The sequence below is a fragment of the Pseudomonas sp. SJZ103 genome (assembly GCF_007828335.1).
Taxonomy (GTDB): Bacteria; Pseudomonadota; Gammaproteobacteria; order Pseudomonadales; family Pseudomonadaceae; genus Aquipseudomonas.
The window spans coordinates 1-82,340 of sequence record NZ_VIUN01000022.1 but is presented as its reverse complement, the minus strand read 5'-3'; the positions used below and the strand labels follow the sequence as shown (position 1 = coordinate 82,340).

General features: G+C 60.2%; 79 protein-coding genes, 4 tRNA genes and 1 riboswitch. Of the genes, 18 read left to right on the top strand and 65 right to left on the bottom strand.

The features are described from left to right. From FBY10_RS29965 to FBY10_RS29955, 3 genes are all read right to left on the bottom strand, one after another. Positions 1 to 536: substrate-binding domain-containing protein (locus FBY10_RS29965; protein WP_145338689.1), on the bottom strand; the 536-nt coding region annotated here is incomplete at its 3' end. Positions 537 to 573: 37 nt separating this feature from the next. After that, on the bottom strand, positions 574 to 1,395 hold the full coding sequence (locus FBY10_RS29960) for an SDR family oxidoreductase (RefSeq protein ID WP_145338690.1): 822 nt from the start codon (positions 1,393 to 1,395) through the stop codon (positions 574 to 576). Positions 1,396 to 1,633: 238 nt separating this feature from the next. Then, a complete protein-coding gene (locus FBY10_RS29955) occupies positions 1,634 to 2,113 on the bottom strand; it encodes a GNAT family N-acetyltransferase (protein WP_027607824.1) in 480 nt (159 codons plus the stop codon). Positions 2,114 to 2,300: 187 nt separating this feature from the next. Between FBY10_RS29955 and FBY10_RS29950 the strand changes: the two genes are divergently transcribed. The 3 genes from FBY10_RS29950 (at position 2,301) to FBY10_RS29940 (ending at position 4,233) form a co-directional block, all read left to right on the top strand. Continuing rightward, positions 2,301 to 3,497: an MFS transporter gene (locus FBY10_RS29950; RefSeq protein WP_145338691.1), complete on the top strand. Its 1,197-nt coding sequence runs from the start codon at positions 2,301 to 2,303 to the stop codon at positions 3,495 to 3,497. An 85-nt stretch (positions 3,498 to 3,582) separates the two neighbouring features. Next, entirely contained in the window at positions 3,583 to 3,915 is a 333-nt protein-coding gene (locus FBY10_RS29945; RefSeq protein WP_131697748.1) for a hypothetical protein, read from the top strand. Between the two features lie 51 nt (positions 3,916 to 3,966). Further along, positions 3,967 to 4,233: a hypothetical protein gene (locus FBY10_RS29940; protein ID WP_053140178.1), complete on the top strand. Its 267-nt coding sequence runs from the start codon at positions 3,967 to 3,969 to the stop codon at positions 4,231 to 4,233. Between the two features lie 59 nt (positions 4,234 to 4,292). Here the strand turns inward: FBY10_RS29940 and FBY10_RS29935 are convergent, their stop codons facing one another. From FBY10_RS29935 to FBY10_RS29840, 20 genes are all read right to left on the bottom strand, one after another. Further along, entirely contained in the window at positions 4,293 to 5,210 is a 918-nt protein-coding gene (locus FBY10_RS29935) for a PfkB family carbohydrate kinase (protein ID WP_145338692.1), read from the bottom strand. After that, positions 5,203 to 6,669, bottom strand: a complete 1,467-nt coding sequence (locus tag FBY10_RS29930) for a cytosine permease (RefSeq protein ID WP_145338693.1) — start codon at positions 6,667 to 6,669, stop codon at positions 5,203 to 5,205. The genes FBY10_RS29935 and FBY10_RS29930 overlap by 8 nt, the downstream gene beginning before the upstream one ends. 77 nt (positions 6,670 to 6,746) lie before the next feature. Then, the gene (locus tag FBY10_RS29925; protein WP_131697751.1) at positions 6,747 to 7,748 is read right to left on the bottom strand and encodes an ADP-ribosylglycohydrolase family protein; all 1,002 of its coding nucleotides are present in this window, start codon (positions 7,746 to 7,748) and stop codon (positions 6,747 to 6,749) included. After that, positions 7,745 to 8,458: a GntR family transcriptional regulator gene (locus FBY10_RS29920; protein ID WP_145338694.1), complete on the bottom strand. Its 714-nt coding sequence runs from the start codon at positions 8,456 to 8,458 to the stop codon at positions 7,745 to 7,747. Before FBY10_RS29920 ends, FBY10_RS29925 begins: the two co-directional genes overlap by 4 nt. Before the next feature lie 71 nt (positions 8,459 to 8,529). Continuing rightward, positions 8,530 to 9,090: a DUF1285 domain-containing protein gene (locus FBY10_RS29915; protein WP_131697753.1), complete on the bottom strand. Its 561-nt coding sequence runs from the start codon at positions 9,088 to 9,090 to the stop codon at positions 8,530 to 8,532. A 16-nt stretch (positions 9,091 to 9,106) separates the two neighbouring features. Further along, positions 9,107 to 9,712, bottom strand: coding sequence for a DUF4823 domain-containing protein (locus FBY10_RS29910; protein WP_027607816.1), 606 nt, complete (start codon positions 9,710 to 9,712; stop codon positions 9,107 to 9,109). A 145-nt stretch (positions 9,713 to 9,857) separates the two neighbouring features. Next, positions 9,858 to 10,826, bottom strand: a complete 969-nt coding sequence (locus FBY10_RS29905) for a GTP 3',8-cyclase MoaA (RefSeq protein WP_145338695.1) — start codon at positions 10,824 to 10,826, stop codon at positions 9,858 to 9,860. 114 nt (positions 10,827 to 10,940) lie between these two features. Further along, positions 10,941 to 11,609: a TetR/AcrR family transcriptional regulator gene (locus FBY10_RS29900; RefSeq protein WP_027607814.1), complete on the bottom strand. Its 669-nt coding sequence runs from the start codon at positions 11,607 to 11,609 to the stop codon at positions 10,941 to 10,943. 445 nt (positions 11,610 to 12,054) lie between these two features. Then, positions 12,055 to 12,840, bottom strand: coding sequence for a TatD family hydrolase (locus FBY10_RS29895; RefSeq protein WP_145338696.1), 786 nt, complete (start codon positions 12,838 to 12,840; stop codon positions 12,055 to 12,057). Between the two features lie 63 nt (positions 12,841 to 12,903). Then, positions 12,904 to 13,893 (bottom strand): DNA polymerase III subunit delta', encoded by a 990-nt coding sequence (locus FBY10_RS29890; RefSeq protein ID WP_145338697.1) that lies wholly within the window; start codon positions 13,891 to 13,893, stop codon positions 12,904 to 12,906. Further along, entirely contained in the window at positions 13,886 to 14,518 is a 633-nt protein-coding gene (gene tmk, locus FBY10_RS29885) for a dTMP kinase (protein WP_145338698.1), read from the bottom strand. The genes FBY10_RS29890 and tmk overlap by 8 nt, the downstream gene beginning before the upstream one ends. A 19-nt stretch (positions 14,519 to 14,537) precedes the next feature. Continuing rightward, positions 14,538 to 15,659: an endolytic transglycosylase MltG gene (gene mltG, locus FBY10_RS29880; protein WP_131697758.1), complete on the bottom strand. Its 1,122-nt coding sequence runs from the start codon at positions 15,657 to 15,659 to the stop codon at positions 14,538 to 14,540. A 1-nt stretch (position 15,660) separates the two neighbouring features. Continuing rightward, positions 15,661 to 16,476, bottom strand: coding sequence for an aminodeoxychorismate lyase (gene pabC / locus FBY10_RS29875; protein ID WP_145338699.1), 816 nt, complete (start codon positions 16,474 to 16,476; stop codon positions 15,661 to 15,663). Then, complete coding sequence (fabF, locus tag FBY10_RS29870) at positions 16,476 to 17,720, bottom strand: beta-ketoacyl-ACP synthase II (protein ID WP_145338700.1); 1,245 nt, start codon at positions 17,718 to 17,720, stop codon at positions 16,476 to 16,478. Before fabF ends, pabC begins: the two co-directional genes overlap by 1 nt. A 127-nt stretch (positions 17,721 to 17,847) precedes the next feature. After that, a complete protein-coding gene (acpP, locus tag FBY10_RS29865) occupies positions 17,848 to 18,084 on the bottom strand; it encodes an acyl carrier protein (protein ID WP_003442511.1) in 237 nt (78 codons plus the stop codon). A gap of 191 nt (positions 18,085 to 18,275) precedes the next feature. Beyond that, complete coding sequence (gene fabG, locus FBY10_RS29860; RefSeq protein ID WP_015885432.1) at positions 18,276 to 19,019, bottom strand: 3-oxoacyl-ACP reductase FabG; 744 nt, start codon at positions 19,017 to 19,019, stop codon at positions 18,276 to 18,278. A gap of 24 nt (positions 19,020 to 19,043) precedes the next feature. Next, positions 19,044 to 19,982, bottom strand: coding sequence for an ACP S-malonyltransferase (gene fabD / locus FBY10_RS29855; RefSeq protein ID WP_032886801.1), 939 nt, complete (start codon positions 19,980 to 19,982; stop codon positions 19,044 to 19,046). A gap of 125 nt (positions 19,983 to 20,107) precedes the next feature. Next, on the bottom strand, positions 20,108 to 21,118 hold the full coding sequence (gene plsX / locus FBY10_RS29850; protein ID WP_131697761.1) for a phosphate acyltransferase PlsX: 1,011 nt from the start codon (positions 21,116 to 21,118) through the stop codon (positions 20,108 to 20,110). Between the two features lie 4 nt (positions 21,119 to 21,122). Continuing rightward, on the bottom strand, positions 21,123 to 21,305 hold the full coding sequence (gene rpmF / locus FBY10_RS29845) for a 50S ribosomal protein L32 (protein WP_008152339.1): 183 nt from the start codon (positions 21,303 to 21,305) through the stop codon (positions 21,123 to 21,125). 13 nt (positions 21,306 to 21,318) lie between these two features. Beyond that, positions 21,319 to 21,849, bottom strand: a complete 531-nt coding sequence (locus FBY10_RS29840; protein WP_027607804.1) for a YceD family protein — start codon at positions 21,847 to 21,849, stop codon at positions 21,319 to 21,321. 105 nt (positions 21,850 to 21,954) lie between these two features. Here FBY10_RS29840 and FBY10_RS29835 point away from each other — a divergent pair, with 105 nt between their 5' ends. Beyond that, the gene (locus FBY10_RS29835; protein WP_131697762.1) at positions 21,955 to 22,533 is read left to right on the top strand and encodes a nucleoside triphosphate pyrophosphatase; all 579 of its coding nucleotides are present in this window, start codon (positions 21,955 to 21,957) and stop codon (positions 22,531 to 22,533) included. An 87-nt stretch (positions 22,534 to 22,620) separates the two neighbouring features. Here the strand turns inward: FBY10_RS29835 and FBY10_RS29830 are convergent, their stop codons facing one another. The 3 genes from FBY10_RS29830 to rluC are packed head-to-tail and all read right to left on the bottom strand — an operon-like array spanning position 22,621 to position 25,234. Further along, complete coding sequence (locus tag FBY10_RS29830; protein WP_145338701.1) at positions 22,621 to 23,604, bottom strand: S49 family peptidase; 984 nt, start codon at positions 23,602 to 23,604, stop codon at positions 22,621 to 22,623. Positions 23,605 to 23,625: 21 nt separating this feature from the next. After that, positions 23,626 to 24,288: an HAD-IA family hydrolase gene (locus tag FBY10_RS29825; RefSeq protein ID WP_145338702.1), complete on the bottom strand. Its 663-nt coding sequence runs from the start codon at positions 24,286 to 24,288 to the stop codon at positions 23,626 to 23,628. After that, positions 24,275 to 25,234, bottom strand: a complete 960-nt coding sequence (gene rluC, locus FBY10_RS29820) for a 23S rRNA pseudouridine(955/2504/2580) synthase RluC (RefSeq protein ID WP_131697765.1) — start codon at positions 25,232 to 25,234, stop codon at positions 24,275 to 24,277. Before rluC ends, FBY10_RS29825 begins: the two co-directional genes overlap by 14 nt. Before the next feature lie 767 nt (positions 25,235 to 26,001). On the opposite strand from rluC, the gene rne reads away from it, so the two are divergent. Next, on the top strand, positions 26,002 to 29,199 hold the full coding sequence (rne, locus tag FBY10_RS29815; protein ID WP_145338703.1) for a ribonuclease E: 3,198 nt from the start codon (positions 26,002 to 26,004) through the stop codon (positions 29,197 to 29,199). 75 nt (positions 29,200 to 29,274) lie between these two features. On the opposite strand, the gene FBY10_RS29810 is transcribed toward rne, so the two are convergent. The 3 genes from FBY10_RS29810 to FBY10_RS29800 form a co-directional block, all read right to left on the bottom strand. After that, positions 29,275 to 29,862, bottom strand: coding sequence for an NTP transferase domain-containing protein (locus tag FBY10_RS29810; RefSeq protein WP_145338704.1), 588 nt, complete (start codon positions 29,860 to 29,862; stop codon positions 29,275 to 29,277). Continuing rightward, on the bottom strand, positions 29,862 to 30,848 hold the full coding sequence (locus tag FBY10_RS29805) for an XdhC family protein (protein ID WP_131697768.1): 987 nt from the start codon (positions 30,846 to 30,848) through the stop codon (positions 29,862 to 29,864). The genes FBY10_RS29810 and FBY10_RS29805 overlap by 1 nt, the downstream gene beginning before the upstream one ends. A 171-nt stretch (positions 30,849 to 31,019) precedes the next feature. Next, on the bottom strand, positions 31,020 to 32,351 hold the full coding sequence (locus FBY10_RS29800; RefSeq protein WP_131697769.1) for a dicarboxylate/amino acid:cation symporter: 1,332 nt from the start codon (positions 32,349 to 32,351) through the stop codon (positions 31,020 to 31,022). Between the two features lie 339 nt (positions 32,352 to 32,690). On the opposite strand from FBY10_RS29800, the gene FBY10_RS29795 reads away from it, so the two are divergent. Next, positions 32,691 to 33,689, top strand: a complete 999-nt coding sequence (locus FBY10_RS29795; protein WP_145338705.1) for an AraC family transcriptional regulator — start codon at positions 32,691 to 32,693, stop codon at positions 33,687 to 33,689. Between the two features lie 137 nt (positions 33,690 to 33,826). On the opposite strand, the gene FBY10_RS29790 is transcribed toward FBY10_RS29795, so the two are convergent. The 3 genes from FBY10_RS29790 to FBY10_RS29780 are packed head-to-tail and all read right to left on the bottom strand — an operon-like array spanning position 33,827 to position 36,174. Further along, the gene (locus FBY10_RS29790) at positions 33,827 to 35,173 is read right to left on the bottom strand and encodes an ATP-binding protein (protein ID WP_131697771.1); all 1,347 of its coding nucleotides are present in this window, start codon (positions 35,171 to 35,173) and stop codon (positions 33,827 to 33,829) included. Further along, positions 35,170 to 35,847: a response regulator gene (locus FBY10_RS29785; RefSeq protein WP_017138377.1), complete on the bottom strand. Its 678-nt coding sequence runs from the start codon at positions 35,845 to 35,847 to the stop codon at positions 35,170 to 35,172. The genes FBY10_RS29790 and FBY10_RS29785 overlap by 4 nt, the downstream gene beginning before the upstream one ends. A gap of 18 nt (positions 35,848 to 35,865) precedes the next feature. Beyond that, a complete protein-coding gene (locus tag FBY10_RS29780; protein ID WP_145338706.1) occupies positions 35,866 to 36,174 on the bottom strand; it encodes a hypothetical protein in 309 nt (102 codons plus the stop codon). Positions 36,175 to 36,311: 137 nt separating this feature from the next. Here FBY10_RS29780 and FBY10_RS29775 point away from each other — a divergent pair, with 137 nt between their 5' ends. Then, on the top strand, positions 36,312 to 37,028 hold the full coding sequence (locus FBY10_RS29775; protein ID WP_145338707.1) for a 4'-phosphopantetheinyl transferase: 717 nt from the start codon (positions 36,312 to 36,314) through the stop codon (positions 37,026 to 37,028). A 10-nt stretch (positions 37,029 to 37,038) separates the two neighbouring features. On the opposite strand, the gene FBY10_RS29770 is transcribed toward FBY10_RS29775, so the two are convergent. Both FBY10_RS29770 and FBY10_RS29765 read right to left on the bottom strand, forming a co-directional pair. Next, the gene (locus FBY10_RS29770) at positions 37,039 to 38,649 is read right to left on the bottom strand and encodes an ATP-binding protein (protein WP_145338708.1); all 1,611 of its coding nucleotides are present in this window, start codon (positions 38,647 to 38,649) and stop codon (positions 37,039 to 37,041) included. Beyond that, a complete protein-coding gene (locus tag FBY10_RS29765) occupies positions 38,646 to 39,371 on the bottom strand; it encodes a response regulator (RefSeq protein ID WP_131697775.1) in 726 nt (241 codons plus the stop codon). Before FBY10_RS29765 ends, FBY10_RS29770 begins: the two co-directional genes overlap by 4 nt. Positions 39,372 to 40,107: 736 nt before the next feature. Here FBY10_RS29765 and FBY10_RS29760 point away from each other — a divergent pair. Then, positions 40,108 to 43,002, top strand: a complete 2,895-nt coding sequence (locus FBY10_RS29760) for a ribonucleoside-diphosphate reductase subunit alpha (RefSeq protein WP_131697776.1) — start codon at positions 40,108 to 40,110, stop codon at positions 43,000 to 43,002. A 109-nt stretch (positions 43,003 to 43,111) separates the two neighbouring features. Here the strand turns inward: FBY10_RS29760 and FBY10_RS29755 are convergent, their stop codons facing one another. The 7 genes from FBY10_RS29755 to FBY10_RS29725 all read right to left on the bottom strand — a co-directional run bounded on the left by FBY10_RS29755 (position 43,112) and on the right by FBY10_RS29725 (position 49,408). Continuing rightward, the gene (locus tag FBY10_RS29755) at positions 43,112 to 44,203 is read right to left on the bottom strand and encodes a hypothetical protein (RefSeq protein WP_145338709.1); all 1,092 of its coding nucleotides are present in this window, start codon (positions 44,201 to 44,203) and stop codon (positions 43,112 to 43,114) included. 166 nt (positions 44,204 to 44,369) lie between these two features. Beyond that, on the bottom strand, positions 44,370 to 45,683 hold the full coding sequence (gene flgE, locus FBY10_RS29750; protein WP_131697778.1) for a flagellar hook protein FlgE: 1,314 nt from the start codon (positions 45,681 to 45,683) through the stop codon (positions 44,370 to 44,372). 31 nt (positions 45,684 to 45,714) lie between these two features. Beyond that, positions 45,715 to 46,440: a flagellar hook assembly protein FlgD gene (flgD, locus tag FBY10_RS29745; protein WP_131697779.1), complete on the bottom strand. Its 726-nt coding sequence runs from the start codon at positions 46,438 to 46,440 to the stop codon at positions 45,715 to 45,717. Positions 46,441 to 46,456: 16 nt separating this feature from the next. Next, the gene (gene flgC / locus FBY10_RS29740; protein ID WP_024076985.1) at positions 46,457 to 46,900 is read right to left on the bottom strand and encodes a flagellar basal body rod protein FlgC; all 444 of its coding nucleotides are present in this window, start codon (positions 46,898 to 46,900) and stop codon (positions 46,457 to 46,459) included. 3 nt (positions 46,901 to 46,903) lie between these two features. Beyond that, complete coding sequence (flgB, locus tag FBY10_RS29735) at positions 46,904 to 47,311, bottom strand: flagellar basal body rod protein FlgB (RefSeq protein WP_003175633.1); 408 nt, start codon at positions 47,309 to 47,311, stop codon at positions 46,904 to 46,906. A gap of 293 nt (positions 47,312 to 47,604) precedes the next feature. Beyond that, complete coding sequence (gene cheR / locus FBY10_RS29730; protein WP_090400438.1) at positions 47,605 to 48,432, bottom strand: protein-glutamate O-methyltransferase CheR; 828 nt, start codon at positions 48,430 to 48,432, stop codon at positions 47,605 to 47,607. 43 nt (positions 48,433 to 48,475) lie between these two features. Next, positions 48,476 to 49,408 carry a chemotaxis protein CheV gene (locus tag FBY10_RS29725; protein WP_032886773.1) on the bottom strand — a complete coding sequence of 311 codons (933 nt, stop codon included), beginning with the start codon at positions 49,406 to 49,408 and terminating at the stop codon, positions 48,476 to 48,478. A gap of 91 nt (positions 49,409 to 49,499) precedes the next feature. On the opposite strand from FBY10_RS29725, the gene flgA reads away from it, so the two are divergent. The 4 genes from flgA to FBY10_RS29705 all read left to right on the top strand — a co-directional run bounded on the left by flgA (position 49,500) and on the right by FBY10_RS29705 (position 52,094). Further along, positions 49,500 to 50,264 (top strand): flagellar basal body P-ring formation chaperone FlgA, encoded by a 765-nt coding sequence (gene flgA / locus FBY10_RS29720; protein WP_145338711.1) that lies wholly within the window; start codon positions 49,500 to 49,502, stop codon positions 50,262 to 50,264. Between the two features lie 141 nt (positions 50,265 to 50,405). Then, positions 50,406 to 50,729, top strand: a complete 324-nt coding sequence (gene flgM / locus FBY10_RS29715; protein WP_131697781.1) for a flagellar biosynthesis anti-sigma factor FlgM — start codon at positions 50,406 to 50,408, stop codon at positions 50,727 to 50,729. A 48-nt stretch (positions 50,730 to 50,777) separates the two neighbouring features. Continuing rightward, positions 50,778 to 51,248, top strand: coding sequence for a flagella synthesis protein FlgN (locus tag FBY10_RS29710; protein ID WP_027607781.1), 471 nt, complete (start codon positions 50,778 to 50,780; stop codon positions 51,246 to 51,248). Between the two features lie 96 nt (positions 51,249 to 51,344). Further along, positions 51,345 to 52,094 (top strand): flagellar brake protein, encoded by a 750-nt coding sequence (locus FBY10_RS29705; protein ID WP_131697783.1) that lies wholly within the window; start codon positions 51,345 to 51,347, stop codon positions 52,092 to 52,094. A 57-nt stretch (positions 52,095 to 52,151) separates the two neighbouring features. Here FBY10_RS29705 and FBY10_RS29700 read toward each other — a convergent pair whose 3' ends face one another. Both FBY10_RS29700 and FBY10_RS29695 read right to left on the bottom strand, forming a co-directional pair. Next, a complete protein-coding gene (locus FBY10_RS29700) occupies positions 52,152 to 53,534 on the bottom strand; it encodes an MFS transporter (protein WP_131697784.1) in 1,383 nt (460 codons plus the stop codon). A 287-nt stretch (positions 53,535 to 53,821) separates the two neighbouring features. Then, positions 53,822 to 53,898: transfer RNA gene (locus FBY10_RS29695), tRNA-Arg, on the bottom strand. A gap of 326 nt (positions 53,899 to 54,224) precedes the next feature. On the opposite strand from FBY10_RS29695, the gene FBY10_RS29690 reads away from it, so the two are divergent. The 3 genes from FBY10_RS29690 (at position 54,225) to FBY10_RS29675 (ending at position 55,366) form a co-directional block, all read left to right on the top strand. Continuing rightward, complete coding sequence (locus FBY10_RS29690; protein ID WP_145338712.1) at positions 54,225 to 54,455, top strand: hypothetical protein; 231 nt, start codon at positions 54,225 to 54,227, stop codon at positions 54,453 to 54,455. Positions 54,456 to 54,466: 11 nt separating this feature from the next. Further along, positions 54,467 to 54,646, top strand: a complete 180-nt coding sequence (locus tag FBY10_RS29685) for a PA3371 family protein (protein ID WP_131697786.1) — start codon at positions 54,467 to 54,469, stop codon at positions 54,644 to 54,646. A 393-nt stretch (positions 54,647 to 55,039) separates the two neighbouring features. Further along, entirely contained in the window at positions 55,040 to 55,366 is a 327-nt protein-coding gene (locus tag FBY10_RS29675; protein ID WP_003175643.1) for an Arc family DNA-binding protein, read from the top strand. 188 nt (positions 55,367 to 55,554) lie between these two features. On the opposite strand, the gene mgtE is transcribed toward FBY10_RS29675, so the two are convergent. The 8 genes from mgtE to ltaE form a co-directional block, all read right to left on the bottom strand. Next, positions 55,555 to 56,997 (bottom strand): magnesium transporter, encoded by a 1,443-nt coding sequence (gene mgtE / locus FBY10_RS29670; protein WP_065926188.1) that lies wholly within the window; start codon positions 56,995 to 56,997, stop codon positions 55,555 to 55,557. Between the two features lie 340 nt (positions 56,998 to 57,337). Beyond that, positions 57,338 to 57,414, bottom strand: a tRNA-Arg gene (locus tag FBY10_RS29665). Positions 57,415 to 57,486: 72 nt separating this feature from the next. After that, a tRNA-Arg gene (locus FBY10_RS29660) sits at positions 57,487 to 57,563 on the bottom strand. Between the two features lie 108 nt (positions 57,564 to 57,671). After that, a tRNA-Ser gene (locus tag FBY10_RS29655) sits at positions 57,672 to 57,762 on the bottom strand. A 62-nt stretch (positions 57,763 to 57,824) separates the two neighbouring features. Further along, on the bottom strand, positions 57,825 to 58,013 hold the full coding sequence (csrA, locus tag FBY10_RS29650; protein WP_003175645.1) for a carbon storage regulator CsrA: 189 nt from the start codon (positions 58,011 to 58,013) through the stop codon (positions 57,825 to 57,827). 174 nt (positions 58,014 to 58,187) lie between these two features. Beyond that, positions 58,188 to 59,429 carry an aspartate kinase gene (locus FBY10_RS29645; RefSeq protein WP_131697788.1) on the bottom strand — a complete coding sequence of 414 codons (1,242 nt, stop codon included), beginning with the start codon at positions 59,427 to 59,429 and terminating at the stop codon, positions 58,188 to 58,190. 94 nt (positions 59,430 to 59,523) lie between these two features. Continuing rightward, positions 59,524 to 62,142, bottom strand: coding sequence for an alanine--tRNA ligase (gene alaS, locus FBY10_RS29640; RefSeq protein WP_131697789.1), 2,619 nt, complete (start codon positions 62,140 to 62,142; stop codon positions 59,524 to 59,526). A gap of 146 nt (positions 62,143 to 62,288) precedes the next feature. After that, entirely contained in the window at positions 62,289 to 63,293 is a 1,005-nt protein-coding gene (ltaE, locus tag FBY10_RS29635; RefSeq protein WP_145338714.1) for a low-specificity L-threonine aldolase, read from the bottom strand. Between the two features lie 191 nt (positions 63,294 to 63,484). Continuing rightward, positions 63,485 to 63,654, top strand: a riboswitch (FMN riboswitch). A gap of 113 nt (positions 63,655 to 63,767) precedes the next feature. Between ltaE and FBY10_RS29630 the strand changes: the two genes are divergently transcribed. After that, a complete protein-coding gene (locus FBY10_RS29630; RefSeq protein WP_065926190.1) occupies positions 63,768 to 64,277 on the top strand; it encodes a 6,7-dimethyl-8-ribityllumazine synthase in 510 nt (169 codons plus the stop codon). A 132-nt stretch (positions 64,278 to 64,409) separates the two neighbouring features. On the opposite strand, the gene astE is transcribed toward FBY10_RS29630, so the two are convergent. The 14 genes from astE to acs form a co-directional block, all read right to left on the bottom strand. After that, positions 64,410 to 65,414, bottom strand: a complete 1,005-nt coding sequence (gene astE / locus FBY10_RS29625) for a succinylglutamate desuccinylase (RefSeq protein WP_131697791.1) — start codon at positions 65,412 to 65,414, stop codon at positions 64,410 to 64,412. Between the two features lie 11 nt (positions 65,415 to 65,425). Further along, positions 65,426 to 65,716 carry a hypothetical protein gene (locus FBY10_RS29620; RefSeq protein WP_053140059.1) on the bottom strand — a complete coding sequence of 97 codons (291 nt, stop codon included), beginning with the start codon at positions 65,714 to 65,716 and terminating at the stop codon, positions 65,426 to 65,428. A 37-nt stretch (positions 65,717 to 65,753) separates the two neighbouring features. Next, entirely contained in the window at positions 65,754 to 67,100 is a 1,347-nt protein-coding gene (gene astB, locus FBY10_RS29615) for an N-succinylarginine dihydrolase (RefSeq protein WP_131697792.1), read from the bottom strand. 155 nt (positions 67,101 to 67,255) lie between these two features. Next, positions 67,256 to 68,725 (bottom strand): succinylglutamate-semialdehyde dehydrogenase, encoded by a 1,470-nt coding sequence (gene astD / locus FBY10_RS29610; RefSeq protein WP_167655186.1) that lies wholly within the window; start codon positions 68,723 to 68,725, stop codon positions 67,256 to 67,258. Next, positions 68,722 to 69,747: an arginine N-succinyltransferase gene (gene astA, locus FBY10_RS29605; protein ID WP_145338715.1), complete on the bottom strand. Its 1,026-nt coding sequence runs from the start codon at positions 69,745 to 69,747 to the stop codon at positions 68,722 to 68,724. The genes astD and astA overlap by 4 nt, the downstream gene beginning before the upstream one ends. A 49-nt stretch (positions 69,748 to 69,796) precedes the next feature. Continuing rightward, positions 69,797 to 70,816: an arginine/ornithine succinyltransferase subunit alpha gene (aruF, locus tag FBY10_RS29600; RefSeq protein ID WP_131697795.1), complete on the bottom strand. Its 1,020-nt coding sequence runs from the start codon at positions 70,814 to 70,816 to the stop codon at positions 69,797 to 69,799. A 214-nt stretch (positions 70,817 to 71,030) separates the two neighbouring features. Further along, positions 71,031 to 72,251: an aspartate aminotransferase family protein gene (locus FBY10_RS29595; RefSeq protein WP_131697796.1), complete on the bottom strand. Its 1,221-nt coding sequence runs from the start codon at positions 72,249 to 72,251 to the stop codon at positions 71,031 to 71,033. Positions 72,252 to 72,498: 247 nt separating this feature from the next. Then, positions 72,499 to 73,479 (bottom strand): transcriptional regulator ArgR, encoded by a 981-nt coding sequence (gene argR / locus FBY10_RS29590; RefSeq protein ID WP_131697797.1) that lies wholly within the window; start codon positions 73,477 to 73,479, stop codon positions 72,499 to 72,501. Positions 73,480 to 73,638: 159 nt separating this feature from the next. After that, positions 73,639 to 74,403, bottom strand: a complete 765-nt coding sequence (locus FBY10_RS29585; protein WP_017138428.1) for an ABC transporter ATP-binding protein — start codon at positions 74,401 to 74,403, stop codon at positions 73,639 to 73,641. Positions 74,404 to 74,430: 27 nt separating this feature from the next. Continuing rightward, on the bottom strand, positions 74,431 to 75,543 hold the full coding sequence (locus FBY10_RS29580; protein WP_145338716.1) for a succinylglutamate desuccinylase/aspartoacylase family protein: 1,113 nt from the start codon (positions 75,541 to 75,543) through the stop codon (positions 74,431 to 74,433). 1 nt (position 75,544) lies between these two features. Next, positions 75,545 to 76,243, bottom strand: coding sequence for an ABC transporter permease (locus tag FBY10_RS29575; protein ID WP_145338717.1), 699 nt, complete (start codon positions 76,241 to 76,243; stop codon positions 75,545 to 75,547). Next, positions 76,240 to 76,929 (bottom strand): ABC transporter permease, encoded by a 690-nt coding sequence (locus tag FBY10_RS29570; protein ID WP_010208305.1) that lies wholly within the window; start codon positions 76,927 to 76,929, stop codon positions 76,240 to 76,242. The genes FBY10_RS29575 and FBY10_RS29570 overlap by 4 nt, the downstream gene beginning before the upstream one ends. Positions 76,930 to 77,021: 92 nt before the next feature. After that, positions 77,022 to 77,807 (bottom strand): ABC transporter substrate-binding protein, encoded by a 786-nt coding sequence (locus FBY10_RS29565; protein ID WP_145338718.1) that lies wholly within the window; start codon positions 77,805 to 77,807, stop codon positions 77,022 to 77,024. 634 nt (positions 77,808 to 78,441) lie between these two features. Next, a complete protein-coding gene (acs, locus tag FBY10_RS29560; protein ID WP_131697800.1) occupies positions 78,442 to 80,397 on the bottom strand; it encodes an acetate--CoA ligase in 1,956 nt (651 codons plus the stop codon). A 411-nt stretch (positions 80,398 to 80,808) separates the two neighbouring features. On the opposite strand from acs, the gene FBY10_RS29555 reads away from it, so the two are divergent. Together FBY10_RS29555 and FBY10_RS29550 are read left to right on the top strand one after the other, a co-directional pair. Continuing rightward, entirely contained in the window at positions 80,809 to 81,078 is a 270-nt protein-coding gene (locus tag FBY10_RS29555; protein ID WP_027607759.1) for a DUF2790 domain-containing protein, read from the top strand. A 579-nt stretch (positions 81,079 to 81,657) separates the two neighbouring features. After that, a partial coding sequence (locus FBY10_RS29550) for a ribonucleotide-diphosphate reductase subunit beta (protein ID WP_145338719.1) occupies positions 81,658 to 82,340 on the top strand: 683 nt, incomplete at its 3' end.

Genomic DNA, 82,340 nt, shown 5'->3' with positions numbered 1-82,340 from the left:
ATCGAGCCGTCGGTGCGTTTCTTGCCGGTGTCGAGTTCATTGAAGGTGTTGATCACCGCGTAGGTGTCCTTCCAGTCCCAACCGCGTTTTTTCGCCTCGGCAGCCATGGCCGCGCCTTGCTTCTGGCCCACTTCAAACGCGGCCATGCCCAGGTACGGCACGTCCTCCATGAAGTTGCCCTTGGCGTCGACAAAGCGGTCATCCACGGCAATCACTTTCAAGCCGTTGGCTTTGGCCTTGGCGACGATGGCCGGGCCCAGGGACACATCCGGCGGGCAGATGACAAAGCCCTTGGCGCCGTTGGCGGCCAGGCTGTCGATGGCCGAGAGGGTTTTCTCGCCATCGGGCACGGCGATCTTGATCACAGTAAAGCCATGTTCCTTGCCGGCTTTTTCGGCGAAGGCCCATTCGGTCTGGAACCACGGCTCCTCGGCCTGTTTGACCAGGAAGCCGATCTTCACTTCCTCGGCAAAAGCGAAAGTACTGAGGCCGCTGAGCACGGCGGCAGCTGCCAGTACGCGTATTCCTTTTTTCATGAACGGCACCTCTTGTTGTTATTGGGAGTGGCAAGTTCTAGTCGTGGTACATCACAGACCGCCCGCCATCGATCATCAGGCAGGTGGCATTGATAAAGGGCGCCTCGTCGGTCGCCAGGAACAGCGCCGTCATCGCCACCTCGATGGGCTGGCCGATGCGCTTGGGCGGGTGCAGGTCGAACGCGCGCTGGCGCTCGGCGTGGGGGTCAGGGAAACCGTTCCAGTAGTCGACGTTGAGCTGGGTTTCGATATAGCCCGGGGCGATGGCATTCACGCGAATGCCCTTGGGCGCGTATTCGATACCCAGGGCGCGGGTAAGGCCGAGCAGGCCGTGCTTGGCCACGGGGTAAGGGAAGCAGCCGGGAATGATGTGGCTGGAATGGGTGGAGGCGATATTGATGATGTTGCCGATGCCCTGCTCGATCATGTGCGGCAGCACCGTGCGGCAGCCGTACCAGGCGCCGTCGAGGTCGATGGCGAAGCAACGACGCCAGTCTTCGTCGCTCATCTCCAACGGGTCGCGGAACACGTTGACGCCGGCACAGTTGACCAGTACATCCACCCGGCCGAAGCGCTCAATGGCCACATTGACCAGCGCCAGCCATTGCTCTTTGGAGGTGATATCGACCGGCTGCGCGTAGATCTCGGCGCCGCGTTCGCGCCAGTGGGCGGCGACTTTCTCGACCTTTTCGCCCTGGATATCAGCGATCACCAGGCGTGCCTGCTGGGCCTGGAAACACGCGACGATCGCCTCACCAATGCCCTGAGCGGCGCCGGTGATGATCACCACCTTGTTCTTCAGCCGCTCGCCGTAGGTTGGCTCGGGCACGGCGGGTAATGACAACGGTTGAGCCTGCATCGCTTCACCTGTTTTATTTTTGGCAGTGAGTGCTGATGCAGAGGACTATAAACCCATCATTTGAAATATCTCAATATATAAATTTGCATCCCACATAGTGAGCAAAATCAAAAAATAATGTGGGAGGGGGCTTGCTCCCGATAGCGGCACGTCAGCTACAGAAAGGCTGACTGATTCACCGCTATCGGGAGCAAGCCCCCTCCCACATTTGATCTACAGTGCTTTCAAAACGGTGGCCTCAGCCAAGGGCGAAGTCTCGCAGCGCATCACCTTCCATGCGATAGCGCACCCACTCCTCCTGCGGCTGCGCGCCGATGGATTTGTAGAAGGCAATCGCCGGCTCGTTCCAGTCCAGCACGCTCCATTCGAAGCGCGCGCAACCGTTATCAAAGGCAATCTTCGCCAAGTGGCGCAACAACTTCTTGCCCGCCCCGCCGCCACGTTGCTCCGGGTTGATGTACAGGTCTTCGAGGTACAGGCAGTTGCTGCCCAGCCACGTGGAATAGCTGAAAAAGAACACCGCAAAACCAATCGGCAAGCCATCCCGCGAGCAGATCAGGCCATGGGCGGTGGCGCCCTCGCTGAACAGGCTGCGCTGGATGTCCACCACGCTGGCGATCACTTCATGCCGGGCTTTTTCGTACTCGGCCAACTCAGTGATGAAAGTCAGGATTTGCGCAGCATCGCTGGGCACGGCGGGGCGAATCTCGATGGTCATGGGCGAGCCTTGGGCAATGTCAAAGCACACATATTAAGGCGCTTTGATGACTGGTTGCAGTGCAATTTCGTGGGTTGCCACGTTACTCCGGCCAGCAGTAATGCAAGGACCAGCAACCACAGAACAAACCCAATCAGCGTACATGTTAAACAAGGGACCATAAATCCAACCACCTCCAGGCGGCCCCATGCACTCCAAGTCCCCGGTGAGCACCCAGCTGTTTGCCCTGTTCTGCCTTGCCAGCTTCCTGCTGTCGCTATCCTACGGCTCGACCTTTCTGTTGTCATTGCTGATTCATGCACGCGGTGGCAACGAACACGACGCCGGCAGCGTGATCTGCGCCGCGATGCTCAGCACTTTTGTCGCGGTGCTGCTTTCCGGTCATTTGGCCGATGCGTTGGGGGCGGCGCGGGCCGTTGCGGGGATGGGTGTATTGCTGGTGGTGGCGTGCCTGGGTTTTGCGTTGATGCCGGGATTTGGCGAGGGCCTGATGCTGTTCGGGTTGTCCCTGGGGCTTGGCTGGGGCGTGTTCTATACCTTGGGCCCGATCATCGTGGCCATGCTGGTGGAGCCCCGGCAACGGGCCAAATATTTTGCGTTGCTGTCGGGCAGCATGATGAGCGGCATCGGTGCGGGGCCTTTGCTGGGACGCGCCGCCAATGCGCTGGACCTGCCCCTGACCAGCGCCTTCTACATCGCCGCGCTGGCCAGCCTGGTCGGGGTGCTGGTGTTCTGGCAATTGGGCACGGCGCTCAAGCGCCACGCAATGGCGCCGGTGTCGAAAATATCCTGGGGAGCGTGTTGCCGCGTGCTGTCTTCACGGGCCGTGTTTGCGATTGTCATGGTGGGCCTCGGAGGGTGCGTGTTTGGTGGTTTGTCTTCGTTCCAGACCAGCTACGCAGCGGCCCACGGCCTGGATTATTCGCTGTTCTTCACAGGGTTCGTGAGTGCGGCCATTTCCAGTCGCCTGCTGATAGCCGGCTACGTGGTCAAGCGTGATGCCTATGTGAGCGCCTGTGTGCTCTCCGGCGTGATGCTGGGGTCGATCCTGCTGTTTGCCTTTGGGGTCAGCGGCAACGCCAGCTACCTGTTGGCGGCCGTGACCTTGGGCGTCGGTTATGGCCTGACGTATTCGGTGATCAACGGGCTGGTGGCCAACGAGGCACCCGCCGGCACTACGTCCCAGGCACTGCTGTTGTTTAGCCTGGCGTATTTTGTCGGGGTATTCGGCTTTCCGTGGCTGGCGGGCTGGATCATCGTCGATTTCGGCCTCCCGGCGCTGATGCTCAGCGTGCTGGCCGTGGCCTTGGGCAATTGGTTGATCAGCCTGGCGCGCCTGGCTTGGCGCCAAGCAGCGTCACATAAAATCTTACAGGTGGGTTGATACCGTTCGTCGTCCTCAAGGCACGATCCGCAAACGGCGGCTGACCAATAAAGGGTAAGGACATTAATCCTAGGGAGAAACCCTCATGAAGCATTCCACGTTTGCTGCCCTCGCCCTCTCGGGTCTGTTGTCTGCCGCGTCGCTGAGCGCCTTTGCTGCCAGCTCGTCCACCGGACCGACCGATCCAACACCTGACGCCACCACTGAGTCCCAGAAATCCATGGGTACCGGCCTCGACACCAATGGCGGTGCGATTATCCAACCCGGTGCTGACCCTCGTACCCAGGGCAATGACACCCAACGCCAGGCACCGCCTGCCGTCGGCAACGGCAAAATGGGCCCGGCGATCAATCAACCCAATATCAACAAGGGCGACGACTCGAACGTCCCTGGCGCGCCGAAACAGCCTGCACCTTGATCCATCGATAGCAACACCGACACCCGACCATTTCCCTGTGAAGAGGTACGCATGAACGTCGATAGAAACCTTGAGAAAGAAGTCCTCACCCGCCTGCTGCACGCCCATCCGCAAGGCTTGGGCAAGGAAGTGCTGGACAACTACCGTGGCGAAAAAGAGGTTGCCAGTGTATTGGCATTTCTGCAGGACCGCGGGCTCATCAAGGATGGGCATGTGACCACCGACGATGCCGGTGAGTACTCACTGAATTTGCCGATCAAGTTGACAGCGTCGGGTGTGGACGAGGCGCGCAAGCTCGAAGGTGAGACACGCCAGTAGCACTCGTGCAAAACCAGATGTGGGAGTGGGCTTGCTCGCTCCCACATTTTTGCCCGCGTTTATTCTGTAAGTAATGCGTCGACTTCGGCGGCGCCTGGGGAAGTTGCCGGCCCCCACCGTGTCACCGCCAGAGCTGCCGCGGCGTTCGCCCGCTGTGCTGCCGCGGCAGGTTTCAAACCACCCGCCAATCCCGCAATAAACACCCCTGCATGTGCATCCCCCGCGCCATTGCTGTCCACCGCCTGCACCTTGAAGCCGGGTACATGCTCGATCTGACCTGCACGTCCCACCCAGCAGCCATTGGGGCCGTCGCGCACCACCAGCAGCGCCTCGACGGGTAGGTGCTGGCTGAGCGCCGGCAACGCAGCTGCAATGTCTGCCGTGCCAGTGAACGCCAAGGCTTCAGGACCATTGCTGGTCCAGATATCGATACGTGGCAACAGCACACGCATCAGGGGCGAATCCGGTGCCTTGACCAACGGGCCCGGGTCGAACACCACCGCGATTTCCCGGGGCAATGCCAGCAGCCAGTCGATCAGTGGATGGGCCTTACCCTCCAGGAGCAGGCTGTAGCCACTGACATACACATAGTCATCCGGATGCGGCACAACATTGGCCAGGTCCTCGGCACTCAGTTCACCCTCGGCGCCGATATGGGAAATAAAGGTGCGCTCGGTAGTGGCCTCGGTCAGGGACACGCACAAACCGGTGTCCTTTCCGCTGCTGGCCGCCAGGGCCATTTCAATGCCCTCGGCCTGCATCGCCGCGCGGGCCAGGTCGCCGAAGCGGCCATTGCCATGACGGCCCAGATAGACCACCGGCAAGCCATTGCGCCGCGCCGCCGCCATCACATTGAAGCCCCCGCCGGCTTCGAAGCTGGCGGACTTGGCCAGCACGTCGCCGCCGGTCGCGGGCAAGGTGTCGAGGGCCATGACCAGGTCGACGATGACCTGGCCCGTGTGCAGCAATCTAGACATTGGGGCTCTCGACTAACGCCGGACGACGGTCAGCCGCGCCGCCCAGTACCGCATAAATCCCACCGGCAACCAGGAAGGTGACGATCCAGCCCAGGCCATTGTGGCCAAGCCAGGAGTCGGACAACGGCCCGGCGAACCAGATGTTCTCGGCGGTGGTGCCGATGGTGGTGAAGCTGAAACCCAGCACGATGGCCACGGCCCAGGCGCCGAATGCACGCCATTCCACACCGCCGCGATACCAGTAGGCGCTGCTTGGGCTCACGTCCAGCAGGTCCTTGGGGCTGTAGTAATGACGATGGATCAGGTCGACCACGAAGATCCCGACCCACGCGGTGATCGGCACCGCCAGCAACGAGATGAAGGTGATGAACGGGCCGTAGAAACTGTCGGCGATCAGCATGAAATAAATGGAGCCTGCGAAGATCGCCACGATGTCGACGATCACCGCATGCACGCGCTTGACCTTCAGGCCGAGGGTCAAGGTGGTCAGGCCGGCCGAATACACCGACAGGTTGTTCGACAGCAACAGCCCGCCGAACGCGGTGATCAGGTACGGCACCGCCATCCAGGTCGGCAGCATGTCGCGGATCGCAATGATCGGGTCAGTGGCCGAGGCCAGGTCATTGTTGCCCACCGACAGCAGGCCGCCGAAGGTGATCAGCAGCACCAGCGGAATGCCCGCACCAAATGCCGCCGACGCCACCAGGCGCACGGCTGTGACGCTGCGGTGCTGGTAGCGCGACATGTCGGCACCGGCGTTGGCCCAGCCGATACCGGTACCGGCGGCCATGGTGCCAACGCCGATGATCATCGCGCTCAGGGGAGCCGGGGTGGCATTGAACACCGCGCTCCAGTCGATGGTGGCGCAGAGGAAACCGCCCACCAGGATATTCAACGCGCCGAACACGTAGGTGGCCCACTTCTGGATCACCAGCAAGGTGGCGTGGCCCAGGCCCGAAACGGCCAACGTCAGCAACACAAAAATGCCGATGAATATCAGGGTAAGGACCGGTGCGCTTTTCGCCTCGACCGCAGAGCCGAACAGAATCGAACACAACGACAGCAACACGAAGGCAGCCGTGGTGGTGTTGACGGTTTCCCAGCCCAGGCGCGACATCAACGACACCAGCGTCGGGCCGATATTGCCGCGCACGCCGAAGATGGCGCGGGACAAGGTCAGGCTGGGCGCACGACCGCGACGGCCAGCGATGGAGATGATGCCCACCACGGCGAAAGAGCCGGCGGCGCCGAGGATCGCGACGATAATTGCCTGCCAGATGGCCAGGCCGCGAAACGCCACAAGGGTGGCGCCGAGGGGCAGGCCGAGGATGCTGATATTGGCGGCGAACCACACCCAGAACAGTTGCAGCGGATGGCCGTTGCACTCGCCTTCAGGGACCGGTTCAATACCGCGGGTTTCCAATTGCCCGGCACTTTGGCCGGAAGAAGTACTGCTCATGAGACGTGCTCCTGGTGCCTGTATTTTTGTGGTTGTGGCAGATATGCAAGTTGAATCGGTATCCCGGTCTTCCTGACTCAGCGCAATTCGAGCAAGCCTTGAACCAGCGGCTGCAGATCCAGGCCATTGACCTGCTTGACCTGTTCGATCATCGATTCGGGCCAGCACTGCAGGCCGAGGCAGGCACCGAGCATCGCGCCGAGCATCGCGGCAATCGTGTCGGTATCGCCGCCCAGGCTCGCGGCCAGGCACAGGGCTTCGAACGCGTTCATGGCCCCCACCGCCACTTGCTGGGCGAGGGCAAATGACACCACCACCGACTCCTGGGAGGCGACGGAGGTGCCGATCAATTCATACAGCAGGTCGGCGAACAGGGCTTTGTCGCCGCTGCCGACGCTCAGGGTGCGTGCCCAACTGATGCGGGTGGAGATGCGCCCGCCGGCAATCCAATGGCCATGGCCTTCCGCCTGTTGAGCCACCTGGGTGCCGATATTCAAGGCTTCACCCAAGTCCACACCATTGATGCCCGCGGACACCACCGCCGCCACTGCCGCTGCGCTGGAAATGCCCAGGGTGGTGTTGTGGGTGACCTGGCAGGCCTGGATCACCGCCTGGATAAATCGCGCCGGGTCGCTGACATTGGCGGCGATCCCCACGGGAGTGATACGCATGGCGGCGCCATTGGTGGTGCCGTAGCGCCCGGACTCTTCCGGGGTATGGCCGTTGAGGATCATGTCGATTGCACGCTTGGTGGAGGGGCCGAGCAAATCCTGGGAGCCCTTGGCGCGCATCACCGCTTCCCAATCGATCAGGCGCCGGGCAAGCACGGTGGGGTCGATCTTGCCTTGGCCCTCGACCAGCAGCTCACCCACCAGGATCGCTTGCTCGGTGTCATCGGTGATGGAGCCCGCCGGCATATTGGGCGCGATGGGTTGGTCGGCGTCGGCATCTTCCAGGCCGGTAATGGCACCGAAACGCTGTTGCACTTGCTCACGGCTCAGGGATTGGGTGGGCATGCCCAGGGCATCGCCCAACGCCAGACCGTAGAAAGCGCCGAGGGCGCGGCTATTCGGGGTCATTTCGAAGATCCAAACTGCAGGTGCAGGCGAAAGTGCAGAGGGTCGAGCAGGCTTTCGACGTACTCCATGAAGCGCTCGCGGCGATCGTAGGTGGTGCGCGAGGCCTTGAGAAACACCGTGCCCACCGGGCGGCCAAGCAACTCGGCGTCTTCATCGCCAAGGGGCTCGGCGCCGATCCATTGGTCACCTTCGGCACCGACGTAACCGTAGGCTGCCAGGGTGATGGTCAGGGAATTGTCGATCAGGCCAACGCGGGGCAGGCCTTCCAGGCCACCGGACGCGGGCATCAACGAGCGCTCAAGGGAAACGGCCGTGCCATCAGTCGTCCGTCGACGGCGGTCGAGGGCGATAAATTGGTCGGTGCCGAACCGGCTGAACAGATCGGAGCGCGTCGTCGCTTCCAGGCGCAGAATATCGGTGGTCACCAGAGCCCCGGTGTCCGCCAGGGCCTGGGCCCAGCCGCTGGTTTGATCGAGCGCGATGCCATCAAACGTGACGATAGAGCCCACGCCGCTCTGGGTCGCGATGTAATTGCGCCTTTTGAGTTCGGCGAGGGCTTCACGCAGCGTGCCCCGGCTGACCGCAAACTCTTCAGCCAGTTGATGCTCGCCCGGCAACAGGAAACCGTCGGCCATCACCCCACCCTCGATACGGCGGATGAGCTCGTCGACGACGCGTTTTTTCTTATCAAATCGGACATGTCTAATCATGTACAAATTGATAACCGAAAGCGGTCATTTGCAGCAAGGGAATTATTTCAGGGAGATGAAAAAAATCGGGCTCAGGGTTCCAGGCCAATGCGGAAAAATTCGCCGCCGCTCCATACGCCAAGCCAGGTCTGACCGTTGATCGGACGGCTCACTGCCAACTCCACCAATTGGTAGAACACATTGCGATGCACCAGGGCTTCAAGGTTGGTACGCACGCGCAGATAGGGGGACGGCTCCTGGGTGACGGGGTCGATCACCACCCGCAGTGGATGCTCAATATCGGCTTCGATCTGTTCGTCGACGTTGGTGGTGAAGCGCAACACCTGGCTTTCGCCCTGCCCTTCGACGTCGAGAGTAACCGCGACAAAGGGCGCATCATCGACGGTGATACCGACTTTTTCCACGGGAGTGATCAGGAAGTAATCATCGCCGTCGCGGCGGATAATAGTGGAGAACAACTTGACCATCGGCTTACGCCCGATCGGCGTGCCCTGATAGAACCAGGTGCCGTCACGGGCGATCCGCATGTCGATATTGCCGCAGAAATCCGGGTTCCACAGATGCACCGGCGCCGGTCCCTTGCCCTTGGGCAACTGTGCCAACAGATCGTTGGCCTTGGCGGAATCGGTCATGGTGTTCTCCTTGGTGTTACTGATCGCCCATGCCCAGCAGGCCTCGGGCGTACTGCGCCAAGGGGCGGGCAATCAGATCTTCTGGCTTGTTGTCGTGGAACGTCAGTAAACCGCCACGACTGCGAATACGTGCAGTATCAATCAAATACTGGGTGCTGGTCTCGATCAACATGATCTGGATCACCCCGTTGTCCAGGCCAAGCCGGTCCAGCGCCTCTTGATCAGCCCATTCGTCGGCGTTGCCGATACGGTCATCGGCCTTGGCGAAGCGGCAGTACAGCAGGTAGTGGGCACCCGCCGCACGGGCTTCGGCCATCGCCTGCTCGAGGCCTTCCGGCTGACGAGCGCGACGCACCATGGGGAAGTATTCGACGAAACCGTTGAAGGCTTCCTCGGCCACCACGTTCGGCCGCGGGTAGGCGCTGCCGGGCGGTACGAAGGCGCCCTGGGCAATAAAGACAAAGGAATCCGGCTGTATGCGCACCGAGGCGGTACGACGAGTATCGCTGTGGTCCAGCAGCCCGGCGTCGCTCATCTGATAACGGGTGCCTTCGGCCATATCGCTGACGGTCATGCAACCACTCAGCGTCAACGACGCCAGCAACAAAACCAGACTACGCATCCTAATCCTCCAGAAGCCGGTGACGGAAAACCGGCGAATGGCCACGAGATGCAGAATCCGCGCCATTTGGAAACAACGCAGAACTAAATGTGGGAGGGGGTTTGCCGCCTCCCACATTGGGTGATGTGTAATCTTGGGGATAGGGTCAGCCGCCGATGATCTTCATGACCGTCGCGCCGCCGGAGAAGGCCACTTCCTGTTTGTCGCCCAGGGCCTTCATCAGCAGGCCTTGCAGGGCCGGCAGCGCCTGGTGGCGGGGCTTGTCCAACAGGTCGCCGACGTAGTGACGGTTGCTCGACGACAGGCAGCCATGCAGCCAGCCGGTCGACGACAACCGCAGCCGTGAACAGGTACGGCAGAACGGCACGCTTTCGTTGGCGATCACGCCAAAGAAGCCTTTGCCCGGCACTTCGTAGCGCACCGCCGTGGCATCCACGGGAGCGTTGGCTTGCAGGTATTCGTGATGTTCGCCGATCAGGCTGAGCAGTTGTTGCAGGCTGACGAACTGCTGCAGGAATGCATTGGAGTCCTTGGCCAGGTGGCCCATGCGCATCAACTCGATAAAACGCAGCTCGTAACCACGCTCCAGGCAGTAGTCGAGCAGCGGCATCACCTGGTCGAGGTTCTGGCCGCGCAACGGCACCATGTTGACCTTGATCTTGATCCCGGCGGCGCGGGCCTGGTCCATACCATCGAGCACGGTGGCCAGGTCGCCGCCACGGGCGATGCTGCGAAAGGCATCGGCATCCAGGGTGTCGAGGGAGACGTTGATACGGCGGATGCCGGCATCCACCAGCAGCGGCAGTTTGCGCGCCAGCAACTGGCCGTTGGTGGTCAGGCTGATATCGCTGAGGCCCATGCCGCCCACTGCGCCCATGAAGGCTTCCAGCTTGGGGCTGACCAGCGGTTCGCCGCCGGTGATGCGCAAGCGGTCGATACCCGCCGCCTCGATCAGGTAGGCCACGCCACGGGCCATGGCCTCCGCCGAGAGTTCGTCCTGGGCAGCCACCAGCCGCTTGCCGTTCGGCACGCAGTAGGTACACGCGTAATTGCAGGCTGAGGTCAGGCTGATCCGCAAATTGCGAAAACGCCTGCCTTGACGATCAACGATCATGGATCACTCCGGCAGAGGAAGATTCGGGCGCACTGAAAACTGACTGATAAATCAGCTTTTAGCAAGATCCTTGCCTGAGTATATTCCTGGGTTACTGCGCCTGGCAGTAAATCGTTACGTGGCTGGGGTTTCGACGGGGGCCGCTTCAACCAGTGCTGGCTCGCTGCTGTGTTTACGCTTGTTGCCCATGCGCACACCGATGTCCATCAGGAACTGGAAGAAGCCTTCCTGATCTTCCAGCACATTGCTCCAGAACGGCGAGTGGTACAGCGCCACGGCGCCGTGCACCAAGGCCCATGCAGCGCAGTAGTGGAAGTACGGTGGTACGTCTTCAAGCTTGCCTTCGCTGATGCGCCCCTTGATCAGCAGGGTCAGGCGTTCGAAGTTCGAGGCGCGGATCTTGTGCAGCTCCTCGACCATCTCCGGCACTTGATGGCCCTTGACCACCTTCTCTTCCAGGCGGTCAAACAGACGGTAGCGCTGTGGGTCCCGCATACGGAACTCGAAGTAGGCACGGGACAGCGCTTCCTTGTCCTTGTCGACATCGGCCGAATGCAGCAGCTCGTTCAAGTCGCGCTCATAGTCGAGCATCAGGCGCAGGTAGATCTCGGCCTTGGACTTGAAGTGTTTGTAGATCGTGCCTTTGCCGATACCCACGGCATCCGCGATCATCTCGACGGTGACGCTGTCTTCGCCTTGTTCGAGGAACAACTTGAGTGCGGTGTCGAGAATTTCCTGCTCACGGCGGCGAAACTCACGGACCTTACGGGGTTCTTTGTGCATGAGGAAGAGGTCTGCAAAGGTCGGAATAGGGAGGGTTGCGCAGGGCCACAAATACATGGCGATACGATTTACCCAGTGCGAGGGATTATCCCGACTGAACGGTCGTTGGGCAACGTCTATGTGAACCCGCCCTGCACTTTACTTTCAGAGCGCCAACGATTTCATGCCTATCAGTCAGAAATAAAACGCAACAACTGCGCCCGTGCACCCGCCCAATGAGAACTCAAGCGAAGCGCATGTATTCCAAATCTGTTTAAAAAACGATCAGTCGTGACTGGACTGAATCAGATACTGATCAATACTTGAACTGTCGGCGTGACATCTCCCCCAAGTGAAGCGCCGACCTGGGTACCGACGGACTGTGTGCCCTTGTTTTACTCCTAATGGTCTTAACCCGGATTCACCCCCCAGAACCCGGGTTTTTTTTGCCTGCGATTCAGTCGTGTCAGGCAACTACATGGGCCAGAGGGAAGAGGCGCTTGAAGTTTTCGGTGGTCTGCTCGGCAAAGCGCTCATAGGACTCACCGCGCAGCATGGCCAGGTAATCCGCCACATCCCGTACATATTCAGGCAGGTTCGGTTTGCCACGATGGGGAATCGGCGCCAGGTACGGCGAATCGGTTTCCACCAGCAGGCGATCCGCCGGGACCTGGCGCGCCACGTCGCGCAGGGCATCGGCATTGCGGAACGTGACAATGCCCGACAAGGAAATATAGAAACCCAGGTCGAGTGCGGCCCTGGCCATGTCCCAATCCTCGGTAAAGCAATGCAACACGCCGGCTTGGGGCAACGCGGCTTCGCGCAACAGGGCAAGGGTATCGGCACGGGCGCCACGGGTGTGGACGATCACCGGTTTGCCGGTTTGCCGGGCGGCCTGCAAATGCAAGCGAAACGAGGCCTGCTGCAACTCGGCGGCTTCCGGTTCGTAATGGTAGTCCAGGCCGGTTTCGCCGATGGCCACCACGCGCGGGTGATTGAGTTCGCCCAGCAGCCAGTCGAGGGCCGGGGCTTCGCCGGGCTTGAGGTCCAGCGGGTGGATACCCACCGAGCAATCCACATCGGCATAACGCTCGGCCAGGCCTTTGACGTCAGCAGCATTTTCGGCGCTGACGCCAATGCATAGGAAATGCCCTACCCCACGCTGGCGTGCAGCGTCGAGGGCAGCATCAAGGGAGCCGCCGTGCTGGGTGAGGTCAAGGCGATCAAGGTGGCAGTGGGAATCTACAAGCATAGGAAATTACGACTTAAGTCACGGAAAGTGTCTGGCCAACGATACACCCGTCGGCCAAGGAAATTAACGCCGGCCGAGCAAGCCAACCCACTGCACCAGCAGCGCTTCAAGCAACAGCACGCGGTTGAGGTTGGCCTTGCCGAGCACCTTCTGGCGCTGGGCGAGGATCCAGTCCTGGATAGTCAGTACCTTGTCCTGGGCACTTTTCTGCGCGAGGTATTGCACCACCTTGCGCATGTCCGGCAAGCCCAGGCCGTTTTCATCCTGGGTCAACTGGTAGCGCAGGATCAGGCTCGACCAATCACAGAACCAGTCGAACAGCAGCAGCAAGGGAATGTCCTTCCAGGCACTTTCGGCCAACTGGGTGGCGGACAGCTCTTGTTTGAGCAGTTTTTTCACCCCATCCACAACCAGGGCGCGTTGCTCACGTACGCCCTGGGCTTGCAGCTTGACGGCCGCCAGCGGGGAACCGGCCGCCAGGGTCAGCAACTCGACCCGTTCCTCTTCGGAGCAATCCGGCAGCGCCTTCGCCAGCCATTGCAGGCTCATGGCTTCGCTCGGCAACGGGCAGGCCTGCTGTACGCAACGGCTGCGAATGGTCGGCAACAAGCGGCTGGACTGGTGACTCACCAGCAACAACACCGTGTCGCCGGAGGGTTCCTCCAGGCTCTTGAGCAAGGCATTGGCGGCGTTGATGTTCATCGCCTCCACCGGCTCGATCAATACGACTTTGCGCCCGCCCATCTGCGCGGTCTGCACCACGAAACTGACGAGGTCACGCACCTGGTCGACCTTGATCGCCTTATCGGCTTCCTCGGGTTCGAGCAGGTAATTGTCCGGGTGGCTGCCGGCCTTGAGCAACAGGCAGGATTTGCACTCGCCGCAGGCTTCAAGGTTGACCGGGCGCTGGCACAGCAAACTGGCCATGAGTCGCTCAGCCAGATCACGTTTACCAATACCGATCGGCCCGTGCAGCAGATAAGCGTGGGCGTGCTGTGCGCGTCCGGCCAACTGCTGCCAGAGACTGTCCTGCCATGGGTAGGCTTCAGCCACGGGCGCGCTCCAACAGCTTGGGCAACAGGGCGTCGATGGCCTGCTGCACTTGCGTCAATGGCTGGGCCGCGTCCAGCAGGTGGTAGCGCGCCGGTTCAGCCTCGGCGCGCTTGAGGAACGCGCTGCGCACAGCATCGAAAAACCCCTGGCCTTCCAGTTCGAAACGATCGAGACGCCCACGGGCGCTCGCGCGGGCCATGCCCACTTCCACCGGCAGGTCGAACAGCACTGTCAGGTCAGGGCGCAAGTCTCCTTGCACAAAGGTCTCAAGGGTAGCGATACGCGCCAGGGACAAGCCTCGGCCACCGCCCTGGTAGGCATAAGTGGAATCGGTGAAACGGTCGCAGATCACCACGGCACCACGGGCCAGGGCCGGGCGAATCACCTCGGCCAGGTGCTGGGCACGGGCAGCGAACACCAGCAGGAGCTCGGTGTCCGGGTTCATCTGTTCTTCGCCTGGGGCCAGCAACACTTCACGGATGCGCTCGGCCAGTGGCGTACCGCCGGGCTCACGGGTCAACACCACCTCGACACCTTCAGCGCGCAAGCGCCCGGCCAGGTAATCGCGGTTGGTGCTTTTGCCGGCGCCTTCGGGGCCTTCCAGGGTAATAAACAAGCCAGTCACAGGCAGTCCTTAGTCAGAGTCATTGCGGGCTTTGCGGCGCGGCGGCATCCGACGCGGGCTCGGCGGGTGCATCAGCAGGCGGCGTTACGTCTTCCGGCGGTTTGACCATCGGTGCCGGGCTTGAGCGGTAATCGGCACGGCGCTTGAGCTGGAACTCACGCACGGCGGCATTATGCGCACCCAGGTCATCGGAGAAAATATGGCTACCGTCGCCACGGGCGACGAAATACAGGCTGCTGCCCGGCACCGGGTTCAACGCGGCATGGATCGCCTCGCGGCCGACCATGGCGATGGGTGTCGGCGGCAGACCGGCAACCATGTAGGTGTTGTAGGGGTTGGCTTCCTTGAGGTGCGCACGGGTCAACTTGCCGTTATAGCGCTCGCCCAGCCCGTAGATCACGGTCGGGTCGGTCTGCAGCAGCATGCCGATCTTCAGGCGGCGCACGAATACCCCGGCGATCTGCCCGCGCTCTTCCGGCACACCGGTCTCTTTCTCCACCAGGGAGGCCATGATCAAGGCTTGATAGGGGTCGGTATAGGGCGCATCGGCAGCGCGCTTGCTCCACTCCTGGGCGAGCACATCATCCAGGCGGTTATAGGCTTTCTTCAGGAACTCGACATCGGTCATGCCGCGCACGAAGCGGTAGGTATCCGGGAAGAACCGCCCTTCGGGGAACACGCCGGGATGGCCGAGCTTGTCCATCACTTCACTGTCACTCAGGCCCGACAGGGTCTGCACGATCTTTTCATGCTTGGCCAGTGCCGAACGCACCTGACGGAAATTCCAGCCCTCCACCAGCGTCAGGCTGTATTGCACCACTTCGCCGCGCTGCCACAGGCCGATCAGGCCTTCGGCGGTCATGCCGGGGGTCATGCGGTATTCACCGCTGTGCAGCGGTTGGCCGTCGAGGTTGAAGCGCCAATACAGGCGCAACCAGAACGCGCCGTCGAGCACGCCATCGGCTTCCAGGCGATTGAAGGTCCCGGTGGGCGTCGCCCCTGCCGGAACATCGAGCAATTGCTCCTGGGTCAGATTCAACGGCTGCTTCAAGGCAGCGTCGTATTTCCATGCGGAAAACCCCAACAGCAAAGCCGCCGAGAACAGACCGATCAGCAGCAGTACAACCAGTTTTCGTATCAACTCAAATATCCAATAGCGCGCGAACAATGCCCTGCAGTTTACGGGTGAGCGGCCCAACCGACCAGCTCATCGCAGCGCATCCACGCACCGGCCAAATGCCATAAACGCTGTTGCATACGAAGACTTCGTCGGCCTCGCGCAATTGCTCGAGACTGATGTCGGCCACAGCCACCGGGACGCCCAGGGCTTGCGCCTGCGCCAGGATCTCGGCGCGCATGACGCCTGCAACGCCGCAACGATTCAGATCAGCGGTTAGTAACAAGCCGTTACGCACCAGGAACAGGTTGCTGAATACGCCCTCAATGACACGCCCGGACATATCCAGCATCAAACCTTCGGCATGTTCGGCATCCTGCCATTCAGCACGGGCGAGCACCTGTTCGAGGCGATTGAGGTGCTTGAGACCGGCCAGCAGCGGCTGCTCGGCCAAGCGGGTGGCACACGCAAACAGACGAACACCGTCGGTTCCATGGGCCGGGGGATAGGTCGCAGGCGGACTGCCCTGCAAGATACGACGCACAGGGGCCTCGGGGTTGATGCCATAACCGCGCAGGCTGTCGCCGCGGGTGAGGATCAACTTGAGGACACCGTCGCCGAGAGCGGCGGCATAGGCCTGCACTTCGCTGCGGACCAGCACTTGATCCACAACGAAAGCGAGGCGCCTGCAGCCCTCATCAAGGCGTTGCAGGTGACGGTCAAGCAGCACGGGCTGCCCGGCCTTGACGGCGACGGTCTCGAACAGGCCGTCACCGTACGCCAGGCCGCGATCTTTCAGGGGCACGCTGTCCGCTGGCTGACCGTCGACCCAGCTGTGCATCACCCGGCGAACCGGCGGAACACCAGGGAACCGTTGGTGCCACCGAAGCCGAACGAGTTGGAGATCGCAACGTCGATCGGCATCTGTTGCGGCTCATGCGGCACGAAGTTCAGGTCGCAGCCTTCGTCCGGCTCATCGAGGTTGATGGTCGGCGGAGCGACCTGGTCCTTGATGGCCATCACACTGAAGATCGCTTCTACAGCGCCCGCCGCACCCAACAGGTGGCCGGTCATGGACTTGGTGGAGCTGACCGCCAGCTTGTAGGCGTGTTCGCCGAACACCGACTTGATGGCTTCGGCTTCCGCCAAATCGCCAGTCGGGGTCGAGGTGCCATGGGCATTGATGTATTGCACCTGATCTGCATTGACCTTGGCATCGCGCAAGGCGTTGGTGATGCAACGCGCAGCGCCGGCACCGTCGGACGGTGGCGAGGTCATGTGATAGGCGTCGCCGCTCATGCCAAACCCGATTAACTCGGCATAGATGGTGGCACCACGCGCCTTGGCGTGCTCCAACTCTTCGAGTACCAGGGCACCGGCACCGTCGGCCAGTACAAAGCCGTCACGGCCTTTGTCCCACGGGCGGCTGGCACGGGTCGGCTCGTCATTGCGGGTCGACAGTGCACGGGAGGCGCCGAAGCCGCCCATTCCCAGGCCGCAGGCCGCCATCTCAGCACCACCGGCGATCATCACGTCGGCTTCGTCATAGGCGATGTTACGCGCCGCCATACCGATGCAGTGGGTACCCGTGGTGCACGCCGTAGCAATGGCGTAGTTAGGCCCCTGCGCACCCAAGTGGATGGACAGGAAACCGGAAATCATATTGATGATCGAGCCAGGCACGAAGAACGGTGAAATTCGACGGGGCCCGGATTCGTGCAGCGTGCGGCTGGTTTCTTCGATATTGGTCAAACCGCCAATACCCGAACCCATTGCCACGCCGATGCGCTCACGGTTGGCGTCGGTCACTTCCAGGCCAGCGTTACGCACTGCCTGAAAACCGGCTGCCAGGCCGTATTGAATGAACAGGTCGAGCTTGCGGGACTCTTTGATCGAGAGATATTCCTCGACATTGAACCCCTTTACCGAGCCGCCAAAACGGGTGGAATAGGCAGAAAGGTCCGTATGTTCGATCAGACCAATACCACTGCGGCCAGCCAGAATGCCCTGCCAACTGCTCGGCACATCCGTACCCAGTGGCGACAACATACCCATACCGGTGACTACGACGCGTCTACGCGACACAGCACTCTCCTTTTTCTAATGACGACACTTTGCTTCAGAGCTTACTTTTCATCAGCGCTAAAGAAAAAACCGCACGCCGTTACAGCAGTGCGGTTTTTCCCTAACAGCAGGCGACGACTACAAACTATTACGCCTGGTGGTTCGTAACGTAGTCGATAGCAGCTTGAACAGTAGTGATTTTTTCAGCTTCTTCGTCCGGGATTTCGGTCTCGAATTCCTCTTCCAGAGCCATCACCAGCTCAACGGTGTCAAGGGAATCGGCACCCAGGTCTTCTACGAAGGAAGCAGTGTTGACCACTTCTTCTTCTTTGACGCCCAGTTGCTCGGCAACGATTTTCTTGACGCGCTCTTCGATGGTGCTCATACCTTGTTTAACTCCTAATGGACAAATTCAGGCAGCTGGCCAGTGGGTAAGTGTATAGAAAGCCTTTTCAGCTTTTCAACTGAAAGCTTCACCCTGTACCCGGTTTGCCACCTGCCTATAAATTAAGTTGCAGCTTTATAACGGATTTTAGACAGCTCGTATGACATTTTTTTGAAGCGATCCGTCACAATTTAACTCATGTACATCCCGCCGTTCACCGGGATTGTAGCCCCAGTCACGTATGCCGCACCGTCGGATGCCAGGAAAGTGACCACATTCGCGATCTCTTGAGCCTGGCCCAGACGGCCCAGCGGAATCTGCGTCAGCAACGCCTCACGCTGTGCTTCCGGCAGTTCGCGGGTCATATCGGTGTCGATGAACCCTGGGGCCACCGAATTGACCGTAATCGACCGCGAGCCGACCTCACGCGCCAATGCACGGCTGAAACCTTCCAGACCGGCCTTGGCGGCTGCATAGTTTACTTGGCCTGCGTTGCCCATGGCACCCACTACGGAGCCAATATTGATAATTCGACCCCAACGCGCCTTGGTCATGCCGCGCAAAACACCCTTGGACAGGCGAAACAGACTGTTCAGATTGGTATCGACCACGTCGTACCACTCGTCGTCTTTCATGCGCATCATCAGGTTATCGCGGGTGATACCAGCGTTATTCACAAGAATTGCCGGGGCGCCGAACTGTGCGGTGATCTCGGCCAAGACGGCAGCCACGGACTCATCGCTGGTCACGTTCAGCTCAAGGCCGGTGCCTTGTACGCCGTTTTCCTTCAGGGTCGCGGCGATACGCTCGGCGCCCGAGGCGGAAGTGGCGGTGCCAATCACGACGGCACCCTGACGACCCAGCTCCAGGGCGATGGCCTGGCCAATGCCACGGCTCGCGCCGGTAACCAGTGCAACTTTACCTTGCAGACTCATGCAGGCTTCTCCTAAGTTCGGGGATCAGGCCAGCGCCGCACGAGCGGCAGCGAAGGCATCCGGGGTATTGAGGTTGGCAGTCGACACGCCGTCGGCGCAGCGCTTGTTCAGGCCAGCCAGGACTTTGCCCGGGCCGCACTCGACCAGCTCGGTGGCGCCATTGGCGGCCAGGGTCTGGACCGACTCGACCCATCGCACAGGCTTGTAGAGTTGCTCCAGCAGGTCGCGCTTGAGGGTGTCGAGGTCGACGGCCACGGCCGCGCTGACGTTCTGCACCAGCGGGATCTGCGGCGCCTGCCAGTTGATGGCAGCGATGGACTCGGCAAAACGCTCGGCAGCCGGGCGCATCAGCTCGCAGTGCGACGGCACGCTCACCGGCAACGGCAATGCGCGCTTGGCACCACGTGCCTTGCAGCCCTCGATGGCACGCTCGACGGCCGCCTTGGCACCGGCGATCACCACCTGGCCTGGGGAGTTGAAGTTTACCGCGCTCACCACTTCACCCTGGGCCGCTTCGGCACAGGCTTCGATTACGACAGCATCGTCCAGCCCCAGGATAGCGGCCATCCCGCCCTGCCCGGCCGGAACGGCTTCCTGCATCAGCTGTCCACGACGCTCGACCAGCTTGACCGCTTCAGCAAGGGTCAGGCTGCCCGCCGCCACCAGGGCGCTGTATTCGCCCAGGCTATGACCGGCCACGAACGCCGGACGCGCACCGCCTTCGGCCAACCACAAGCGCCACAGGGCGATCGAAGCGGTCAGGATGGCTGGCTGGGTTTTATCGGTTTGATTGAGCTGCTCTTCCGGCCCCTGCTGGGTCAGCGCCCACAGGTCGTAACCCAGGGCCTCGGAAGCTTCCTTGAACGTGTCCAGGATCAGCGGGTATTGCGCGCCCAACTCGGCCAACATGCCGAGGGACTGCGAACCCTGCCCTGGAAAGACGAATGCGAGGGATGTAGACATGTAACAAGCCCCTAATGATCTGGTCGTCGGAAATGGTCGCTCCTCGGTGGGAGCGCACGAAACTGACAGATTGGATGGTCAATTGAACTGGCCGGTCACATTTAAGCATTCCCAGGCCAATTCGCCTAAGGCAACAGATCCTCAAGACGTCCGTGCAAGCGTTGCGGCAGGTTCTCCTGGATCTCGATCAAGGCCCGCGCAATCGCACTCTGGAAGCCTTCGACGCCTGCGGAACCGTGGCTTTTCACCACAATGCCCTGCAACCCGAGAAAGCTCGCGCCATTATGCCGCGCTGGCGCCAGATCGGCCTGTAGGCGACGCATCAACGGCAGCGCCAATGCCCCCACCAGGCGCGACGCCAGGCTTTGCTTGAACAGCGCTTCGATGCGCGTGGCGATCATGGTCGCCAGGCCTTCGCTGGATTTAAGCAGGATATTGCCGACAAACCCATCACACACCACCACATCCGCTTCGCCACGGTACAAACCATCACCCTCGACAAAGCCGATGTAGTTCAGACCTCGCGCACCTTGCAACAAGGTCGCGGCAAGCTTGACCTGCTGGTTGCCCTTGATGTCTTCGGTACCGATATTCAGCAAGGCCACGCGCGGACGAGCCACGCCCAGCGCTTCGGCGGCCACAGAGCCCATCACGGCGAACTGGAACAGGTGCTCGGCACTGCAATCCACATTCGCGCCCAGGTCGAGCAACTGGCAATAGCCTTTCTGCGTCGGAATCGCCGCCACCATCGCCGGCCGGTCAATTCCCGGCAGCGTCTTGAGCACATGCCGCGACAACGCCATCAGTGCACCGGTGTTGCCGGCGCTGACACAGGCTTGCACCTTGCCATCACGCAGCAGCTCCAAGGCCACACGCATCGAAGAGTCAGGCTTGCCGCGCAGGGCCGTCGCCGGTTTTTCATCCATGGTGATGGTTTCGCTGGCGGGCGTAACAGTCAGGCGCGCGCGATCCACCGCCGGATGGCTGGCAATCAGTTCTTCAAGGAGAGAGGGTTGACCGACGAGGGTCAGGTGCAGCGAGGGCGTAGCAGACAGGCTGGCAATGCAGGCCTGAACAATGCTGCGGGGACCGAAGTCCCCGCCCATTGCGTCAATCGCGATGACTTGAGCAGACAAGTGATTACTCGTCAGCGCCCTTGTCGATCACTTTACGGCCACGGTATACGCCTTCTGGCGATACGTGGTGACGCAGGTGAATTTCACCGGTGGTTTTTTCTACAGACAGAGTGCTTGCCGTCAGGGCGTCGTGCGAACGACGCATGTCACGGGCAGAGCGGGATTTTTTGTTCTGCTGAACAGCCATAATTGATTAACTCCTAAACGTTTGGGTCACGCTTTAACTGCGCCAATACACTGAACGGGTTGGACCGCGTTACCTCGTCCTCGCTCGGTTCGGACTCGTCATCGAGACCCGCCGGCTGCTGGCATTCTTCCGGATGATGAGCAGGCACAATGGGCAAGGCGAGCAGAAGCTCCTCCTCGATCAGTGCATGCAGATCCAAAGGATCTTCGCCCAGTTCCAGCACGTCATAACCTTTCGGCAACGACTGGGTATTCGCACCCTCCTTTACCACAGCATAACTGCACTCGCTGTGAATCGGCAGGGTGACCAGCTCAAGACAACGCTGGCAAACCATTTTGACCTCGGTGTCGATAAAGCTGTGAATTACCACAGATTTACGTTCATCTCGTTCAAAAACGAATTTGGCCTGCACCGTACCGACAGTGTCGGAAAGCGGGTCGCAGAGTCTCTCCAAATCGGCCAGCAGCAACTCACCTTGAAGGGAAGTGCCACGATCAGCCAATTTGCGCGGGTCAACGTGAGGTGGAATCGGGTCATTCAACATAGGCGCAGCATTATAGGGATGCACCCAGCCATGTCAAAGGAAATTCAGCCCTGTGCGTCGGCCGGTCGCCCCGCTAGAATCGGCGGCTGCCTAGAGGAGACGTATATGCTGCCTTTATTACTCGCTTCCAGCTCGGTTTATCGCCGGGAATTGCTCAGTCGCCTGCACCTGCCATTCATCTGCAGCTCGCCGGATATCGACGAAAGCCACGCTGCAAATGAGTCTGCCATCGAGCTGGTCAAGCGCTTGGCCGAAGCAAAGGCCCGCGCCCTCGCCGCCAGCCACCCAGGACACCTGATCATCGGCTCAGACCAGGTCGCCGCGCTGGAAGGCCGTATCATCGGCAAGCCCCACACGTTCGAAAATGCGCGCGAGCAGTTATTGGCCGCCAGTGGCAAGCGTGTCAGCTTCCTCACCGGCCTGGCCCTGCTGAACAGCGAGACCGGGCACTGCCAGGTGGACTGCGTGCCTTTCACTGTTCACATGCGCGAGCTGGATGCAGCGCGCATCGAGCGCTACCTGCGTATAGAGCAGCCGTATGACTGCGCGGGCAGCTTCAAGGCGGAAGGGCTGGGCGTGAGCCTCTTCCAGAGCACCGAAGGGCCGGACGCGACCAGCCTCGTCGGCTTACCGCTGATTCGCTTGGTGGACATGCTACTCAGCGAAGGCGTGCAAATCCCTTAAGAACACCGCTAAACCAAATGTGGGAGGGGGCAAGTCGAATCGTCTCACCGCCCCTCCCACATTTAGATCTACGACAGACTTGAGATATTAGCGCAGCGTCGGGCCCTGGAAGCCCATATACAGCGCCAGCTTCTCAGCCACGCTGGCACCGAGCTTCTTGGAGAAACGATCAAACGGCGACTCTTCAACGGTGAAGTCCACCAGCTCTTTCTCGCCAATCACATCCCGCGCCACCAGGCTGGCACTGCCCAAGCCATCGATCAGCCCCAGCGGCAATGCTTGCTCGCCCGACCACACCAACCCGGAGAACAACTCCGGATGCTCTTTATCCTTCAGGCGATCCCCACGCCCCTGCTTCACGCTGGCGATGAACTGGCGATGAGTGGTATCGAGCACCCCCTGCCAAAACTGGGTTTCATCGGCCTTTTGCGGCTGGAACGGATCAAGGAACGACTTGTGCTCGCCCGAGGTGTAGGTGCGGCGTTCAACACCCAGCTTCTCCATAGCGCCAACAAACCCGTAACCGGCCGCGGTCACACCAATGGAGCCCACCAGGCTGGCCTTGTCGGCGTAGATCTGGTCAGCGGCACTGGCAATGTAATACGCGCCCGAGGCCCCCAGGTCGGAAATCACCGCGTACAGCTTGATATCCGGGTGCAGGCCACGCAGGCGGCGAATCTCGTCATACACATAACCCGATTGCACCGGACTGCCGCCTGGGCTGTTGATGCGCAGGATCACGCCCTTGACCTTGGGGTCTTCAAACGCAGCACGCAGGCTGCTGACGATATTGTCGGCGCTGGCAGGCTCCTTGTCGGCAATCACCCCACGCACTTCGATCAATGCGGTGTAGTTGGCGCCACGGGTCGCACTCTTTTCCATGTCCATCAGCGGGCTGAACAGCGCCAGCATGAGCAACAGGTAAGTGAAGGTCAGCAACTTGAAGAAAATCCCCCAGCGCCGCGCGCGACGCTGCTCCTGGACGCCAGCCAGGAGCGTCTTCTCCAGCAGTTTCCAGCTCTTGTCGTCACCGCTTTCAGCCTTTTCAGGCGCTTTCCACTCGTCACTCATGCCATCAACCCCAGCAAAGACTTATTGAGCCCGACTGAGCCAGGCCTGCAATTCAGAAAAATGATCAATCGTGACCCTAGGCTCGTATTGCTGCAACGCCTCAGCGGACTGGGCACCGTAGCTGACGGCCACGCTGTCCATACCGGCGTTGCGCGCCATCATCAGGTCGAAAGAGGCATCGCCCACCATCAGTGCCTGTCGCGGCGAAACGCCGCAATGGGCAAGGATCTGCTCCAGCATCAGAGGGTGAGGTTTGCTGGCGGTTTCATCCGCGGCGCGGGTGATGTCGAAATAATCTTCAAAATCGTGCGCCTTGAGCACCCGGTCCAGCCCGCGACGGGCCTTGCCAGTGGCGACGGCCAGGTGATAGCCCTGGGCGCGAAAAGCCTCCAGAGACTGCAGCACACCGTCGAACAACGGCGAAGGCGTGGCTTCCAGTGCAATGTAGTGATCCGCGTAATGGTCGCGGAACGTCACCAGCTCAGCGTCGCTGATCTGGGGATACAAGGTACGGATCGCCTCAGGCAAGCCCAGGCCGATAATGCCCTTGACCTGCAGGTCAGTGCACAACTCAAAGCCCGAGCGGGTCGAAGCCCCGTGCATCGACTCGACAATCCGACCAATGGAATTACACAGGGTGCCGTCCCAATCGAAGATCAGCAGCTTATAGTCAAGGTGCGACACTCAAGCGCTCCACGGTCTTGGCCCACATTTCATCGACCGGCGCCTGCAGCTTCAGCTCGCCACCGTCAGGCAGCGGCACGGTGAGCATGTAGGCGTGCAGGAACAGGCGCTTGCCGCCCAGGTCGCGGATTTCCTTGGAGAAACCTTCGTCACCGTACTTGGTATCGCCAGCAATGCAGTGGCCCGCATGCAGGGTGTGCACGCGAATCTGGTGGGTACGCCCCGTCACCGGCTTGGCCTCGACCAGGGTGGCGAAGTCGCCGAAGCGACGCAGCACCTTGAACAGGGTCAGGGCTTCTTTGCCCTCCTCGTCCACTTCGACCATGCGCTCGCCGGAGCGCAGGTTGCTCTTCTGCAGCGGCGCACGGACGCTCTTGATAGAGCTGGCCCAGTTGCCGCGCACCAGCGCCATGTAGCGCTTGTCCACGCCATCGCCGCGCAGGGCGGTGTGGAGGTGGCGCAACATGCTGCGTTTCTTGGCGATCATCAACAGGCCGGAGGTGTCGCGGTCCAGGCGGTGGACCAGCTCCAGCTCCTTGCAATCCGGGCGCAACTGACGGAAGGCTTCGATCACGCCGAAATTCAGGCCGCTGCCACCGTGAACCGCAATACCGCAAGGCTTGTTGATCACGATCAGCTTGTTGTCTTCGAAGACAATCGACGCCTCAAGGCGCTGCAACAGGCCCTGGGCCAGGGGCACAGGTTCGTCGCGCTCAGGCACGCGCACCGGCGGCACACGGACAATATCGCCCGCCTGCAACTTGTACTCAGGCTTGATGCGCCCCTTGTTCACGCGCACTTCGCCTTTGCGCAAGATGCGGTAGATCAAGGTCTTGGGCACACCCTTGAGCCTGGCCAGGAGAAAATTATCGATGCGTTGGCCGGCATATTCCGGCGAGACCTCAAGCAGCTGGACGCTGGGGGTCTGGGGGGCGGTAGTCGTCATGGCGGCGATGATAACAATTTTTTATGGAATTGAAGCACTTAATCATTGCTGCTATAGTCGCGAACGCCGCCAAAAGCGGCCTGGACAGAGGACTAGCGGCAAACTGCCGGCCCTGACCATCGCAATTCATCAGGACGCGAGGCCGTCCTACGGGGCGTTCGCCACCCTGGAAGGCTTGAGATTGTAACAAGCGCAGGTGACATGAGGCCTGAAGCGAGTGCAGAAAGCAGAGTGAATACTCGCGTTCTGCGCCGATATTTACGGCCAGTTCACAAAGTGCAGTCAGTCTTGAGCCGGACCACGGCGAATGCTTCGGAAACAACGCCTGTTAAGAGCTGAGTGAGAGCGCAGTCGCCCACACTCAGTCTTGTTTAGCCATGAGCGTGGACTCCCCATTGGAGAACACGGTAAATGCCAACCCGCTGCGGATTCTGCGCGCGGCAGCACCCGAATTATCAGGGATACGTGTAGGGTGGAGATGCACAACCGTCGGACCGTGTAGCACTAGGCTTATATTTAGACGCTTCATCTCGTCCACAGTCGCCGGTTGATTCCTCCTCCTGACCTTAGCTTTTGTTGAAGTGGTGCCTTTGTCACCACCGCTAACAAGCAGGACGCGTCCGTCGCGATACCGGCCCAATTGGCCGATTTTGCTGGACACTGGAGTGGCCAACCACTCTTGACGCACCTGACACCGACCGTGAGAAGTCGTGTGTGCCGAACGCCGTTTCCGGCAGCCCGGAAACCGACGGTACAACATGAAAAGAATGCTGATTAACGCAACTCAACCCGAAGAGTTGCGTGTTGCACTGGTAGATGGCCAACGCCTCTACGACCTGGACATTGAGTCCGGTGCACGCGAGCAAAAGAAGGCCAACATCTATAAAGGCCGTATTACTCGCATCGAACCAAGCCTTGAGGCTGCCTTTGTCGATTTCGGCTCCGAGCGCCACGGCTTCCTGCCCCTCAAAGAAATCTCCCGCGAGTACTTCAAGAAAGCCCCCGAAGGCCGCGTGAACATCAAGGACGTCCTGAGCGAAGGCCAGGAAGTCATCGTTCAGGTCGAAAAAGAAGAACGTGGCAACAAGGGCGCCGCCCTGACCACCTTCATCAGCCTGGCCGGCCGTTACCTCGTGCTGATGCCGAACAACCCACGTGCCGGCGGCATCTCCCGTCGCATCGAAGGCGAAGAGCGCAACGAACTGCGTGAAGCGCTGAACGGCCTGATCGCACCGGCCGACATGGGCCTGATCGTGCGTACTGCCGGCCTGGGCCGCAGCAGCGAAGAAATGCAGTGGGACCTCGATTACCTGCTGCAACTGTGGACCGCCATCAAAGAAGCCTCCCTGGATCGTTCCGCGCCGTTCCTGATCTACCAGGAAAGCAACGTGATCATCCGCGCCATCCGCGATTACCTGCGCCAGGACATCGGCGAAGTACTGATCGACAGCGTTGAAGCCCAGGACGAAGCCCTGACCTTCATCCGCCAGGTGATGCCGCAGTACGCCAGCAAGATCAAGCTGTACGAAGACAGCGTGCCGCTGTTCAACCGTTTCCAGATCGAAAGCCAGATCGAAACCGCTTTCCAGCGCGTCGTCGAACTGCCTTCCGGCGGCTCCATCGTGATCGACCCGACCGAAGCCCTGGTGTCCATCGACATCAACTCGGCGCGTGCCACGAAGGGTAGCGACATCGAAGAAACCGCCCTGCAGACCAACCTGGAGGCGGCTGAAGAAATCGCCCGCCAGCTGCGCCTGCGTGACATCGGCGGCCTGATCGTGATCGACTTCATCGACATGACCCCCGCCAAGAACCAGCGCGCCGTGGAAGAGAAAGTCCGCGAATGCCTGGAAGCCGACCGTGCCCGCGTACAGGTCGGGCGCATCTCACGCTTCGGCCTGCTGGAAATGTCCCGTCAGCGCCTGCGTCCATCCCTGGGCGAGAGCAGCGGCATCGTCTGCCCGCGTTGCAACGGCACCGGCATCATCCGTGACGTTGAATCGCTGTCCCTGGCGATCCTGCGCCTGATCGAAGAAGAAGCCCTGAAAGACCGCACCGCCGAAGTCCGCGCACAAGTGCCGATCCCGGTTGCCGCTTTCCTGCTCAACGAAAAACGTAACTCGATCACCAAGATCGAACTGCGCACCCGTGCCCGTATCGTGATCCTGCCGAACGATCACCTCGAGACCCCGCACTTCGAAGTGCAGCGCCTGCGTGATGACAGCCCGGAAGCCCACAGCGGCCAGACCAGCTACGAAATCGCTGCTGCCGCTGCCGAAGTGGAAGAAGTCCAGCCAGCCGCCGCGACCCGCACCCTGGTGCGCCAGGAAGCTGCCGTGAAGACCGCGCCGGCCCGTGCCAACGCACCGGTTCCGGTTGAAACCGCCGCCCCGGTTGCCGCACCGGCCGCCCTGCCTGAGCCAAGCCTGTTCAAGGGCCTGGTGAAGTCGCTGGTCAGCCTGTTCGCCACCAAGGAAGAGCCTGCAGCACCGGTTGTGGTTGAAAAACCTGCAACCGAACGCCCGGCGCGTAACGAAGAACGTCGTAACGGTCGCCAGCAAAGCCGTAACCGCAACGGTCGCCGTGACGAAGAGCGCAAGCCGCGTGAAGAACGTGCGCCTCGCGAAGAGCGCGCACCACGTGAAGAGCGTGCACCTCGCGAAGCGCGTGAAGAAACCCCGGCCGTGGCCCGTGAAGAACGTGCACCGCGTGAAGAGCGCGCACCACGTACCCCACGCGCTCCGCGTGAAGATCGCAAGCCGCGTGGCGAGCGTGAAGAACGTGTGCGTGAACTGCGCGAGCCACTGGACGCCGCCCCTGCCGTTGCAGGTGTTGCAGCCACTGCCGCTGAAGAGCGTCCGGCTCGCCAGCCGCGCGAAGAGCGTGCGCCACGTGAAGAGCGCCAGCCGCGCCCACCGCGTGAAGAGCGTCAACCACGTGCCGAGCAAGCCGCTGCAGCCAGCGAAGAAGAAGTACTGACCGGCGAAGAGCAACTGCAGGAAGACGGCCAGGACAACGCCGAAGGCGATCGTCCACGCCGCCGCTCCCGTGGCCAGCGTCGTCGCAGCAACCGTCGTGAGCGTCAGCGTGATGCCAATGGCAATGTGATCGAAGGCTCGGAAGAGGCCGGCGAGAACGCAGAAGGCGCCACCAACGAACCGACCGCTGCCGAACTGGCTGCCGGCCTGGCCGTTACCGCAGCGGTTGCCAGCTCTGTGATCAGCGCACCTGCTGAAGCCCAGGCTCACGAACAGGCTGAACGCGCGACTGCCGTTGTCGAAGAAACCACTGCCGTTGAAACGCCAGTTGCCGAGACCCCAGTGGTTGAAGCACCAGTCGTTGAAGCAACTACCCCTATCGAAGCCCCAGTGGTTCCGGAAGTGGAAGTGGCACCGACCCACGACGCCCAGCCAGAAACCGAAGTGATTGCGGTAGAACCCGCTCCGGTTGTTGAGCCTCAGCCAGTGGTTGAAGCCGCTGCTGAAGCGCCGGCTGTCGAAGAAGCTGCCCCGGCAGTGCGTGAAGTTCGCGAAGAACAGACCGCCTTCCAGTGGACTGCCGAACCTGCCACCCCCGCTGAAGCACCAGCGCCTGCCCCCGTGGTAGAAGAAGCGCCTGCGCCGGTTGCCGAAGCAGTGGTTGCCGAGCCTGCGCCAGCTGTCGAGGCTGCACCAGTGGTTGTTGAAGCACCGGTGGTAGCCGAAGTCGAAGCACCAGTGGTAGAAGCCGCACCGGCCAGCGCCCTGACCGAAAACGGCCGTGCGCCGAACGACCCACGTGAAGTGCGTCGTCGTCGCAAGGAAGCTGAGGCAGCTGCCGCCGCTGCTGCTGCCGCCCCAGCCGTAGTCGAAGCTGTCGAGGCGCCAGCCCCGGTTGCTGAAACCGTGGTTGAGCATGCTGCTGCTGAAGAAGTGGTAGAGCACAAGGCCCTGGAAGAAGAACACGAGCCTAAACCCCTCGCCTGATTCCATCAGCCACTAAAAGCCCCGCCTGAGTGATCAGGCGGGGCTTTTTTATGCCGATAACAGCGAAGATCAAATTTAGTCCGCGCTAAAACTCAACCGTTTCGGCAGATCTACATCCCACAGAACCCCCGCATCCTCCACCTGCACTTCCCGAACCCTGGCACGTGCGAACAATGGCTTGCCTCCACGATCACCGGTCAGCGCCATCAAGTCCGGACCCAAAGCGCGACCAAAGGCCACCGGATGCCCATATTCACCCGCCTGCACCGGCACGCTGATGCCATCCTCCTCCAGCACTTCAATCACTCGTTCAATGCTCGATGATTGGATAAACGGCATATCCCCCAAGACCACCAGCCAGCCATCCGCCGACGCACTGGCCGCGACGGCTGCGGCGATGCTTTCACCCATGCCGGCTGACTGCAGCAGCAAGACCTGGCAGCCGTACGCTTCGGCCAACCGAATGACCTCCGTGCGATCCGGCGAGGTCACCAGCCAGCGCGCCACCAGGCTATCCGGCAAATTCACCAATACCTGCTCGATCACCGGACGCATCACGCCATCACGGCCCACGCAATCGGCCAGCAACTTATCCTGGTCAGCCCCCGCCTCGGCTCGGAACCGGCTGCCCTGCCCCGCCGCCAAAACAATCGCCGTCAGCATTACTCAGCAACCACCGGGAGGGGCTTTTTCTGCATCGGCGCCACGCCGTTCTTGATAGCGACAATTTCCGCCATCAACGACAAGGCGATCTCCGCCGGCGTATGGCTACCGATATGCAGGCCAATCGGCCCATGTAAACGCGCAATCGCGTCCGTCGACAAACCCAACGCAGCCAGGTTCTCACGACGCTTCTGGCTATTGACCCGCGAACCCAGCGCGCCGATGTAGAAGGCACTGGAGTTCAGCGCCGTCAGCAACGCCATATCGTCAAGGCGCGGGTCATGAGTCAGGCAGACAATGGCCGTGCGCTCGTCGGTTTGGATATTCAGCACCGCCTCATCAGGCATACCCGGCACGAAGCGGCCGTGCTGCTCTTCCCAGCCGTAGACAAACTCGCTACGCGGATCGCATATCAGTACTTCGAAATCCAGCAGGCGCGCCATTTCCGCCACGTAGCGCGACAGTTGCCCGGCACCGATCAACAGCAGGCGCCAGCGCGGGCCATAGATAGCCCGCAGGCGTTCGCCATCGAAGGTGACCACATCGGTCTTGTTCGCACTGCTCAGACTCACGCGGCCCGTCGCAAGGTCCAGTTCGCGCGCGACAATTTCATGGGCCTCACAGCGTGCGAGCAACTCCGTTACCCATGCCCAATCGTCCACACGCTCTTCGGTGAGGCGCAGCGTACCGCCACACGGCAAGCCAAAACGCGCCGCCTCATCGCGCGTCACACCGTAGGTCACCAACTGCACCGGTGGCCCGTCATGGGCCAGACGGCCATCCTGCAAACGGGCGATCAAGTCGTCCTCGATACAACCGCCGGATACCGACCCAATAACCACGCCGTCACCACGCAAGGCCAACATGGCGCCCGGTGGACGCGGCGCGCTGCCCCACGTCTGCACAACGCTATACAACACCACTTGCTGCCCGGCGCGGCGCCATTCGAGCACGCTGCGCAGGACATTTAAATCAACGCTGTCCATAACTTCTCCTGCCAGTCTGCGTTTGGAACGTACCGCGTGGCGCGAATTTCATCGAGTCATTGACTGTAAGTCAAAATATTCCAAAAAAGTAATCCCACACAAACGCAAACGCCCCGAACCAGTCGGGGCGTTTGCGGATAGCTGTCAGCGTGGGTTCACGCCATCAGCGGCTTACTTGATCACTGGTGCAGGGCCTTCGGCCACGCCCAGGTCATCTTCTTCACGGGTGTCGGAGATACCGCGACCACCGGAAGCCAACTCGCTTTGCAGTTGGTCGGTGTCCAGTTCCTTGACCCATTTGGCCACAACGAGGGTGGCAACGGCGTTACCTACCAGGTTGGTCAGCGCACGGGCTTCGGACATGAAGCGGTCGATACCCAGGATCAGCGCCAGGCCGGCAACCGGCAGGTGGCCGACAGCCGACAGGGTGGCAGCCAGTACGATGAAGCCGCTACCAGTCACGCCAGCAGCGCCTTTGGAAGACAGCAGCAGCACCAGCAGCAGGGTGATCTGGTGGGTGATGTCCATGTGGGTGTCAGTCGCCTGAGCGATGAACACGGCAGCCATGGTCAGGTAGATCGAGGTACCGTCGAGGTTGAAGGAGTAGCCGGTCGGGATCACCAGGCCTACTACGGATTTCTTTGCACCCAGACGCTCCATCTTGATCAGCATGCGTGGCAGTGCGGACTCGGAGGAAGAAGTACCCAGTACGATCAACAGCTCTTCACGGATGTAGCGGATCAGTTTGATCACGCTGAAACCGTGAGCGCGGCAGATACCGCCCAGCACCACCAGCACGAACAGCAGGCAAGTGATGTAGAAGCAGATCATCAGCTGGCCCAACTGCACCAGGGAACCTACGCCGTAGGCACCGATGGTGAACGCCATGGCGCCCAGGGCACCGATTGGCGCGAGCTTCATGATCATGTTGATGATGTTGAACATCACGTGGGCGAAGCGATCGATGAAGTCCAGCACCGGCTTGCCGTAGGCACCCAGGCGATGCAGGGCGAAACCGAAGATCACCGAGAACATCAGCACTTGCAGGATGTCGCCGTTGGCGAAGGCGCCCACGATGGTGTTAGGAATCACATTAAGGATAAAGCCAACGATGCTCTGGTCTTTACCGGCAGTGACGTAGGCCGCGACTTTGGAAGCGTCCAGGGTCGCTACGTCGATGTGCATACCGGCGCCCGGTTGCACAACGTTCACCACAATCAGGCCGATCAGCAGTGCGATGGTGGAAACGATTTCGAAGTACAGCAGCGCATAGCCGCCGGTTTTGCCGACCGATTTCATGCTTTGCATGCCGGCGATGCCGCTGACAACGGTGCAGAAGATGATCGGGGCAATGACCATTTTGATCAGCTTGATGAAGCCGTCACCCAGTGGCTTGAGCGCCACACCGGTCTGCGGGTAGAAATGACCGAGCAAAATACCGATAACGATTGCAACGATCACCTGGAAATACAGGGATTTGTAGATTGGCTGACGAGTCGTCATTGCAAAATTCCTCAATCGTCCCGTGTGGCAAATATCCGCCATTGCCCACGACACTTGAATTGCGAACCCTCCTGCACTGGAGGGATTTGTTGTTTGCGAAGCCTGTAGGACCAGGCCTGCGCTGTAATCCTTATCGCAAACGCCGTGCCACTTTGCTGAAAATCCCTGAGGGCCTTAAGACATCAGGGCTGCGGATTTTAAAGCACCCACTAAAGTACCGAATCAGCTGGCGGATTTCCGCCGCACCGCCCAATCCCGTCCTACAATTTGGCGGATATCCGCCTTGTCGCCCTGCCAGGTGATGACTACCATCCGCCATTCCATGGACGAGGGCCCCGCATGCGTGAACGTACCATCGCCAGTCATTACGCCCGGGCAGCCCTCGGCGGTGCGCGTCGAGCCGGTTACGACTATTCGGGCCTGTTGCAACAGCTGGGTATCACCCCGGAACTGTTGACCGAACCCCGCGCCCGCATTGCACCCGAGCAATTTACCCGGCTGCTGCAAATGCTCTGGCTGGCACTGGACGATGAATACCTGGGGTTCGCCGACGGGCCGAGCAAACGCGGCACCTTCGCCATGATGTGCCATGCGCTGATCCACTGCCGCACCCTGGAGAAGGCTCTGGAGCGCGGCCTGTTATTTTACAGCCTATTCCCACAAGGCCCGCGTTTGCATCTGACACGGGAAGGCGAAATGGCCCGTTTGATCCTGGATGATTCTCAACTGTGGGACCCGGATCACTTCCTCAGCGAATGCCTGCTGGTGATCTGGCACCGCCTGGGCAGTTGGCTGATCGGCCAGCGCATTCGTTTGCACCAGGCCACGTTCAGCTACCCGATGCCGACCCACGCCGCTGAATATGACCTGCTATTTCCCTGCGCCCAGGTGTTCGGTGCCCCGCACAGCAGCCTGGTGTTTCCCGCCCGCTACCTGAGCCTGCCGCTGTTGCAGGACGAGCGCACCCTCAAGCATTTCCTTGAGCGCTCCCCCGCCGACCTGCTGTCACGCCCGGATGAAGGAGACAGCTTGAGCAGCCAGTTACGCCGGTTGTTAAGCCGCGACCGCACGCCTTGGCCAGACCTGGAAGCCGTCGCTCGGCACTTGCACGTCAGCCCGCAAACCCTGCGTCGACATTTGCGCGAAGAAGGCACCAGCTTTCAGGCGCTCAAGGATGAATTGCGGCGGGACATCGCCATCTACCACCTGGGGCGGGCGGATCTGTCCTTGCAGGAGATCGCCGAGCAGCTGGGGTTCTCCGAACCGTCGGCGTTTCATCGGGCGTTCAAGAAGTGGACGGGGCTGACACCGGGAGACTATCGGGCGCAGGAGAGTTAGCGCTGTGTCGTTTGTGAGGGCCTCATCGGGGCGAGCCCCCTCCCACCTTTGACTATGTTTACAAAGTTTGATGCGTGAATAAATTCAAACTGTGGGAGGGGGCTTGCCCCCGATAGGGCCAGCCCAGCCACCAAAGATCACACAGACGGAAAGTGAATCTTGAACGCCGCGCCACCCAGCGGTGAATCCCCCAGCGTCAGTCGCGCGCCGTAGCTTTCTATGATGTCCTTGACCACCGCCAACCCGATCCCCTGCCCCGGATGCTGACGGTCCAAGCGCTCGCCCCGTTGCAGAATCCGGGCACGCTGGTCCGGCGGCACTCCGGGGCCGTCGTCCTCGATGCACAACTCGATGCCTTCAGGATTTTCAACCAGGCTGATGCGCACTTCACTCAGGCACAGCCGATAGGCGTTTTCCAGCAGGTTGCCGAGCAATTCAAGCAGGGCGCCCTTCTCGATCGGTACATCGCATTCGTCCGGCAACTCAAAGGCCACCGTGACGGCCTTGTCGCGGTAGACCTTGCCCAGGGTATCGCAGAGGCTTTGCAACACCGGCTCCAGGCGCACCTGATGGCGCACCAGGCCGCTTTTGCGCAGGCTCGCACGCTGCAACTGGTAGCTGATCTGCTGGCTCATGCGCTCGATCTGGGATTGCAGCACCCAGGCCTGATCACGATCTTCCGGGCGTTGCGCCATGTCTTCGCTCACGCTTTGCAACACAGCGAGCGGCGTTTTCAGGCTGTGGGCGAGGTCATCGAGGGAATCTCGGTAACGCGTTCGCTGCTCGCGCTCGCTGTGCAGCAGGCGGTTAAGGGAGCCCGTGAGACGCAGCAATTCGCGAGGGTGTTGTTCGGAGAGGCTTTCGCGGGTACCGCCTTCGATCTGGTCAAGCTCCTGGCTCAACCGCCGCAGGGCTTGCAGGCCCCAGGTCAGGCCCAACCACAGCAAGGTCAGCAGTACCAGAAGTGCCGCGCCGAAGCCCAGGTAAAGGTTTTCGCGCAGGCCTTCGAGGGTCAATTGGTATTCGCGCACCGGTTGCAGGGCCACGATACTGAACGCCGCGCTCTTGCCGCCGAGCAGTTTGACCTCGACGTCGTAGACGAAGAACTCCTGGCCGTCGGCCTCGCGAATCCGCGCAAACTCGTTGCCGCGCCCGTCATAGCGCGGCTTATAGTTGATGTTTTCGTCCCGGGTTGCCCGCGAACGCCACACCAGGTGGCCTTCGCGGTCATAGATATAGCCGAGCAACCGGCTATCGGTGAGGTTGAAGCGTTCATCCGGCAACTGCGCCGGCATCTGCAAGCGATTGTTTTCCACCCGCGCGGCGGAGATCAGTGTGGTGACGTCCGACGCCAGGCGCTGCTCGATGGAATCCTGCAATGCCAGGCTGAACGCGCCCTGCATGGCGGGCAACAGGCCCAGCATAAACAGCACGGCCAGGGTGGCGGCCGCCAGCATCAAGCGCACACGTAGCGAGCGAATCAACGGCAGCGCTCATTGAACAGGTAGCCCAGGCCGCGCACGGTGTCGATCGGCTTGAACCCCGCAGGGCCTTCCAGCTTGCGGCGCAGGCGGCCGACCAGCACTTCAATCACATTCGGATCGCGCTCATCGTCGTCGGGGTAGAGCTGCTCCATCAGACGGTCCTTGGCGACGACCTGCTGGTGATGGCGCATCAGGTATTCGAGGATGCGATATTCATAGGCGGTCAATGCCAGGGGCTGTTCATCGAGGGACGCTTGCTTGCGATTGAGGTCCAGCAGCAAGGGCCCGGCGACGATGGTCGACTGGGTAAACCCGCTGGAGCGGCGCAGCAAGGCGTTCATCCGCGCCTCCAGCTCTTCGAACTGGAACGGCTTGACCACGTAGTCGTCGGCACCGGCGGCCAGGCCTTCGACCTTGTCCTGCCAGTTGCCGCGCGCGGTGAGGATCAGGATCGGAAAGGTCTTGGCCTGGCTGCGCAGTTGGCGGATCAGGTCCAGGCCGCCCATGCCAGGCAGGCCCAGGTCGATGATCGCCAGGTCATGGTTGAATTGACCGGTCTGGTACAGGGCCTCTTCGGCATTGGCCACGGCTTCGACCACGTGGCCGCTGTCGGTCAGGCGGGTAAACAGGTGATGACGCAGCAGCGCCTCATCTTCCACCACCAGCAATTTCATAAGGCTCTCCAAAGCAAATCAACTGTCCGACAGAGGGATATCATAGCGGCCCTGCAGGTCTTGCGGGCGCAGTTTAATGCCGTTGAACTGGCCGGTCAGGTGTTCATAGCCGGCGCGATAGCTCGGCTGCGGGGTGGCCTGGCCCAGAGACCGGCCCCAGGGCGCGGGCTGACTGCCGACGTCTTCGATACTGACACGCTGCATCACGATGCTGGATTTCTTGGTTTTCTCACGGCCGAATGCAGCAAAGGCACCCTCGGAGGCCTGAACCCCAGCGGTAGCACTGAGCATGGTTAACGCCAACATCAGCTTTTTGATCGCAGTCATGGTGTTACCTCATTACGCGTTTGGCTGTGAGGCCAGACTACGCAGGCGCCCCTGAACTCCCCCTGAACAGGCTCTGAACCTCACCTGAACCACGGCGGGCTATCCTCTTGTGCATCAACTCGGCAAAATACCGCCCCATGACGCCCCTACCCGCTTGCTGCACCCCACTCGACGCCCATTGGCCGCTGCCCGACCCCTTGCCGGGCACGGTGTTTCTCAGCACTCGGTTCGACCCCGCATTGCTGGCACCCGGCGACTTCCAGCACTGCGCCGTGCCGCCACCGGCAAGCATCCAGCGCTCGGTGGCCAAGCGTCAGGCCGAGTTTCTCGCCGGCCGCCTGTGCGCGCGCGCGGCCCTGCAACAGCTCGATCACATTAACTGCATCCCGGCGATCGGCGAAGACCGCGCACCGGTGTGGCCCGCCCATATCAGTGGCTCCATTACCCACAGCACCGGGCATGCTGCCGCGATTGTCGGGCACAAGGCGCAATGGCGCGGGCTGGGGATGGACCTGGAGAATGTACTGAGCCTGGAACGTGCAGAGCGCCTGGCCGGGGAGATTCTGACTGCGCAAGAACTGCAGCGTATGGCTGACCTGCCGCGAGAGCAGATCGCCTTGCTGGTGACGCTGACGTTTTCGGTCAAGGAGAGTTTGTTCAAGGCGCTCTACCCGATCGTGCAGAAGCGCTTCTATTTTGAGCATGCCGAGGTGCTGGAGTGGTCGGAGGCCGGGCATGTGCGCTTGCGCTTGCTCACAGACCTGTCCAGCGAGTGGTGCCACGGCAAGGCCCTTACCGCACAGTTTGCGCTGAATGAGGGGCAGTTGTTGAGCCTGGTTGCCATCAGCGCTTGATACACCGCCATCAGAGTTTATCTTGATCCCGGGGCCAACTCAGGCTGAAGCACGCTCCGCCCAGGTTGTTGCTCTTGCTGATCAACGCCCGTCCGCCGTGCCAATAAATGATGCGCCGCACAATCGACAACCCCAGCCCGTGCCCGCCCGAGGCACGTGTGCGGCTGTCGTCCAGGCGCAGGAACGGGGTGAAAATACGCTCCCAGGCACTTTCCGGTACACCGGGTCCGTCGTCCTCCACATCAATGCGACAGCGCACCTGGCCCACCTGATAACTGATCAGCACCTGGCCCTGAGCGTGGCGCATGGCGTTGCTCACCAGGTTTTGCAGGGCGCGGTGCAAGTAGCGCGGCTCGGCATCGACCCAAGCGTCGTCCCAATGTGCCGACGACAGGCAAATACCCCTGGTCACGTTCACCTGCGGACGCAGTGGCGATAATTCGCCTATCACCTGGTCAAGCAGCGCATCGAGATCAACCCGTTGGAAAATCAACGCCGGCGCACCCTGCTCAAGCCTTGCGTAAGTGAGCATTTCATCCACCAGCCCATCGAGATCCTGGATATCACTGTCCATGCCTTCCAGGTACTTTCTCCGCGCTTCAGGTGTGGCAGCGTCGCCGATCATCTCCAGGCCGAAGCGCAGGCGTGCCACCGGTGTGCGCAGTTCATGGGACACCGCGCGCACCAGTTCGCGCTGGATTGCCAGCAGTTGCTGCAGGTGCTCGGCCATGCCATTAAAGGCCGCCGCCAGGCGCCCCACCGAGTCGGCACCCCGGGCTGGCACACGCACCTCGAGATTGCCTTTGGCGATGCGCGTGGCGGCGGCTTCCAAGCCTCGAAGCCTGCGTTCAAGCTGACGCACCAATAAATAGACAATCAGGCCGATCAGGGTCAGGCCGATCAAGGCGATCAGGACCAGCCATTGCGCCGGGTACGGACTCATCTGATACAGCGGGCCGAGCTCCAGCACCCAGGGTGTTCCGACCATACCGGCAAACACGCGGATCGAATCGCCGCCCTTGCCCAGGGCCATGACCGTATCGCCCTCCGATACGCGGCGGCGTTGGTCGTCGTCCATATCAGCCTGATCGAGGGTCATCAGGTGCATTTCGAAACCAAAGCCCTTGGCTTCCTTTATATCCGCCAGCCGTTGCGGCTGCTCGGCCACGGGGAATCGCACCAATTCGTCGGCCAGCAGGTAAATGGTCGCGCGGGCCAGTTGCTCGCTGATCTGCTGCACCTCTCCCGTAAGCACCCACTGTTCCTTATCGCTGACCAGGCGCAACACCCGGGCAGCGTGGGGGCCGGTCTGCTCCACCAACACCTGGCCGCGTTGCAGGCGCGTGCGCTGGCTGAGGTCCAACTGGGCATCGGTGAGGCTGCGTAATTCCAGGGGAATACCGAGCAAACGCTCCCACACCGCCAGGGCGCGCTGGCGCTCGATGGCGCTCATGGGCTGCAGGTTATCGCCCATCAAGGCAAAGGTGCCGTGGGCCAGGCGCTCGCGGTATTGGCCACTGCGCACCTCGTTGAGCAGGTGCAGGGCCAGCACGCCGAGCAGCGCCACCAGAATCAGCGCCGCGCACATGCCGCCATAGATACGCAGGAAGATCGAGTTCACAACGGCATATCGGCAGCGGCTTCAGGGACGAACAGATAGCCTTTGCTGCGGATGGTCTTGATCAGCCGTGGGTGGATCGGGTCATCGCCGATTTTCGGGCGAATCCGTGAGATGCGCACATCAATGGAGCGGTCCTGGCCGTCGTAGCCGATGCCGCGCAGGGCGATAAAGATTTCTTCGCGGGACAGGATCCGCCCGGCATTCGCCACCAGCAGCCACAGCAGGTCGAACTCGGCACTGGTCAACTCGATACCTTCACCCTGCAGCCAGGCTTCGCGCAGGGCGCTGTCCACCACCAGCGGGCCGAATTGCAGGCGCCGCTGGCTTTCCACGCTGGCGGGTTCCGCCGCCTCACTGCGGCGTAACAGGGCCTGGATACGCGCGAGCAAAAGGCGCGGGCGCACCGGTTTGCACACGTAGTCGTCGGCACCCATGTCCAGGCCGAGCACCTGGTCCATGTCGTCGGTGCGGGCGGTGAGCATCAGGATCACGCCGTCGTAGCGTTCGCGCACTTTGCGGCAAATGCTCAGGCCGTCTTCGCCGGGCAGCATCAGATCGAGGATCACCAGGTCCGGTTGCTCGGCGACGATCCGCGCCGCGGCGAGGGCGCCATCACCTTCCACGCAGACCCGCAGGCCGTTGCTCTCCAGGTAATCGCGGGTCAACTCGGCGAGTCGCTCGTCGTCCTCGACGATCAGGATTTGCCAGGCTTCTTGCTCCACGGGTGAACCTCGTTGTTATAAAGGGATGCGTTGGCCGAGCAGGCCACACCTTATTTGTAATGTTTTGAGGGCATAACAAAGGCCGATTGTAGCCATGGTCAAGCCCACTCGCACAAGCCGGGAAATCCATTCGGTGATCGCGCTTTTCTGTGATAGGGTTCGCGCCCTCAAAAATCCAACCGGCTGTTTTCAACTTGGAATATTCAGTGACAAACGGCCGAATCCAGCAGTGCTGCGGCCTACACGGGTGTTCCACGTTTCATACACATTTTACCCACAACGTTATCCACAGGCAGTACGTTGCTAAGCCCCCCAAAACGCATTATCTTGTAGCTCGGCGCTAAAAAAACCCTACATGTAGGGTTTTCAGCGAAAAGACCCAACACAAATCAGACAAGAAACTCAAGCCCTTTCTTGCTCCTGTTTGGTCTAATCCAAGCATTTTTTGAAAGCCCAAACCGCTCAAGCGGATGGCAGCCGTTTTCCAGCTCCAACAGCGGAAAACGGTACGGGTGTTGCAGTGCTTGAACCTGGCAACTGTCACCCACCAGGAATACGGCCAAGGGCGTTTGAGCCCCGAACCGAAGACTTCGGCATGGAAGCGGCGCGATCAGCTCCCTTCCTCCTGTCCCGAAGTTGTTATGCCAGGCCCAGGCCTGCTGTAAGTGCTTCAGGACGGAACGGTGGGCACCGTGATGGTGCCCAAATAAATATAGAAATGTGGAGACAACCCCCCATGCAAACCGACACAACTCGCGAGAACCCGCAAGGCTCCGTGCCGCAGGCCGCTGATTCGAATATGGATCTGTCCGCCACTGCACCTGGCCAATTGCGCGTGATCAAGCGTAACGGCACTGTCGTTCCTTACACCGATGACAAAATCACCGTCGCTATCACCAAAGCGTTTCTTGCAGTTGAAGGCGGCACCGCTGCTGCCTCGTCGCGCATCCACGACACCGTTGCCCGCCTGACCGAACAGGTCACCGCGACCTTCAAGCGTCGCATGCCGTCGGGCGGCACCATCCACATCGAAGAAATCCAGGACCAGGTCGAACTGGCCCTGATGCGTGCCGGCGAGCAGAAAGTGGCCCGCGACTACGTGATCTACCGCGATTCGCGCGCCAAGGAACGTGCCGTCCGCACCCCGGCCGAAGAAGCCGCCGTGCAAGCGCACCCCTCGATCCGCATCACCCTGGCCGACGGCAGCTTTGCCCCGTTGGACCTGGGCCGCCTGAACACCATCATCACCGAGGCCTGCGAAGGCCTGGAAGAAGTCGACGGTGACCTGATCCAGCGCGAAACCCTGAAGAACCTGTACGACGGCGTGGCCCTGACCGACGTCAACACCGCCCTGGTGATGACCGCCCGTACCCTGGTTGAACGCGAGCCGAACTACTCGTTCGTGACCGCGCGCCTGCTGATGGACACCCTGCGTGCCGAAGGTCTGGGCTTCCTGGGCGTGGCCGACAGCGCCACCCACCACGAAATGGCCGACCTGTACGCCAAGGCGCTGCCTGCCTATATCGCCAAGGGTATCGAATTCGAATTGCTGAACCCGGTCCTGGCCACCTTCGACCTGGAAAAACTCGGCAAGGCGATCAACCACGAGCGCGACCAGCAGTTCACCTACCTGGGCCTGCAAACCCTGTACGACCGTTACTTCATCCACAAGGACGGTATCCGCTTCGAACTGCCGCAAGTGTTCTTCATGCGCGTGGCCATGGGCCTGGCGATCGAAGAGAAGCACAAAGAAGACCGTGCGATCGAGTTCTACAACCTGCTGTCGTCCTTCGACTACATGTCGTCCACACCGACCCTGTTCAACGCCGGCACCCTGCGTCCACAGCTGTCGAGCTGCTACCTGACCACCGTGCCGGATGACCTGTCGGGCATCTACCACGCGATCCACGACAACGCCATGTTGTCCAAATTCGCCGGTGGCCTGGGCAACGACTGGACACCAGTGCGTGCACTGGGTTCGTACATCAAGGGCACCAACGGCAAGTCCCAGGGCGTTGTACCGTTCCTGAAAGTCGTGAACGACACCGCCGTAGCGGTCAACCAGGGCGGCAAGCGCAAAGGCGCAGTGTGTGCCTACCTGGAAACCTGGCACATGGACATTGAAGAGTTCATCGAGCTGCGCAAGAACACCGGTGATGACCGTCGTCGTACCCACGACATGAACACCGCCAACTGGATCCCTGACCTGTTCATGAAGCGCGTCTTCGATGACGGCAAGTGGACCCTGTTCTCGCCATCCGAAGTGCCGGACCTGCACGACCTGACCGGCAAGGCCTTCGAAGAGCGCTACGAGTACTACGAAGCCCTCACCGAGTACCCAGGCAAGGTCAAGCTGTTCAAGACCATCCAGGCCAAAGACCTGTGGCGCAAGATGCTGTCCATGCTGTTCGAAACCGGCCACCCATGGCTGACCTTCAAGGACCCATGCAACCTGCGCAGCCCGCAGCAGCACGTGGGCGTGGTCCACAGCTCGAACCTGTGCACCGAGATCACCTTGAACACCAACAAGGACGAGATCGCCGTTTGCAACCTGGGCTCGATCAACCTGCCGAACCACATCGTCAACGGCAAGCTGGACACCGCCAAGCTGGAGCGCACCGTCAACACCGCCGTACGCATGCTCGATAACGTTATCGACATCAACTACTACTCGGTGCCACAGGCGCAGAACTCCAACTTCAAGCACCGTCCGGTCGGCCTCGGCATCATGGGCTTCCAGGACGCGTTGTACCTGCAGCACATTCCTTACGGTTCGGATGCGGCGGTCGAGTTCGCCGACAAGTCCATGGAAGCGGTCAGCTACTACGCGATCCAGGCTTCCTGCGACCTGGCCGACGAGCGCGGCGCCTACGAGACGTTCCAGGGCTCGCTGTGGTCCAAGGGCATCCTGCCGCTGGATTCGCAACAGATCCTGATCGAGCAGCGTGGCCAGAAGTACATCGACGTTGACCTGAACGAATCCCTGGACTGGGCACCGGTACGTGCCCGTGTGCAGAAAGGCATTCGTAACTCCAACATCATGGCCATCGCACCGACCGCGACCATCGCCAACATCACTGGCGTATCGCAGTCGATCGAACCGACCTACCAGAACCTGTATGTGAAATCGAACCTGTCGGGCGAATTCACCGTGATCAACCCGTACCTGGTCCGCGACCTGAAAGCCCGCGGCCTGTGGGACTCGGTCATGATCAACGACCTGAAGTACTACGACGGTTCCGTGCAGCAGATCGAGCGCATCCCGCAGGAACTCAAAGAGCTCTACGCGACGGCGTTCGAAGTGGACACCAAGTGGATCGTCGACGCCGCCAGCCGACGCCAGAAGTGGATCGACCAGGCTCAGTCGCTGAACCTGTACATCGCCGGCGCATCGGGCAAGAAGCTCGACGTGACCTACCGCATGGCCTGGTACCGTGGCCTGAAAACCACTTACTACCTCCGTGCCCTGGCCGCGACCAGCACCGAGAAATCGACCATCAACACCGGTAAGCTGAACGCTGTTTCCAGCGGCAACCACGGTGATGATTCGGTGCTCGCCGCACCGGCCGGCCCGGCGCCAGTGCCAAAGGCCTGCGCGATCGACGAGCCGGATTGCGAAGCTTGCCAGTAAGCTGAGGCACTTTCAGGTTTAACTATCTGAAACAGCCAGCCCCCTGTAAGTCCAGGACTTCAACCAGGCTTACAGAGGGCTTTTTTTTGCAAAAAATCTCTCTTCTTACTTACGCATATCCCCGCTTAAAGCCCCAGGCAATCAAATTGGGATCAGTGCGTGTATCGCGGAATCTCGTACCCCATCGATCCTCACTACGGCCCATTACCGCCACCGAATGTGTCGAGTTGTCCAAGGTACCGGGCCTGCCACTGGCCAATTCAGAAGGACTGACTCTCTCAACAAGATTTTTATAGCCCAACCGATCAAAAGTCTCCTTAGCCCACTCCCCATCATTGATGCTGTCAATGGCTTCGCTGAAACTTCTCCCGGAAACCCCATCGTTACGCTGGTTCATTGCCTGAACGTTGTTCACGGCCAACATAAGATTCATAAACCCAAGCAACTTGGGATCCTGTCCCCATAGTTGAGCCTTTGCTGCTGACTCACGGTACTGCGCTTGTGTAACCCTGACATGCTTGCCGTCTTTGAGGGTTACATCATAATTGCCCGCCGAATCGCGCTTGATATCTTTAAACACACCCGCCGGCCCATACTGCGCAATCATCGCCTTACAGGCCGAGATAGCCCCGCAATTGCCTGCTTGCCCCTGATAAGCACCGGAAAAAAGATCTTTCGGCATTTCACCAGGTTTGTAGCTACCCGGCTCGAAATTGGTTTGATGAGTTCCCGCCGTGACCGGCAAGTTACCCATCCTCTCTCCTAACGCTAAGCCCCCACGGTCTACCCCCCCGCCCTCGTAGCGACCGCGTCCACCACCGCCACCACCTGAACCACCGACACCTCCCCCGCGGCCTGCCTGCGATTCAGCATCAGTAGATACGTCATCTGGAAACAGCTCAGGAAACAGTGCCTTCATAAACTCAAGCCAACTGTTAGGCGCGTCTTTCTTTAGCTGCTCAATAATCTCCTTGAACTTCTCCTCCCCCAACTTCTTACGCAAATCATTCAGCTTGTCACGCAAGTCTTGAACAGTTTGGTTCTTGGAGGTTTTCTGAGCCTCCTCCAGTTCCTTGAGTAGTGTTAAAACGGCGTCCTTATCTTTAGTTATGCTGTCTTGGGTTTCCTCGGTGCGCGGTGCACCCGTTCCACCATGCCAATACACCTGATCCCTGTTGCCCGATATCAATCCGCCCCACATAGCCGTCGCCCTTTACAGACCTATGGCCCAATGGGTGGAGCAAAAGGTGTAGGCAGTTCCATCAAAACGTGTGACTTCTTGAGCAGGCAGCCCTTCCAAAAAATCAATGCAAAAAAAAACCCCTCGGCCGAGGGGTTCTTTCTTTTTGGGGGTCAGACCAACAGCATCAGGTCATCTGAATGATGGTCTGCATGATGGTGCTCTGGGTGGAGATGGTCTTGGCGTTCGCCTGGTAGTTGCTCTGGGCCTTGATCAGGTCCACCAGCTCGTTGGTCAGATTGACGTTGGAGTTCTCCAGGGAGTTGGCCACGATCGAACCCAGGGTACCGGATTGCGGGGTATCGTAACCTGGCTGGCCCGAGGCGAAGGTCTCTCTCCAGGTGGTGCCGCCGGCTGGCTGCAGGCCCTGCTCGTTGTTGAAGCTGGCCAGGGAGATCTGGCCGATGGCCTTGCTCTGCTGGTTGCTGAACGTGGCGAACATTACGCCATTGCCATCGATTTTCAGGCCGGTGATCTGGCCGGTGGCGTAGCCATCGGTGATCGGAGGGTTACGGTAGCTGGCCGAGTTGTGCTGGGTGATGTTGGCCATGTTGATGGCGATTCCCGCTGGGTTCGCCGTCGCACCGTTTGCCGTCCAAACACCATCGGTCACTGTACCGGGGACCCAGCCGGTAATGGTCAGGGTGTTATTGGCCACACCGCCCGTCGTGACACTGGTGAGCGTGCCCGAACCGTCAAAGGCCAGCGTCGACGGTACCGGTGGGGTGGCCGGGGTGCCGCCCGTCGGCGGCGAACCGTCTGGGTTACGGCCATCAATCAGGGTGTAGGCGTTCCACTTGTTGCCGTCTGTTTTCACCAGGTATTGCACCATCGGGTGTGCGTTGCCTTGGGCATCGTACAAGGTGGTGCTGTACTGGGTGGTGAAGGTACTGGTGTCCGTCGGGTCGAATGGCTTGAGCGTCTGGTTGATCACCGGTTCCGAGGAGTTCAGGTTACTGGTGGAGTCCACCTTGGTAGACGCCTTCGGCGGCAGGTTCGACAGGTTCAATTGCAGGTCGGTCAGACCGCCCTTGATGATTTTGCCCTCATCGTCCGCCGCGTAGCCTTGCAAGCGCGAGGTACCGGTATTGTTAGTGATATAGCCGTCTTTATCGGCACGGAAAGCACCGCTGCGGGTGTACTCCAGCGAGCCGTCGCTACCTTTCTGCACGAAGAAGCCGCCGCCCTGGATCGCCATGTCCAGGATGCCGCCACTGCCGTTGACGTCGCCCTGGGTGAACTGTTGGGACACCGCTGCCAGGTTCACACCGTTGCCGATGCTGTTCTGGCCGGTGCCCAGTTTGGACGCGGCGTAGATATCCGCGAATTCCGCACGGGACGACTTGAAGCCAGTGGTCGCGACGTTGGCGATGTTGTTGCCGGTCACGTCCAGTTGTTTGTTGGCCGCATAGAGGCCGCTAAGGCCGATGTTAAAAGACATGTTTCTCTCCCTCTGCCGTATTTAGCCGGCTCTATGTACCGATAGTCTGAATTTGCGACAGCTTGACGCTGCCCATGCCACCTGCAAGGTTCAGCAGCATTTCGCCGCCGGTCTTGCTCAACGTCACGCTGGTCACCGTTGCCGGCAACGAAGTCGCCATGGCCACCGATTCGCCCTTGTCGTTCTTGGTCGTCGCCGCAAAGGTGTAGGTGCCGGCTGGGGCGACCTCACCGTTGTCGCTCTTGCCATCCCAGATGAAGTCGGAGTTACCCGCACTCTGGGCACCCATATCTATGGTGCGGACCACATTGCCGTCTTTGTCAGTGATCTTGATGGCAACGTTGCCCGTCGCCGCAGTCACCGCCACCGAACCGGTCATGCTCTTGCTCGTGTCCACCAAGGCCTTGTTGGTCTGGGTGATGATCGAACGACCTACCAGAGACGACGCCTGCAGCGCTTGCGACGAACTGAAATTACTGGAGATCGCATTCACCGAGTCGTTCAGGGTGTTGATGCCTTCCAGGCTGCTGAATTGCGCCAGCTGAGCCACGAACGCGCCGTTGTCCTGAGGCGACAGCGGGTCCTGGTTTTTCAGTTGGGTCACCAGCAGTTGCAGGAACGCGTCCTTGCCCAGGGACTGGCTGCCCGTCGCGGTCTTGGTAGCGTCGGCGACGGTGGTGTTGTCTGTAGCGGTCTTGACCTTGGAGTTAAAAAGGTCCTGGACTGCCGAATTGGTCGTGGTATCAACGATGGCCATTATTTGGCGCCCCTTATCACTGACCCAGGGTCAGGACCTTCTGCATCATGGTTTTGGCGGTGTTCATCATTTCCGCGTTGGTCTGGAACGAGCGGCTGGCGGAAATCATGTCTGCCATTTCCTCGACCACGTTGACGTTGGGGTAATAGACATAACCCTTTTCGTTCGCGGCAGGATGGTTCGGCTCGTAACGGGCCTCGAGGTTGCTCTGGTCTTCGACCACACCGAGCACCTGCACGCCCTGGCCGGCGGCATCCTGGTTCTGGAACAGCGAATCGCTGCCACCGCTCTGGCCGCCCTGGAACATGGTGGCGAACACCGGGTGACGGGCGCGGTAGGTCTGGTCGATGCTCGAAGACACGGTCTCGGCGTTGGCGATGTTACTGGCGACGGTGTTCAAGCGCGTGGTCTGCGCGCTCATGCCACTGCCGGCAATATTGAAAACACTGGACAGGGACATGGCTTACTCTCCACGCAGGGCTGACATCAGCCCTTTGAATTTACTGTTGAGCAGGGTAAAGCTGGCCTGAAAGTTCACCGAGTTCTCGGCGTAGGCCGATTGCTCCAGCTGGGCGTCGACGGTGTTCTGGTCGATCGACGGCTGCATCGGCGTGCGATACAGCAGCGACTCGTCCCCACTGCTCAGGCCTTGCGCTTCGATATGACGGCTATTGGTCATGTTCAAGGCGAAGGTGCCGTTCTTGGTCTTGTCCTGCTGTGCGGCGAGCACGGCGGAGAAGTCCAGGTCCCGAGCCTTGTAGTTCGGGGTGTCGGCGTTGGCAATGTTGTTGGCCAGGACTTCGGCACGCTGGGCGCGGAAGCCCAGGGCTTGTTCGTGGATACCGAGCGCTTTATCGAAGCTGATGCTCATGGCGGAAACCTTTAGGCTGACCTGCTGTTCGTTAACAGGGTTATAGCAAGGCGCATGCCAATATCTGAAAACACAGTAAATCAAGGGGTTGCGCGGAGCTTGCCGGGCGGCAATGCCAGAAAAGCGGCAATGGGCTTCCGCGTGGCGCCAGTAAAGCGGCAATGGGGTTTGCCGCTTTCTTCAACTTTGTCGCAGAAACAAATGTGGGAGGGGGCTTGCCCCGATAGCGGTTGATCAGTTGATGTCTCTATCACTGATACACCGCTATCGGGGGCAAGCCCCCTCCCACATTATCATTTGGCCTGGTAGATGATCCCAGGGCTGCACTGCACCATCTGGAAATGATCCGGCAGGCCATTGAGCGCCTCGGATGCACCGAGGAATAGATAACCGCCACGCTTGAGGGTGCCGTGGATGCGCAACAGGATGTCTTTCTTCACCTCGGCCGAGAAGTAGATCAGCACGTTGCGGCAGAACACCATGTCGAACTTGCCCAGGCTGGCGTAGCTGTCGAGCAGGTTGAACGAGCGAAACTCCACGCGACTCTTGATCGGCGCTTTGACCGCCCATCGCCCCGCCCCTTTCGGGTCGAAGTAACGTTGCAGGCGTTCCTGGGACAAACCACGGCCCAGGGCCAGGCTGTCGTACTCGCCGGTCTTGCAGTTGGTGAGCATGGTGCCTGACAGGTCGGTGGCGACGATTTGCGCCCCGGCTTTAAGCTGGCCCATGTTGGTCCGCTCGAACTCATCGATGGACATCGAAATCGAGTACGGTTCCTGTCCTGAGGAGCAGGCGGCCGACCAGATACGCAGGCGCTGGCCCGGGCTGGCCTTGATGGCCTCCGGCAGCACTTTGCTCTTGAGCACTTCAAAGGGGTAGGTGTCGCGAAACCACAGGGTTTCGTTGGTGGTCATGGCATCGACCACCATCTCCTTGAGCCCACTGCGCGGCTGCCCCTGGATCCGTTGAACCAACTCGCCCAGGGACTTGATGCCCTGCTGCTCCATCAGTTTGTTAAGACGGCTGGATACCAGGTATTGCTTGTTTTCACCGAGCAATATGCCACAGGCTTTTTCCAGGAAGACCCGGAACTGTTCAAAATCCAAATTACCCGTAGACACTGATACCGCCTCTAAAATCGTATGACCGCCAGGGGACAAACCCCTAGCTGTGATCTGCTGCCTTGATCCGGTCGACTACCCGGGATGCCAGGTCATCAGGACGGAATTTGGCCAGGAAGTCATCGGCACCGACTTTCTTGACCATCGCCTGATTGAATACGCCCGACAACGAAGTATGCAGGATGATGTGCAGCTTTTGCATGCGTGGATCGCTGCGTATCTCAGCCGTAAGGGTGTAACCGTCCATTTCCGGCATCTCGATGTCAGAGATCATCATCAAGAATTCTTCTTCCGGCTTCTTGCCCTCGTCCACCAGCTTGCGCAGGTAATCCAGCGCCTGGCGACCATCATTGAGCGCCACAACCTCCACGCCGACGGTTTGCAGGCAGCGGGTCACCTGTTTGCGCGCCACTGAGGAGTCATCCACCGTGAGCACACGCAGCGAGACGGCCTTGTGCGCCGTTTCGGCGTCCACCACACCCACGGAAATCGATTCCGAGGTGGGTGCGACTTCGGCGAGGATCTTCTCCACGTCGATGATTTCCACCAACTGGTTATCAACCCGCGTTACCGCCGTGAGGTAGTGATCGCGGCCAGTGCCCTTGGGCGGCGGATGGATCTCTTCCCAGTTCATATTGACGATGCGTTCCACCGAGCGCACCAGGAAACCCTGGGTCTTGGTGTTGTACTCGGTAATGATCACGAATGGGTTCTCGCGATCCTGCAGGCCAGCCGAACCGGTGGCCAGGGCCAGGTCAAGAATCGGGATAGTCGCACCACGAATATTCGCCACACCGCACACCACCGGACTGGACTTGGGCATGATCGTCAGCTTGGGACATTGCAGCACTTCCCGCACCTTAAATACGTTGATGCCATACAGCTGCTTGCCATCCAGACGAAAAAGCAGCAACTCCAGGCGATTCTGCCCTACCAGCTGTGTGCGCTGGTTTACTGAATCCATTACTCCTGCCATGCCATGACTCCTACGCTAAAACTTTTGGCTATACCTACAAGGGCGGCGCGCCCCCAACACTAAACGGCACGAGCTTTGCTATTTGTTGAATATGGACATTAAAACGACAGTTTCCCGACGCCCTCACCTGACATGGTTTTGCAGATTGCTCTGCGCACCGTTGGCGCTGCTCGCCTTCAGCCTGGCCACCACGGCCCGTGCAGAGAACGTCACCTTGCCTGATCTACTTATCGGCGTCACTCAAGGCTTTCTTGAGTTCACTGTAGAAGATTATCTGGCGACCACACAGACGCCGGGGCGTTATGAAATCCAGGTCAACCAGTTGGACCCGCGCCTGCGCATGCCCATGTGCGACAAGGAATTGACAGCGACCCTGGAAAGCCCCGCCCAACCGATCGGGCGCGTGACGGTAAAGGTACGCTGCGAAGGCGCCTCGCCCTGGACGGTGTTCGTGCCGGCCCAGGTCAAATTGTTCCGTGATGTGGTGGTGGTTGCTCGCCCGCTGAAACGCACGGGCATCATCGCTTTCGAGGACGTTGCACTGCGTGAACGCGACATCAGCCAGATCAGCCAGGGTTACCTGACATCCCTGGACCAGGCCATCGGACAGAAATTGACCCGACCAGTGGTCACCGATCAGGTCATTACCCTGGTGCATCTGGAACAGGCCGAGGTCATCCGCAAGGGCGATCAGGTGGTGATTTCCGCGAGCAGCGGCGGATTGAATGTGAAAATGCCGGGCGAGGCACTGTCCAACGGCGGCATGAGCGAACAGATTCGAGTCAAGAACCTCAACTCCAACCGCGTGATCAAAGCGCGGGTGACAGCCCCAGGGCAAGTCGAGGTCGCTTTATAGATCACTGGTACAGGACGCTGGGTTTTCCTACACTGTGAACGAGATATCCCGTGCGGAGATTTATTGTCATTCGCGCCTAAAGTTTGTCCGGGTATTGCCGAAAACATGGCAAGCGTCCAAATACCCAGAGGTTTTTTTATCATGGTCATCGATTTCAGCCGTTTGAATAACGCCCCGACTACGTCAGGCACTACGCGCACCACCAGCCCCAAGGACAGCGTAGAAGCCAAGGCCCCGGCGCTGCCCGCCAAGGCAGAACAGGCCAGTGCCAGCCAAAGCGGGGAATCCGTACACCTGAGCAATGAGGCTCAACAGTTGCAGAAGGTCACTGACTCGCTGCGCGATCAACCGGTAGTCAATAAAGCCCGCGTGGCCGAATTGAAGCAGGCGATCGCCGATGGCAGCTATAAAGTCGACAGCAACCGTGTAGCCAGCAAGCTGCTTAACTTCGAAGCCGAGCGCTAGGCAAAGGCCTGCGCAGGGCTTTTGGACGCTTAAAACCCAAGGCCAGCCATGCATCACGACGAACATTTGCTTCAACTGATCATTGATGATCTAGCGCCGACGCAGCAATTGCTCGAGCTGCTCAAAGAAGAATCACTGGCCCTCTATGGCCGGGACATGCCGTTGCTGGAAGAAATTCTGGCGCGCAAGCAGTCATTGATCGTCCTGCTGGAACAGCACGGCAAAAAACGCAGCCAGATCCTCATCAGCCTCGGCCTGCCAGCAGACCACGACGGCCTGGCGCAGCTGGCCAGCCACTCCTCGGTCGGCGATCAACTGCTGGCCCAGAGCAAAGAACTCAACCAATTGCTCGCCCAGTGCCAGGAAGCCAACCTGCTTAATGGTCAGTCGATCCAGCTTCAGCAAGCTACGACCGCCAACCAGTTGCGTATACTCCACGGCGGAGAGCCTCCGGCACTCTATAACGCCCAGGGCTCCACCTCGCGCCTGGTCAAGCCAAGCACCCGCAGCCAAGCCTGACACCGGTTTACAGCGCGCCCTATCCAAGGCCCGCCACATGCTGGCAAAATGCCGGTTCTTGCGTGTAGTCGTATTTTGTCTGGAGATGGAAGAACCGTGTTCAACGCCCTTAATGCGGAAGATGCCCCGCAGCCACCCAAGGTCCTCACCACGCCTCTGGAAATCGCCGGCACCTTGCGGATGCTGCAAGACAGCCATGACCCGCTGATCATCACTTTCCACGAACGCAGCCAGCGCTTCCAGAGCTACCTGGTGGACGTCAACCGCGACAGCAACATGCTGGCGCTGGACGAAATGATCCCCCGCGACGGCGAGCGCCACCTCGAAAACGGCGAACCCTTTCGCATCGAAGGCTTCCATGATGGCGTACGCGTCGCCTGGGAAAGCAATGGCACCCTGACCATCGGCGAAAAAGGCGGCCACCGTATCTATACCGGCAGCCTGCCGGACGAGGTGGTCTACCATCAGCGCCGCAACGCGTTCCGCGCCGCACTGAAGCTGGCTCAACTGGTGAATATCGAGCTGGGCGGCGAGAAACTTCAACTGCCGGTCAACGGCAAACTGCTGGATATTTCCGCCACCGGCTGCAAATTGCGTTTTGAAGGTGATATTTCCGAGCGCCTGCAACTGGGCCAGGTTTACGACCGCTTTATCGCAGCCCTGTCGTTTGGCAGCATGACCACCGCCGTCGAACTGCGATACCTGCACTTCGAAGAAAGGATCAACACGACCTTTGCCGGCGTGCGCTTCCACAACATGAGTGGTTTGGTGCAACGCCAGGTCGAGCGCTTTGTGTACCAACTGCAGCGTGAAGCACGACGGTTCGACAAAGACGACGATTTTTGATCTTTAACGATCACAGAAAAAACGGGCAGACCCTTTGGGATCTACCCGTTTTTGCTTTCAGGGGCGCGCCCTGCTCAATTCGTGGGGATGCTCATCCGGCCCCAGGGGCTCGGGTGGCCCTTCGAAAGCGGGCTCATCCGTCGGCGGCTCTGGATCGACCTGCGGCTCGGGATCGGGGACAGTTTGCATCTGCTCCTGCACCACCTGCTCGTCGACCCGCGGGTCCAGCGCAGCCACCAGCGGTGAACTCGACATACTGTCAGGCATTGCCACGTGATGCAGGGGGGCATCTTCCACCTGGTGCAGATTGGTCACCGCCTTAGGCCGGATTCGCCACACCAGGATCAGCGCGCACAGACTGAAAAATGCGTACAGCATCTGGCTGCCGAACAGCTTCATCACCACACCCGCCAGCAACGGCCCGACACTGGCGCCGATACCGTAGGTAACCAGTAGCATGGCCGTCAGCGATACCCGACGATCCCCTTCCACATGGTCGTTGGAAAACGCCACCGCCAATGGATACAGGCAAAACTGTACGAGGGAACACAGGAAGCCCGCCACAAACAGCACTTCCAGCGGCACTTGGGTCATGATTGCCAACGGCAGTGCCGCCACCGCCAGGCACAAGGCGAAGCAGCGGATCAGCAGCGCGCGGTCATAACGATCCGACAACCAGCCCAGCGGCCACTGCACCAGCAACCCGGCAAAAATGCAGCTACCCATGAACAGGCCCACCTGTTCGGTGCTCAACCCCTGCTGGGAGGCATACAGCGGCGCCAGACCGTAGAACGAACCGACGATCAACCCCGCCCCCAACACCGTACTCAGCGACTGCGGCACACGCTTGATAAAGAAGCGCGGCTCCATCGGCGCAGGATGCAAGGCTGCCGGGTGAATGCGCCGAGTCATGGCCACCGGCACCAGGCACAGGGCGAAGCACAGCGCCACCAGCATCAGCAGCTCAAGGCCAAGCTGGGGATGCATTACCAGTATCAACTGGCCCAATACCAGCCCCAGGTAGGAGGCGATCATATAACCGCTGAACACCACGCCACGCTGTTTGGCATCTGCCTGCTCATTGAGCCAGCTCTCGATGACCATGTACTGGCACATCATTCCCAGACCCACGATTATCCGCAGCACAATCCAGGCCGGCAGCCAATCGATCAGGCCATGGCCCAACACCGCCGCACCGACAATCCCTGCACAGGTGGCATAGGCACGGATATGCCCTACCCGGGCAATCAGGCGATGCCCGATCTTGCCGCCCAGTACCAGGCCAAAGTAGTTGGCCGCCATCAGCGCACCCACCCATAGACTGTCGACATGGTCGGCCGCCAGGCGCAAGGCCAGGTAGGTACTGAGCAGGCCGGAGCCAATCAGCATCATCAAGGAGGCGAAATAAAGGGCTCGAAAAGATTTCCAGATCTGGCGCATCGGCGTTCCGAGCGGCTCCTTGCGGTGAGAGACAGGGCTATCGGCATGATAGTCCGGGGTGACCGGGTCCGGACAGGCAACATGCGCTGTTTCCGGGGATTATTTTGCTTAACAGCTCAGACGCTGTCGGATGGCGCGCAAGGTACATCGTTGCAACAAATACATCACAGCACCTGCTGTGAACCTTGATCGGCGGCAAGGTTCGACCCGCGAGCAAAAAGATCGAGTACGCACAAAAAAGCCCCGCCAGGAGGTTCTGTGCGAGGCTTTCTTACGGGCTTCGAATCTGGTGTCCCAGGGCAGGTTCGAACTGCCAACCTTCCCCTTAGGAGGGGGATGCTCTATCCAATTGAGCTACTGAGACAAATGACAGCCATCAGGCCAAGGGGACTGCGACAGACGGCGTGCATGTTAACGGCCGAAGTGGGTTTTGTCATGTCGTCCGTGGGCTTTTTGAGTGTAGGCCGAGCCTTACCGGAGCGATCGCGGTTTCGCCCCGCAAATACGGGCACTTGGCCTGATCGTGCAAAATGCAACCCTCCAAAATGCCAGCATTGCAAATTGCAATCACCCGCCCCATCAAATCAAACTCAAACCATTGATTTAATTGGATTAATACATTGGCACGACACCTGCAACAGTTCTCCTGCAAGCCCCATCCAGCCAAGGCATTAAACGGAGAACATGACCATGAACAGTGCCCTTCTGTTAGCTCTCAACACCGTCGCCCTGGCTGCACTGGTGATGTTCCACTTTCAATCGACTGGCAGCAACGACCCCGCTCAGATCAGCCAGCAGGCAGTCCCCCACCACTTGCAACAACGCCCGCAACTGGCCGTGATGACACCGAACGCACAAGCACCAATACGCCTGACTCAAGGCACCCAGGCCGAGCCTGCACCTGAACACTGGGTTTTCTAAGGACACTGATCATGAGCAAATTTGCCTGGCTGTTTCTGTGCCTGACCATCGCCACTGGCATTCTGGGCCTGAGTGCAAGCTCTCAGGAGGGGCAAACCAGCGCATTCGTTACTGCCGGTGTTTTCGCAAGCCTGCTTCTGCTGACGCTTGTCATGGGTCGCCGAATCAAATTTGACCCGGTTGTACGCTGACCCCTCCCTTCTCTGCTCTCCCCCTACCTTATGTCGCTTCGTCCTAGTAAATCGGCAAATTGCCACTAGTCTTAAAATGAAGGGCAAAAGGCCACTTTGCTATAGGATGTGCGGCCTCAAACCCTGTGTTGGCCTGGACTTAAGGGAAGTTCCCTCGTGGAATCACTCGTGGAAAAGTTTTCCAACCAGTCCGCAAAAATGCAAATGAGTGCTGGCATAAAGCCTTCAGGCAGTTCAATATTTGTCACAGAATTGACGCCAAGGAACTGGCAAATCTGAGGCATGATGCGGCCTCTTTGCAATTCGGGTTGAACTTTGGTCGTGAGTCTTGTCTTAACACTCATCTTGCGGCCAATTCCAATAACCGCTCCCCTGAACTAACCGGTTAAATATATGCGCCCATTGAAACAGGCAATTTATTCCAGCCGTACGGCTGACAAGTTCGTCGTACGTCTGCCAGACGGAATGCGGGAACGCATTGCCGAGGTGGCTCGCAATCATCACCGCAGCATGAACTCCGAAATCATCGCGCGCCTGGAGCAGAGCCTTATTCAGGAAGGTGCGTTGGGTGACGAGCTGAGCATGCGTCTGGACAGCCCCGAGCTGTCGTTGCACGAACGCGAACTGCTGCAGCGTTTTCGTCAGCTCTCCCACCGCCAGCAAAATGCCCTTGTCTCGCTTATCGCGCACGACGTCGAGGCGGCCGCAGAAGCCAATTGATCTGCAACTGAAAGCCGAAGCCAGCCATGTGCTGGCTTTTTTTTGCCTGGAATTTATAGAGGGCCCGAGATGTTTATCACGTAGCAGCTGGCGAGCCCTGGTGTGGCTGCGTTTGCAGCCTGCCTGACACACCGAAGCCTCGCCAGGGCTCGCCAGCTGCTACGCAGAGGGAGCCCGCGCAAGACACATCAGAGTAAGAAGATCGTCGCCAAACCGAGGAAGATGAAGAAGCCGCCACTGTCGGTCATGGCCGTAATCATCACGCTGGCGCCCATGGCTGGATCGCGCCCGAGGCGTGCCAGGGTCATGGGGATCAACACGCCCATCAAGGCAGCCAGTAACAGGTTGAGAGTCATGGCGGCGGTCATGACCACACCCAGGGACCAACTGCCGTACAGCAAGTAGGCCACCACGCCAATCACCCCACCCCACACCAGCCCATTGATCAGGCCCACTGCCAACTCTTTGCGCAGCAAGCGCGAAGAGTTAGCGGTACTGACCTGGTCCAGCGCCATGGCGCGCACGATCATGGTGATGGTCTGATTACCCGAGTTACCACCAATGCCAGCCACAATCGGCATCAACGCCGCCAAGGCCACCAGCTTTTCGATGGAACCCTCGAACAGCCCGATCACGCGGGAGGCGATAAACGCGGTAATCAGGTTAACGGCCAGCCAGGCCCAACGGTTATGCAGGGAACGCCAGACTGACGCAAAAATATCTTCCTCTTCACGCAAACCTGCCATGTTGAGGACTTCGGTTTCACTCTCTTCACGAATCAAGTCGACGATTTCGTCGATGGTCAGACGGCCGATCAGCTTGCCGTTCTTGTCGACCACCGGGGCAGAGATCAAGTCGTAACGCTCAAAGGCCTGCGCTGCGTCGTAGGCATCTTCATCCGGGTGAAAGCTCACGGTATCGCTGGCCATCAGGTCAGCAACTTTTTTCTCCGGATCGTTTACCAACAGGCGCTTGATCGGCAGCACGCCCTTGAGAATGCCTTCATAGTCGACCACGAACAGTTTGTCGGTATGACTCGGCAGCTCTTTCAGCCGGCGCAGGTAACGCAAGACCACTTCCAGGCTGACGTCTTCGCGGATGGTGACCATCTCGAAGTCCATCAGCGCACCGACCTGATCCTCGTCATAGGACAACGCGGAGCGCACGCGCTCACGCTGCTGGCCGTCGAGGGCCTCCATCAATTCATGGACAACATCACGCGGCAACTCTGGAGCCAGGTCGGCCAGTTCGTCAGCATCCATCTCCCTGGCGGCCGCCAGGAGCTCGTGATCGTCCATGTCGGCGATCAGGGTTTCACGGACCGAGTCGGATACTTCGAGCAGGATGTCGCCGTCACGGTCAGCCTTGACCAACTGCCACAAGGTCAGTCGATCATCCAGCGGCAAGGCCTCGAGAATGTAGGCAACGTCGGCGGAGTGCAGGTCATCGAGTTTGCGTTGCAACTCGACGAGGTTTTGCCGGTGGACCAGGTTCTCGACGAGGTCGTTATTCGGACCATCCTGGCGGTGCGTGAAATCTTCGACCACACGCTGGCGCTGCAGCAGCTCGATGACTTGAGCCAGGCGATCCTGCAGGCTTTCTTGAGTTTTCTTTACTTCTACTTCGGTCATAGGCGAACTCCACTCCCAGCAGCGGGGCACGCCGGAAGGATCAATCAGTCAATTCATGATTGGTAAAACGGGGTACTGAGTAACTACTGGGTAAGTCCATGGAGGTATTCCACAAGCCCCGGCGGGGCTGACGGGCGCAATGATACACCGTGCGTCCGTTTTTAACGTCAAAAAACTGGAAAGAACAAGCGCTTGCGAGCCAAAGTTGAGTATTGGCCGCACCTATTCAACTGCGACGCCATCACCTGAATGGAAAACACATGAAGGAGGAGAAAAAGATAAAAATCCACACAAGCCCCAGACGGCAAAAAGCCCGCACTAGGCGGGCTTTTTGTTTGTATGGTGCACTCGACAGGATTCGAACCTGTGACCGCTCGGTTCGTAGCCGAGTACTCTATCCAGCTGAGCTACGAGTGCATATTGTGTTTTTAGACCAGATCACAACTGGTTGAAGCCGAGCTACCTGCATTGCTGCAACTAACTCTTAAATGGTGCACTCGACAGGATTCGAACCTGTGACCGCTCGGTTCGTAGCCGAGTACTCTATCCAGCTGAGCTACGAGTGCATTTGTTGCCGCGCATTATAGGCCGTTCAATCTCTATGTAAAGCTATTTTTTCGTTTAATTTCAACAACTTAGCGAAAAAACCAGATTGCAACGTACTAAGCAAATAATGGCGGAGAACGGGGGATTCGAACCCCCGACACCCTTTTGAGGTGTACTCCCTTAGCAGGGGAGCGCCTTCGGCCACTCGGCCAGCTCTCCGCAACACGGGGCGTATATTAACCACGTTCATCCCCGTTTGCAAACATAAAAAACGATAAAAATTAAAGGCTTGGTTCTTCGTCCTTCTCTTTCTTGATACGCAGGTAGATTTCCTCGCGGTGGACCGCTACCTCTTTCGGAGCATTCACCCCAATACGTACTTGATTGCCTTTGACGCCGAGCACGGTCACGGTGATTTCGCCATCACCGATAATCAGGCTTTCTGCGCACCGACGAGTCAGAATCAGCATACCTTTCTCCTCACGCATTTCATTTCAGGAACAACAGTCTGCAAAAAAAAGGCGTTCGACCTACGACTCGATAGCCATAGCCCTAACGGCCTAAGTATTGTCGAACGCACGCAAAAGACCATGCGCCCTACAAAAAATGAAAGGCGCGGTAAACCGCGCCTTCCTGGCATTGCCTCACTCGCCCTGTCGGGCCGGGGCATCCAGCTCAAAAGCGGTATGCAGCGCGCGTACAGCCAGCTCCAGGTACTTCTCTTCGATCACCACCGAGACTTTGATTTCCGAGGTGGAGATCATCTGGATATTGATGCTTTCCTTGGCCAAAGCACCGAACATACGGCTGGCAACGCCGGCATGGGAACGCATGCCCACACCTACAATCGAAACCTTGGCAATCTTGGTATCGCCGACCACTTCACGGGCGCCAATTTCGCTCGCGGTGTTCTCCAGGATTTTCAATGCCGCATCGTACTCGTTGCGGTGCACGGTGAAGGTGAAATCGGTGGTGTTATCGTGCGAAACGTTCTGCACGATCATGTCGACTTCTACATTCGCATCGCTGATAGGGCCCAGAATCTTGAAGGCCACGCCGGGGGTGTCTGGCACGCCACGGATCGTCAGCTTGGCTTCATCGCGATTGAAAGCGATGCCGGAAATGATCGGCTGTTCCATGGATTCCTCTTCATCAATAGTAATGAGGGTGCCCGGACCCTCTTTGAAGCTGTGCAATACGCGCAGCGGAACGTTGTACTTGCCGGCGAACTCCACCGCGCGGATCTGCAACACCTTGGAACCGAGGCTGGCCATTTCCAGCATCTCTTCAAAGGTGATCTTGTCCAGACGCTGGGCCACGGACACCACACGCGGGTCGGTGGTGTAGACGCCGTCCACATCAGTGTAGATCTGGCATTCATCAGCCTTGAGGGCCGCCGCCAGGGCCACGCCGGTGGTATCCGAACCGCCACGCCCGAGGGTGGTGATGTTGCCGTGCTCGTCAACACCCTGGAAGCCCGCTACAACTACCACGCGACCGGCTTTCAGATCACTGCGAATTTTCTGATCGTCAATCTGCAGGATCCGCGCCTTGGTATGTGCGCTGTCGGTGAGAATGCGCACCTGGCTGCCAGTGTAGGACACCGCCGGCACACCACGCTTGTTCAGCGCCATGGCCAGCAAGGCGATGGTCACCTGCTCACCGGTAGACACGATCACATCCAGCTCACGCGGCAGCGGCTGTTGGTCGCCACTGATTGCCTTGGCCAGTTCGATCAGGCGATTGGTCTCGCCGCTCATGGCCGACAGCACCACGACCAGGTCATCACCGGCATCGCGGAATTTCTTAACCTTGTCGGCCACCTGCTCGATTCTTTCGACAGAACCAACCGAGGTGCCTCCAAATTTCTGTACGATCAAAGCCATTTCCAAGCCGCCTCAGCCCGTAAAGGGGCGCCTAATATCCAATCAACCAGCACAGAACAGCCCGTGACTAGACCACGGACGGGTTAACAGTGCCTTAAATACCTGCCTCGACAAATGGCACGGTCAGGGCCAGGGCCGCATCCAGGGCGCTGGCGTCTACACCACCGCCTTGCGCCATGTCCGGACGACCGCCGCCCTTCCCGCCCACTGCCGCGGCGGCTTGCTTCATCAAATCACCGGCCTTGAGTTGGCCAGTCAGGTCTTTGGTTACACCGGCAACCAGCACGACCTTATCCTCATGGACACTGCCGAGCAGGATCACTGCGCGGCCGAGCTTGTTCTTCAACTGATCGACCAGGGCCAACAGCGCCTTGCCGTCCTGGCCGTCCAGGCGTGCAGCCAGGACTTTCACGTCCTTGACGTCAACGGCCGAAGCCGACAGATCGTCGCCCGCAGCGCTGGCCGCCTTGGCTTGCAATTGCTCCAGCTGTTTCTCCAGCGCGCGATTGCGCTCCAGAACGGCGGACAACTTGTCGATCAGGTTGTCGCGGCTGCCCTTGACCAGGCTGGCCGCTTCCTTGAGTTGTTCTTCAGCCGCATTCAGGTAGGCCAGGGCCGCAGCACCGGTCACCGCTTCAATACGACGTACGCCCGACGCCACGCCACCTTCGCTGATGATTTTCAGCAGGCCGATGTCGCCGGTACGGTTGGCGTGGATACCACCACACAGTTCCACCGAGAAGTTGCCCCCCATGCTCAGTACGCGCACGTTGTCGCCGTACTTCTCGCCGAACAGCGCCATGGCGCCCTTGGCCTTGGCAGTCTCGATGTCGGTTTCTTCGGTTTCTACCGGGGTGTTCTTGCGCACTTGCGCGTTGACGATGTCTTCCAGGGCCTTGATCTGCTCCGGCTTGATCGCTTCGAAGTGACTGAAGTCAAAACGCAGGCGCTGGCTGTCGACCAACGAACCCTTCTGCTGGACGTGCTCGCCGAGCACCTGGCGCAGCGCGGCGTGCAGCAAGTGCGTGGCCGAGTGGTTCAGCGCGGTAGCATGGCGTACGTCAGCGTCGACCTGGGTGTCCACCGGCGCACCGACCGTCAGGTTGCCCAGCACCAGCACACCGTGATGCAGGAACGCACCGCCGGTCTTGGTGGTGTCACGCACCTCGAAACGACCGGAGGTCGAGCTCAGGAAACCACAGTCACCGACCTGGCCACCGGACTCGGCGTAGAACGGCGTCTGGTCCAGGACCACAACCGCTTCTTCGCCTTCGCTCAACACGTCGACCGACTTGCCATCTTTATAAATGGCAACGATCTTGGCCGAGCCCACGGTCGCCTTGTACCCGGTGAACTCGGTGGGCACGTCAACCTTGACCAGGGTGTTGTAGTCCAGGCCAAAGGAACTGGCGGAACGGGCGCGCACGCGCTGGGCTTCCATCTCACGTTCAAACCCGACTTCGTCGACGGTCAGCTCGCGCTCACGGGCGATGTCGGCGGTCAGGTCCATCGGGAAGCCATAGGTGTCGTACAGCTTGAACACGACATCGCCCGGCACCACGGTGCCTTTAAGCTCAGCCAAATCCTGTTCCAGAATCTTCAGGCCGTGCTCCAGGGTCTTGGAGAACTGCTCTTCTTCAGCCTTGAGCACACGCTCGATGTTGTCCTGCTGCTGCTTGAGTTCCGGGAAGGCATCGCCCATCTCGGCAACCAGCGCGGCCACGATCTTGTAGAAGAAGCTGCCGGTGGCGCCCAGCTTGTTACCGTGACGGCAGGCGCGACGGATGATGCGACGCAGCACGTAGCCACGGCCTTCGTTGGACGGCAGTACACCGTCGGCGATCAGGAAACCACAGGAACGGATGTGGTCCGACACCACCTTGAGGGACGACTGGCTTTCATTGGCACAGCCAATGGCCGCGGCCGACGCGCTCAGCAGGTTGGTGAACAGGTCGATCTCGTAGTTGGAGTGAACGTGCTGCATTACCGCACTGATCCGCTCCAGGCCCATGCCGGTGTCCACCGACGGCGCTGGCAGCGGATGCAGCACACCATCGGCGGTGCGGTTGAACTGCATGAACACGTTGTTCCAGATCTCGATGTAACGGTCGCCGTCTTCTTCCGGCGAGCCCGGTGGGCCGCCCCAGATGTCGGCGCCGTGGTCGTAGAAAATCTCGGTGCATGGGCCGCACGGGCCGGTATCGCCCATGGTCCAGAAGTTATCGGACGCGTAAGGCGCGCCCTTGTTGTCGCCGATGCGAATCATGCGCTCGGCGGGCACCCCGATTTCCTTGGTCCAGATGTCATAGGCTTCGTCGTCCGTCGCGTAGACGGTCACCCAGAGTTTTTCCTGGGGCAGCTTCAGCACGCCGGTCAGGAAGGTCCAGGCGAAGGTAATCGCGTCTTTTTTGAAATAGTCACCAAAGCTGAAGTTACCCAGCATTTCGAAGAACGTGTGGTGGCGGGCGGTGTAGCCGACGTTTTCCAGGTCGCTGTTCTTACCGCCGGCACGTACGCACTTCTGGCTGCTGGTGGCGCGGGTGTAGGCGCGCTTTTCCTGGCCCAGGAAGCAGTCCTTGAACTGGTTCATCCCCGCGTTAGTGAACAGCAGGGTGGGGTCATTGCCTGGGATCAAGGAGCTGGAGGCGACACGGGTGTGACCTTGCTCTTCGAAGAAGCGAAGGAAGGCTTCACGGATTTCTGCGCTTTTCATTAGGTTCTTCCACGGAGGCTGCGGCCAAAGGCCAGTGCGCAACATCATCAGACGGAGCGACGGCAAAAGGCCGCATTATATCGGCCCTTTGCCGGTGGTACAGCGTGTTTATGCGATAGAGAGGTTCAATTAGACGGTCTGCACGCTCATTTGCGCGAAAAATCGACGAATGCCTCGAGCACTTGCTCAATCTGCGCCCGGCTGACATCCAGGTGAGTCACCATCCGCAGGCGCGGTGCGACGCTCAACTTGATCCCGCGCTCGGCGGCAAACGTCTTCAAGGCCTGGGCCTGATCGCCGATCTGCACATAGACCATGTTGGTCTGCACCGGCTCCACCGCGTAACCGGCGTTGCGCAACTCATCGCCCAACCATTGCGCATTGGCATGGTCATCGGCCAGGCGCTGCACCTGGTGATCCAAGGCGTACAGCCCCGCCGCCGCCAGGGAACCGGCCTGGCGCATGCCACCGCCGACCATCTTGCGCAAACGGCGGGCCTTGGCGATCAACCCCGTGGAGCCGCACAGCACCGAGCCGATCGGCGCACCGAGGCCCTTGGACAGGCACACCGACACCGAGTCGAAATGCTGGGCGATCTCCCGCGCATCCACGCCCAGCTTGACCGCCGCGTTGTAGAGTCGCGCGCCATCCAGATGCAGGGCCAGGCCATGCTCGCGGGTAAACGCCCGCGCCTTCGCCAGGTAGTCCAGCGGCAGCACCTTGCCCTGCATGGTGTTTTCCAGGGCCAGCAGGCGGGTGCGGGCGAAGTGGAAATCGTCGGGCTTGATGGCGTCGAGCACCTGATTCAGGTCGAGGGAGCCATCCGCCTGCACGTCCAACGGTTGCGGCTGGATCGAACCCAGCACGGCCGCCCCGCCGCCTTCGTATTTGTAGGTGTGGGCCTGCTGGCCGACGATGTATTCCTCGCCACGCTCACAGTGGGCCATCAGCGCCAGCAGGTTGCTCATGGTGCCGGTGGGCACGAACAGCGCGGCCGCAAAGCCCAGGCGCTTGGCCAGCTCGGCCTCCAGACGGTTGACGCTGGGGTCTTCACCGTAGACGTCATCGCCGATGACGGCGGTGGCCATGGCGTCGAGCATGCCGGCGGTGGGTTGGGTCACGGTGTCGCTGCGCAGGTCGATCACAGACATGAAACAAGCCTCGAAGGGGTTCATTAAGATTCTTATGAGGATGATTACTGCGGGCAAAGCCGCGGAATATCAAGCCCCGCGCGTTCTCAATCGAATACCAACCAAACAAACCGATATAGCCTATCGATACGGCGCTCGTGCAGTTTATGAAAAACCATGTTAAAAACTCTCCGCCGCCAGGGTTCTGGTGGCAACGTTCTCAGGGCGGGGTGCAATTCCCCACCGGCGGTAATTGCACGCAATGTGCATAGCCCGCGAGCGCTTGGCGCCTCGAACTGCTCACGCAGGACGGCGACAAGGTCAGCAGACCCGGTGTGATCCCGGGGCCGACGGTCATAGTCCGGATGAAGAGAGAACGGGATTGGCACCTAAGGGCCGCACGCTGACCTCATGCCTGCATGACTCGGCGGTTCGTACCCTTAAATCCCATTCGATTCATAACGCCCTGTTTTTTTCTTAAACAGGAGTCAGAACATGCAACCCACCGCAATCGACAGCAAAAGCAAAAACCATCACGGCGAGCGCGTCGCGTTTATCCAGGCCTGCTGGCACAAGGATATTGTCGACCAATCCCGCAAAGGCTTCCTCGCCGAAATGATCGCCCAGGGTTACCAGGAGTCGGACATCGATTTCTTCGAAGTCGGCGGCGCCTTTGAAATGCCCCTGCACGCCAAGCTGCTGGCCAAGACCGGTCGTTACGCCGGTATCGTTGCCGCCGCGCTGGTGGTGGACGGCGGAATCTACCGTCACGAGTTCGTGGCCCAGTCGGTGGTCAGCGGCCTGATGCAGGTGCAGCTGGAAACTGAAGTGCCGGTGTTCTCGGTGTCCCTGACCCCGCATCACTTCCATGCCGGCAGCGAACACACCGCATTCTTCCATGAGCACTTCGTGCACAAGGGCCAGGAAGCTGCGCGTACGTGCGCCGACACCCTGCACAAGGTGCGGGCGATCCGTCGCAGCGAGCCACGGGCTGTAGCGGTCTAATCAACACCGCAAAATAAAATGTGGGAGGGGGCTTGCCCCCGATGGCGGTGTCTCAGCTCCGGATGAGCTGACTGACACACTGCTATCGGGGGCAAGCCCCCTCCCACATTTGGATCAGGTTAAGGCTCAGATCTACGCCAGCCCGGCCTCTGTGGTCGGCACAATCAATATCCCTGCCCGCAAGCCATTCTTCACCTTCGGGTTGGGGAAGATGATGCGCGCACCCTCCTCCTCGATCACCCAACGGGTCTTGGCCACGTCTTCGGCCAGCAGATAACCCTTTTCCAATTCCGAAAAGTTTTCCACGTCCGCCGGCAAGTGCAGCAGGAAAGCATCACTGTGCTTGATGACTTCCCGCGACACAGCGAACAGTTTCAACCCGTCCAGGCTGTCAGTCTCAGGCTCGGTGCCTTCGATGATCTGCTTGAGGCGCAGCTCCAGGCGGGAAACGTTCACGCCCTGGTTCTGCCCAAACGGCCGCGCCTTGCCCAGCTCGAGGGTGAAGGCCTCGGCCTCCAGCTGCTCATAGGTAAACGCGGTGAAGGTGATCGAGCTCTTGTTCTGCAGCAGCACCGCTTGCATGCCGGCAGCGTTCAGGCGCGCCAGTTCATGGCGTGAATGCTGGCGGCCCTCCTTCCAGGGGTACAGCGCAAACTGCTCGATCTTCGAGCCGCGAATGGCGGTGTGCAGGTCGTAATGCAGGCGCGAACGGCCTGGCTGGCTGAAGAAGCTGCGGGCCAGCTGTTCAAGCTCGGCGGCGCGCATGGCTTCGGGGCCGATGTTTTTTTCATGCCGGCCGTTGAACAGCCGGTTGACGTCCAATTCAAGGTAACGCTCACCGCGACGCATGGCCTCGGGGTTGCCGAACAGGAACAGAATACGGGTACGGGGTTTGATCTCCCCACGGGCGATGCCATGCACCAGGCGGTCGAGCAATTCGATCGGCGCGGTTTCGTTGCCATGGATGCCGGACGACAGCAGCAGGTCGCTGCCATTGTCCGTTGCTTGCGGCGGGCGCACTTCGAGTGCGCCCTCGCTGAGCCAGCGCATCTGCACGCCGTCGACAGTCAGTTGAATTTTTTGCGCCGGTTCGCGACCGGCGAGGGTCAGTTCAAGCAGTTTGCCAAGGGCGAGCATACGCAGCTTCCTTAGTGGTTGCAGCCTGGGCCGTGGACGTGATCGTCGTCATCACCTTCAACGTCGGCCGGTTCCATTTCCAGTTGCAGGCTCATCAGGTTGGTGGCCAGTGGGCGCATCAACAGGTTGGCGTATTCGGAGTCGCCTTCTTCCACGTCAACACCGATCAGCAGCTGGCCACGGCCGTCGTGCTGGATCCAGATTTCCTTACCCTGCCAGACCACCGCGACGCGGGTGCAGGAGGTTTCCAGCTGGGTGCCGTCGGTGTCTTCAAGGATCAGTTGCAGGGTGTCGGTGGTCATAAATAATTCTCAGCCATAGGGTGTAAAAGAGGTGGCGTTAATTGATCTGGAAAGGATAAACCGAGCCCAGTTTAAGGATTTGCGTCAGTTCATCCAGTGCCGTCCGGCACTCAAGCAGCAATTGCGGGTCAGCCAGGTCGGTTTCGCGCAGGCTGTCGCGGTAGTGCTTGTCGACCCATTGGGCCAGTGTGTCGTACAACGGCGCGGTCATGATAACCCCTGGGTTCACCGCTGCCAGCTCGGTTTCGTTCAGGGCCACGCGCAAGCGCAGGCAGGCCGGGCCGCCGCCGTTCTGCATGCTTTGCTTGAGGTCGAAGACTTTTACTTCGCGGATCAGCCCAGCGGAGGCCGTCAGGCCTTGCAGGTACTGCCACACGCGCTCGTTGGCGCGGCATTCTTCCGGCACGATCAGCAGCATCGAGCCGTCGGCACGGGTCAGCAACTGGCTGTTGAACAGGTAGGAACGTACCGCGTCCTCGACGCTGACCTGGGCACGCGGCACACACACCGACTGGAAGTTGCCGCCCAGCTTGCCCAACTTGCCCTGCAACTCGGCCAGCATCTGTTCGGTATGGAGGAATGCGTCCTCGTGATAGAACAGCACCTCGCCGTTGCCCACCGCGATCACGTCGTTGTGGAACACGCCGGCATCGATCACCGCCGGGTTCTGCTGGGCGTAGACCACGCCTTCATCCTTCAGGCCGTGCAGGCGGGCGACCGCCTGGGAGGCTTCGAGGGTCTGGCGCGCCGGGTACTTCTGCGGGGCCGGGTAACGAGGGTCGAACGCGCTGCGCCCGAACACAAAAAACTCCACGCCCGCCTCGCCATACTCTCGGCAGAAACGCGTGTGGTTGGCCGCGCCTTCGTCGCCGAACTGCGCCACCGCCGGCAACGCGGCGTGATGGGCAAAGTGTTTCTGGTCGGCAAACATCGCCCCCAGCACGCGGCTGGTGGTCGGGTGTTCGATGCTGCGGTGGTATTTGCAGTTGAGGTTGGCGGCGGTGAAATGCACGCGGCCATCTGCCGTGTCGGCGCTGGGGCTGACGGTGGCGGCGTTGGCCACCCACATGCTCGATGCCGAGCAGCTGGCTACCAACAACGGCATGGCCTGCTTGGCCGCCTGCTGGATGACCTGGGCGTCGGTGCCGCTGAAACCGAGGTTGCGCAACGCCGCTACGTCCGGACGCTCCTGGGGCGCGAGCACGCCTTGCACAAAGCCCATGTCCATCAGGGCTTTCATTTTCTGCAGGCCCTGCAACGCCGCTTCCTTGGGGTTGGAATGCTGCTGGCTGTTGCTCTGGGACGCGACGTTGCCGAAGGACAAACCGCCGTAGTTATGGGTCGGCCCCACTAGACCGTCAAAATTGACTTCATAGGATTTCATCGGCGAGGCTCCACGAACATCTGTTTTTATAGGCATCAAAAGTCTTCAACACACCACAAATCCAGTGTGAGGGGGGCTTGCTCCCGATAGCAGTCTGTCAGTTGATCAATCAGGTGACTGACACACCGCCATCGGGAGCAAGCCCCCTCCCACATTTAGATCAGCGTAATGCCGGGGGTTAGCGTGGCAGGCACCACCAGGCTCGGGGTCTCCAACGACGCCACCGGGTACGCACAATAATCCGCCGCATAATACGCACTGGCGCGATGGTTACCCGAGGCCCCGACCCCACCAAATGGCGCGGTGCTGGCGGCGCCGGTCAGCTGTTTGTTCCAGTTGACGATGCCGGCACGGCTTTCCAGCCAGAACTGCTGGTAACGCGCTTCGGAATCGGACAACAGGCCAGCGGCCAGGCCGTACTGGGTGTTGTTGGCTTCGGCAATCGCCGCCGCGAAATCAGCGTAGCGGATCACCTGCAACAGCGGGCCGAACAGCTCTTCGTCTTCGCGCTCGGTCACACCGGTCACGTCGATGATGCCGGGGGTCAGCAAGGCGGCCTGGTCCTGTGGCTGGGTCATCTCCAGCAGCGCCACGGCGCCATTGGCCAACATCAGCTCCTGGGCGTCCATCAAGGCTTTTGCCGCTGCCAGGGAAATCACCGAGCCCATGAACGGCGGCGGTTGCTGGTCAAACGCGCCGACTTCAATCGTCGCGCTCACCGCCACCAGCCGCGCCAGCAACGCATCGCCCCAGGCGCCTTCCGGCACCAGCAAGCGACGGGCACAGGTGCAACGCTGGCCCGCAGAGATAAACGCCGATTGGATGATGGTGTAGACCGCCGCATCCACGTCGGCCACCTCGTCCACCACCAGTGGGTTGTTGCCGCCCATTTCCAAGGCCAGGATCTTGTCCGGACGCCCGGAGAACTGCTGGTGCAGATGGTTGCCGGTGCGGCTGGAACCGGTGAAGAACAAGCCGTCGATACCTGGGTTGGCCGCCAACGCAATGCCGGTTTCCCGCGCACCTTGCAGCAGGTTCAACACGCCTGCCGGCAAACCGGCGTCGATCCAGCACTGCACGGTCAGCTCGGCGACTTTCGGGGTCAGCTCGCTGGGTTTGAACAGCACGGTGTTACCCGCCAGCAACGCCGGGACGATATGCCCGTTAGGCAGGTGACCCGGGAAATTGTAAGGACCAAACACCGCCACCACGCCGTGGGGCTTGTGGCGCAATACGGCGGTGGCGTCGCCCAGGGGGCCGCTCTTCTCGCCGGTACGCTCGCGGTAGCTTTGCACCGAGATCGCGATCTTGTTGGCCATGCTGGTGACTTCGGTGGCCGACTCCCACAGCGGCTTGCCGGTCTCTTCGCCGATGCAGCGGGCGATTTCATCGGCGCGGCTTTTCAGGGTCGCAGCGAAGGCTTCCAGCACGCTGATGCGTTCTTCCAGCGGGCGCCGGGCCCAGGCCGGGAACGCCTGGCGCGCGGCCTGCACGGCCGACTCGACCTGCTCGACCGTGGCGCCATTACCGGCCCACAGCACCTGCTGGGTCACCGGGTTACGCGATTCAAACAGTTCACCCTGGCCAGCCAGCCAGCTACCTGCGATATACAGCGAATTCATTATTTCGACTCCCGAGCAGCGGACAACGGTACGGCACGCACTTGATCACCCGCCACCAGTTGCAGGCGCTTGGCGGTTTGCGGGTCGACCACCAGCGTGCCTGCCGCCAGGCGCGCCGGGGCGGCGGTGATGCGGCAATCTTCGCGTTTGCGGTTATGGATCAGGAACGGCGTGGCGTCGTCCCCCGGTGTGCCGATGGCCAACACCAACGATTGGCTGTCGCGCACCGCACGGATCTTGGCGGTCTCGCACTCCACCGCCGGGCCGGCGTCGAAAATATCGACATAGCCCTGGTAGCTGAAGCCTTCGCTCTTGAGCATGCTCAGCGCCGGCTCGGTGTCCGGGTGGACCTTGCCGATCACGTTGCGCGCGTCTTCGGAGAGGAAGCAGCTGTACAACGGAAACTTGGGCATCAGCTCAGCGATAAACGCCTTGTTGCCCACCCCGGTCAGGTAGTCGGCCTGGCTGAACTCCATCTTGAAGAAGTGCCGACCCAGGCTTTCCCAGAACGGCGAACGCCCGGCGTCGTTGGACACGCCACGCATCTCAGCGATGATCTTGTTGCCAAACAGCTGCGGGAACTCGGCGATAAACAGCAGGCGCGCCTTGGCCAGCATGCGGCCGTTGAGGCCGTTGCGGTAATCGGCATGCAGGAACAACGAGCACAGCTCGGAATTGCCGGTGAGGTCGTTGGCCAAGAACAGCGTCGGAATCTCACGGTAGATATTCAGTTCCTGGGAGGCGCTGACCGTCAGGCCGACCCGGAAGTTGTACCAGGGCTCGCGCAGGCCGACAGCACCGGCGATGGCGGAAATCCCCACCACGCGGCCTTCGTCGTTTTCCAGCACGAACAGGTAGTCGGCATCTCCGCGCCCGGCGTCGCCGCGAAAGGTTTTTTCGGCCCAGCCAACCCGGTGGGTCAAGCGCTCATCGTTGGCCGGCAAGGTGGTGAGGCCGGTGCCGGTGCTGCGCGCCAGATCAATCAGGGCCGGTAAATCGCTGCTGCGTACGGGACGAACGATCATGCTATCTCCTCAGACGGGCCGCTGCTGCCAGCCACCCGCGAAACTCTGTTTATACCGCTACCAGGCGCACACTCGCGCCTTCGCCAACGCCCAGCGCCTCGGCCGCTGCCAGGTCCAGGGTCACCGGCTTGCCGGGCGCGTAGTCCAGCTCCAGCATGACCGCGCGGTAATCCTGCAACTGCGCGTTGCTCACCAGGTACTGGCGGCCGACACCCTTGACCATCTCGCCGATCTTCACCGGTACCACGCGGCTCTGGGCGATCGAGCGAATGCCCGAGACCCGTGCGTGCAGCGTCGGACCGCCGTCGAAGATGTCGATGTAGTGGTCAGTCTCGAAGCCTTCGCGCATCAGGATGTCGAAGGTGATCTGTGCACGCGGGTGCACCTGGCCCATGGCTTCCTGGGCTTCGTCCGGCAACAACGGCACGTAGATCGGGTAATGCGGCATCAGCTCGGCGAGGAACGTACGGCTTTTCAGCCCGCACAGGCGCTCGGCGGCGGCGTAGTTGAGGTCGAAGAAGTTGCGGCCGATGGCGTCCCAGAACGGTGAATCACCGTTCTCGTCGCTGTAGCCGACAATCTCGGTCACCACCGAGTCGGCAAAGCGCTCGGGGTGGCTGGCGACGAACAACAGGCGGCCACGGGAATTGAGTTCCGACCACGGCGAACCGACCAACTCCGGCACCACATAAAAGCTGGTGAGCAGGCTGTTGCCGGTGAGGTCGTGGCACTGGGAAAGCACGTGAATCTTGTTGTGGATCTTCAGCTCGCGGGAGGCGTGCACGAAGGTCTCGTTACGAAAACTGTAGAAAGGCTCCGAATAACCGGCCGAGGCGACAATGGCCGAGCAGCCCACGAGCTTGCCGGTCTCGGTGTCTTCGAGCACGAAGAAATAGCTTTCTTCACCGTTGAAACTCACCTCGGCCGCGAAGGACGCTTCGCTGGCGGCGATCTTGTCGCTCAGGCGTTCCACATCATCCGGCAAGGAGGTGACACCAATCGGGCTGTCCGCAGCCAGACGCTGTACCTCGCCCAGATCAGCCATTTGCGCGGGGCGCATCACCAGCATGGTGTCACTCCTTAACTCTAGAACTCACAGAAAAAAAATACCGAACAGGTCAGGAACACCACATATCTTCATGTGGGGCATATTCCAGTGTGGGAGGGGGCTTGCCCCCGATAGCGGTGTATCAGTCACCAGATGCATCAACTGACAGATTGCTATCGGGGGCAAGCCCCCTCCCACATTTTTGACCCAGTCCAGCCAGCAGAAGGTGTCGCTATCAGGCTTGGGTCAGCGTTTTTACCGCACGTTCGAAGCGATCCAGGCCTTCGTTGATGTCCGCGTCTTCCACCACCAGGCTCGGCGCAAAACGCACCACGTCCGGGCCGGCTTGCAGGATCATCAGGTTTTCTTTCTCGGCCGCGTTGAACACGTCCTTGGCCTTGCCTTTGAACGCATCGCTCAGTACGCAACCGATCAACAGGCCCATGCCGCGCACTTCGGTGAAGATGCCGTACTGCTTGCCGATCTGCTCCAGGCGCGCCTTGAACAGGTCGTGCTTGGCGTTGACGCCGGCCAGCACCTCTGGGGTGTTGATCACGTCGATGACCGCTTCGGCCACCGCACAGGCCAGCGGGTTGCCGCCGTAGGTGGTGCCGTGGGTGCCGACCACCAGGTGCTTGGCCAGGTCTTCGCGGGTGAGCATCGCCGCGATCGGGAAACCGCCGCCCAGGCTCTTGGCGCTGGTGAGGATGTCGGGTACCACGCCGTAGTGCTGGTAGGCGAACAGATGGCCGCTGCGGCCCATGCCGGTCTGCACTTCGTCGAACACCAGCAGCGCGTTGTTGGCGTCGCACAGTTCGCGGGCACCTTGCAGGTAAGCCAGTTCGGCCGGCAGTACGCCGCCTTCGCCCTGGATCGGTTCCAGCACCACGGCGCAGGTCTTGTCCGACACGGCGGCTTTCAACGCGTCCAGGTCGTTATAAGGGACATGGGTGATACCGGTGATTTTCGGCCCGAAACCATCGGAGTACTTCGACTGGCCACCGACGTTAACGGTGAACAGGGTACGGCCGTGGAAGCTGTTCAGCGCGGCAATGATCTCGTACTTCTCGGTACCGAAACGGTCGAACGCCACACGGCGGGCCAGCTTGAACGCGGCCTCGTTGGCTTCGGCGCCGGAGTTGCAGAAGAACACGCGCTCGGCAAACGTGGCGTCGATCAGCTTATGCGCCAGGCGCAGGGCCGGCTCGTTGGTGAAGACGTTGGAGACGTGCCACAGCTTGTTGGCCTGTTCGGTCAGCGCACCGACCAGCGCCGGGTGGGCGTGGCCTAATACGTTGACCGCGATGCCGCCGGCAAAGTCGATCAGCTCGCGACCCGCCTGGTCCCACACGCGGGAGCCAGCGCCACGCACGGGGATGAATGCGGCAGGTGCGTAGTTGGGCACCATGACCTGGTCGAAATCGGCACGTTGCACCGGGGCTTGCTCAACGGACATCGGAGTCTCCTGAAGAGGAACGCCTGCCTGGAACTGGCGGGCGATGCAGGGATTGTAAGGACAGTTTTCAGCGCGGCCTTGCCGCCAAGCGACAACTTCTTATAGCGCCAACCCCCGTTTTACGCGGGTTTACGCCAATGCGACAAATAGCGTCGCAATGGCGCAGTTTAAACGGATACTGGGGTTTTCGGCAGTCTGCAGAGCAGTGGCTCAATGGGCGCGACACATCACGTCGAGCGTGCACACTTCAACCGCGCTCGGAGGGCACCGACGAGAGTTCGAACGGGCTGCTGCTGCGCCGCTGGTTGCGGTCTTCGCGAGGGGTGGCGCCAAAGAAGTTGCGGTAGGCGCTGGAGAAGTGCGGCCCCGAGGAGAAGCCGCAGGACAGGCCGATCTGGATGATCGACTTGCTGGTTTGCATGAGCATCTGGCGGGCCTTGTTCAGGCGCAGTTCCAGGTAGTACTGGCTGGGGACGCGATTGAGGTACTGCTTGAAGATCCGTTCCAATTGTCGTCGCGACACGCACACGTGCTGGGCGATTTCATCGGTGGTCAGGGGCTCTTCGATATTGGCTTCCATCAGCAACACTGCCTGGGTCAGCTTCGGATGGCTGGAGCCCAGGCGGTTTTGCAGCGGAATGCGCTGGCGCTCGCCGCCTTCGCGGATGCGCTCGACCACCAGTTCTTCGGAGACCGCACCGGCCAGCTCGGCACCGTGGTCACGGGCCAGTACCGCCAGCAGCAGGTCGAGTACCGACATGCCGCCGCAGGCGGTCAGGCGATCACGGTCCCAGTCGAACAGATGGCTGGTGGCGATGACCTTGGGGAAACGCTCGGCAAAATCATCCTGCCAACGCCAGTGCACGGCGGCGCGGTAGCCGTCGAGCAGGCCGAGTTGGGCCAACGGGTACACACCGGCCGACAAACCACCGATCACACAACCGGCCCGCACCAGTTGCTTGAGGGCGGTGCTCAGTTGCGAGGCGATCACGGCAGGCGGCTCGTCCGCCAGCAGGAACAGTTTCTGGAAGCCTTCCAGCTTGCCGGCCCACGGTTCGCCCGGCAGTTGCCAGGCGCCTTCGGTGGCCGGCTCGGCGAGCAAAAACGACAGCTCGTAGACCACGTCCGGATGCACCCGCTGAGCAACGCGCAAGGCCTCCTCAGCCAGCGCAAGCGTGAGTGCTTTTGTGCTGGGCCAAATCAGGAAACCAATTTTGTGGGCGGTCATGGAGTGCTATCCGAAGCGAAGAACGGTAATGAAGACAAAGGCCAATGCTAGCCCGTAAACCAACACAAAGCTTAAAAACGATAAAGATCCAATGTGGAGATCTAATGTGGGAGGGAGCTTGCCCCCCTCCCACATAAAAGCAACTTCAGCAGCAAGGGACTATTTCAAGCTGCCGGACAGGAACTGCTGCAACCGCTCGGACTGCGGGTTGACCAGCACTTCCCGCGGGTTGCCACGCTCTTCCACGATGCCTTTGTGCAAGAACACCAGCTGGTTCGACACTTCACGGGCAAAACCCATTTCGTGGGTCACCACCACCATGGTGCGGCCTTCCTGGGCCAGGTCCTGCATCACCTTGAGCACTTCGCCCACCAGCTCGGGGTCGAGGGCCGAGGTGGGTTCGTCGAACAGCATCACCTCCGGTTCCATCGCCAGGGCACGGGCAATCGCCACACGCTGCTGCTCGCCACCGGACATATGACCCGGGAACGCATCCTTGCGATGGCCCACGCCAACCTTGGCCAGGTAGTGCTCGGCCTTTTCACGGGCGTCTTTTTTCGACATGCCCAGCACGTGCACCGGCGCTTCCATCACGTTTTCAAGGGCGGTCATGTGCGACCACAGGTTGAAATGCTGGAACACCATCGACAGGCGCGAGCGCATGCGTTGCAGTTGTTTAGGGTCGGCGGCCTTCATGGCGCCGTCCTTGTTGGTCACCAGTTTCAGCTCTTCGTTATTGAGCAGGATCTTGCCGGCGTGGGGTTGCTCCAGCAGGTTGATGCAGCGCAAAAAGGTACTTTTGCCCGAACCACTGGAACCGATGATGCTGATCACATCACCGGCCGCGGCGGCCAGGGACACGCCTTTGAGCACTTCATGACTGCCATAGCGTTTATGCAGGTCTTGGACTTCAAGTTTGTACATGCGGTCGGTTCTCACAAAAACAGGTGGTCAGTCGTTGAGCAAGCGCCCGTGACGCAGCGCTTCGCGCCCCGCCACCTTGGCCAGCCAGAAACCCGCTTGGGCATAACGTAGCCGTTCAACGGCAAACAACACCCCCGAGGTGCCCGCGCAGATAATGCTCACGCGGTCTTCCAGGGGATCAATCACTTCAAAAATCGGCTCGCCCTTCTCGATCCAGTCTCCGGCTTTACGCAGGTAACTGATCACCCCGGCATGGGGCGCGAACAGCAATTCGGTGCCTTCGAAGGGCACGCCTTCGCACGGCTCGTGTTGCGGCGCCGGCCATTCACCCTTGATCAGGCCTTGTTCGGCGAGAAACGCGAGGATGCCTTCGGCGTGGAAGATCGCTTCGTCACGGCCGGTGTCCGCTTGACCGCCCAACTCCAGCGTCGTCGCCAGGCAGGCCAGCGGGACCTGCGCGTCGGGAAAGGCGCGGGACAGACGCAGCCACGGCAACGAGCAAGCCTCATCAAACGAGCTGCCACCGGAATCTTCCGCGAGCAAACCGACTGTCACATTCAAGTGCGCCGACAACGAACGCCACTGCGGCCAGTGCTGGGGCAGCGCGTACATGTGCAGCGCGGCTTCGGCGTCGCAGTGCAGGTCGAGGACGATGTCGGCGCTGCACGCATGGCTCAGCAGGATGCGCTGCATGCCTTGCAACTGGCTGCCTGGCTCAGGCAATGCGTTGAGCACATCGGCCATCGCCTGGCGAATCATGCGCACGTTGGCGTGAGGGTCATCCCCCAGCTTGCCTGTGAGCAGCTCGGCCACCGGCTCGCTCAACTCAACGAAATCGCGGTTGAAATTCTTGCCGCTGCCCACCTCGAAACGGCCCTGGTGGCTGCCTTGCAGCAGCTGGCCCAGGCCCATCGGGTTGGCCACCGGCACCAGTTCGATCACGCCGTTGAGGGCACCTTGCGCTTCAAGTTCGGTGAGGCGTTTTTTCAGCTCCCACGCGGCGCGCATGCCGGGCAATTCATCGGCGTGCAGGCTGGCCTGGATATAGGCCTTGCGCTCGCCGCTGCCAAAACGGAACACGCTCAGTTGGCGCTCGCAGCCCAGGTGGCCCCAGGGCAACAGGTGATCGATACGTTCCATATCAGTGCTTCCGTGGAGCCAGGTAGCTCAGCCAGCGGCGCTCGGCCAACTTGAACAGGCGTACCAGGATAAAGGTCAGGCACAGGTAGAACACGCCGGCGGTGATGTAGGCTTCGAACGGCAGGTAGAACTGCGCGTTCACCGTGCGCGCGGCACCGGTGATGTCGATCAGGGTGACGATAGAAGCAAGACTGGTGGTCTGCAGCATCATGATCACTTCGTTACTGTACTGCGGCAGCGCGCGGCGCAGGGCCGACGGCAGCAGAATGCGGCGGTACAGCTTGTAGCGCGACATGCCCATGGCCTTGGCCGCTTCGATCTCGCCATTGGGGGTGGCCTTGAGGCTACCGGCAATGATCTCGGCGGTGTAGGCGCTGGTGTTGATCGCAAAGGCCAGGCACGCGCAGAAGGTCGCACTGGACAGCAGCGGCCACAGGAAGCTCTCGCGCACCGCTTCGAATTGCGCCAGGCCGTAGTAGATCAGGAACAGCTGCACCAGCATCGGCGTGCCGCGGATCACGTAGGTGTAGAGCCAGGCCACACCGTTGACGACCGGTTGCTTGGACACACGCATCAAGCCCAGGGGCAAGGCGGCGAGCAGGCCGAAGAACAGCGAGATGGCGAGCAATTTCAGGGTGATCAGCAGGCCGCCAAGGTACAGCGGCATGGCCTCCCAGATGACGTTGTAGTCGAAGATCATAGATCAGCCGCCCTTACGCCTACCGAGTAGCGCTTCTCAAGATGACGCAAGGCCAGCAACGACACGCTGGTGATCACCAGGTACATCGCCGCCACTGCGAGGAAGAAGGTAAAAGGCTCGCGGGTGGCATCAGCCGCCTGCTTGGCCTTGAACATCATGTCTTGCAGGCCCACCACCGAGATCAGCGCGGTGGCCTTGGTGAGTACCAGCCAGTTGTTGGTAAACCCGGGGATCGCCAGCCGGATCATCTGCGGCACCATCACCCGGAAAAACACCTGGAAGCTGCTCATGCCATACGCAAGGCCGGCTTCGGCCTGGCCCTTGGGGATGGCCATGAAGGCGCCACGGAAGGTTTCCGACAGGTAGGCGCCAAAGATGAAACCCAGGGTGCCGATACCGGCGGCCAAGGGGTTCAAGTCGATATAGTCGTCATAGCCGAGCATCGGCGCGACGCGGTTAAGCAGGTCCTGACCACCGTAGAAAATCAGCAGGATCAGCACCAGGTCGGGGATCCCGCGGATCACCGTGGAGTACAAGTCACCCAGCCAGGCCAACCAGCGCACCGGCGACAGGCGTAACGCGACCCCGATCAGACCCAGAACAATGGCCAAGGCCATGGACGACAAGGCGAGCTGAAGCGTCAACCATGCGCCATCGAGGATGACGGCCCCGTAGCCTTTCAACATGATTCAGGTCCTCGAAAAGGGGGATGAAAAAATGGCGCAAACCGCAGGAATTCTGTTGCTTGCGCCATTTCAGGACAGACAGCTGCGAGTACTTACTTGGCTTCAGGGCCGTAAATATCGAAGTTGAAGTACTTTTTCTCGATTTCTTTGTACTTGCCATTGGCACGGATCGCGGCGATGGCAGCGTTGATACGGTCCAGGTTTTCCTTGTCGCCTTTGCGCACGGCGATGCCTATGCCGTCGCCGAAGTACTTGGCGTCGGTGAACGCCGGGCCGGTGAACGCATAGCCTTTACCGGCTGGCGTATCGAGGAAACCTTCCTGCAACAGGGTGGCGTCGGCCACGGTACCGTCGAGGCGACCGGCTTCCACGTCGAGGTAGATTTCGTTCTGCGAACTGTAAGGAACAACGGTGGCGCCTTTAGGTGCCAGGACTTCCTTGGCGAAACGGTCGTGGATCGAACCGCGCTGTACGCCGATCTTCTTGCCTTTGAGCTCATCCAGGCTGTCGCTGACCGCAGTGCCTTCCTTCAACACCAGGCGCGCTGGGGTCAGGTAGTAGCGGTTGGTGAAGTCCACGGACTTCTTGCGGTCTTCGGTGATGGACATGGACGACAGGATCGCGTCGATCTTGCGCACTTTCAAAGCCGGGATCAGGCCGTCGAACTCTTGCTCGACCCAAGTGCACTTGACCTGCATCTCTTCGCACAAGGCGTTGCCGATGTCGTAGTCAAAACCGACGATGCTGCCATCCGGCGCCTTCGAGGCAAACGGAGGGTAAGCCGCTTCGATACCAATTTTCAGAGGCTTGCCTTCAGCGAAAGCCTGCATGGACAACACGGACAGCGCCAGGGCGCCCAACAGCACGAGTTTCTTCATCTTGGGACTCCATCGGTATAGGGCAAAACAGCAGTATGAGCCATGGCCCACGATGCGACTGAGTGAAACCGAATAGCGGTGCTGCGTCCTACGCGAGTGACTGCATGCGACGACGAGCGAGTGATCGGCATTCTAACGACAGGCCGGAAGCCGATATTTCCTCAATGCGACAACAATTTACAGAAGCACTGAGAAAGCGGTTCCAGCACATTGACAGCCTCTGGATTTTATGCAGAGACAAAAGATATTAAACCTGTTGATGCTGCAAATTGCGGGCCTATTATTCGCAAACCCTTCTAGCACGGCAAGTGTGGCGTTTAATCTTATTGCCGGGGGTGTCTAAAGCGCGGTTTTTCGGGGCATAAGCGTAGCCCTTTGCCTCATGTTTGGGCGAGGGGTTACACATTTGTGCCACTCGGTAACATTCAGAAACCTCCTACGCAAAAAACCGATATTTATTTGACTGGTGGTCATGCGGATCTGTCAGACCCTCCCCCATACCCACCTTGGAATGAAATCCAAATGTGGGAGGGGGCTTGCCCCCTCCCACAGAGGATCTCCAGTGGTTTTGAGAAACCACAAAAAAGCCCCACTCGGCATACACCGAATGGGGCTCTTTCCCACCTACCCCGCCTTACGCGACGTTCATGGTCTTGTGGGTCTCAATCAAATGCGCCACTACGCCTGGGTCCGCCAGGGTGGAAATATCGCCCAAGCCGTCGTACTCGGCCGTGGCAATCTTGCGCAGGATGCGACGCATGATTTTCCCCGAGCGCGTCTTCGGCAAGCCCGGTGCCCACTGGATCACGTCCGGCGAGGCAATCGGCCCGATTTCCTTGCGCACCCAGTTCTTCAGCTCCAGGCGCAGGGCTTCGGTGGGTTCTTCGCCATTCTTCAGGGTCACGTACACATAGATGCCCTGGCCCTTGATGTCGTGGGGCACACCCACCACCGCCGCTTCGGCGACTTTAGGGTGGGCAACCATGGCGCTTTCGATCTCGGCGGTGCCCATGCGGTGGCCGGATACGTTCAACACGTCATCCACGCGGCCGGTGATCCACCAGTAGCCGTCTTCATCGCGACGCGCGCCGTCACCGGTGAAGTACATGCCACGGAAGGTCTTGAAGTACGTGTCGACAAAACGGTCATGGTCGCCGTACAGGGTACGGGCCTGGCCTGGCCACGAGTCGAGAATCACCAGGTTGCCTTCGGCGGCGCCTTCGATGATGTTGCCCAGATTGTCCACCAGCGCCGGCACCACGCCGAAGAACGGCCGTGCGGCAGAACCCGGCTTGAGTGCATGGGCACCCGGCAGCGGGCTCATCAGGGTGGCGCCGGTTTCGGTCTGCCACCAGGTGTCGACGATCGGGCAACGGGATTGGCCGACGTTCTTGTAGTACCAGTCCCACGCTTCCGGGTTGATCGGCTCACCCACCGACCCCAACAGGCGCAGGCTGCTGCCATCGACGCCTTCGCAGGCGGCGGTGCCGGAAGCCATCATCGCGCGGATCGCGGTCGGGGCGGTGTAGAGGATATTGACCTTGTGCTTGTCGACGATCTTGCCCACACGGGTGATGTCCGGGTAGTTCGGCACGCCTTCGAACAGCAAGGTGGTCGCGCCATTGGCCAGCGGGCCGTAGACAATATACGTGTGGCCGGTGACCCAGCCGACGTCGGCGGTGCACCAGTAGACTTCGCCCGGGCGGTAGTCGAATACGCGCTCGTGGGTCAGGGCGGCGTACAACAGGTAGCCGCCGGTGGTGTGCTGCACGCCTTTAGGCTTGCCGGTGGAGCCGGAGGTGTAGAGGATGAACAACGCTTCTTCGGCGCCCATCTCTTTTGGTGCACACACGGTGCCCGCCACTTTCATCAGGTCTTCGTACCAGATGTCGCGATGCTGGTTCCACTTGATCGAACCATTGGTGCGCTTGCACACGATGACCTTCTGGATGCTGCTGGTTTCCGGGTTGGTCAGCGCGTCGTCGACGTTGGCCTTCAGCGGAATTTTCTTACCAGCGCGAATGCCTTCATCGGCAGTGATCACCACCTTCGACTTACAGTCGATGATGCGACCGGCCAGGGCCTCCGGCGAGAAACCGCCAAACACCACGGAATGGATCGCGCCGATGCGGGTACACGCCAGCATGGCGACCACGGCTTCTGGGATCATCGGCATATAGATAGTCACCACGTCGCCGCGGTGCACATCCTGGCCGCGCAGGGCGTTGGCGAACTTGCAGACTTCTTCGTGCAGCTCGCGGTAGGTGATGGTGCGGCTCTCGGCCGGGTCATCGCCCTCCCAGATGATCGCCGCCTGGTCGCCGCGCTCGGCGAGGTGACGGTCCAGGCAGTTGTAGGAAACGTTCAGGGTGCCATCGGCGAACCACTTGATGTCGACATGGTGATCGTCGAAAGAGGTCTGCTTCACCGCGGTGAAAGGCTTGACCCAGTCAAGGCGCTTGGCTTGCTCGCGCCAGAAACCGTCGGGGTTGACCACCGACTGCTGGTACATGGCCTTGTAGGTTGCCTCGTCGGTCAGCGTGTTGGCTGCTACTTCGGGGCGAACGGGGTACAGGGAAGCCGCACTCATCTTTCTTACCTCGGTGACATAGTTGTTGTTGTATGACCCAGTTGTATCCGGGGTGAGCCTATAGAACCATTCGACGATGGTAGTAACAAGACCCTACAAAATGCCCTGCTATCCCCGTTTGCCGCTCTGGCCCGCAGCCTGCGGGGCTTTGCGGGTAGGTGAAAAAACCTTTACCACGGGATTGTTACAAAAACCGCCAATAGTCTTTATCAAAAGCACGGGTATATGAATATAACCCGCAGGCCTAGAATCACTTCCGCCAACCAAGGCATTGTGATTAACACAACAGTGATTAACAACGTAACAGCCCCCACGAAGGCACGTTAATCCGAACTAACCAACCCTAAGTTACACACGTGGCCTCACAAGGGCCCCGTGGCCCCTTTCGCCCTGAAGAAGGTAAGTAAAGAAATGAAAGCTCTCGTAGTTATGGCCCTCAGCAGCTTGTGCGCCACCGCCGCCCTGGCCGACGAGGCCCCGACCGAGCTGGCCGGCCAGAACGCCCCGATTGTTGAGGATTACACCTACAGCACCAAGCTGGATGTGGCCAAAGTATTGTCCATGAGCACGATTCCGGAAGTTTGCGAAGTTGTACCGGTGAAGATGGAATATGAAGATTCCCAAGGTCAGCGTCATATCCTTAATTACCATGTCATGGGTAATGGTTGCTCTAACGGATAACAACTTCGTTAGTTGGAACAGACCCGGATCTTATTCGCCGCAAGAAATCGTTCTTGCGGCAAAGAACCGGCCCCAGGCACGACACGCGGTAAAGGTGGAAGGGGCTTGCTCCAGATAGCGGTCGTCACTCAGCCCAGGCCCTCCCTTCCTGCCCTCAAAAAGCCCTCCTCTCCCCCCCACGATAAATAGCCCACCGCCCGTCAAAAATTTCCTACCCCATCAACCCCCCGCAAACCCTCACTCTGGCTCAAATAGCCGCCTTTTTGTCTCTGATCCGAGACCATCCGCCGCAACACAAAGCCGAATTTTTCCCTATAATGCGCGGGTAAATCGGGCCTGCAATATCCCTTTACACTGGGACGAAGAGCCAGACCTTGAGCCCGCGCGGGAGCATGCACCTGTCGCTCCGCCCCTCAAGCCTCACGCAGAGCACCCGTTACCCAATTCCGTTTATTTGCCTGCGCGAGCTGTTGCAACAAACGATTCCTTAAGATCCACCGGGCCCTGGGGCCGTGTGAACACCCAACCATCCGGTTTCACACGGGCACCTTTGAGCCCTCACGCAGGAGACGACACGTCATGCTGAGCTGGGACGAATTCGACAAAGAAGAAGACGGCGAAGTAGCCACCAAAGGCGCCAACGCCGGCCACGCCACCGAAGCCAACATGGACCGCCTCGACGGTGCCGGCGCCGCTGCCGCCATCGAAGCCCGCGCCGTCACCGCCAGTGACTCTGCCGCCATCGTGCGCGCCAAGGCTGCCCTGGACAAACTCGACGTCGCCGAAGGCCTCGCCGAACTCGAAGGCGCCTCCGCCCGCGTCGCCGTTGACGAAAAGCGCATGATCAACTGCCGCGCCGACCTCAACCAACTCGTGCCCTTCAAGTACGACTGGGCCTGGCAGAAGTACCTCGACGGCTGCGCCAACCACTGGATGCCGCAAGAGGTCAACATGACCGCCGACATCGCCCTGTGGAAAAACCCCGAAGGCCTGACCGACGACGAACGCCGCATCGTCATGCGCAACCTCGGCTTCTTCTCCACTGCGGATTCGTTGGTCGCGAACAACCTGGTGCTGGCCGTGTACCGCCTGATCACCAACCCGGAGTGCCGCCAGTACATCCTGCGCCAGGCCTTCGAAGAAGCGATCCACACCCACGCCTACCAATACTGCATCGAATCGTTGGCCATGGACGAAGGCGAGATCTTCAACATGTACCACGAGATTCCATCGGTCGCCAAAAAGGCAGCCTGGGGCCTGAA

Excerpts from the sequence above, each read along its gene's own strand:
- FBY10_RS29675 (WP_003175643.1), top strand. The coding sequence starts at position 55,040 with ATGCGCCCATTGAAACAGGCAATTTATTCCAGCCGTACGGCTGACAAG.
- FBY10_RS29780 (WP_145338706.1), bottom strand. The coding sequence starts at position 36,174 with ATGACTGCGATCAAAAAGCTGATGTTGGCGTTAACCATGCTCAGTGCT.
- FBY10_RS29630 (WP_065926190.1), top strand. The coding sequence starts at position 63,768 with ATGCAACCCACCGCAATCGACAGCAAAAGCAAAAACCATCACGGCGAG.
- FBY10_RS29795 (WP_145338705.1), top strand. The coding sequence starts at position 32,691 with ATGCGTGAACGTACCATCGCCAGTCATTACGCCCGGGCAGCCCTCGGC.
- FBY10_RS29930 (WP_145338693.1), bottom strand. The coding sequence starts at position 6,669 with ATGAGCAGTACTTCTTCCGGCCAAAGTGCCGGGCAATTGGAAACCCGC.
- FBY10_RS29785 (WP_017138377.1), bottom strand. The coding sequence starts at position 35,847 with ATGAAATTGCTGGTGGTGGAAGATGAGGCGCTGCTGCGTCATCACCTG.
- FBY10_RS29775 (WP_145338707.1), top strand. The coding sequence starts at position 36,312 with ATGACGCCCCTACCCGCTTGCTGCACCCCACTCGACGCCCATTGGCCG.
- FBY10_RS29940 (WP_053140178.1), top strand. The coding sequence starts at position 3,967 with ATGAACGTCGATAGAAACCTTGAGAAAGAAGTCCTCACCCGCCTGCTG.
- fabG (WP_015885432.1), bottom strand. The coding sequence starts at position 19,019 with ATGAGTCTGCAAGGTAAAGTTGCACTGGTTACCGGCGCGAGCCGTGGC.
- FBY10_RS29960 (WP_145338690.1), bottom strand. The coding sequence starts at position 1,395 with ATGCAGGCTCAACCGTTGTCATTACCCGCCGTGCCCGAGCCAACCTAC.
- FBY10_RS29700 (WP_131697784.1), bottom strand. The coding sequence starts at position 53,534 with ATGCGCCAGATCTGGAAATCTTTTCGAGCCCTTTATTTCGCCTCCTTG.
- fabD (WP_032886801.1), bottom strand. The coding sequence starts at position 19,982 with ATGTCTACATCCCTCGCATTCGTCTTTCCAGGGCAGGGTTCGCAGTCC.
- FBY10_RS29595 (WP_131697796.1), bottom strand. The coding sequence starts at position 72,251 with ATGTCCGTTGAGCAAGCCCCGGTGCAACGTGCCGATTTCGACCAGGTC.
- flgB (WP_003175633.1), bottom strand. The coding sequence starts at position 47,311 with ATGAGCATCAGCTTCGATAAAGCGCTCGGTATCCACGAACAAGCCCTG.
- FBY10_RS29555 (WP_027607759.1), top strand. The coding sequence starts at position 80,809 with ATGAAAGCTCTCGTAGTTATGGCCCTCAGCAGCTTGTGCGCCACCGCC.
- astE (WP_131697791.1), bottom strand. The coding sequence starts at position 65,414 with ATGCTCGCCCTTGGCAAACTGCTTGAACTGACCCTCGCCGGTCGCGAA.
- FBY10_RS29925 (WP_131697751.1), bottom strand. The coding sequence starts at position 7,748 with ATGACCCCGAATAGCCGCGCCCTCGGCGCTTTCTACGGTCTGGCGTTG.
- FBY10_RS29575 (WP_145338717.1), bottom strand. The coding sequence starts at position 76,243 with ATGATCTTCGACTACAACGTCATCTGGGAGGCCATGCCGCTGTACCTT.
- FBY10_RS29570 (WP_010208305.1), bottom strand. The coding sequence starts at position 76,929 with ATGTTGAAAGGCTACGGGGCCGTCATCCTCGATGGCGCATGGTTGACG.
- argR (WP_131697797.1), bottom strand. The coding sequence starts at position 73,479 with ATGACCGCCCACAAAATTGGTTTCCTGATTTGGCCCAGCACAAAAGCA.
- FBY10_RS29840 (WP_027607804.1), bottom strand. The coding sequence starts at position 21,849 with ATGTTGAATGACCCGATTCCACCTCACGTTGACCCGCGCAAATTGGCT.
- flgC (WP_024076985.1), bottom strand. The coding sequence starts at position 46,900 with ATGTCCCTGTCCAGTGTTTTCAATATTGCCGGCAGTGGCATGAGCGCG.
- FBY10_RS29810 (WP_145338704.1), bottom strand. The coding sequence starts at position 29,862 with ATGCTGACGGCGATTGTTTTGGCGGCGGGGCAGGGCAGCCGGTTCCGA.
- FBY10_RS29800 (WP_131697769.1), bottom strand. The coding sequence starts at position 32,351 with ATGACGACTCGTCAGCCAATCTACAAATCCCTGTATTTCCAGGTGATC.
- flgA (WP_145338711.1), top strand. The coding sequence starts at position 49,500 with ATGGACATTAAAACGACAGTTTCCCGACGCCCTCACCTGACATGGTTT.
- FBY10_RS29900 (WP_027607814.1), bottom strand. The coding sequence starts at position 11,609 with ATGCACAAAGAACCCCGTAAGGTCCGTGAGTTTCGCCGCCGTGAGCAG.
- FBY10_RS29905 (WP_145338695.1), bottom strand. The coding sequence starts at position 10,826 with ATGATCGTTGATCGTCAAGGCAGGCGTTTTCGCAATTTGCGGATCAGC.
- flgE (WP_131697778.1), bottom strand. The coding sequence starts at position 45,683 with ATGTCTTTTAACATCGGCCTTAGCGGCCTCTATGCGGCCAACAAACAA.
- FBY10_RS29565 (WP_145338718.1), bottom strand. The coding sequence starts at position 77,807 with ATGAAGAAACTCGTGCTGTTGGGCGCCCTGGCGCTGTCCGTGTTGTCC.
- flgM (WP_131697781.1), top strand. The coding sequence starts at position 50,406 with ATGGTCATCGATTTCAGCCGTTTGAATAACGCCCCGACTACGTCAGGC.
- FBY10_RS29920 (WP_145338694.1), bottom strand. The coding sequence starts at position 8,458 with ATGATTAGACATGTCCGATTTGATAAGAAAAAACGCGTCGTCGACGAG.
- flgD (WP_131697779.1), bottom strand. The coding sequence starts at position 46,440 with ATGGCCATCGTTGATACCACGACCAATTCGGCAGTCCAGGACCTTTTT.
- csrA (WP_003175645.1), bottom strand. The coding sequence starts at position 58,013 with ATGCTGATTCTGACTCGTCGGTGCGCAGAAAGCCTGATTATCGGTGAT.
- acs (WP_131697800.1), bottom strand. The coding sequence starts at position 80,397 with ATGAGTGCGGCTTCCCTGTACCCCGTTCGCCCCGAAGTAGCAGCCAAC.
- FBY10_RS29580 (WP_145338716.1), bottom strand. The coding sequence starts at position 75,543 with ATGGAACGTATCGATCACCTGTTGCCCTGGGGCCACCTGGGCTGCGAG.
- FBY10_RS29915 (WP_131697753.1), bottom strand. The coding sequence starts at position 9,090 with ATGACCGATTCCGCCAAGGCCAACGATCTGTTGGCACAGTTGCCCAAG.
- FBY10_RS29955 (WP_027607824.1), bottom strand. The coding sequence starts at position 2,113 with ATGACCATCGAGATTCGCCCCGCCGTGCCCAGCGATGCTGCGCAAATC.
- alaS (WP_131697789.1), bottom strand. The coding sequence starts at position 62,142 with ATGAAAAGCGCAGAAATCCGTGAAGCCTTCCTTCGCTTCTTCGAAGAG.
- FBY10_RS29835 (WP_131697762.1), top strand. The coding sequence starts at position 21,955 with ATGCTGCCTTTATTACTCGCTTCCAGCTCGGTTTATCGCCGGGAATTG.
- FBY10_RS29895 (WP_145338696.1), bottom strand. The coding sequence starts at position 12,840 with ATGCTTGTAGATTCCCACTGCCACCTTGATCGCCTTGACCTCACCCAG.
- rluC (WP_131697765.1), bottom strand. The coding sequence starts at position 25,234 with ATGACGACTACCGCCCCCCAGACCCCCAGCGTCCAGCTGCTTGAGGTC.
- acpP (WP_003442511.1), bottom strand. The coding sequence starts at position 18,084 with ATGAGCACCATCGAAGAGCGCGTCAAGAAAATCGTTGCCGAGCAACTG.
- FBY10_RS29620 (WP_053140059.1), bottom strand. The coding sequence starts at position 65,716 with ATGACCACCGACACCCTGCAACTGATCCTTGAAGACACCGACGGCACC.
- pabC (WP_145338699.1), bottom strand. The coding sequence starts at position 16,476 with ATGCACAGCTGGGTCGACGGTCAGCCAGCGGACAGCGTGCCCCTGAAA.
- FBY10_RS29760 (WP_131697776.1), top strand. The coding sequence starts at position 40,108 with ATGCAAACCGACACAACTCGCGAGAACCCGCAAGGCTCCGTGCCGCAG.
- rpmF (WP_008152339.1), bottom strand. The coding sequence starts at position 21,305 with ATGGCTGTTCAGCAGAACAAAAAATCCCGCTCTGCCCGTGACATGCGT.
- FBY10_RS29945 (WP_131697748.1), top strand. The coding sequence starts at position 3,583 with ATGAAGCATTCCACGTTTGCTGCCCTCGCCCTCTCGGGTCTGTTGTCT.
- FBY10_RS29685 (WP_131697786.1), top strand. The coding sequence starts at position 54,467 with ATGAGCAAATTTGCCTGGCTGTTTCTGTGCCTGACCATCGCCACTGGC.
- astA (WP_145338715.1), bottom strand. The coding sequence starts at position 69,747 with ATGATCGTTCGTCCCGTACGCAGCAGCGATTTACCGGCCCTGATTGAT.
- aruF (WP_131697795.1), bottom strand. The coding sequence starts at position 70,816 with ATGCTGGTGATGCGCCCCGCGCAAATGGCTGATCTGGGCGAGGTACAG.
- FBY10_RS29585 (WP_017138428.1), bottom strand. The coding sequence starts at position 74,403 with ATGTACAAACTTGAAGTCCAAGACCTGCATAAACGCTATGGCAGTCAT.
- astB (WP_131697792.1), bottom strand. The coding sequence starts at position 67,100 with ATGAAATCCTATGAAGTCAATTTTGACGGTCTAGTGGGGCCGACCCAT.
- FBY10_RS29710 (WP_027607781.1), top strand. The coding sequence starts at position 50,778 with ATGCATCACGACGAACATTTGCTTCAACTGATCATTGATGATCTAGCG.
- ltaE (WP_145338714.1), bottom strand. The coding sequence starts at position 63,293 with ATGTCTGTGATCGACCTGCGCAGCGACACCGTGACCCAACCCACCGCC.
- FBY10_RS29645 (WP_131697788.1), bottom strand. The coding sequence starts at position 59,429 with ATGGCTTTGATCGTACAGAAATTTGGAGGCACCTCGGTTGGTTCTGTC.
- FBY10_RS29725 (WP_032886773.1), bottom strand. The coding sequence starts at position 49,408 with ATGGCAGGAGTAATGGATTCAGTAAACCAGCGCACACAGCTGGTAGGG.
- FBY10_RS29690 (WP_145338712.1), top strand. The coding sequence starts at position 54,225 with ATGAACAGTGCCCTTCTGTTAGCTCTCAACACCGTCGCCCTGGCTGCA.
- FBY10_RS29935 (WP_145338692.1), bottom strand. The coding sequence starts at position 5,210 with ATGTCTAGATTGCTGCACACGGGCCAGGTCATCGTCGACCTGGTCATG.
- FBY10_RS29950 (WP_145338691.1), top strand. The coding sequence starts at position 2,301 with ATGCACTCCAAGTCCCCGGTGAGCACCCAGCTGTTTGCCCTGTTCTGC.
- FBY10_RS29805 (WP_131697768.1), bottom strand. The coding sequence starts at position 30,848 with ATGGACAGCGTTGATTTAAATGTCCTGCGCAGCGTGCTCGAATGGCGC.
- FBY10_RS29910 (WP_027607816.1), bottom strand. The coding sequence starts at position 9,712 with ATGCGTAGTCTGGTTTTGTTGCTGGCGTCGTTGACGCTGAGTGGTTGC.
- FBY10_RS29755 (WP_145338709.1), bottom strand. The coding sequence starts at position 44,203 with ATGTGGGGCGGATTGATATCGGGCAACAGGGATCAGGTGTATTGGCAT.
- mgtE (WP_065926188.1), bottom strand. The coding sequence starts at position 56,997 with ATGACCGAAGTAGAAGTAAAGAAAACTCAAGAAAGCCTGCAGGATCGC.
- FBY10_RS29830 (WP_145338701.1), bottom strand. The coding sequence starts at position 23,604 with ATGAGTGACGAGTGGAAAGCGCCTGAAAAGGCTGAAAGCGGTGACGAC.
- rne (WP_145338703.1), top strand. The coding sequence starts at position 26,002 with ATGCTGATTAACGCAACTCAACCCGAAGAGTTGCGTGTTGCACTGGTA.